The following is a 113,851-nucleotide window of genomic DNA, read 5'->3' on the forward strand; positions in this document are numbered from 1 at the left end:
ATGGGACATGGCTGCTGTATCGGCGGGGTGGGCGCCAAACTTGAGGGCGCTCTGCCGCCTGCGCGGTCCGCACCACGTTTGTAGAGTCGACTGTCAGTCGACCGCTCTTCGATCCGATCACGGAAAACCCCGTGCTTCGCGCGAAAGTCGACTGACAGTCGACTCTACCCATCCGGTCGCATCCCCATCCCGGATCCGATCAACGGGTCCCGGCGCTCTGGCACACCCCTTGCACGCACCAGGGCCAGATTCCATCGACAGGAGGCGCCATGCGCCGGGTCACACCTCTATTCGCCATCGTGCTCGCCGCAGCCGCGCCATGGGCAGCCGCTGCAGAGTGGCAGCCGGTTGCCAGCATCCGCGCGGCGGCGTTGTCGACGCTGCCTGCCGGGAGCGAGGGGGAGGCGCAGGTGGCCGATGCGCTGCGCCTGCCCAAGTGTGGCGGCGCGCTGCAGGTGCAGCCCACCGCCAACACCACGGTGGAAGTCAGCTGTCCCGACGCCGGTGGCTGGCGCCTGTTCGTGCCAGTGAAAGTGCGGCGCAACCAGACCGTGCTGGTGCTCAACCGCGGAATCGGTACTGGAGAAACCCTTACTGCTGCCGATATCACCACTGCCCAGCGTGATGCCGCCCGGATTGCCGGTGCGGTGCTGGCCGATCCCAACGCAGCGATCGGCCGCATCGCCCGCCGTCCGTTGCAGGCCGGGGCCCTGCTGTCGAGCAACGATCTGGTGGTGCAGCGTCTCATCAAGCGAGGAGACAATGTGGCGCTGGTCTCGCGTCGCGGCTCGGTCGAGGTCCGTATTGCAGGCCGTGCGATGGGTGACGCGGGTGAGAACGAGCGGGTCTCGGTCGAGAACCTGTCCTCGCGGCGGATCGTGCAGGGCACGGTCGACGCCGCCGGTGACGTAATCGTGGCGCGTTGAATTACCGCAGAATATCCCTAAAGATCACGGCCCTGCGGCCGTTATCCCATGTGAACGGCAACTCCAGGACACCCCATGAGCCAGAAAATCGACGGCAACCTGCAGGTCCCCCAGGCCCTGCGCAGCGTGACGACCCCGGCCAACAAGCCCGGTGTAAGCACCGATGCGGCGGCACGCCCGGTCGAGGCGGCCGACAGCCTGCGCCTGACCGGCGAGGCCACCAATCTGCAGGCCATCGAGCGTGAGCTGACCACCGCCCCGGCAATCGACGCCCAGCGCGTGGCCGCCGTGCGCGAGGCGCTGCAGAACGGCACCTACAAGATCAATCCGGACGCGATCGCATCGCGCATGCTCGAGCTGGACCAGCAGCTGCACGGATGACTGCGGCGATGAGCGAGCCGCTGCAGCGTCTTGCCCAGGCCCTGGACGTTGAACGCCAGGCCCTGGTCGAGCACGACGTGCACGCCCTGATCCGGGCCACCGGCGCCAAGCTGGAAGCGCTGCGTGCGCTGGAAGGCGCGCCGCCGGTCGGGGAAGGCGAGCAGCTGCAGGAACTGGCCGAACGCAACCGCGCCAACGGCGTGCTGCTGTCGCGCCGGCGCCGCGAGGTCAACTGGGCCCTGCGCCAGCTCGGGCGCACCGAAGATGCCTCGGCCTACGATGCCAAGGGGCAGGCGCACACCGTCACAGCGCGCCGCCCACTCGCCGTCGCCTGAGGCGGCGGTCGAACAACCCCATCACGCGGGCTGAAGCCCGCTGCACGAGCGCGTATATTGGGCGTCTGTTCGAATGCCCCCGAGTCGCCGTGTCCGCTGCCAACGCCCTGGTTACCGCCCCCCTTCCGCCACAGCCGGTACTGCAGGCCCTGCTTGAGCGCCTGCGCGAAGGGCTGCTGCTGTTCACCGAAGACGGGCAGGTTGCGCTGGCCAATCCAGCCGCGCAGAACCTGTTGGCAAGCGGTGAGGATGGTGCATTGCCGCCCCCGCAGCGGCTTCGCGAGTTGCTGCCCCCCGATGCGCTGGAACACGCGCGCCAGCATGGTCACTGGAACGGCAGCCTGCCGCTGGGCGAGGGCGTGGTCATCGCCCACCTGTATCACCACGGCCCGGTGGGGCAGGGGCACTTCCTGGCCTTGTTCCGTCATATCGAAGGACAGGAAGACTACGAGCGAGAACTGCAGCAGCGCCACGCCGAGCTGCGCCAGGCCTACCTGCGGCTCAACGGTACCCAGGAGAAACTGCTGCAATCTGAGAAGATGGCCTCGATCGGCCAGCTTGCTGCCGGCGTCGCGCACGAGATCAATAATCCGATCGGCTACGTGCACTCAAACCTGGGCAGCCTGCAGGAGTACCTGCGCAGCCTGTTCACCGTGATCGAAGCCTACGAACGCGCGTTGCGTGCGCCGGACCCGAAGGCGCTGATCCCGGAGATCGATGACATCCGTGACCGCCTGGACATCGATTTCATCAGCCGCGACCTGCCGCAGCTGATGGCCGAATCGCGCGAAGGCATCGAACGGGTGACGCGCATCGTGCGTGATCTGAAAGACTTCTCGTATTCCGGGCGTGACGAGTCGTGGAAGCTGGTCGACCTGCACGCGGGCCTGGAATCGACCATCAACATCATCTGGAACGAGCTCAAGTACAAGGTCACCCTGGTACGCGAGTTCGGCCAACTGCCGCTGGTGGAATGCCTGCCATCGGAGTTGAACCAGGTCTACATGAACCTGCTGCTCAACGCGGGCCATGCCATCGCCGAGCGCGGCACGATCACTGTGCGCACCGGCGTCGATGGCGACCAGGTGTGGGTCGAATTCGAGGACACCGGCGGTGGCATCTCGCCGGAACTGCGCCAACGCATCTTCGATCCGTTCTTCACCACCAAGCCGGTGGGCAGTGGCACGGGCCTGGGCCTGTCGATCTCCTACAGCATCATCAACAAGCACCATGGCCGGATCGACCTGGACAGCACCCCGGGCGTGGGCTCGCGCTTCCGCGTGGTGCTGCCGGTGAAGCAGCCGCGCTGACCGCTTCGGGTAATGCCGGCCGCTGGCCGGCAACCTCATTAACCCCGTCACGTAGCAGCCGGCCAGCGGCCGGCTCTACCAGGGCCTGTCCCGGCCTGCGTTCGCGCTGGCTCTACCAGGGCCTGTGCCGGCCTGGGTCGCGCCTCGGGTAGTGCCGGCCGCTGGCCGGCAACCTCACTAACCCCGTCACGTAGCAGCCGGCCAGCGGCCGGCTCTACCAGGCTGGATCGTTACCGCAGCGGGCGGTCCTCGCCGCCGTCTCCGCTCTCCACCGGCGCCGGTCCGGCGTTGCTGCGGCGCTGTTCCTCGTACGTGCGGAACGCCTGGTGGATATGCTTGCGCAGCTCGTCGTCGTTCCATGGCTTGGTCAGGAAGCGGTAGATCGCGCCGCGGTTGATCGCATCGGTCACCGTGTTCAGATCGGTATAGCCGGACAGCACCAACCGGATCGTGTCCGGGTACAGCATCTTCACCCGGCCGAGGAACTCGGTGCCGCTCATGTCGCTCATGCGCTGGTCGGACAGGATCACCTGCACGTCGTTGATCGCCAGCAGGTCGAACGCATCACGCACGTTGCCGGCCGCCAGGATGCGGTAGCCGTCGCGACGGAACAGCCGCACCAGCGATCGCAACACGTTCTCTTCGTCGTCCAGCAAGAGCAGCGTGCGGTCGGGACGGGTCTCGGCGAAAGCTTCCGGGCGCAGGTAGCGGCGGCGCAGGGTCATGCCTGCGGCATCGGCCGACATCGGTTCGCCGAACAGGTAGCCCTGGAACACATCACAGTCGTTGCGACGCAGGAAGCCAAGCTGCGCCTGCGATTCAACGCCGTTGGCGATCACCGTCATGCCCAGCTGATGGCCCATGGCGATGATCGCGCGGGCGATGGCCGCCTCGCGGTTGCCGGCCGGCGCGCTCTTGATGAAGCTGCGGTCGATCTTCAGCTTGTCCACCGGGTAGCGCACCAGCGCACTGAGACTGGAGTCACCGGTGCCGAAGTTGTCCAGGCTCAGGCTGATGCCCTCGTTGCGCAGGTTGGCCAGCGTCTCATGCACGAAGTTGACGTTGTTGGTCAGCGCGCTTTCGTTGATTTCCAGCGTCAGCATCTGTGCCGGTATGCCCGCGGCCTGGATCAGGCCCATCACTTCGGCGAAGAAGTTCGGCCGCAGCAGCTGCAGGGTGGAGACGTTCACCGCGATGGTGAAATCGTCGAAGCCTTGGTCGCGCCACAGGCGGGCCTGCTTGAGTGCACCTTCCAGCACCCAGGTGCCGATCTGCACGATGATGCCCAGCCGCTCGGCGGTGCGCATGAAGCGCTCCGGCACCAGCATGCCCAGCGTCGGTGACTGCCAGCGCAGCAGCGCTTCCATGCCGACCACGTGGCCATCGCGGGCGCTGACCAACGGCTGGTAGCGCAGTTTCAGTTCGCCGTTGGGAATGGCATCGACGATCTGCCGCGCGATGATGCTCTCGCTGTGCGCGCTCGGCGGCGTGTCCACGGCGTGGATGCGCACCGCGTTGCCGCCCTCGCGGGCGGCCTGGTACAGCGCATCTTCGGCGTGGTCCAGCAGGCGTGAAACGTTGCTGGCATGCTCCGGGCACAGGCTCACGCCCAGCTTGCCGGTCATGAACAGCGTGTACGGCAGGACCGACAGCGGCAGTTCCATCTGCTGCCGGATTTCCTCGGCGAAATCCTCCGGCAGTGGCACCTCGGCTGTGCGTGGCACCGCGATCAGGAACTCGTCGCTGCCGTGGCGCCACAGCTTGCCGCGCCCTCGCAGGTAGGACTGCAACCGCTGCGCAACCAGCACCAGGGCCTGGTCACCTACCTCGGCGCTCATGTTTTCGTTGACAGAGGCGAAGTGGTCGATGTCCACATGCATCAGCATGAGTGCGGTACCGCCCGAGGCCGCCTCGGCGACCATCACCTGCAACTCGGGGTTGCCGGCACCGAGGCGATCAGGCGCATCATCGATGCTGACCGGGGGCTGGTTGGGATTCCACATAGGCTCAGTAGTCCGGTGACTCGGCGGCGGCCATGCTGGCTGCCTGGTAGGGGAGATGAACGTCGATCAGGGTGCCTTCACCGTGCGCGGATTCGATCCGTACATGGCCACCGACGCTCTGCGCACGCTCGCGCATCACGATCAGGCCCAGTCCGCGCGGGCCGTCGGGGTCGAAACCCTCGCCGTCGTCGCGGATCTGCAGGTGCAGGCCGCGCTGGCCGACGTCGCGCAGCTGCAGCTGTACCTGGCTGGCACGGGCGTGGCGCAGCACGTTGGTCAGGCTTTCCTGGGCAATACGGAAGCAGGCCTGCTCGATGCTGTTGTCGGGACGGTGCGGCAGCGGCTCGATCTCGGCCAGCAGCTCCACCGGCGAGGAACGGAACAGTACCCGTGCCTGCCAGCTCAGCGCCGCTTCCAGGCCCAGTGCGTCCAGCTGCGGCGGCCGCAGCAGGGTAGAGATGTCGCGCAGCTTGGCCACCGTGGTATCGGCCAGGCTGACGATCTGTGCCAGGTCCTCACCGCGGCGTTGCGGATCGTCCTCGTCCTGCGCGGCATAGGCAGACAGCTTGATCGCCGTGATCGCCTGGCCGATATCGTCGTGCAGGTCGCGCGAGATCGCGCGGCGCTCATCCTCCTGCAGCGAGAACAGGCGGCCGGCCATGGCCTGCAGTTCGCGGTTGCTGGTTTCCAGTGCGCTGCGGATGCGTTCGGAATCACTGAGATCGCGCACGATCAGCAGCTTGCAGTCGCGGCCGCCATAGCGCACCTCGCCCACTGCTAGGCCGGCATGGAAGCTGCGGCCATCTGCGCGCTGCATCGCCACCACGCTGCTGTGGCCCGGCCCCAGGTGCAGCTGGCCCGCACGCAGCTGGCTGCGCACGCGGGCCAGATCGGCGCTGTCCACCAGTGCCGAAAGCGGTTCGCCCAGCAAGGTGTGGCTGCCATAGCCGAACAGGCTGGCGGCCCAGGCGTTGGCGTACAACACGTGTTCGTCGGCGAGGATCACCACACCATCGGGCAGCACCCGCACCAGCTCGCGGAACTGTTCCTCGCGCTCGCGCAGCAGGCGACGCGACTGCTCGCGCTCGGTCACGTCCTGCAGGGTGCCCAGCACGCGGCTGCGGCCAGCTTCATCGATACCGCTGGCGGCGCGCAGGTGCACCATCAACGCGCGCCCGTCCATCGACAGGACGGGCAGCAGCACGTCCACCTGCACCGGCTCGCCGGAGCATAGTTCGGCCAGCAGTTGTTCGGTCTGGGTGGCAGTGGCCGGATCGGCCGGCACCAGCAGTTCGTCGAAGCGGTGCCAGCGGCGGGCCTCGGGCGGGCGGCGGCCAAGCAGCCGGTAGACCTGGTTGGAGTAGCGACCCAGCCCGGTGGACGGGTCCAGCTCCCAGGCGCCGATACGGGCCAGCTCGTGGGCTTCCTCGACCCGGGCCAGCGCCTGGTCGCGGCGCAGCTGGGCCAGGTCTTCGGCGGTGCGGTCGATGGCAATCAGCAAGCGGGCGTTGTGGCCGTCATAGCTGATGGCGTTGGACCGCAGCTCCATCTGCCGTAGCGAGCCATCACGCAGTTGCAGCTGGGCACGCAGGATGCAGAGCTCCTGCGGCGCCTCGCGGATCGCCTCCAGCTTGGTCTGCAGTGCCTGGTCCTGGCCGGGCGGCCACAGCACGTCGATGGTCTTCTCCAGAAGGTCACCGCGCTCCCAGCCGAACGCGGTGCAGGCAGCCGGATTCGCGTCGAGGATCGCCAGCGTGTCCAGGTCGTAGACCAGGATCGGGCCGGGATTGCCCTCGAACATCTGCCGCAGGCGCAGCTCGGAGGCCTGTTGGCGCGCGTGGGTGTGCAGCACGTGCTCGGCCAGCGGGCGCAGCAGCAGATACAGCAGGCCTGCGCTGGCCAGGGCGAAGAACGAGCCCTTCAGGCCCTGCCACAGTGCCGCCTGCTGCGGATCGGGCACCAGCGCCTGCACCACGCTGTCGGTAGAGATCATCCAGGCCAGCGCCATCACCAGGTAGCTCAACACCACCCGGCGCCGGTCACGGCTCAGCGCCTGCGCCATCCGCGGGTCGGGAACAGGGGCGTTGCCGGTCGGTTCTGCAGGCATGGACGAGGCGGGTGACAGGGGCGCTGGTCATCTTACCCCGCAGCGCGCCGTGACCACTCAATTATCCGCCGCAGGCGCCGTTAACCACTGCGTGCCCCGCTGACGGGCGTGTCATCCGGAGCAAGATCGCGTGGACCAAGGGATCATCGCCAGCCTGCTGCAGCACCCGCTTGCGTCGGCGCTGGTCATCGTCGACCGTACCGGGCGTCCGCTGGCGGCCAATCCGGCCGCGCGCGAGCATGGCCTGCCAGCCACCGTGGCGGCCTATGCGCCGATGCTGGAAGATCTGCGCCTGATGGCCGCCGATGGCGGCATCGTGGCCTGCACGCTGCCGGGCGGCCCGCGCGGCCACTACGACGGCCACCTGCGTGCGGTGCACGACGGCGCCGGCAACCTGCTGGCCTTCACCCTCAGCATCCCCGAGCCGGTGCCGGTGGACGGGGGAGGGCGCTGGGAGCTGGCGCTGGACAGTGCCGGCCACAGCCTGTGGGACTGGGACATCCCCAGTGACCGCGTGATGCGGACGCCGGCGCTGGGCGACGAGACCGCCACCGAGCTGCTGGCTCGGGTGCACAGCGAGGACATCGCCCTGGTGCGCGCAGCGCTCGACGAGCACCTGCATGGGCACAGCGAGCAGTACAGCGCACAGTTCCGTTTCCGCCAGGCTGATGGCCAGTGGCGCTGGGTGCTGGATCGCGGCCGCGTGGTCGCGCGCACCGCCGATGGCCAGCCCCTGCGCATGGTCGGCACGCATACCGATATCGAGCAGCAGAAGCAGCTCGAATCGCTGCTGCAGGAACAGCAGCTGCACCTGATCGAGGCCCAGCGCATCGCCAGCATGGGCAGCTGGTCGTTCGATCCCAACAGCGGGCATTTCTGGTGGTCGCCGGAACTGCGTTCGCTGCTGGCCCTGGAGCAGGGCGCCGTTCCGGGCCAGCGGCGTTGGCTGAAGCAGCTGCATCCACGCTCCCGCGGCGCGCTGCGCGCGGCATGGCGGCGGTTATGGCGCGATGGCCGCGCTGCCAACCTCGAGCTGGAGCTGACCCGCGGCCATGAGCCTTCGCAGCACCTGCGCCTGTGGATGCAGCCGCTGCTCGACATGGACGGGCAACCCAAGCGCCTGCTCGGCCAGGTACAGAACATCACCGAACAGCACCAGACCGATGCGCTGATCCGCTGGCGCACCGAACTGCTGAACCGGGTCTCCGCGCTGGGCCGCATCGGCGGCTGCGAGATCGAGGTGCAGACCCGCAGCATGCAGTGGACCGAGGAGTGCTACCGCATCCATGGCCTGCGCAAGGAACCGATCACCCTCGACCAGGCGTTGGCGCTGTACACGGAGGACTCGCGCAACGCGTTCGAGGCGGCACTCGCCCGTATCGCCAACGGCGGCCTGCCCGAGCAGCTGGACCTGTGCTTCTACCGCCAGTCCGGCCTGCGCGTGTGGGTGCAGGTGCTGATTGAACTGGACCGCCGTGACGGCCTGCCGCCGCGGTTCGTTGTCCTGTTCCGTGACATCACCCGCGAGCGCGAAGCCAACGAACGCATCGAACTGCTGGCCCACTACGATCTGCTGACCGGCCTGCCCAATCGTGTGCTGCTCGGCGAGCAGACCGCCGAGGCCATCGAGGAAGCACGCGACCGCGGAACCTCGCTGGCGATGCTGTTCATCGACCTGGATGGCTTCAAGACCATCAACGACAGCTTCGGCCACGCCACCGGCGATGCGCTGCTGAAGGCGGCGGCCACCCGCCTGCACCAGAACCTGCGCAACAATGACCTGTTCGGCCGCTTCAGTGGCGACGAGTTCATTGTGGTGCTGCGCGACCTGGCCGAGCCGGAAGACGCCGGCCACGTGGCGCGCAAGCTGATCGCCTCGTTGGCCGAGCCGCTGCGCCGTGGCGAGACCACGTTGAAGGTCGGCGCCAGCGTCGGCATCGCGATGCTGGGCGATGCGCAGACCGACTTTGATTCCCTGCTGCGTGCTGCCGACGCCGCGATGTACGCGGCCAAGGAAGCCGGGCGCAATACCTACCAGTACTACAGCCAGGACGCATTGGCCCGCATCCAGCGCCGGCTGGACGTCGAGCATGCCCTGCATGGGGCCATCGAGCGCGACGAGTTCAGCCTGGCCTACCAGCCGTTGCTGCACGCTCACCACGGTGAGCCACCGGCGATCGAGGCGCTGTTGCGCTGGCACCGGCCCGGGATTGGCTACTGCAGCCCGGCCGAGTTCATTCCCATTGCCGAAAAGTGCGGCGAGATCGTGCGCATCGGCGACTGGGTGCTGAACGAGGCCTGCCGCCAGGCAACCGCCTGGGACCGCGCCGGACTGCAGTTTGATCGCATCGCGGTCAATGTGTCGGCGGTGCAGCTGCGTGATCGTGGCTTCGCCGAACGCGTGATCGAGATCTGCCATGCCCATGGCTGGCCGCCGCAACGGCTGGAACTGGAGCTGACCGAGTCGGCGCTGATCCGTGACACCGACATCCTGCGCCATTGCTTCGACGTGCTCGAACGGCACGGCGTACCGTTGGCGGTGGACGACTTCGGCACCGGCTTCTCCAACCTCAACTATCTCAACCGCTTCCCGGTGGGCCGCCTGAAGATCGACCGCAGTTTCGTGCAGGGCATGCTGCACGATTCGGGCACGGCCGAAGTAACCCAGGCCATCGTGCACCTGGGCCATGCGCTGGGCATGAAGGTGGTGGCGGAGGGCGTGGAAACGCACCAGGAAGAAGACATGCTGCGCCGGCAGGGCTGCGACGAGATCCAGGGCTACCTGTACTCGCGCCCGCTCAGCCCGCGCGACCTGGCACAGTGGCTGCGCCAGCCGCAGCCGGTTTCGCTGCGCACCGATGCCAGCGGGGAAGTGGTGCTGGTGCGCTGACAGCCATACTTTGGTAGGTGCCGACCGTTGGTCGGCACGAATGCATGTACCTCGCGATCACCCACGCTCGGCGTGCAACTACTTACCGCGGGTATCCAGTTTGGTTGGTCGCGCCTTGGCCACTGTCGCAGCAAGGGCTTCCAGCTCAGCGAGACGATCTGTCTTCACCAGATGCGCCGCATTCCAGCCACCTTCGGAAACCGCGGGCGAAAAGCTGTACATCTCATTCGGAGCCAATGGCCCAAGTCGGTCAAGTGCATGCGCATGCAGGGGCCGCTCATCGTCGTCGGTGACGTCAAGATAGGGCCCATCCAGGGCCTCCAGCAGGAACGCCAGTTTCCAGTTGCGTTCCGCCGCATCGGCGGGGTCTGGCACATCCGATTCTGTCGTGACGTGTCCACTGTGTGGATCGATGCTGATCTGCGTGGAGGTGTTCTCCCCACACAGCAGAATCTGGCCGAAAGCTGTTACCGCGTAGACATGGAGAGTATCGGCACCCTCCATGGGATTGCCTTGCAGGAACGCAGTAGCAACCTCCGCATACAGGTGCGGATCGACCAAGGCGAGCTTGTCGTCCCGATAGCGTGCGAACCCGTCGCGTTGCCACAGCGCCAGCAGCAATCCTGGCAGCTTGCCTTCCCACGCTGCAAAGGCCGCTTCGGAAGCAGGTTCACCTTCGCTGCTCATAGCGAAATTCTGCATGAAACCGTCGGAATCGATCTCTGCCGCCGTCACGTCAGGGTTCGGCCCGGCCAGGGAGTTCGAACCCAGGTTGATGGGCAGGTAGTCCAGGAAATTCAACATTGACTCCGCCTGTGCGGTTTCCTTGTTTGCCTCCTGGGTTGAAATGACGGTCGCTGTGCTTCCAGAGACAAGCAACAACGTTCCCGCCGGAAGGCTTTGCCATGGCTCGTTCAGTACAAGATAGCGCTCGGATGAGTCGTCAACATCAGCGTCCAGGATGATGACCTGTGGACCATCCTTCACACACCCGGCGGAGATCTCGACAGTTGCATCGGTCACACCTGCATCAGGATCGGTCACATCTACAGGTGCGGAGTAGGGCTGTTGAAATTCGCCGAAGGACTGGAGCGCTTGGTGAAGGGCGAGCAGGGAGTCGGGATCTACGGCAAGCGGTTCTGAAGCAACCGGGAGCTGCAAAGCGAGTGAAAGGCAGAGGGCGGCGCTGGTCATCGGGCTGATCTGAACCGGAATCGGCCCTTTACGATGAAGGGCCGAGCGCTCACGATCCATGCAAACAATCCGAAAATCGTGAGTCGCGGGGCATCATCCACGCATGGCGTGGATCTACCTCGAAAATTCCGCCTTCAACTGCATGCGCAGGGCCTCGACGACGGCCGCATAGCGCCGCTTCTGGACCAGATAGCTGGCCAGGAACAGCGGCAGTACCAGCAGCATCGGCGCCACCATCGGGCGCATCGCCACCAGCGGCAACAGCAGCAGCGACAGGATCGCCACGAACCAGCTGCACAGTCCGATCACTCTCACCTCGTGCCGTCGCGCGTTGAGTACGATGCGACCGCGCATCACCGGGAAGTAGCGCAGGCCGAAGCTCGGCGCAAAGCTCTCACGGAACGCCATGCTGCCGTCAGGCAGCGCATGGAAGGCCAGTTGCAGCCACTTGTCCTGCGGCAGGTCACGTTCCAGGCTTCCCAGCGATAGGCGGGCCTGCATGGCCGGTGACGCCGCAATGCGTTCGTTGAACAGGGTGATGCCCCAGCTGAAATAGCCGGCTACCCAGGCCATCAAGAGGACGGTCTCCAACAGCAGGAGTGCGATCAGGGCGATGGCCATCGGTCTTCCATGAAGGGTACCGGTGGATCATGCCATGCGCGACGGCCCATCCACGCATGGCGTGGATCTACTTAAGCGCATCCCCATCCAGCCCGAGATCCCAGGCCAGGCCCAGCAGCGCCTCGTCCGCCCGCGACGGGGCGGGGCGCGCGTCCGCCAGCTGCTGCAGTTCGCGGATCTCCTCGCGGGCGACCTCTTCCAGTTGCTGCAGCTGCTCACGCACGCTCGCGTTGCGCGGGCGCTCGGTGTCGGTGAGGGCGGGCAGGGCGCGGATCAGGGTCATGGTGCGCGTACAGGATGCATCCAATGGCGGGTTACAGGCAAAGGCCCCGGACGAACCGGGGCCTTGCGGGCTGCCGGCGAGGGCAGCGGACATCAGGATCAGAACAGCTCGACGGTGCCGGCGCCCATGCTCTGCTGGGCAACCGGCTTGTGCGGCGGGCGTTCCCATTCGCTGCGCAGTTCGCGCAGGCGGTTGCCGGTGCGCTGCAGGGCGGTGGCGATCTCTTCGTCGAACACGCCGCCATTGCGGTGCAGCAGTTCCTGCAGCGCCACCGCTTCACGGTTGATCGCGGTCAGGCGGTCCAGGTGGGTGTGCACGCCGCCCAGGGCCTGGGTGGCGATGTCTTCGAACTGCAGGGCGCGCACGGCCTCGGCCACGCTGCCATCGATCGCACGGGCGCACTCGGACACTTCACGCATGCCGTCGCCCAGCGAGGCATTGATCTGGGCCACGTTGTCGAGCATCGCGGCCGCTTCCTGGCGCGCTTCACGGGAGCGGTCCATGTCGCGCGAGGCCATGTGCGAGACCGTCTCGCGCACCTTGGCAATGGCGTCCTTGGAGCTGTGTGCCAGCTTGCGGATCTGCTCGTTGAAGGTGGTCGAGCGCTCGGACAGGTTGCGCACTTCGTCGGCGACCACCGCGAAGCCTCGGCCGGCTTCACCGGCACGCGCCGCTTCGATGGCCGCGTTCAGCGCCAGCAGGTTGGTCTGGTCGGCGATCGACTTGACGTCTTCCAGCAGCGCGAAGATGCCATCCAGGTGCTGCGCCATCTGGTCGATGTGCTGCACGGTGGTGCTGCTCTGGCCGCTGACCTGTTCCAGCGCTTCCACCAGCTGCTCCATGCGGTGGCTGGCGTGCTGGGCGAAACGGGCAACGTCGAGGCCGGCGTTGCCTTCATCACCGGCGCGGTCGACGATGCGCGACAGGGCCTGGCTCTGCTGGCGCGACTTGCGGTTCATCGCATCGAAGCTGCCACCGAGGCTGGAGACGGCCTGGCGGATCAGGTCACGGGCGCGTTCCACTTCGCCGCGCGAACCGTCGATCTCGTTGCCGACGAAATTGCGCAGTTCGGTCAGCAGCTGGTCCTGCTCACGCAGGACACGGGCATGTTCCGGGGAACGGTGCGCCTGGGCGCGGGTGGTCCACCACGCAAAGCCGAGCCAGCTCAGCGTCATCGTGGTCAGGATCGCCCAGCGCAGGGCGGCCGGCCATTCGAAACCGATGGCGAAGGGGAGCAGCAGGGTCAGAGCCAGGGGGGCGGCCAGACGGATGAAAATGCGTGAGTACATGGACGTTCTCGGGAGGTGCACGGAGGATGTATCGGCCGTACCCCCTTTCTCTTTAACGTCGATGTGCCCCGAAGTGCATTCTGAATGCGCCGGTTTTCCGGCGCTGGCGGTGATTCGGTGTCCGATTCCCTTTTCCATGGAAAAGCGCCCAGACCCCATGCGCTTACGCCAGCTGGCGGTCCACCGCCTCGATCATCGCCTTGCGGCCGAACAGGAAGTCCCAGTAGCTGCCGCCCAGCTGCCGCCACAGCACCGCCGAGCGCACCGCTGCCAGCAGCAGGGCGCGGATCTCGGCCACCACGCCAGCCTGGCCCAGGTAGTGCGGGTTGCCCTGCACCATCACCCGCGGCTTGAGGTGGCTGATGGTGTCCGCGTACAGGCTGCCCAGGCTGGCCAGCACATCCGGGTGGCCGCTGTCGCCCAGCTCGGCGGCCTGGCGCTGGGCGCGCTCGATGCCCGAGGCGACCTTGTTCACCGTGGCGCCATCCTGCACGAAGCGGCGCTCCAGCTGCAGCACCGACAGGGCCAGCTTGGGCAGGATCGGATCCTGGCCCTGGTTGCGGAAGTAGTTGTGCAGCAGGCGCAGCCCGGCCTTCAGTGCATGGCGGTCTCCGAACACCGCCTGCGGCGAGGACGCATCCACGCGGAACACGCTGTCCACGGCGGTGCGCACGGCGGCGGCGTCGGAATGGCCGGTATCGGCGATGCGGCGGACCTGCTGCAGGGCCTGGGCAATGCCGGCCAGGGCCAGGACGCGGTCGTCGACAGTGAAACTCATGCAGCGGATACCTCAAAAGGGGAAGGGGTGGTGCGCAGGCGCTGTTCCAGCGGCGCATCGGTGGCGGCGATCACCGCGCCACCCAGGCACACATCACCGTCATACAGCACCAGCGATTGACCGGGGGTAACGGCACGCTGCGGGCGCGCGAAGGTGACCAGCACGCTGCCATCGTCCAGCACCTGGACCGTACACGGCTCGTCAGGTTGGCGGTAGCGGGTCTGGGCGGTGCATTCGAAGCGCCGTGCCGGCGGCGAGCCGGCGATCCAGTGCGCGGTTTCCGAACGCAGCCGGTTGGAAAGCATCCACTTGCTGTCGCGGTCCTGGTCGACGTACAGCACGTTGCTGGCCACATCCTTGCCGACCACGTACCACGGTGCGGCCGGGCGGCCGCGTACGCCGCCGATGTTCAGGCCCTCGCGCTGACCCAGCGTGAAATAGAACACGCCCGGGTGTTCGGCGATCACGGTGCCATCGGCCGGGTCCACGATCTGCCCAGGCTTGGCCGGCAGGTAGCGGCCGAGGAAGTCGCGGAAGTCGCGCTCGCCGATGAAGCAGATGCCGGTGGAATCCTTCTTGGCGTGGGTCGGCAGGCCGACGTCGCGCGCAATCCGGCGCAGGTCGGTCTTTTCCAGGTCGCCGATCGGGAACAGGGTCGCTGCCAGCTGCGCCTGGCCCAGCTGGTGCAGGAAGTAGCTCTGGTCCTTGGAGCGGTCGGCGCCACGCAGCAGCAGCCATTGGCCACCGCGCTGGGCTACGCGCGCGTAATGGCCGGTGGCGATGCGCTCGGCGCCCAGCTCGCGGGCGGCATCCAGGAAATGCTTGAACTTCACCTCGCGGTTGCACAGCACGTCCGGGTTCGGCGTGCGGCCAGCGGCGTACTCGGCCAGGAAGTGCTCGAACACACCCTGCCAGTACTCGCTGGAGAAGTCCCGGAAGTGGAACGGGATACCGAGCAGGCCGCATACGGCGACCGCATCGCGGCGGTCATCCTCAGCGCGGCAGTCACCGCTGCCGTCGTCGGCCCAGTTCTGCATGAACAGGCCTGCCACGGCCTCGCCCTGCTGTACCAGGCGCCAGGCCGCGACGGAAGAGTCTACGCCACCGGAGACGCCCACCATCACGCGCGGCGTGCTCATGCGACCTCCCGGACCAGCGAAAGCGGATGGCGCTGGCCACCCAGGTAATCAGCCACCACCTGCCAGACCAGCGGGCTGCGCTGGCGCTCGCCGGCGGCCTGCAGTTCGGCCGGGGTCAGCCACAGCGCGCGGTCGATGCCGGTGTCCAGCGGCTGCGCCGGGTCGTGCGAGAGCGGGCGCGCGGCGTAGCAGAAGCGCAGGAACGCGGTGCCGTCGCCGGCAGTCCACTGGTAGCAGCCGATGAAATGGGTCAGCTGCACCGTCCAGCCGGTTTCCTCGCGGGTCTCGCGCAGGGCTGCCTCGGCCAGGCTTTCGCCCGGCTCGAGGTGGCCGGCAGGCTGGTTCAGCACCTGGCGGCCGTCGATGGTCTCTTCAACCAGCAGCACGCGGCCGCCGTCGACCACCACCGTGGCGACGGTGGCGTGCGGTGCCCAGCGCGGGTCCGGCGTGGCGTTCAACTCAGAACTCGTCCTTCTTGGTCAGCTCCAGCTCCATCGCGTCGGCGGTGCGGATGGCCGCATCGATGGCGTCGCTGAGCTGGTCCGGGGTGGCATCGGCATCGATCTTCACCACGAACATGGCGGTGGTGTCCTGCTTGACCCAGCCGCCCATCTTGGCGTCCTGCGAATCTTCCAGCAGGCGGTTGGCCACGGCCACCGGGAACTGCTTGGTCTTGGCGTTGTACGCCGGCGACCAGATCTCGCGGATGTTGTGGCTGCCGAAATCTTCCACCGCCGAGCGCACGTAGACCATCTGGGTGCGGTCACCCTCGACGTCGAAGACCATGCGGTAGTCGCCGTCCTCGTCGACTTCATAGGTATAGCCCAGCTTGTCCAGGTGGCGGCCCACGGACTTGTCGGCGGTGGTTGCGGCGGTGGCGGCGCCGGCAGGAGCCAGGGCGATCAACAGGGCGGCAAGAAGGGTCCTTTTCATGAAGATCCTGTGAAACAGTGTTGAGAGAGGATGCAATTGTGACGGCGGCCGTGCGTGCCGTCCAATCTGCGGCGGGCCGACGCAGGCTTCTCCGAGCCTCTATAATGGACGGATGCCCCATGAGTCCTCCCCCGATTCCCAGCACGAGCACGGCGTTGCCGTAGAACCTGCGCGCCCGGAAGTGGCGCCGCCGCCGTTCTACCAGGTGATGCTGCTCAATGACGACTACACCCCGATGGATTTCGTGGTGGACGTGCTCCAGCAGTTCTTCAACATGGACCTGGACAAGGCCACGCAGGTGATGCTGCACGTCCATACCCGCGGCCGTGGCGTGTGCGGGGTGTTCACCCGCGAAGTGGCCGAGACCAAGGTGGCCCAGGTCAACGAGTATTCGCGGATGAACCAGCATCCGCTGCTGTGCACGATGGAGAAGGCCTGACCGGCCTTTTGTAGAGCCGAGCCCATGCTCGGCTGCTGTTCGTGCAGGTATCCAGATCGCTGGCAGAGCAGCCGAGCGCAGGCTCGGCTCTACAGCCGGATCACGCTTCCGCCAGCGCCTGCAACGCCATCCTGGCGACCGATTCGTCCACAACCGCTGGGTCGCCATCATCGCGGAACCACACCGCCGACAGCCCTGCGCTGGCAGCGACCCAACGCAGCAGGCGGGTGCGCTCGAGGCCGGCCAGCGCGGTCACCTGTTCTACGCGCGCGGCAAACCGCTCGGGCCGGGTGGCCACATGGATGCCGGGGCCGCAGAGGTCCGGGTTGCTGAACAGCGTCGTGTAATCGAACGCGCGATCGCCCAGCAGCCGCTTCGGGTCGATCGCCAGCCAGCCGCGCGCGCCGAAATCGAGCACGTTGTCGTGGTGCAGGTCGCCGTGCAGCGGCCGGATCTCCTGTTCGTCACGCAGCACCCCCTCCGCCAGTGATCTGCACTGTTCCAGCAGTGGCGGCAGCGCAGCCCTTGGCTGCAGCAGGTCGGCGAACCATCTACGCAGGCAGACCAGTTCCGCTGGGCGTGCGCTCCGTGGCCGGTGCAGCCGCTGCAGGACCTGGCACAGGACCGTGGTGCAGGCGTCATCGTCGCCCGCGATCGAGCGTTGCCGCAGCGAATCGCCTTCGGCGCGCTCGATCAGGATTGCCGGCCCCTCGTGGGCCAGCAAGCGGGCAGCGCCATCACCGTCCCACCAGCGCAGCAGGCGGTGGCTGTTCTGCTCCTCCGCTTCGCTGCTGATCTTCAGCATCGCCGGCGCGCCGGCAGCGGTCAGCACCGGCCAGAGCCGGGCGTGGGGCGTGCAGATGGCCGGGCCATCACGCCGCAATCGCCAGCGGCTCAGGTAGGGTTCGCTCATGCCGGTTGAGGTCTTCTGGAGTGAATGAAGATCAAGCGTTCTGCAGTGCTAACGCCATCTGAACGCAGCAATCCGCTAGGGTGATGGAAATCGCGTAGTCAGGCCGCATATTGTTCCCATCTGCCGCCGGAGTAATCCATGTTCAGCAAAGACCTCGAACACACCATCGGCCAGTGCTACAAGCGCGCCCGTGAGGCCCGGCATGAGTTCATGACGGTCGAACACCTGCTGTTGGCACTGCTCGACAACCCGTCCGCCCAGGCCGTACTGAAGGCCTGCGGTGCCGACGCCGAACGCCTGCGCCAGGAGCTGGAGCAGGCCATCGAGGCCTCGGTGTCCCGCCTGGCCGAAGATGACGGCCGTGACACCCAGCCGACCCTGGGCTTCCAGCGGGTGCTGCAGCGGGCCGTGTACCACGTGCAGTCCTCGGGCAAGAAGGAGGTCACCGGCGCCAACGTGCTGGTCGCCATCTTCGGCGAAAAGGACTCCCACGCCGTCTACTACCTCAACCAGCAGGATGTCACCCGGCTGGATGTGGTCAATTACCTGTCCCACGGCATCGCCAAGCTGGGCGAGGAAGGCGAGCAGCCGTCCTCTTCCTCCGAGGGTGAGGGCCGCATGGAAGGCGGGGATGGCGAGCCGAAGGGCGATGCCCTGACCGAATTCGCCAGCAACCTCAACGAACAGGCCCGGTCCGGCCGCATCGATCCGCTGGTCGGTCGTGGCGATGAGATCGAGCGCACCATCCAGGTCCTGTGCCGGCGCCGCAAGAACAATCCGCTGTACGTGGGCGAGGCTGGCGTGGGCAAGACCGCCATCGCCGAGGGCCTGGCCCGCCGCATCGTCGAGGGCTCGGTGCCCGACGTGCTGGCCGACGCGGTGATCTACTCGCTCGACCTGGGCGCGCTGGTGGCCGGCACCAAGTACCGCGGCGACTTCGAGAAGCGGCTGAAGGGTGTGTTGACCGCGCTGAAGAAGGTGCCCAACGCCGTGCTGTTCATCGACGAGATCCACACCATCATCGGCGCCGGCTCGGCGTCGGGTGGCACCATGGATGCGTCCAACCTGATCAAGCCGGCGCTGGCCTCCGGCGAGCTGCGCTGCATCGGCTCGACCACCTTCCAGGAATATCGCGGCATCTTCGAGAAGGACCGGGCGCTGGCCCGCCGCTTCCAGAAGATTGATATCGTAGAGCCGACCGTGGGCGAGGCCTACGAGATCCTGCAGGGCCTGAAGTCCAAATACGAGCTGCACCACAGCGTGACCTATTCGGACGAAGCGCTGCAGGCGGCGGTGGACCTGTCGGTGAAGCACATCGGCGACCGCCTGCTGCCGGACAAGGCCATCGACGTGATCGACGAGGCCGGTGCCCGCCAGCGCCTGCTGCCGGAAGGCCAGCGCAAGGAGCTGATCGACGTCGAGGAAGTGGAAGCGATCGTGGCCAAGATGGCGCGTATCCCGACCAAGCAGGTCAGCGCCACCGACAAGGACGTGCTGCAGCATCTGGAGCGCAACCTGAAGATGGTGATCTTCGGGCAGGATCCGGCGATCGAGACGCTGTCCTCGGCGATCAAGCTGGCCCGCTCGGGCCTGGGCAACCCGGAGAAGCCGATCGGCAACTTCCTGTTCGCCGGCCCGACCGGCGTCGGCAAGACCGAGGTGACCAAGCAGCTGGCGCTGCAGCTGGGCATCGAGCTGGTCCGCTTCGACATGTCCGAGTACATGGAGCCGCATTCGATCAGCCGCCTGATCGGCGCCCCTCCGGGCTATGTCGGCTTCGACCAGGGCGGCCTGCTGACCGAGAAGATCGTCAAGACACCGCACTGCGTGCTGCTGCTGGACGAGATCGAGAAGGCGCACCCGGACATCTTCAACATCCTGCTGCAGGTGATGGACCGCGGCGTGCTGACCGATACCAACGGTCGTGAAGCCAACTTCAAGAACGTGGTGCTGGTGATGACCACCAATGCCGGCGCGGCACAGGCCTCGCGGCGCTCGATCGGCTTCACCAAGCAGGACCATGCCACCGATGCGATGGAGACCATCCGCCGCAGCTTCACCCCGGAGTTCCGCAACCGCCTCGATGCGGTGGTGCAGTTCCAGGCGCTGGGCTTCGAGCACATCCTGCGCGTGGTCGACAAGTTCCTGATCGAGCTGGAGATGTTGCTGCAGGACAAGCACGTGAGCCTGTCGGCCACCCCGACCGCCCGCGACTGGCTGGCCCACCACGGCTTCGACCCGCTGATGGGTGCGCGCCCGATGGCCCGCGTGATCCAGGACAAGATCAAGCGTCCGCTGGCCGACGAGCTGCTGTTCGGCAAGCTGGTCAACGGTGGCAAGGTCAGCATCGATGTCCGCGACGACGAGCTGGTGGTCGAGACCCAGGCCGAGCCGGAGCGGCTGCTGCCGGTTACGGTGGAGTGAGCTGAAGGCTTGGCGTGAAAGACTGGGAATGACAAGGGCGGCTTCGGCCGCCCTTGTTGTTTCCAGTGGGCCTGTCGTCTGCGGCCTTGCTTGAACGGAATGCAGGTGCCAATGCTGTCTTCTGGTCGCGATGGGGTGCTGCCCTGTTTGTATCGCGTAACGATACAGGATACAGTAATGATCATCGGTTTTCGTCACAAGGGCCTTGAGCGGTTCTACCGTTCCGGCAGCAGTAGTGGAATCCGCCACAGTCATGCCAGCAAGGTGTTGATGATCCTGACGATCCTGGATGTGGCTTCGGGTCCTGAGGATCTGGCCATGCCCGGGCTGCGCCTGCATAAGCTCCGGGGCGGCCTGAAAGGACATTGGTCTGTATGGGTCAACGGAAACTGGCGGATTACCTTCCGTTTCACCGGCAGCGACGTGGAGCTGCTGGATTACCTGGACTATCACTGAGGTCGCGCATGATTCATCACCATCCGCATCCGGGGCAGACGATCAAGGCAATGGTCTTTGATCCAATGGATCTGTCTGTGACCGAGGCGGCCGAGCGCCTGGCAATGTCACGGGTGGCCCTTTCGCGGGTCCTGAACGGCAAGGCGGGCATCAGTCCCGATCTGGCTATCCGCCTGGAGATGGCGGGAGTGAGTACCGCGGTTTTCTGGATGGGGCTGCAATCCAGCTACGATCTTTGGTTGGCGCGGCAGCGCGCGCAACCGAGAGTGTTGTCGCTGGTTGCCGCGACGCGTTGACGTATCTCGCGACAAGGGCGGCTTCGGCCGCCCTTGTCCTCTCCGGGGTCAGCGGCTGCGGCGGCGCGCTTCGCGCTTGAACCGCCCGGCATCGATCGGCTCGATGCGCGCAACCTCGCAGCTGCCGCGACCGGTGTCCAGAGCGCTTCGGCCCTCGCTGCACAGCTCGTCAGCCTCCTTGCCGTCGGTCTTGAAGCCGAGGCGGGTGGCCAGCACGGCAGAAGGGCAGCTGTTGCGGAAATGCACCACATAGTGGTCTTCACCGGCGCGAAGCAGGACGTTCCTGTCAGCGCCGGCGCGAACGATCTGCTGTTCGCCGGTCAGTGGTACGCATTGCGCCGGCGGGGTGCCAGCGGCATGGGCGGGCGGCGCCAGGGTGATGGCAGACAAAGCCAGGGGGACCAGCAGGGAAGACAGGTTCATGGCGGGGCAGGGGCGGCGATCCGGACTGGATCGGATTCCAGGTTGCCGCAGCCGCTGCAAATGCGAATCTGCCGCAAGCAAGGCTGACCGACGTCACGGTGAGATCGGTCACGATGACCTTTGGCGCGTCAGGCGGCGATTGAGCGGAATCCTTGCTGGCGCCCTTGGTCGCCGCCATCCTCGATGACGAATGCGACTGCCTCATGTGGAATATGCAGGCGCTGCTTGAGTGTGCTGCCCATGTGTGGGACCTCGCGCTGCACGGCCAGATACAGTGGGTGGGATGCGTCCATGCTGGTACAGACCAGGCAGGGCTGGCCGAACCAGGTGCCGTCCGGCCCCTTGCTGGCGTAGCAGCGGCTGGTGACGGACTGCGGGTCCAGGACGATCAGGTAGGTCATGCGCGCAGCGCCCTCTGTGAAGAACGCGTTGAGTCTAGAGTTCCGGCGCGATGCTGGATTTCAGACAAGGACGAAAATCGAACGGCCCCGGAGACTTTGACTTTATTCCTTGCACGACAAAGGGCCGGAAGCGAGGCCGGCCCTGTAGGAGTGGCGCAATGCGCCGACCGCTTACTTCATGCGGTAGGTGATACGGCCCTTGGTCAGGTCGTACGGGGTCATTTCAACCTTGACCCGGTCACCGGTGAGGATGCGGATGTAGTTCTTGCGCATGCGGCCGGAGATGTGGGCGATGATTTCGTGCCCATTTTCCAGACGAACGCGGAAAGTGGTGTTCGGCAGCGTCTCGCTGACGGTGCCCTCGAACTCGATGGAATCGTCTTTCGACATGTAGTCCTGTGCGGTTCAGAAAACGGCCACGCTGGGCCTAAGGCGCGGTATTTTACGCGTGATGGGCCCGGCTTGCAAAGTTTGTGTTAACCCCCGGCCAAACGCCGTGCTGGCAAGCGTCCGACCGCCTGGGTCCAGGGGCCTTCACGGCCGTCACGGTGTACGGCCTGACGGACGTGCTCCAGAAAGTCCGCGCGCGGCAGGTGCTCGGCGCCCATCCGCAGCAGGTGCGGGTTCTCCACCTGGGCATCGATCAGTTCCCAGCCCCAGTCACGCAGGGTGGATGCGAGGGCGGCCAGGGCGATCTTGGAGCCGCCGCTGGCGCCACTGAACATGCTTTCGCCGAAAAACATCGATCCGATCGCCACCCCATAGATGCCGCCGACCAGCGTCTGCCGGTCCCAGACCTCGAAGGAATGGGCAAAGCCGAGATCGTGCAGCTGGCCATAAGCCTCGACCATCGCCGGGCTGATCCACGTACCGTCCTGGCCCGGTCGCGGTGCTGCGGCGCAGGCACGCATCACACGACTGAAAGCGGTGTCGGCGGTGATCTCCCACGTGCTGCCGCGCAACTGGCGGCGGAAGCGGCTGGACAGGTGCACGCCCTCGGTGCGGAACACCATGCGCGGGTCTGGCGACCACCACAGGATTGGCTCGCCCTCGCTGAACCACGGGAAGATGCCGCCGGCATAGGCGTTGAGCAGTCGCACCGGATGCAGGTCGCCGCCCACCGCGAGCAGGCCATCGGGCTGGCGCAGTGCGGTCTCGGCCGGAGGGAAGGGCGCGTCCGGCGCATCGGCCAGGCGCCAGGGCAGCTGGCGGGTCATGCCGTCATTGTATTCGCCGTGGTGATGCGACTGGGATGCGCACGCGCTGCCGGTGCCAATCTTGGTTGGCACACCTTTCCGGGGGCCTCATCCGGCCCGATTCTACGGCTCTACGCGGAACGGACCATGCCCCTGCAATTCCTGCTGGTACCGCCGCACACTCTGCCGCTCCTGCCGGCACCAGTCCTGCAGTGCTTCTGCGAACTCCGGATCGGCCACCCAGTGTCGGCTGCGCACCAGTGTCGGCAGGAATCCCCGCGCCAGCTTGTGCTCGCCCTGAGCGCCGGGCTCGAAACGGCTCAGGCCTTCGCGCAGGCAGTACTCGATGCCCTGGTAGTAACAGGCCTCGAAATGCAGGCCGGGCAGGGTGGCGCCGCCCCAGTAGCGGCCGTACAGCGTATCGCCACCGCGCAGGCACAGCGCGCCGGCAATCGGCTCGCCGTCCTGTTCGGCCAGAAACAGCACCAGCCCGCGTCCCAATGAAATGGCCAGATGGCGCAGGAAGGCCTCGGTCAGCGCCGGGGCGTTGCCGTACTCGAGGAACGTCTGCAGGTAGAAGCGGTACATCGCCTGCAGGTCGGCGCGGCTGGCCTCGTCGCCATGTACCACGCGGAAGGTGATTCCCTGGCGGGTGACTTTGGCCCGTTCCTGGCGGATGTTCTTCCGATGCTTGTGGTTCATCGCACCGAGGAACTGCTCGAATGTCGCCCAGTCACCCGGGTTCTGCCACTGGAACTGCACGTCCTCGCGCAGCAGCCAGTCATCGCCGAACAGGGCCTCGTCCACTGCGGTGTGGAAGTTGATATGGGCCGAGGATACCTCCAGCGCGGGCAGGGCCTCGCGCAATGCCAAAAGCAGGGCGGCGCGCCCTGAATCGTGACGTGCCAACAACCGCGGGCCAGTGACCGGCGAGTAAGGTACTGCGCCCAGCCACTTCGGATAGTAGTCGCGGCCATGCCGCGCATACGCGTTGGCCCACGCATGGTCGAACACGAACTCGCCGTGAGAGTTGGTCTTCAGGTAGCCCGGAATGGCGCCGACCAGCGTGCCGCCCTCCCACAGCGTGAAGTGCTGGGCCTGCCAGCCCCAGTCCTCGCGCAGGCAACCGTGCTGTTCAAGCCCGGAAAGGAAGGCGTGGCTGACGAAGGGGTTGCGGCCGTCGTGCAGGGCATCCCAGTCGGTCGCGGCAATGGACTGCAGGGAGTCGAGGAAGCGGGGGGAAGACATGGGGGAAGGATAGGGCAGATGAAACAGAAAGGCCGACGCACTGGCGTCGGCCTATCATCCGGAGTCGGGCGTGGCTCGACCCTGCAGGAGCGGGTCAGCCTCTCAGCTGGCCTTGCCCTGGGCGTCCAGGTAGCGCTCGGCGTCCAAGGCGGCCATGCAGCCGAAGCCGGCCGAAGTGATCGCCTGGCGGTAGTGCTGGTCGGCCACGTCGCCGGCAGCAAATACGCCTTCCACCGAGGTCTGGGTGGCGTTGCCGCCCAGGCCCGAGCGGATCTCCAGGTAGCCGTTGTTCATCGCCAGCTGGCCGTCGAACAGCTGGGTATTCGGATGGTGGCCGATGGCCACGAAGAAGCCGTGGGCGTCGATGTCACGGGTACTGCCGTCCAGCGTCGACTTCACGCGCACGCCGGTCACGCCGGCGTCGTTGCCCAGCACTTCCTCCACCTGGTGGTGCCAGACGGTCTCGATCTTGCCGGCAGCAACCTTGGCAAACAGCTTGTCCTGCATGATCTTTTCCGCCTTCAGGGTGTCGCGGCGGTGGACCAGATAGACCTTGCGGGCGATGTTGGACAGGTAAAGGGCCTCTTCCACGGCGGTGTTGCCACCGCCGACCACGACCACGTCCTGGTCGCGGTAGAAGAAGCCGTCACAGGTGGCGCAGGCGGAGACGCCGCGGCCCTTGAAGGTCTCTTCGGTCGGGATGCCCAGGTACTTGGCGGTCGCGCCGGTGGCGATGATCAGCGCATCGCAGGTGTACTCGTGGCTGTCGCCGATCAGCTTGAACGGGCGCTGCGACAGGTCGGCGGTGTGGATGTGGTCGAAAATGACCTCGGTCTCGAAGCGCTCGGCGTGGGCCTGCATGCGCGCCATCAGGTCCGGGCCCATCAGGCCGTGGGCGTCACCCGGCCAGTTGTCCACCTCGGTGGTGGTCATCAGCTGGCCGCCCTGCTGCAGGCCGGTGATGACGACCGGCTTCAGGTTGGCGCGGGCGGCGTAGACGGCGGCGGTCCAACCGGCCGGTCCGGAACCGAGGATGACGAGGCGCTGGTGGCGGGAGGGCAGGCTGGTGCTCATGTAGACTCGCGAAAAGGTAGATGGGACAAGGCGCTGGCGATGTTTGCGCAGCATCCGTGGCTGGTCATAGAGTGGCGGCTGGGGCAGGGCGATTCAAGCCGATGAACGGAACGCCGTCATCCAGCAGTGGTTCCGGCCCTCGGATTGCCCTGTCGGACGTCGCATAACTGAAAACTGACGCCGTCTCATTTATTATCAATCACTAACAGCGCATTCCAAAGGTATGGTCTAAGGTGGCGAAGCAGGTCCCCGAACGCTCCAAGTCCGACGACAGCAAGGCGTCACGTCGCACGGCCGCGGCGGCGACGACCGACAATCCACGCCGCCAGCGCCTCTGGCGCGACCTGGGCCTGATCGCCATCGCGCCGGCCCTGCTGTATCTGGCGGCCAGTCTTTTCACCTATTCAGCGACTGATCCGGGCTGGTCGCACACCGGCAGCGTGGTTGCGCCGGTGCACAACCTGGGCGGCCGCGCCGGCGCCTGGATCGCCGACGTGCTGCTGCAGCTGTTCGGCTACATCGCCTTCCTGCTGCCGGTGGTGCTCGGCGCGCTGGCGTGGATCGCCATGTTCGGCCTCAAGCGCGAGAGCAAGGGCGAGAACGACCTGGATCCGGCATTGCGCCTGGTCGGTCTGGTCGGTTTCCTGATCGCCGGCACCGGCTTCCTGCATGTGCGCCTGTTCAGTGGCGATGTCGCCAGTGCCGGCGGCATCCTCGGCAAGCTGGTCGGCAATTCGCTCACGGTGGGCTTCGGCGCGTTGGGGGCGAACCTGTTCGTGCTGGTGCTGCTGCTGGCCTCGATCACCCTGGCCACCGGGCTGTCCTGGTTCACGGTGATGGAGAAGATCGGCCGCGGCGTGATGTCGCTGGCGCCGTTGCTGGAACGCAAGAAGGAAGAAGTCACCGAGTGGAAGCAGACCCGGGTGATGCGCGAGGAACGCCAGGAAGTACGCAAGGCCGACGCCGAGGTGCGCGCCAAGCGCGAGCCAGTGAAGATCGAGCCGCGTCCGGAGCCGGTGATCGAGAAGAGTGATCGGGCCAAGCGCGATACCCAGATTCCGATGTTCCGCGGCGTCAACGGCGATGGTTCCGACCTGCCGCCGCTGGCGCTGCTGGATGATCCCAAGCCGCAGCCGAAGGGCTACGACGAAGAAACACTGGAAACCCTGTCGCGGCAGATCGAGTTCAAGCTGAAGGACTTCCGCATCGATGCGCAGGTGGTCGGCGCCAATCCCGGCCCGGTCATCACCCGCTTCGAGATCGAGCCAGCACCGGGCATCAAGGTCAGCCAGATCAGTTCGCTGGACAAGGACATCGCGCGTGGCCTGTCGGTGAAGTCGGTGCGCGTGGTCGATGTCATTCCGGGCAAATCGGTGATCGGCCTGGAAATCCCCAATGTCACCCGCGAGATGATCTTCCTGTCCGAACTGCTGCGCTCGAAGGAATATGACAAGTCGGCCAGTGTGCTGACCCTGGCGCTGGGCAAGGATATCGCCGGTCGCCCGACCGTGGCCGACCTGGCACGCATGCCGCATCTGCTGGTGGCCGGTACCACCGGTTCGGGCAAGTCGGTGGCGGTCAATGCGATGGTGCTGAGCCTGTTGTTCAAGGCCTCGCCGAAAGACCTGCGGATGCTGATGATCGACCCGAAGATGCTCGAACTGAGCGTCTACCAGGGCATCCCGCACCTGCTGGCGCCGGTGGTCACCGACATGAAGGAGGCCGCCAACGGCCTGCGCTGGTGCGTGGCCGAGATGGAGCGCCGCTACAAGCTGATGAGCGCGGTGGGCGTGCGCAACCTGGCCGGCTTCAACAAGAAGGTGAAGGAAGCCCAGGACGCCGGCCAGCCGCTGATGGACCCGCTGTTCAAGCCGAACCCGGAGCTGGGCGAGGCACCGCGTCCGCTGGAGACGCTGCCGTTCATCGTCATCTTCATCGACGAATTCGCCGACATGATGATGATCGTCGGCAAGAAGGTGGAAGAGCTGATCGCGCGCCTGGCGCAGAAGGCGCGAGCGGCCGGCATCCACCTGATCCTGGCCACGCAGCGCCCGTCGGTGGACGTGATCACCGGCCTGATCAAGGCCAACATCCCGACCCGTATCGCCTTCCAGGTCAGCTCCAAGATCGACTCGCGCACCATCCTCGACCAGTCCGGCGCGGAAACCCTTCTCGGCCATGGCGACATGCTGTACCTGCCGCCGGGCACCGCGCTGCCCGAGCGTGTGCACGGTGCGTTCGTGTCCGACGATGAAGTGCACCGCGTGGTCGAGCACCTCAAGGCGATGGGCCCGGCCGACTATGTCGACGGGGTGCTGGACGAGGTGCAGACGATGGGCGACGGCGTGGTCGTCGGTGCCACCGGCCTGCCCGAGACCAGTGCAGCCGGCGACGAGTCCGACCCGCTGTATGACGAAGCGCTGCGGGTGGTCACCGAGACCCGCCGCGCCTCGATTTCCGGCGTGCAGCGCCGGCTGAAGATCGGCTACAACCGTGCAGCGCGACTGATCGAGGCCATGGAAGCGGCCGGCGTGGTCAGCCCGCCCGAGCACAACGGCGACCGCACGGTGCTGGCACCGCCGCCGCCGAAGTAAGACCCGACGTATCCCCCACGACGTCCAAGGAACCGACGCATGCTTCACCCCGTACCAAGCGCGCTGGCGCTGGCGCTGGTAGCCCTGATGGCTGCCGGCCCGGCACTGGCAGACACCGCCACCTCCGCGCCCGCCACGGCGCCGCCTTCCACCAGCGGCGATACCGAAGCCAGCAATAATTTCAGCATTGTCCGTTACCGCGCCGACTACCAGGTGCGGCCCGATGCGGGCAATGTGCAGACCGAAACCTACGAAGTCCTTCTCAAGACCAAGGCCTCCGTCGAGCAGTTCAGCCAGGTGCGGCTGAGCTACAGCGAAAAGATGGAGACGCTGGAAGTGCTCGGTGCCTACACCATCACCGCCGATGGCCAGCGCCGCGACGTGCCGGCCGACCGCATCTACACCCAGGAGAGCTACTCCAGCGCCTCGGCGGCGATGTATGCCGACCGCAAGGTGCGGGTGATCGTGTTCCCGAACCTGGCCCCGGGCACGCGCCTGTACTACCAGGTGCGCCGCACCCAGGCTACGCCGTACTTCCCGGGCTATTTCGGCCTGTGGGAGACCTTCAACGTCTTCACCGAGTACGAGGACGCCGAGGTCACCCTGAGTGCGCCGGCCAACCTGCCGATGTTCGTCGACAGCCGCGGCGTGCAGGGTAGTGACCGGCCGACGGTGAAGAACGGCCAGGCGCAATGGCGCTGGCGCTACCAGCGTCGTGAGGCGATGCCGGCGCAGAACTGGTCGGCGGCGGGCTGGGAGTTCGGCCCGAACATCATGGCCAGCACGTATCGTGACTGGTCGCAGATGGGGCGCGCCTACCAGCTCAAGGCGGGCCCGGCGGCCGAGGTGACCCCGGCGCTGCAGGCGCTGGCTGATGAGATCACCGCCGGCATCAGTGACCGCCGCGAGCAGGCTGATGCGCTGTATCGCTGGGTCGCGCAGAACATCCGCTATGTGGCGGTGTACCTGGGCAACGGCGGCCTGGAGCCGAACAGCGCGCAGAGCATCCTCGACAACCACTACGGCGACTGCAAGGACCATGTGACGATCCTGGAGGCGCTGCTGGCGGCCAAGGGCATCGCCAGCTCGCCGGTGCTGATCGGTGCGGGCGGTGGCCCGACGCTGCCGAAGATTCCGGTGCTGGGCCGCTTCAACCACGCCATCACCTACATCCCCGAATTCGATCTGTACCTCGATTCGACCACCGCGTGGGCGCGCTTCGGTCAGCTGCCAGAGGGTGACCTGGGTGCACCGGTGATGCGTACCCGTGACGCCACGCTGGCGCGCACCCCGGCCAACACGCCGGAGCGTAACGCCACCTCGATGGAAGTGCGGTTTACCTTCGACGCCAACGGCAACCTGCGCGGCGAGACCATTCCGAAACTGGGCGAGAACGCCGAGATCGGCATGCGTGCGCAGTTCTCCCAGCTCAACGCGCAGAACCGTGCGCGCGCTGAAGAGCAGATCATGGCCTCGTCTGGTTTCGATGGGCGAGGGCAGCTGCAGATCCAGGGCGTGCCGGTCGACCTGACCCGGCCGTTCGGCTACCGCATGGCGTTCCAGGCCGAGGACTACGCCGATTTCAGCGTGGCCGGCGGCATGGCCGTGCCGGATCCGCCGGGTGGCGAGTCGGTGCGTGGCCTGTACGCCACCGCCTCGGCGCCGGCCAACGAGACCCCGTTCTACTGCAATGCCAGCCTGCGCGAGGAAACCTACCGCCTGCAGTTCCCGGCCAATGCACCGATCATCGCCATCCCAGCGAGCCAGCGTTTCAGCAACGCCGCGGGTGAGTACCGGGTGGACTGGAGCCGCGAGGGGCAGGAGGTGATCGTGCACCACCGCTTGCAGCAGAATGCAGTGCGTGGGCCGGAGGCGTTGTGCCAGCCGCAGGACTATCCGGCGTTCCGCGCGCTGTATCGCGAAGTGCGGCGCGGCTTCCGTGGGCAGGTGCTGTACGGCAAGCTGCCCGGCTCGGGCGGCTGAATCGCCGATGCACATTCAGGGCGGCATAATGTCGCCCTGATCGCCCATTCATCTTTGTCCGGGCACACTGGCAACCACCTTTCCTGGCGCCCGCGCCCACAGGATTCCCGCATGAACTTCCGCTTCCGCCGTTTCCTTGCCACCACCACCCTGGCCGTGGCCTGCGCCGCCGCTGGCAGCGCCTGGGCTGGCGCCCGCGATGACCTGAAGATCTTCACCAGTGGCCTGAAGGGGCTGGATGGCCAGTTCAGCCAGCAGGTGTTCGACAGCCGTGGCAAGGTGAAGGAATCGACCAGTGGCCGTGTGGCGCTGTCGGCGCCGCGCCTGTTCCGCTGGGAATACGTGCGCCCGCACGAACAGCTGATCGTGGCTGATGGCAAGAAGGTCTGGATGTACGAGCCGGACCTGGAGCAGGCCACCGTGCGCGAGCAGGGCAAGGAAGAGCAGAACAGCCCGCTGACCGCACTGATCAACCCGGCGCTGCTGGAGCAGCAGTACGACGTCAGTGAAGAGGCCGCGCAGCGCGACGGCCTGCAGTGGCTGTCGCTGTCGCCGAAGCGCGAGACCGAAGCCAGCTTCCAGTACGCCGCGCTGGGCTTCAACGCCCAGGGCCTGGCCAAGATGGAAATCACCGATGCGGTTGGCCAGCGTACCGTGATCAGCTTCAGCGGCTGGAAGCGCAACCCGGGCTTCGCGGCTGGCACCTTCAGCTTTACGCCGCCGAAGGGCACAGACGTTATCGGTAATTGATGGCGGTCGCCGGGCATGGCCCGGCGCTACCTGCTCTGGTGGGTGCCAACCGGCACCACCTTGGTGGGTGTCAACCTTGGTTGACACGCTGTTGATCAGCCGGCCAGCGGCCGGCACTACCGGACATCGCGTCCCGCCCGCCGGGCACGGCCCGGCGCTACCGTTGGGCGGCGCGGTACAATGAGCGGGTGGCAAGACATCGTTCAACTTCCTTCCCCGGCCCCGATCTGCTGAGCGTTGATCGGGAACACATGCGCCCGCTGGCCGAGCGCATGCGCCCGCGCACCCTGGACGAAATGGTCGGGCAGAAGCGCCTGCTGGCGCCGGACAGCGCACTGCGCCGTGCAGTCGAATCCGGTCGCGTGCATTCGATGATCCTGTGGGGGCCGCCCGGCTGCGGCAAGACCACGCTGGCGCTGCTGCTGGCCGAGTACGCCGATGCGGAATTCCGCGCCATCTCTGCCGTGCTGTCCGGGCTGCCGGAGGTGCGCCAGGTGCTGGCCGAGGCCGCGCAACGCTTCGCCGAAGGCCGCCGCACCGTGCTGTTCGTGGATGAGGTACATCGCTTCAACAAGGCGCAGCAGGATGCGTTCCTGCCGCATATCGAGCGCGGCACCATCCTGTTCGTCGGTGCCACCACCGAGAATCCATCGTTCGAGCTGAATTCGGCGCTGCTGTCGCGTTGCCGCGTGCATGTGCTGGAAGCGGTATCACCAACCGATATCGTCGAAGCGCTGGAACGTGCGCTGGGGGATCGCGAGCGCGGCCTGGGCGAGGAGGGTATCGAGGTCGCTCCCGAGCTGCTGCTGGAAATCGCCACCGCTGCCGATGGTGACGTGCGCCGTGCGCTGACCCTGTTGGAAATTGCCGCAGAACTGGCGGGCGGGGAGGGTGGTCGCATCACCCCGCAGACCCTGACCCAGGTGCTGGCCGACCGTACCCGCCGCTTCGACAAGGGCGGCGAGCAGTTCTACGACCAGATTTCGGCGCTGCACAAGTCCGTGCGCAGCTCCAACCCCGATGCTGCGCTGTACTGGCTGACCCGCATGCTCGATGGCGGCTGCGATCCGTCGTATCTCGCGCGCCGGCTGACCCGCATGGCCATCGAGGACATCGGCCTGGCCGATCCGCGCGCGCAGAGCATGGCGCTGGAAGCCTGGGACATCTACGAGCGGCTGGGCAGCCCGGAAGGCGAGCTCGCGTTCGCCCAGTTGGTGCTGTACCTGGCCAGCACCGCCAAGTCGAACGCGGGCTACGCCGCGTTCAACCAGGCCAAGGCCGACGTGCGCCAGAGCGGTACCGAAGAGGTGCCGCTGCACCTGCGCAATGCGCCGACCAAGCTGATGAAGGAACTGGGCTACGGCGCCGAATACCAGTACGACCACGATGCCGAAGGAGGCATCGCGCTGGACCAGACCGGTTTTCCGGACGCGATGGGCGAACGGGTGTACTACAACCCGGTGCCGCGCGGCCTGGAGATCAAGCTGAAGGAAAAGCTGGATCGGCTGCGCACCGAGCGCGAGGCGGCGCGGGCCGCAAAGGGCCGTTGAGTCGGCTCATGTAGCGTCGAGCCACGCTCGACTCCACTCTGGACCGAGCCAGCAGCACCTGCGGAAACAGCAGCCGAGCATGGCTCGGCTCTACAGGGCTAATGGCGGTCGAGTGTGGTTCGTCATCACATTGTCCTGCGGGCGTTCCTTTGGCAGACTGCGCGGCTACTTTTTCAAGGATCGATGCCGTGCAGGAAATGATTCTGCCGTTGAAGCGTTATGCCCAGTTCGAGGGCCGTGCCAACCGTCGCGAGTACTGGATGTTCCAGCTGTTCCTGTTGATCGTCTCGGCCGTCCTGATGGTGCCGCTCATCGCCGGGCTGGTGATGCAGTCCGACATGCTGGGCATCGCGTCGATCATCCTGTTCGTCGTGTTCTGGCTGGCCACGTTCGTGCCGGTCATCGCCGTCACCGTGCGCCGCCTGCATGACTGCAACCAGTCGGGCTGGCTGTACCTGCTGGCCTTTGTTCCGTTCGGTGGCCTGGTGATCTTCGTGTTCGCGCTGCTGCCGGGTACACCGCAGGAGAACGTCTACGGCCCGGTGCCTGCGGGGCCGTGAGACTGCGTGAGTCGAGCATGGCTCGACTTCTACAGGACGGGAAAACGAAGCCGGCGTTTCGCCGGCTTCCTTCTTACTTGATGCTGCAATCGCCGAAGGACAGGTAATCCGTTCCCGAGCTGAACTGCAGCGTGCAGCTGGCGGTGAAGGTCGCGCCTTCTTCCAGCGCGCCCAGCTTGGCCGCCTGCTGCTCATCGTCGCTGGTCAGCCGGGCCAGGACATTGCCCTGGTCATCGCCGGCCTCGATCAGCGGTTCGCCCGCCAGGTTGCTGGAAACGCTCAGTGCCACGGCAGTGAATGTCACCGTCTGGTTGAGTTCGTCCATACCCAGTGACGAATTGCCGGCTTCTTCAAAGGCCTGGTAGAGCGTTGGCAGGTCCTGTGCGGCATGGGCGGCCAGCGGTGCAAGCAGGCCGAGGGAAAGGGCGATCAGGGCGGTGCGCTTCAAGATGTTCTCGCAGTCACGGGATCCATTCCCGTGGGTGGTGGTGAGCAGATCCACGCCATGCGTGGATGGGTTTGGCAAGGGACAGGGCGCGGCCGATGGCTCGATTGCCCATCGATCCGCAGCCCTGCGAGGGAAGGGCGCTCCTGCGCCCTGCTGCCCGGCAAAATAGTGGATTCGGTGTTTCTGGCGCAACCGGGAAAATGAACGCATCGCGCGCGTGATACACAGTGTGACATTTGATCGATGTGATAATCATTCGCGTTTAAGGTAGACTGCGGTCCCTTGTGAACCGGCGGCCATCGGCCGCTCGTGCCGCCGCTGATGAAGCATTTCGTCCCGCCTTTGCGCCGTGGTCCACTGGCCCGCGGCATGGCCGCCTTGATGATGGGTCTGCTCCTGGCCACCCCGTACGCCCATGCGCAGCAGCGCAATCCGCTGCAGAAGATCGGCCACACCGTGCTCGACGAGCCGGCGACCAGCTATCGCTTTCAACAGTTCGTGGTGAGCAGCCCGGACCAGCAGCGCCGTTGGCGTGTGAACCTGGCAATCCCGGCCAACGCCGGCAAGACGCCCTCGCCGGTGCTGTACGCGCTGGATGGCAACGCCGTCGCCATGGTCCTGGACCAGCCGCTGCTTGCCGAACTGGCCGCGCGCAAGGCGCCACCGGTGCTGGTGCTGATCGGCTACGACAACGACCTGCGCATCGATTCCAAGGCGCGCACCCGCGACTACACCGCGTGGATCGACCGCGCGGACGATGAGAGCGGTACGACCCAGGCGGTCGGCGGTGGTGCTGCGGCCTTCCTGGATGTGATCGAGCGCCGCATCAAGCCGGAAGTCGAGCGACGCGCACGCATCGATACGCAGCAGCAAGCACTGTGGGGGCACTCGTTGGGCGGGCTGTTCGTGCTCAATGCGCTGTACACCCGTCCCGCCGCCTTCCAGTCCTATCTGGCGGCCAGTCCCTCGCTGTGGTGGAGCCAGGGCGCGGCGCTGGGTGATCCGGAACAGCAGTTCGTGCAGAACGTGCATGGCCAACCGGCAAAGCTCTGGCTGATGCTGGGCGGTGCCGAGCGTGTTGGCGATCGTGGCAAGCGCGACCTGAGCAACCCACGGGTGGTCGCGCACCTGCGCCGCATTGGCGGTGCCACGCCGGATGCGGCGATGCAGTTGTCCGAGCGGCTGGCCAAGGTGGCGGGCCTGAGCGTGCAGTACCGCGAGTTCCCGGGGCTGGGACACGGCCCGATGCTGCCGGCCTCGTTCCATGCCGCGCTGCATGAACTGTACGGCGTGACCGACCGCAGCGCCGGCGATGGCGCGCCCAGTGGCGGGGACAACGCCGCCGAATGAATGCCTTCGCACGCGATGCCGTGCGACCCCACTACCCAGGCGAGGCTGCCGGCGTGCAGCGGCCCAGGCAACCGATGACTCCCGCGCCGCGTGGCGCGGCCTACGTGTGCAAGGAGCCTTCCATGTCGTTCCGTCCGTCTTTCCGTCTCACCTCTCTCGCCGCCGGCCTCTTGCTGGCGGTGACCGCCACCGCGCAGCCGGTGTTCGACCAGCCGGCCAACGCCACCTTCAAGGGTGAAGTCGTCTCACGCGGTGAGAACGTGGTTCCCGGCAGCACTGCCGACGTGGTCGGCCGTGGGTTCTTGCCGGGCCAGAAGGTCAGCCTGCTGCGCGGTGACAGCGTGCTCAACGCGCAGCCGCTGGTGGTCGATGCTGATGGCAACTTCAAGACCCAGTTGAGCATTCCGGCCGACGCGGTGCCGGGCACTCATCCGGTGGTGGTGCGCGCCAGCCAACCGGCTGCGGCCACCGTGCTGAAGCTGCGCGTCTCGCCGCAGCTGCCGCTGTCCGGCCAGGCGCAGTTCGCCACCCAGTCCAGCAAGCTGGTGCCGGGCCTGTACCAGTCCGCTTACAGCGCCGCCAGCAATGCGGTGTTCGTGACCTCGGCGGTGGGTCGCCCGCCGGTGACCCAGTCGCAGCTGCTGAAGCTGGACCCGAAGTCGCTGAAGGTGACCAAGGCGATCACCCCGGCGCAGGTGCCGGGCAGCACCAATGGTGCGGTGTATGCGGTCTACGGCGTGGGCGTGGATGACACCAACGGCAATGTGTGGGTGACCAATACCCGCCAGAACTCGATCGCGGTCTACCGCCAGAAGGACCTGTCGCTGGTCCACCAGTTCCCGGTCGACACCGTGCCGCACGCGCGCGACGTAGTCGTCGACGGTACGCACGGCAAAGTGTTCGCTTCTGCCACCGGCGGGGACCACCTGACGGTGTTCGATGCGAAGACCCTCAAGGAACTGCCGCAGGTGACGCTGGAATCCGGCGTGGACGACGGCAAGTTCACCCCGATGAGCCTGGTGCTGGACGAGAAGGGCGGCAAGCTGTTCACCGTCAGCATCGGCACCCCGGAGGCGGCAGTGATCGATGTGGCCAGCGGCAAGGTCGAGAAGGTCATCGATCTGGGCAATTCGATCAGTGCCTCGGGCGTGGCCTTCGACGCGGCGCGCAACCGCCTGTACGTGGCCTCGCAGGGCACCGACAACCTGCTGATCGTCGACGTGGCTGCCGGCAAGGTGCTGCATGACGTGCCGGTCGGCGCCGGTGCGCTGAACGTCGCCTTCGATGATGCCTCCGGCCTGGCCTATGTCAGCAACCGTGGCGCTGGCACGGTCACCGTGGTGAACGGTGACGGCAAGGTGGTCGCCAATCTTGATGGCGGCACGCTGCCGAACCATGTGCGCGCCGATGGCAAGGGCAACGTGTTCGCGGTGAACAAGTCGCGCGGCGCCGAAGACCCGAAGGGTGACCGCATCACCCGCATCACCCCGAAGCAGTAAGTCACACGGTGGGGCGGCGTGTGCGTCGCCCTGCCAGCAAGGAGATTGTGCATGAACATCGCGTCCCGTCTGCGCCTGTGTGCGCTTCCGTTGGCTGTTTCGCTGGCGCTGGCTGCCTGTGGTGGCTCGTCGGCTCCCTCTGATGCCAATACGCCTGCCGAGTCGCCCGCAGCAACGGCACCCGCTGCGGAAACCGCGCTGCCGGCAGGCTGGCAGCGCGTGGCAGGTGCCGAAATGCCGGCCGTGCACGGCCGGAAGGCGGTGCTCCCGGCCAAGGTGCATTCCGACGATGGCGCTGACATTGAAGTGGCCGATACCAGTCGCATCATCGCCGGTGGCGACGACGTCATCGCGGTGATCGAAGCACTGGGGCTGGGCAAGCAGGTCTTCGCCGCGCCGACCAACACCACCACCCAGGCCGGCCTGGCCGCGCCGCACCAGTTCCTGTTCAACCGGACCACTGGCGTGGAGGGCGTGCTGAGCCTGCAGGGCTCGCTGTTCCTCGGCAACAGCCTGCGCCGCCACACCGAGCTGGCGAAAAAGCTGCGCGAGGTGGGCGAGCCAGCGGTGGTCATCGATGACCTGCAGCCGGCGCCGGACAAGGTGCGCAAGGTCGCCGCCGCACTAGGGCTGGCCGAGGCAGGGCAAGCACTGGCCATGCAGGTGCAGCGCCAGCTCGACGAGGCTGCAGCGATTGGCAAGGGCCTGGGCCATGCACCACGAGTGATCCACGTCTCGGCCACCGGCGCCGGTGGCTCTCCGACCGTCGCCGGTGCCGACAGTGCGTCGGCGCAGCTGATCGCACTGGCGGGCGGCATCAACATCGGCACCGAGGCGGGGGTGAAGAACTACTCGCAGCTGAGCAATGAAGGCGTGGTCGCCGCAGCGCCCGAGGTGATCCTGGTGACCGAGCATGACCTGCAGCTGTTCGGCGGTGCCGAGGGCCTGTGGAAGGCATACCCGACGCTGAAGCAGACCCCGGCCGGGCAGGCCAATCGGGTCTGGGTGATGCCGGACGTGCAGCTGAAGTACACCAGTGTCGGTTCCGGTGCTGGCGCGCTGGCGCTGGCCAAGGCCCTGGCGGCGTTGCCGAAGGCATGAGTCCGGCGGATCGGCGCCGCCGTCGCGGGCGGACGATGTTGCTGGTGGCGTTGCTGGCACTGCTGGGGGCAGTGCTGGCGTCGTTCGCCGTGGGCCCGCTGCGGCTGCCGCCGCTGGAGGTGATGCAGGCGCTTGCGGTGAAGCTGGGCCTGCTGGATCCGCAGGCAGTCAGTAGCCGCGATCTGGCCGTGGTCTGGCAACTGCGCATTCCGCGTGCCCTGCTGGGTGCGATGGTGGGCGCGTCTCTGGCGATGGCCGGTGCCAGCCTGCAGGGCCTGTTCGGTAATCCGCTGGCCGACCCCGGCATCGTCGGTGTCAGCCAGGGTGCTGCGCTGGGTGCGGTGGCTGCCATTGTTCTCGGCGCTGCAGGTGCGGCCGGCTGGCTGGTGCCGGTGGCAGCCTTCGTCGGCGGCGCGCTGGCGATCGGCCTGACGTATGCGTTGGCACGGCCCGGCAAAGGCGCGGGTAACGCCACGCTGCTGCTGGTCGGTATCGCGATGGCCGCGTTCTGCTCGGCGCTGATCGGTTTCCTCACCTACATCGCCAGCGAAAGCGAGCTGCAGTCGCTGGTGTTCTGGCAGATGGGCTCGCTGGCGCGTGCCAACTGGGCCGATGTGGCGGCGGTGGTGCCCCTGTTTGCCATCGGCGTGTTCGCGTTGCAGCGGTTGGCCACGCCGCTGGACATGCTGGCGCTGGGCGAACGCCAGGCGCAGCATCTGGGGCTGGACGTGACCCGCACGCGGCGTCGCCTGGTGGCGTTCAGTGCGCTGCTGGTGGGCGCGGCGGTGGCCTTTGCCGGCTCGATCAGCTTCGTCGGCCTGGTGGTGCCGCACGTGGCGCGCCTGTTGGTCGGCCCCGGGCATCGCTGGCTGCTGCCGTTGTCCGGCCTGCTCGGTGCGCTGCTGATCGTGGTGGCCGACACCGCCGCACGCACGCTCGATCCGCCCGCGGAGATTCCGCTGGGCTTGTTCTCGGCCGCGCTGGGCGCACCGTTCTTCCTCTGGCTGGTGCTGCAGCAGCGCCGCAAGGCGGCCCCATGAGCGTGCTGCTGAAACTGCACGAGGTGGTGGTGCGCCGCCAGCAGCGCGAGATCCTGCATGGCATCTCGCTGGCGTTCGAGCCGGGTACGGTGACCGCCCTGGTTGGACCGAATGGCGCGGGCAAATCCACGCTGTTGGCGGTGGCTGCCGGTGACCTGCGGGCCGATGCGGGCGAGGTGAGCCTGTTGGGCAAACCGCTGGCCAGCTACAAGGCCGGACCACTGGCGCGCGAGCGCGCGGTGATGCCACAGGAGCACGGCGTGCGCTTTGCCTTCAGCGTGGAAGAAGTGGTGGCGATGGGGCGTTTGCCGCATCCGCCGGATCCAGTGGTGGATGACGCCCAGGTGGAAGCGGCAATCGATGCCGCGGAACTGCAGGCGCTGCGCCTGCGCGAGGTGCAGCAGCTGTCCGGTGGTGAATCGGCCCGCACCACGTTCGCGCGCGTGCTGGCGCAGGACACGCCGCTGTTGTTGCTTGATGAGCCGACGGCCGCGCTGGATCTGCGCCACCAGGAGCGCACGCTGCGCAGTGTGCGTGCCTGTGCCGAAGCCGGTGCGTGCGTGATCGTGGTGCTGCACGATCTGAACCTGGCGGCTGGCTATGCCGACCGCATCGTGCTGCTGGAGCAGGGCAGGGTGGCCGCTGATGGTACGCCGCCGCAGGTGCTGACCGAAGATAACCTGCAGCGGGTCTACCAGCAGGATGTGGTGGTGCTGGAGCATCCGCGGCGCGGGGTGCCGCTGGTTGTGGTGACCTGAACGAAGGCCGCCGGGTTGCTCCGGGTATCATGGTTGCTTCGTTTTCTTCAATGGACTGATGCCATGTTCCGTACCGTCACGCGCAGCGTGCTGCTTGCCACGATGATTGCTTCCGTTTGCGCAGCCCATGCAGCTTCGACCTCCCAGGTTTCGCTGACCGACGCGGCCGAGAACGCCTCGCTGATAGAGACCTGGCATTCCAGTGGCGAGGGCGCCGCTGTGACGTCGATGAAGACGCAGTACTTCGCCAACGAGGAAATGTCGGTGAGTTGGGACGACCAGCAGGTGCTGGTGCTGTGCAGGGAGACGGCGTATCTGAAGATTCCTGCGGCCAAGCTCAAGGCCGGAGCGTTGACCACCGAGCAGCGGCAGATGATCGTCTATCAGGCATTGATGTCCGGCCTGGCGGCTGTCGCGGGCGTTGTCGGGCCGGCAGGGGAGAGGGTGACCGTCGCTGATGATGGCAGCGAGACCCGCAGCGTTGGCGAAAATAACTGGGCATATGGTGTTGAGCGATACGAAGTGATCACCCAGCGGCTGCCGGACGGTGCACTTCGGGTCCGGACCCGCAAGACGGAAACCGTGAATGCCACGCCGCCGGCGGGCCCGGACGACATGTTCAGCACCGAGGACGACCAGGCGGCGCGCTTGTCCGAACTGGCGCCGGTGGGCAGCTGGACCGAAGTGGTGGTCCACGGTGGCGCACGGCAGCCGCATGTGGATCCGGCGATGTCGTTGAAGGGGTGGATTTCGATGGGGGATGACCAGGCAGCGACCGTGGCGGATGCCCGCACGCTGCATGGGTGCAAGTAAGGCGTCAGGCACTCATCACAGCCACCCGCGGGGTGGTTCTACTGTGGTGTGCATCGTTCCATTTATGCGTTCAATATTCACTTGCGCGCCAGATTGGCAGGTCTAGAATGCGCCCCATGAACCGGATGCCGCTCCTGAAGTTTTTCACCCTGACCCGCGCAAGCGCGGAACGGGCGTGTCTGCCTGGAGCCCCACGAGACCGTTGAAACGGCCATCGCTGGACCTTCGACAGAGCGCCCTCCGGGGCGCTCTTTTCGTTTTTGTTTTTTGTGAGTCGACTGACAGTCGACTCTACCCAGTACCGCAAAGGAGAACGTGCCATGCACCAGATCGCCGAGACCGAACGCTAGCCGCGCACCCTGTCGCCAACCGGGGTGCGCGGCCCCCAAAGTTGGCTTTGCAGGAACCTTTCCCATGAACACCCAAGTCCTTTCCCGTCGTCGCAACCTTGGCATCATTGCCCACATCGACGCCGGCAAAACCACGTTGACCGAACGCCTGCTGTGGAAAAGCGGCGAAATCCATCGCGTCGGCGAAGTGCACGATGGCAATGCGACCACCGATTTCTCGGCAATCGAGCGCGAACGGGGCATCACCATCGGCGCGGCCGCCGTGCAGGCGCAGTGGGCACCGCGTGACCTGCCGCCGCATCGGCTGACCCTGATCGATACCCCTGGCCACATCGACTTCGCCATCGAAGTCGAACGTTCGCTGCGCGTGCTCGACGGCGCCGTGGCCGTGTTCTCGGCCGTGGATGGCGTGCAGCCGCAGTCCGAGACGGTGTGGCGCCAGGCGCGCCGTCATCGCGTGCCGCTGATCGCCTTCGTCAACAAGATGGACCGCGTCGGCGCGTCGTTCGAGCGCGTACTGGAGCAGCTTCAGGACAAGCTTCAGGCGCGACCGTGGGCGCTGGGCGTGCCGTTGGGCAGCGAGAGCGACTTCAACGGCTGGGTCGACCTGGTCGATGAGCGCGTGCTGCAGTGGCGCGACGGCGCGACGACCATCAGCCCGTGGGACGACGCGGCACGTATCCAGTGGCGAGCCCAGCGCGATGCTCTGGTCGAAGCCGTGGCCGATCATGACGAAGAACTGGCCGATGCCTGGCTGGAAGGTCGGGTGATCGATGCCGGGGCGCTGCGCGCGGCGATCCGCCGGGCGACGCTGGCGGGTGCGGGCGTGCCCGTGCTGGCCGGTGCTGCGTTCAAGGACAAGGGCATCGAGACGCTGCTGGATGCCGTGGTCGATTACCTGCCGTCGCCGCTGGATCGCCCTGCCGTCAGCGCCGAAAGCGATGAGGGTGAGGTGGTCTTGCCGCCCGATCCTGATGGCCCGCTGGCGGGGCTGCTGTTCAAGATTACCCACCAGCAGCACGGTGCACTCAGCTTCGTGCGGCTGTACTCGGGCACCTTGAAGGTGGGCGACGCGGTGGCCAGTTCGCAGCATCCGCAGGGACGGCGGGTCAGCCGGCTGGTGCGGGTGCAGGCCGACCAGACCCACGACATTGAACAGGCCGTGGCCGGTGACATCGTCGCGGTGCTGGGCTGGAAGGATGCGGTCAGCGGTGAAACGCTGAGCGGCCGTGCGCTGCCGTTGCGCCTGGAGAACATACAGGCACAGGCGCCGGTGCTGGCCTGGCGGTTGGAACCGGCGCGTGCGGCCGACCTGATCCGGATGGCGCAGGGACTGGCGAGCCTGGCCCAGGAAGATCCGTCGTTCCGCGTTGAAACCGATCGCGATACGGCGGAGACCCTGGTCTGGGGTATGGGCGAGCTGCACCTGGAAGTGATGGTCGAGCGCCTGCGCAGCGAGTGGAACGTCGACGTGGGCGTAGGTGCGCCGCGCGTGGCCTACCAGGAGACGCCGATGCGCGCGATGACGGGTGTCGTTGGGCGGCTGGTCAAGCAGACCGGTGGCCAGGGCCAGTTCGCGCACGTGGTGCTGGACGTGGCGCCGCGTGAGGACGACCAGGTGGTGTTCAACGACCGCATCGTCGGTGGCGTGGTGCCGCGCAGCTTCATCGCGGCGGTGGAGAAGGGCGTGCGTGCCGCACTGTCGGAAGGGCCGCAGGGTCATCCGGTGGTCGGTATCGAGGTCAGTCTTGTCGATGGCCAGACCCATGCCAAGGACTCGTCGGAGATGGCGTTCCATCGCGCAGGCGCCGAGGCGATCAAGGCGGCGCTGGCCGAGGGTGGCACGCAGCTGCTGGAGCCGGTGATGGCGGTGACGGTGCATTCGCCGTCGACATCGGTGGGTGACGTGGTGGGCGACCTCAACCGGCGCCATGGCCGCATCGCCCGCATCGACGATCAGGACGGTCGGGCCGAGGTCAGTGGCTTTGCGCCGCTGGCGCAGCTGGTGGGGTACACCACCGCGCTGCGGTCGCTCAGCCAGGGACGGGCCAGCAGCGAAGCGCACCTGCACGGCTATGAACCGGTACGCGCTGCATGAGGAAGGCGAGGGGAGCCCGTTCGCGGGCTCCCACTTCTTTGTTCGGGTTTCCGCATCCACGCATGGCGTGGATCTAGCGGGTGACCGGGTCGCGAGCTCTGCAGTAGATCCACGCCATGCGTGGATGGATCCGCACCGACACGGCAACATTGGCGCTGCATCGCAACAAAAGTGCAGAAAAAGCTGGATTAAAGTGATGCCTCACGATAAATTGCGCCCCCCGTTGCTCGCCGCCGCCCGCACCCCTCTCATGCGTGATGACAAAGACCCCGGAACCCTGGAGCTGACCCTGCCGCGCAAGCGCGGCCGTCCGCCCAAGTTCGGGTACGCGATGAGCGATGCGCAGCGCGCCGCGCGTTATCGCGCGCGCCGGGCAGGGCAGGCCAACCATGCCGACGTGCGTTCCTGCAGCGATATGGTGCTGCTGGACAAGATCCGTGCCGCGGTGAGCGCGCGCGACACCGAGCTGGCCGGGTTCCTGGTGCACGTGCTCTGGCAGCGCTACCCCTTGCAGCTGAAATAGGCCGTCGGTGGGGTGGCCGTTGTCATCGAGCTTGTTGATAATGCGGGATTCAGGTTGTTCCCGCTGGCGCGCCCGGGATGGCAGGCGCGCATGATTGAACGGTTCCCAAGATGACCACCACCAGCGACACCACCACCGAAGCGGCGCCGAGCGGCGCTCCCCTGTTCTATACCCGTCCGGTGCCGCTGCAGGCCGATGTGCACGCCGATCTGCGCATCCTGCCGGGCAGGCTCGAGTTTGCGGCCGGCAACAACGCCATTCCGCTGGTGCTGGGCGAGTTCTCGCTGGCCCTGCACCACTTCCCGATTCTGTTCGCTGGCCCGACCGCCGTGCCGATGGCGGCCGTCGGTGTGTCCGACCAGAACCTGTTCATCAAGGACGGCCTGTGGGAAGACGAGGCCTACATTCCGGCCTACCTGCGTCGCCACCCCTTCATTTTCATCGACACCGGTGCGGACAACGACTTCCTGCTGGGCATCGACGAAGAGAGCTCGCGCGTGGTCAAGGGGGGTGACGAAGGCCAGCCGCTGTTCGTGGACGGCAAGGCCACCGACATGGTGCAGCAGGCGCTGGAGTTCTGCGGCCAGTACACCCGCGAGCACGAACAGACCCAGGCCTTCTCCAAGGCCCTGATCGACAACGGCCTGCTGGTCGAGCGCAACGCCACCGTGCGCACTCCGGATGGCCGCGAGTTCAACCTCAATGGCTTCCTGGTGGTGGACGTTGAGAAGTTCGTGGCGTTGCCGGAAGCGACCGTGGTCGAGTGGCACCGCAGCGGCTGGTTGGCGCTGATCCACCAGCACCTGATGTCGCTGGGGCGATTCAACGACCTGACCCGTCGCCAGGTCGAGCGCCTGGCGGCCTGATCAGCTTGAAGGCACGGCTTCCGCCTTGCGGGAGCCGTGCCACTGCTGCAATCCCTGCAGCAGTCGCCATGCCTCGACCCAGTCGGGCGTGGCCTGCTGCCCCAACTCCCACAGGGCGGCCGCGGTGCCGGCCTGATCGATTGCCCGGCACATCTGCAACGTGCCCTGCAGGCGGTGCGCATGATGGCGCAATGTCGCGGCATCGGCGTCCTGCAGGGACTGTTCGATCCCGGCCAGCTCATGGGCGATATCCGCAGCGAAATCCGGGTCGGCGCCCCGCGCGCTACAAGGCGCGGCAGCGTGCGCCGAAGGCGGAAGGCCCAGCGCCTGCAGCAAGTCTGCCACCTGCAGCGGCTTGACCAGGACGGCGTCGAATCCGGCCCGGCGACAGCGCGCCACGTGCCGGCGCCCCATGCGGGCGGACAGGGCAATCACTCGCAGGGGCGCGTTTGCCCGCGCGCGCAGCTGCTGTGCCAAGCCGTAGCCGTCCCGGCCGTGGAGCCCGATATCCAGCACCACCGTGCCGCGCGGTCGCAGCGCCTGTTCGGCCAACGCGGTTTCCGCATCGGCAACCGCGCACACATCGGCACCCAGCCGACGCAGTTGCTCTGCCACGACGCGCCGGCTGAGTGCGTGGTCCTCGACCAGGAGCAGCTCTGTGCCCGTCAACGGCGCCTGCTGCGGGCGCTCGATGGTGGGCGGATCGCGAGGGACAGCGCGGACCGGCAGTCGCAGGGTGAAGCGACTGCCGCGCCCATGTACGCTGTACGCGGCCAGGTTGCCGCCCATGGCAATGGCCAGCTCGCGCGCAATCGTCAGGCCCAGGCCAGTGCCGCCGCGCTTCTGGCCATCCTCTCCCTGCTGGAACGGGCGGAACAGTAGCGGCAGTTGCGCGGGGGCGATACCGATGCCGCTGTCGATTACATCCAGCAACAGCTCCCTGGCAGACGGGATGGGTGACAGCTGCAGGCGCACTTCGATGCCACCGGCATCAGTGAACTTCAACGCGTTGCCCAGCAGGTTGTCGACAATCTGGCGCAGCCCGTCAGCATCGAGTGCGACCGTCGGCGCGGGGTCGGGCGTGCAATCAAGCTTGAGGGACAATCCCCTGCGCAGTGCCTCCGGCCGGATCGCGTCCAGTGCATGGGCACAGAGCTGGCCGACGTCGCAAGGTACGACGTGGGGCCTGAAGCTGCCGCTGGCCAGACGCGAGAACGCGAGCGAGCGGTCGAGCAGCCTGCGCAGCGCGTGGCCGGCGGCACGCGCGGCCGCGAGCAGGTCGTGCTCTCTCCTGGACAGGCGCGACTGGCTCAGCAGGTCGATCGAAGCCAGTATCGTCTGCGCGGAATTGCGCACTTCGTGGCTGATCATTCCTGCCGCGCGCCCAAGGCGTTGTTCCGTGCGACCGATTCGCCAACGTAGTGCCTGCCAGAACATGGTCAGGCCGATGAGTATTGCGGCCACATACAGCAGCCAGGGCAGGTGCAGGGCGCGCACCCGGTCAAGCGCGTTCTCGACGGGGGCGGGCAGCATCTGCTGCGCCCACAATGCCAGCAGGCCCGCGTGCTCTTCGAGCGTGATGTCGTGCAGTGCCTGGTCGATGCGCCTCAGCAGCTGCTGGTCCTCGCGGCGCACGAGCAGGTGCAGATCGGTGGAGAAGTCGCTCTCGAACGGATGAAGCTGCAGTTTGCCCGCGAAGTGCCGCCGGATCATCGCGTGCAGTGTAGCTTCCAGGCCGATCGCAGCATCGGCGATGCCGTTGTCCACGGCGGCCAGGGCTGCATGCCGATCGGGCAAGTGCAGCAGGCGGACCTGCGGATGGTGGGTTGCCAGCCAGCTTGCATAAGGGCCGCCGCGAATCACGGCCAGCACCTGCGCCTTCACGCTGCCGACGTCACGTGGCGCGTGCTCGCCTTTGCGCACGGCCAGGACCGTCTTGCCGCCATCGAAGGCGCCGGATGCCATCAGGCCGGGGCAGGGCCGTGGGCGATGCGCTGGGCCGCCCATCACCAGCACCAGATCGGCCTCGTGCCGGCAGACGGCAGTGACCGCTGCCCTCGTGCTGGTGTAGGCGATGTCACGGAAGCGCAGTCCGGAATGGTCAGCCACGAGCTGCGCATAGCCGTGGGCGAGGGTCGGGAGCGGGATCGAGTCCGCCAGTGGTGCAGGCAGCGGGCGCAATGATGGCGCGGTGGCGACCCGTACTTCGCGACCCGCCGGCCACGCCTGCAGATGTGCATCCTCGGCCGAGGCTGCTGGCAGCAGGATCAGGACCATCAACGAGGTGACAAAGGTATGCAACCGGAGGCGAACACGGCGCCTCATCGGAGGTTCCGCTGCTCTCGCAGTGCATAGATCTCCACGTCATTGCGCAGCCCGAGCTTGCGCAGGGCGGCCACCTTCTGGGTGCTGACCGTCTTGACGCTGCGGTGGCGGCGCAATGCGATCTCCGACACGGTCAGGCCGGACAGGAGCAGGTCCAGCACTTCGCGTTCATTGCGACTGAGTTCGTCGCGGCAGGCCGGGACCAGGCAATCGGCCGGCAGGCGGCACAATCCCTGCGATACACGCACGATGGCCTCGGACAGCATCTCCAGCGGCTCGGATTTGCTGACAATGCCGCTGATGCCGGCCGCCAGAAGGTGGTCCACGCGGGTTGTTGGCGTCAGCGTGGCGAAGGCCAGCAGGGGCACATGAGGAAAGCGCTCCCGCAGCAAGGGAACCAGCTCATCACTGCTGCGGTCGCCAGGCGCCAGGGTGAGATCGATGATGGCGACATCCACTGCCAGCTTGCGCAGGCAGCCGATGAACGCGTCGCTGTGGGTGTGGCTGGCGACAATGTTGAAGCGGACGTCGCGGCACAGGTGCAAGGCGGTGCCGCGGCGGACGACTTCGTGATCGTCTAGCAGTGCGAGCCGCAGACGGCGCGGTGCAGGGTATCCATTCATGCGCTGGGAGGTGATCGGCGCCCGGGAGGGCGTGGCGACCATTCTGGCGCTGCTGCCGCGCCGGGCACCGAATTTGCTGGATTTTTGCGATTATTCCTAAGAGTCAATGTGCGCGAACCATCAATCCAGGGGTGTTAATTGATGTAATGGATCGCCACGCCCGAATCCAGGCCCTTCAGAAGTTGGCGGGCGATGCCGCCCAGCGCAAAGGGTCGTGGCGTGTCATCGGACCGACTGCGGCACGCGTCTGAGCTTGCGGGTGTCATAACCCATGGCCGCAATCCGTGCGACCGCCTGCTCATAGTCATGCTCGGACACCTGTGGTGTGCGGGCCATGTACCAGACGTAGTCGCGCTTGCTGCGCGCCACGATGGTCTGGTGGTAGCTCTCGTCGAGCCAGGCAATCACGTACTCGGCCTGGATTGGCCAGATGAACTGCATGCCCCAGATCGCGCCATTGCCTTCCTGCTCCACACGACCGATGGGATGCATCGACTTCTGCGGCGCATCGAAGCTGCCCTTGCGGTAGGTGAAGGTGGTCTGGATGCGCCCGTCGGGACGAAGTGCGTAACTCTCCACCGCGTCGAAGGCCTCGCGTTCGGGGCGCGACGGGATATGCGCGATCACGTACCAATCGCCCATGAAGCGCGGCACATCCACGGATGGCGGGCGCGGCAGCGGGCGGGTGTCGCTGGAACTGCAGCCGGAACCGAACAGGCCGACCGCGATCAGGGGAAGCAGCGAGAACATGCGCATGTTGCACCTCAGCGGGGTCGGAACAGATAGTGGGCCACCAGCCACTGCTGGCCGTCGTCATAGCCAAACAACTCGGCACAGGCCATCCAGAACATCCGCCAGCGCTGCCACCAGACCTTCGCTGCAGCCTGGCCATAGGTTGCGATCAACACCGGCATCACCTGCTGGCGGGCCGCATCCTGGTTGGCCAGCCAGTGGTCGGCGGTGCGCTGGTAGTGGGTGCCGTCCAGCAGCCAGCGCTGGTCGAGCCGCAGGTCGCGCTGGAAATGCAGCAGGGTGTCAGCTGCCGGCATCAGCCCGCCGGTGAAGAAGTGCCGCCCCATCCAGTTGTCGCCGCCGTCTGTCTCGAACGGATACATCAATGTGCGATGGGCGAAGATGTGCACGAACAGCGCGCCGTCCGGCTTCAACCACCGAGCGATGCCCGCCAGCAGGCGCTCGTAGTTGCGCACGTGTTCGAACATCTCCACCGACACGCAGCGGTCGAAGCGTGCCGCAGGCAGCTCAAGCTGGTTGACATCGCGGGTGATCACCTCGACGTTGTGCAGCCCCCTGGCTTCACACTGCGCCATGATGTGCTGGCGTTGGCTGTGCGAATTGGAAACGGCGGTGATGCTGGCCTGCGGGTAGCGTTCGGCCATCCACAGGGTCAGTGAGCCCCAGCCGCATCCCAGTTCGAGAATCTGCTGGCCATCGGCCAGGCCTGCGCGCTGGCCGTATAGTTCCAGCATCGCGTCCTCGGCCTGGTCCAGCGTTTCGCGCCCGGTGGGGTAGTAGCAGCTGCTGTACTTCAGTCGCTTGCCCAGGCAGGCCTGGAAAAAGGCAGCTGGCACTTCATAGTGCTGTCGGTTGGCTGCGTCGGTGTGCAATGCGAGTGGGCTGTCGGCCAGCTCGGCGATGCGCCGGCTGAAGCGCGCCGACTGGCCTTCGATGCCACCCTCGCTTTCCTCATGCAGGCGTTGCGCGCACAAGCGGCGGATGCCCGCACGCAGCGCCGCATCGGGGACCAGCCCGCGTTCGGCCCAGGCGATCAGCCCGGTTTCCGCATCTTCGGCTGGGTTCAGTGACGGGATCGCGCTCATGCGGAATGCTCCTTGGAAGAACGGGGAAACCAGGGAAAGAACATCGGTGTACTGCGCTGGTAGGCGCGATAGTCGTCGCCGCGGCTGCGCAGCGCCTGTTTCTCGGTGAATGGGATGCCGCTGAGGTAGCGCAGGAACACGTACATCAGCAATGGGCCGGCCCACGCCAGCCACCACAGTGGCGAACCGACGGCGAGCAGCACATAAGTGAACCAGTGCAGCCACTCGAAGAAGTAGTTGGGGTGGCGGGAATAGCGCCAGAGCCCTTCGCGGCAGGTGCGGCCCTTGTTTGCCGGGTCGGCGCGGAACCGGGCCAGCTGCCGGTCGGCCAGTGCTTCGCCGCCGACGCTCAGCAGCCACACCAGCGCGGCGGCCACGGCCCACCACGTCATGCGGCTGCTCGGGTTGGCAGCCACTGCGACAAAGGGCAGGGCAAACAGCAGCACCAGCAATGCCTGCGCCATGAAGAAGCCAAAGATCTTGCCCTGGTGGCCCTGCCAGTGTTCGCGCAGATAGCGGTAGCGCCCGTCTTCCGGTTCGCTACGGACCCGATGCCAGAGGTGCAGGGCCAAACGGCTGCCCCAGAGGCCGCCGAGCACGCCCAGCGCGATCCGCGGCACCGTCGCGCCGTCGCCGAGCAGCGCCAGCAACAGGGCCGATGCACCGACGCCCTTGGCCCAGAGCACATCGACCACGCCGATGTTCTGGTGGCGGCGCTGCCAGGCCCAGCCCCAACTCATCATCAGCAAGGTGTACAGCAGGACCCACAGGAGATGATTCATGAAGGAACTCCAGCCAGGGGCGGCGAGCTGGCTCGTGAGCCGCGACGGGCGCAGTGGCACAGCAGTGAAAGCGCGATGCACCAGCCCGCACCCAGTACCAGCAGGCCCTGCCATGCCGGCACAGCGAACCGCACTGCATCAAAGCCACGTGCCGCGGACAGATAGGCCAGCGGTGCCAGCAGCAGGCCGAACAGCGCCGGCAGGGCACGGTGGCGCAGCAGGAAGCGCATCGAGGTCGTCAGCGTCATCGCGAACGCGGCCCACAGCGCCATGATCCACGGCGGAGGCGCCCAGGCGAGCGGGGCGGCGGCGTAACGAACGGTGCCGGTCGCAGCGGCGCTGGCATCGACCAGCCAGGCGCAGGCCAGCGCCAGCACCATCAACCGAAGGTCCAGCCGTGGTTGCGGCGACGTCAGAAGCTGGCTGCCGATGTAGAGAGAGGCTGCCAGCAACGCCGGCCACTGCCAGCCGCGCCCGGCGCCGGCCACGGCGCACAGCCAGACCAGCTGGTTGCCAAGCAGATTGGCCCAGAACCGGCGCATCTCAACTGCCTTGGCCCGATGAGGCGCCCGGGCGATGCCCCGGGCGCGCCATCAGCAGATGGGAGACCCCGATCGAGCGCTCCAGGAAGCCGCCCTCGCAATAGGCCAGGTAGAACTCCCACAGGCGGCAGAAGCGCGTATCGAAGCCCTGCGCCTGCACGTCGGGCAACCGGACGAGGAAGCGCTGGCGCCAGGCGCGCAGGGTCAGCGCGTAGGAGTGGCCGAAGTCCTGCTGGGCGATCAGCTGCAGGTCGCTGGACCGCGTTTTGGCGGCCATGATCGCGTTGATCGACGGAATGAAGCTGCCGGGGAACACGTAGCGCTTGATGTAGTCGACGCTGCGCCGGGCCTGCTCGTAGCGATGGTCCTCGATGGTGATGGCCTGCAGCAGGGCAACGCCATCAGGCTTCAACAGGCGCTGCAACGTCGCCATGTAGGTGTCCAGGTATTCGGCGCCGATGGCCTCGATCATCTCGATCGACACCAGCTTGTCGAACTGGCCCTGCAGGTCGCGGTAGTCCTGCATCAGCAGCGTGACCTGGCCTTGCAGGCCTGCGGCGCGCACGCGCTCTGCCGCCAGCGCATGCTGTTCTGCGGAGATGGTGGTGGTGGTGACGTGGCAGCCGTAGTGCTGCGCGGCGTGCAACGCAAAACCACCCCAGCCGGTGCCGATCTCCACCACGCGGTCGCCCGGTTTGAGCTTCAGCTGCTGGCAGATGCGGTCCAGCTTGCGCCGGGAGGCGGATTCCAGCGACTCGTCTTCTTTGTCGAACAGGGCTGAGGAATACATCAGGTCCGGCGACAGGAACAGGGCAAAGAAGTTGTTGCCCAGGTCATAGTGCGCGGCTATGTTGCGGCGGCTGCCCTCGCGGCTGTTGCGGCGCAGGCGGTTCCAGCCCCGCAACAGCCAGCCGCCCAGGCGGGCCGGGCCACGCTCCATGCCGTCGAGCAGGTCGCGATTGCGTACCAGCAGCCGAATCAGCGCCACCAGGTCATCGCAGTGCCATTCGCCCTGTATGTAGCTTTCACCTGCACCCACACTGCCTTGCGCTGCAACCTTGCGGTAGAACGCCGGGTCATCGATGGTGACGGTGACATGCAGTTCGCCATGCGCATCGCCCAGCCAGACTTCGCCGAGTGCATCACGCACGCACAGGCGGCCGTCGCGCATGGGGGCAAGCTGGGCCAGCAGGCGGCGGCGCAGGAATGCATCCAGGGCGCGGGGACGTGGCAAGGCGACCAGGGGAGTCATCGAATTCATCGTGGTTTCTCGGCAAGAGCAGGGTGGTCGTGCACGGGGTTGCGCTTCAGCCACAGCCGCAGCGCGTGCCAGTGGATGGCGGCCACCACCTGCGTGGTCATCAGGGGGTAGCAGGCCAGTACCCGGGCCAGCCCAGGGCCGTCCAGCACCCTTCGCTGCATGGACTGGGTGGCGTCGAACTGCCGAACGCCGTCGCGCCAGACCTGCATGTGCACGCGAAGATCATCACCAGGTGCGTTGAACCGCCAGTCGTAGCGGCAGTCCATCGGCATGAAGGGTGAGACGTGAAAGGATTTGTCGAATGTCCAGCGCAGTGATGCCCCGTCGCCGGTGGCCGCAGCTACCGGCAGCACATAGGCGTGCCGCTCCTTCCACGGGGTATTGGTGATCTCGGCGACGATGCAGTCCAAGGTGTTGCCATCGGCCCGGTAGCAGTAGTAGAAGCTGACCGGATTGAATACGTGCCCGGCGAAGCGAAGATGGGTGAGCAGGCGCACCGGGCCGGTGGGCCGATAGCCCAGGGTAGCCGCGGCATGGTCGCGCACCGCATCGGCCAGTGGTTGCGCAGGGTTGCCGAAGTAGTCACTGCGGCGGAACTCGGCCAGGTTGCGGCGATTGACCGACCACAGCCAGCGCCCGGCGAACACGGTCTCCAGCTCGTCCAGATCGAGCAGCAGCTGCGCGATCGGATAGCGGAACGCGTGGGGCTGCGGATGATGCCGTCGGTGCATCACCTGCCCGAAGTAGAGTGCGCTGGCACTCACGCTGCCACCTCGCCGGGCGCAACGCTGTCAAGGTGCGCGGTGCACTCGCGCATCGCGTCCACCACGCGGCGGGCGCTGCGGATGCCGTCTTCGTGGAAGCCCCAGCCCCAGTATGCGCCGGCGAACCAGGTGTGGCGGCGGCCCTGCAGCTCTGCCCAGCGCTGCTGGGCGCGGATAGCGACATGATCGTGCACCGGGTGGGCATAGTGCAGCCTGCGCAGCACCTTGGCCGGATCGATCGCCTCGCTGCGGTTGAGGGTCACGACCAGCGGGGTGTCACCGGGCAGGCCCTGCAGGAGGTTCATGCAATAGCTGACCGTACAGGGCGCGCCTGGATCCCTGGGCACGTGTGCATTCCATGCAGCCCATGCTTTGCGGTTGCGCGGCAGCAACGATGCATCGGTATGCAGTACTGCTTCGTTGGGCTGGTAGCGGATGGCGCCGAGTACTTCGCGTTCGACCTGATCGGCGTCATGCAGCAGGGCAAGCGCCTGGTCGCTGTGGCACGCCAGGATGACCTCGTCGAACCCCTCCACGCCGGCCGCGCTGTGCACGCGCGCGCCCCACGGCATGCGTTCGACCGAGTGAACCGGGCATTCCAGCCGCTCACGCACCCGCCAGCGGGCGCGAAGGGCATCGACATAGCGTGCCGAGCCACCGCTGACCACCCGCCAGGGTGCGCGCCCGGTCATCTGCAGCATCTGGTGGTTGGCCATGAACTGGGCCAGGTAGCGGGCCGGGAACTGCATGACCGTGGCGGTCGGTGACGACCATAGTGCCGAAGCCATCGGCAGCAGGTGCTCGTCGATGAAAGCGGTGCCGTAGCGCTGGCCGCGCAGGTACTGGCCCAGTGTCGGGCCTTCGTCTTCCGCCAGCAGCAGCGGCGCATCCCGGTAGAACCGGCGCAGGTCGGCCAGCATTCCCCAGAAACGTGGCGAAACCAGGTTGCGACGTTGGCAGAACAGGCCATCCAGCGACGTGGCGTTGTACTCGACGCCACTGCGCTCGCTGTGCATGGAGAAGCTCATGGTGGTCGGCTGCGAGGCCACACCCAGTTCTTCGAACAGTGCCGTCAGCAGTGGGTAGTGCAGGGGATTGAACACGATGAAACCGGTATCCACCGCCATGCGCGTGCCGTCCACCTGCACGTCATGGGTGTGGGTATGTCCGCCCAGGTAATCGTTGGCCTCGAACAGCGTCACTTCGTGTTCGCCGTCCAGCCACCAGGCACTGGCCAGGCCAGCGATGCCGGAGCCGATGATCGCGATGCGCATGTCAGTACCTCGCCTTGGCCAGTACCCACTCGGGGATTGGCTTGAGCCCCCTCACCAGGCCGAAGGCCGCCATTGCGCGCAGCCCGTACCAGGTCAGGTCGATCTCCCACCAGCGGAACCCCTGGCGGACCGTGCCAGGAAAGAAATGGTGGTTGTTGTGCCAGCCTTCGCCGAAGGTAAGCAGCGCCAGCCAGAGGTTGTTGCGGCTGTCGTCACGGGTCTCGAAGCGCCGCCGGCCAAAACGATGGGCCAGTGAGTTGATGGTGACGGTGGCGTGGAACAACACCACGGTGGAAATGAAGAAGCCCCACACCAGCAACTGCGGGCCAGTGGTGTGCAGCCCGGGCACCCAGCGCTCCAGGCCGGCGCCGAGTGCGTACAGCGCAGCGGCCAGCAGTACCGGTACCGCCGTATCAAAGCGGTCCAGCCAGCGCAGCTCGGGGAAGCGCGCCAGGTCAGGCACGCGCGATAGATCCGTGGCGAATGCCTCACGGGTCAGGAACCAGCCCATGTGGCTGCGCCAGAAGCCGCCTTCGCGCGGCGAGTGCGGATCCAGCGGTTGGTCGGCATGCCGATGGTGATGGCGATGGTGGGCGGCCCACCACAGCGGCCCACGTTGCACGCTGGACGCGCCGATCACCGCGAACACGAACTGCACCGTTCGCGATGCCTGGAACGTCCGGTGCGAGAAGTAGCGGTGGTAAAAGGCGGTGATCGCAAACATGCGCACTGCGTAGAGGGCTGCGGCGACGATCACTGCCGTCCACGAGATACCTACCCAGATCACCGCGATGCAGGCCAGGTGCATCAACGCGAACGGTACGGCGCGCAGCCAGTCGATGCGTCCGGGCTCGCCAGCGGCGTGGTCCGCAGCGCTGCCGGTGTCGACCCAGCGCTTCAGGGTGCGCAGCAGGCGCCAGCGTCGGCGGGGAAGGGGCGCTACAGAGGCCATGGCGGATCTCGGCGGGTGTCGTGTCTTCCTCTACGCAGCAGTGCGCGCAATGGATGCGGCCGACTGTGGAAAATTCCGGCTTCACTTGGGCATCACGCTGCAGCGTTCGACCAGCGGTTGCGCCCAGGCCTGTTGCCATTCGCTGGCGGGCCGCTCGGCCACCGGCGAGCTGAAGCGCACCGTGACCTGTGGGTAGGTGCCGCGGGTATCGCGCAGGTTGCTGGTTCCGCGGAATTCCAGCAGGCGGCGGTCGGCGCTGGCATAGACCAGCGAGAGGCGCGGCGCGATGCCGCCGTACCACGTGTCCAGACTGACCTCGATGGCCTGGGCGTCGATGCCCTGCCAGCGAACAGGGCCGGTACGCCGCACCTGCACCGGGAAGAAGCGCTGCCGCCCCGGCACCAGGAAGGGCAGGCTGATGCGTTCACCTCGCAGCAGCGCTGGCCAATGCTGGCGCACCGCGGCGTCGAAGCCCGTGTCGATCACCGCATCCGGTGCCAGCTCAAGCCGACGCTGACGCAGTTCGCTGGCGGCATCTTCTTTCCAGGCGATCGACACCGACTCGCCACTCGCGTCGACTTCAGCGGTTTGCCCACTACGGCTGTCCTGCAGCGAATAACCCCGGGCCTGCGGGCGGGCGCTGGCCGGCAGATGCTTGCGGGCGAAGGGGCGGCCATCCGGGCACTGATAGAGCACCCAGTGCTCGGCACCCTCCGATGGGCCGCGCCGCCAGTGCACTTCACGATAGAGCAGGTCGCCCTGCGCCGAGGTGGCCACGCCCTCGTTGCGCAGCCAGGGCGCCGCCAGCGCGGCATGGGGCAGGCACAGCAGCAGCCAGGCAGTGCGCATGGTGTTCATCCGGTAGGGAGGCTCAGGTCATACGGTGGCCGTGGCTGCTTGGATGCGCAGTGCCTGCTGCATCCAATGGCCACCCCTGCGCGTAGAGAGGACAGACCTTCACCTGCCCGCCGCTCACGCAGATGTACCCTGACGCCGCCAGCACCCTCCTCAACTTCGATACCGCACGCACCGTGTCCAGTTCCCAGCAGCCGAGCAGCGAGCCGACGAACTGGGCCGATGACATGGACAGTGTGGCGCGGCTGCGCGACCGCGACTGCTTCATGCGGATCTATGACTACTTCATGCCGCGGCTGTGCGTGTATCTGCGTGGCCTGGGGGCACCCGACGCCGTGGCCGAGGAAATGGCGCAGGAGTGCCTGCTGCGCCTGTGGTTGCGGGCGGCCGAGTATGATGCGGCCCAGGGCGCGCTGAGTACCTGGCTGTACCGGATCGCGCGAAACCTGCAGATCGACCGCATCCGTCGCGAGCGCAGCTGGATGCAGGTGCAGGCAGCGGTGGAAGACGCCGCGGCCGTGGACGTGATCGAGCGCAGCAGTGCCGAGCAGTTCGCCGACCAGGCGCGCCTTCGCCAGCGCATCAACGAGCTGCCCGCCGTGCAGGCGAGGCTGGTGCGGATGTCCTATTTCGAGGCGAAGAGCCACAGTGAGATTGCCCAGGCGCTGGGCATGCCGCTGGGGACGGTAAAGTCACACCTGCGACGTGCGTTCCTGCAACTGCAGGCCAAAGTGGGAGGTGCGCCGTGAATCCGCACCACCACCTGCACGAATCCACGCTGATGAGCTATGCCGCCGGCGCGCTGCCGGCGCCGTTGAGCATCGTGGCCGGTGCCCACCTCGAGCAGTGCCCCCACTGCCGCCAGCGCCTGCGCGATGCCGAGGCAATCGGCTCGGTGTTGCTGGAGCAGACCCAACCGCCCGCTGCCGACGGGCGTCGCGAGCAGTTGCGCGAGGCCATGCTGATGCAGCTGGCCTCGGAGGCGCCGAGCGCCATCGCCGGAACCAGGCGCCCTGTGCCGAGGGAGCGGCCCGAGGCCGACCCCGACAACCTTCCTGCATCACTGCACCCGTACTTCGGCGCATCGCTCAGCGAGCTGCGTTGGCGCTGGATGGCGCCCGGCGTGCATTGCATCCGTGCCGAGCAGATGCCCTCGCTGATCATGCTGAAGATTGCCCCGGGCAAGTGCCTGCCCATGCACAGCCATGGCCGCAGCGAACTGACCCAGATCCTGCGGGGTTCGTACAATGATGCGCTGGGGTTGTTCGCATCGGGTGACGTGGCAGATCTGGACGAAGACGTGGAGCATCAACCGGTGACCGCGCCCGGTGTCCCCTGCATCTGCGTGTCAGCGCTGGATGCGCCGCTGGTGTTCAGTGGCTGGCTGGCGCGGAAGATCCAGCGTTTCGTGAAACTCTAGCGGGGATGACGATGGCCGGGACGGGCGCATTACGGATTCTGTTGACCGGTGCCGCAGGCCTGGTCGGGCAAGGTGTGGCGCTGGCCTGCCACCGCTCACCACAGGTGTCCGGCCTGACAGCGCTGGTCCGCCATCCGGGAAGTCTGAGCGGCGCCGGCAGCGAACTGATCGTTCCGGACTTCCTGCGTATCCAGGACCGGTCGGATGAACTGGCCGGGTTCGATGCCTGCTTCTACTGTGCCGGGGCGCCACCGGTTGGCACGGCAGAGGCCGAGTACCGACGCGTGACCCTGGACACCACTCTGGCGGTGGCCCTTGCCTGGGCGGCTGCGAATCCCGAAGGGTGCTTTCTGTATGTATCCGGTGCCGGCGCGGACCCTCGGAGCCGGCTGATGCCGTTGAGGATCAAGGGCGAGACCGAAGTCGCATTGCAGAGCCTGCCGGTGCGCACCGTGATGCTGCGCCCGGGCGGTGTCAGGCCGGTCCCGGGCACCGGCACCCGTCATGCCCTGTTGAAGCCCCTTTACTGGGGCGGTGCGCCATTGATGAAACTGGCCGGTGCGGTTGCACCTTCGTTGGTGACGAGCAACCTGGCACTGGGCCTGGCGATGATTGCCTTGGCCGCCAGGGAGCATCCACCGGCGACGGTGGAGTGCGCGGACATCAACCGGATCGCGGCCGGCGGGCGCGATCCGGCGTCCTGACCTCAGTGTGGCGCTGCCTCCAGCGCGGTGCGCACGGCCGTCGCCAGATCACTTCGGGTGAACGGCTTTGGCAGCAGCGCAACGGCCCGCCCTTGGCTGCCCACCTGGTCGTGGTCACGGGGATAGCCCGACGTGAAGAGCACGGCGACCTCCGGCCAGCGTTCACGGACTTCCCGCACCAGCTCCCAGCCCGACATGCCGGGCATCACCACGTCCGAGAACAGCAGGTCCACCCTGGTATCCGGGCGTTCCAGCAGCCGCAGTGCGGAAGGGCCGTCGTGGGCTTCCAATACCCGGTAGCCCAGCAGCCGCAGTGCATCCACCGTGTGGGCGCGGACATCGTCGTTGTCCTCGGTCACCAGGATGGTTTCCTCGCGCGGCGAATAGCCTGCCAGGCCGGTCTGCGGAGTGCGCGCCTCGCTGGGCAACGGCAGCAGTGAACGCGGGAACATCATGGTGATGCTGGTGCCGCCGCCTTCCACCGAATCGATCAGCACGTGGCCGCCTGACTGCTTGACGAACCCGTGCACCATCGACAGGCCCAGGCCGGTGCCACGGCCAACCTGCTTGGTGGTGAAGAAGGGTTCGAAGACCCGGGCGAGCGTCGCCGCATCCATGCCGTGGCCGTTGTCGCGCACCCGCAGCATCACGTACTCGCCCGGCGTTGCATCCGGGAACAGCGCGGCATAGTCGTGGTCCAGATGGCTGTTGTCGACTTCAATCACCAGCCGCCCGCCATGCGGCATCGCATCGCGGGCGTTGACCGCCAGGTTCAGTACGGAGGCCTCCAGTTGGCTGATGTCGATCTCCACGCACCAGATGTCCTCCGCGCTGCGGATCTCCAGCTGCACCAGTTCACCCAGTGCACGCTGCAGCATGTCGTGCATGTCCAGCAGGCGGACATTGAGGTCAGCGGCCTGGCTGCGCAGCGGCTGGCGGCGGGCAAACGCCAGCAGGCGCTGGGTCAGGCTGGCGGCACGGCCCACCCCCTTCAGCGCATTGTCCAGCGCACGGCCCACCAGCGCACCGGCCTCGCCAGCCCTTTCACTGAGCAGCATGGCGTGCTCGACATTGCCGGAAATGACGGTCAGGATGTTGTTGAAATCATGCGCGATGCCGCCGGTGAGCTGACCGACCGCCTCGATCTTCTGTGACTGGCGCAGCGCGTGCTCGGCCTGCAGGCGTGCGGTGGTTTCGACGGCCTCGGAGACAACGGCGGTGACCGCCCCTTCGGCGTCGAGCAGCGGACGGAACGAGAAGTCGAAGCTGCGGCGGCCGGTCGGGAGCTCCAGCTCCAGCGCATGCAGTGAACTGCTGCCCTGCGCTGCGTCTCCGACGGCGCGGTCGATCGCTGCGCCCATGCCCTCGGTGGTGGCGAACCAGACCGATTCGGCGAAGTGCTGGCCAACAATGTCCTTCTTGTCTGCAAGTACAGCGGCCAAGGAAGCGTCATTGGCATCGACCACGCATCCGCGCAGATCCAGCAGCACCTGATGCTGGAAGCTGGACTCGAAGATCGCCTGCAGGCGGCGCTTGCTGGCGCGCAGCTCGGCCGTGCGCGCCTGCACCTGCTGCTCGAGCAGCTGGTTGTCCTCACGCAGGGCCAGCTCGGCCTGCTTCAGCAGCGAGATGTCGCTGCCCAGGCAGATGTAGCCGGCCACGCTGCCATCGGCGGCATGCTCCGGCACGCATTCCATCTGTACGAAACGCGACTCGCCACTGCGATGGACGAGCTCGACCTGGAAGCTCGTGCGTTCGCCCTGCAGTACCCGTTCAAGGCTGGGCAAGGCGTGTTCGAAAGCGGAGATGCCGCTGACATCGCGCGCGGTCCGGCCCAGCAGCTCGGCCAGGCTGACTCCATGCCAGTCCAGGAACGCCCTGTTGGCGAACCGGTAGCGATGCGCGTTGTCGAGCTGGGCGATCAGCGCGGGTACGGCATCGGTGACCTGCTGCAGCTGCGCCTGGCTCTCGTTCAGCGCCGCCTGGGCATGCATCAGCTGGGCGCGTTCATGGGCTTCCTGGCGAGCGCGGCGGATCGCATCCGGCAGGCGTTGCAGGCGCTGCTTGACGACGTAATCGCGCGCGCCACGGGTCAGCGCCTGTACGGCCAGCTCTTCCGTCAGTGTGCCGGAGACGAAGATGAAAGGGGTCTGTGGAATCCGCTCGCGCGCCAGCGCGAGGGCCGCATCGCCATCGAATCCGGGCAGCACATGGTCGGCCAGGATCACGTCGAACGCACGGTTGTCGATGGCCTCGATGAACGCATTGCGCGTCCACAGGCGCTCGACCTCGAACTCCAGGCCGGCACGCCGCAGCTGTGCGGTGATCAGCTCCGCATCAAGCGCGCTGTCCTCCAGCATGAGGATGCGCAGGCGCTCGCTGCGGCGCGATCCATCACGCATTGTGCTGCCCCGAGCCGCTGGGCCGGTGCGGTGGTGGCTGGTTGGTGATGCCCCAGAACATGCCCAGTCCTTGGATGGCGTCAAAGAACTCCTTGAAGTCGACCGGCTTGACCACGAATGCGTTGACGCCCAGTTCGTAACTGCGCACCAGATCCTGCTCCTCGCGCGAAGAGGTCAGCATCACAACCGGGGTGCTGCTCAGGTACGGGTCGCCACGGACCTGCTCCAGTACCTCCAAGCCATTGACTTTGGGCAGCTTCAGGTCCAGCAGCACGACCACCGGGCCGCCGTGCATGGCACCGGCGAACTTGCCTTCGCAGCGCAGGTAATCCAGCGCTTCGGCGCCGTCGCGTACATGGATGACATCGTTCAACAGCTGGCAGCGCTCAAGCGCGGCCATCGTCAGCTCTGCATCCTTGGGGCTGTCCTCTACCAGGAGGATCGGCCGCAGGTCCCTCATGGGTGTTCTCCTGTGGAGCGGGGTAGGGTGAAGTGAATGGTCGCGCCCTTGCCGGGCTCGCCCTCGGCCCAGGTGCGGCCGCCATGGCGGCCGATGATGCGGCGGACATTGGCCAGGCCGATGCCGGTGCCTTCGAACTCTTCGACGTGGTGCAGGCGCTGGAACACGCCGAACAGCTTGTCCACGTAGCGCATGTCGAAGCCGCAGCCGTTGTCGCGCACGAAGAAGTGGTCTTCCTCGTCGTTTCGCTCGTGACCAACCTCGATCACTGCATGTTCGCGCTCGCGGGTGAACTTGATCGCGTTGGCCAGCAGGTTCTGCCAGACCAGGCGCAGCATCGTCGGATCGGCTTCAACCTCCGGCAGCGGTGCCAGCGTCCACTGCACGTCGCGGCCGGTGTAGTCCAGGGCCAGGCTCCGGCGCACATCCTCGGCCAGCGCGGTCATGTCCAGCCGCACACGCCCCAGCGTGGAGCGTCCCATCTGCGAGAAGCTGAGCAGGTCATCCACCAGCGTGCCGGCGGACTTGGCCGATTCCACGATCGTGTCCAGGAAGCGGCGCTCGGTATCGTTCAGGCGTTCGCCCGCCGAGCTGCCCAGCAGCTCGGAATAGCCGACAATGTGGCGGAAGGGAGCGCGCAGGTCGTGGCTGACCGAATACGAGAAGGCTTCCAGTTCCTTGTTACTGCGGAGCAGCTGCTCGTTCAGTTCGGCCATTTCCTCGGCCTTGCGCAACACGATATCGACGATGGCCGTGCGCATTTCGTGTGCCGCTTCGCAGTCAGCGTCGCTCCACGGCAGGCTGCGCTGCTGCACGGTCTCCTTCCAGGCCTCGAACGAGTTGCGCGGGGACAGCGCAACGCCCGGTGCGGCTTCCTTGCGGGGATCGCCACCCCAGCGCACGGTACGCACCACTTCCGGCCGGAACCACATCAAATAACTGTCATGCAACTGCGAAATGGACACCGCCAGCAGGCCGCTGGCCACATCGGCCAGGTGCGCGGCAGGCGACCAGTCGGCTGCCAGGTGATCGGTGCAGTAGGTTTCCTGACCGGCCTGCTGCGCGGCCAACCAGTTCGCCAGGGCCAGCACGTCGCTGGCGGAAGGGCACTGGCCAACACGCAGGCAATCGCCTTTGTGAACGATCGCCGCGCCGGCCGCGCCGGTCAGCGACAGAAGGCTGGCCTCGTCCTGGCGCAGGGCCGCCATGAAGTCCTCGTCGCCGGCCATGCGACCCAGCAGCTTGACCAGTATCGAGCGCCGCGCGACGCGCTCTTCGATCGCACGCGCCCGCTCCTTCAACGCGATCTGCAGCGACAGGATCTGGCCCATGAGCTCGCAGGCGGTACGCACGTGGTAGGGCAGGCGCCGTGGCTGCACGGTGTGGCAAGACACCAGCCCCCACAAGCGGCCTTCATGCACCAGCGATACCGACATCGATGCGCCGGTCCCCATGTTGCGCATGTACTGCAGGTGGACCGGCGAGACGCTGCGCAGCACGGCCAGGCTCAGGTCGGTGGCTGGTGCGTCGCGATGGTCGTCGGCCCGCATCAACGGCGCGGGGGTGTAGTTGTTGTCCGCGATCAGGCGCACCCGGTTGCGGCGGTAGAGTTCGCGGGCCTGCGCAGGAATGTCCGATTCGGGGAAGCGCAGGTCAAGGTAGGACGGCAACAGGCCGTTGCCATCCTCGGCCACCACGATGCCATTCCAGCCGGCATCGAACTGATAGACCAGGGTGCGGTCAAAGCCGGTCAGCCGGCGCATGTGCGCGGCAGCCAGCTGGCAGAGGTCTTCCACGGTGCCGGCCGACTCGATCCCGGCCATCAGCTCGCGGATGGCCGGATACAGTTCTTCCAGCGAGCCGGGCTGGCCGGGAACCGGCGCTTCCAGCTCGACCAGCAGATCGGTGGCGGAGCGGTGCACCAGCAGTTGATGGCGGCCATGGCCATCCAGATGCACGGCACCGACATGCGCGCTGCTGCCGACCGTCGCCTGCTGGAACAACGCCTGGAACGGCGCCAGCGCACCGCCAAGCACCTTGCTGACATGCTGCGCCAACGGCTCGCCGAACTGCTGCAGCAGCCCCGGATGGCTGATGGCGCGCTCGAGCACCTGCAGGGACTGCGGCTCAACGACCAGAAGCACACCGTACGGCTGGATCGCGCCGGGGGTATGGATCGGTTCGCGCGCGCAGCTGGACGAGGCGGTGTCGTGCGCGGATTCAGCAGAAGGCATCAAGGGCAGGGCTCATGGTTCGTGGATGGCTGGATAGCCCAGTGATACATCCGTATCCATCAATGGTGAAGCAAAATCGTGCATCCGCCTACCAGTGTGTGCGTGTGAAGCGTGTTTCTGTCCAAGCTGAATTCTTCATGTAAAGACCAGGTCGAACACTTGCAGTTTTCGCGAAGAGTACATCTGCGCTGCACATCAGCTCGACAGGTCATTGCCTAGGGTGGGTCCACTTCCCTGAGCGACCGCCCCGTGAATCTGCAGACCGTGCCCTTGCCCCCGTATCGCATGCTGCCTGACAGCTGCCAGTTCGAACTGCTGGATGTGGATGCGCTGCAGGACCCTGCCAGTGGCCGGTTGCTGCATCTGTACTCGCTGGTGGCCCGTTGCCTGTCCTGCGAGACGATCTTCAAGGCAGAGGAAGGGCAGGGCCTGGTCAGCCATACTGCGGCGCGGGTGGTGCGATGCCCCACCGGCTGCGGACAGCAGGCCTTCAAGCCGGCCCTGCTGCGGAGCTGGCACCGGCAGGCCGCGGCCCAGGCGTGACCGGCAGAGGTCACAGCAGCCCGGGATTGGCTCGCCATACCGCGAAGTTGAGCGCTGAAGCGAACGAGATCCAGGCCAGATAGGGAAGCAGCAGTGCCGCCGCAATCGGACGGACGCGCGCAAACGCGACGGTTGTTGCGCATACCAGCGCAATCAGTACAAGAATGTCGGCGAAGGCCAAGGCGCCCAGCTTCCAGCCGAAGAACAGCCAGCTCCACAGCGCATTGACGGCAAGCTGCACCAGGTAGAGCATCAGCGCCGGTCGTGCTCCACGCCAGCCGCGTTCGCGCCAGACCAGCCAGGCGGCAATGGACATCATGGCGTAGAGCAAGGTCCACACCGGACCGAAGACACTGGCCGGTGGTGCCCACGGGGGAAGGGCCAGGGTGGTGTAGAAGCTTGCCGCGGATGCCGACGCCCACGCCCCCAGAGTGGCCGCGATGAAGGTGATCGCCATCCATCCCAGAAGCCCGAAAACCTGTGAACTCCGCTTCATAGCAGCTCCATGATGCGCTTGATTCCGTCTACGCACTGAGGCCGCAAATGGATGCAGGCCGCCAGCCTTCAGTCCGATGAACCTGCGGCGCCCGTTCCCTGGCTCGCTGGCAGCAGGGAAGGCCGCTGATCAAACCACTCGCGTGCCTTGGCCAGGTGCCACTGGCGCTGGTCACCGTCCAGCTCGATGCCCGCACCCAGCAGCCCCCAGCGCAGATACAGGTCCCCGCGCTTGCGCTGGTCGAGCAGATCCAGCCGCGCGCGTACCGACAGGCGATCGTTCTCGGCCTGCAGTCCATCGATGACCAGATGGCCTGGGCGCCAGCGCAGCGTTGCCTGTGCCTGTACCTGTCCGGAATCCAGCAGCGACAAGGTCCAGCGCGGGTAGTCGGTGCGCTCTGCGAACAGTGCAAGCAACGGACGGGCGTCGCTGAGATCCAGATCCGTGGTGGCATCGACCTGGAAGGGCGACTGCGCATCGATGCGGCCACGCTTGAAGGCCACGCGGCCCTTCCATGCACTTGGGCGCTCTGTACCGGCCACCTGCACATTGCGCAGCTCCACGGTGGTGCCGGACAGATCGAAATGACGTTCATTGAAGTCACCGCGGCGCAGGGTCGCGTTCACGCCGATATCGCCGCCCATTTCCAGTCCCGCCACCTTGGCACTGGCGTTGCGCGCAAACAGCCGGGCCGTGCCATGACCGACGCGTCCATCGGTGTCGAGCGTGGCATCGCCGCTCAGGCTGCCGGTGCCTTGAAGCAGCCGCACCTGCGGCGAGCCGAGGTAGCGGTTGTAGGCCGTCAGATCAGGGATGGTGGCTTCACTGAAGCGCAGCTGCGCGCGTACCCCTTTGCGCAACTCCTGCAGGCGGCCATCGCCGGCCAGGTCCAGGGCCAGGTCACGGCCGTCGAACAGGCGCACGCCCTTGGCATCGGTTGGCTGCGCAGTGAATCGTGGCAGTCGGACAGCCAGCTGTGCCTGGCTGGGGCTGCCGGCCTTCAATACGCCATGGGCACTGGCCGTGCCCGCCAAGCGGACGCCGGCGACCTCGGCCACGGCCGCGGCCGCCGGGATGTCCACGGTGCTGCCTTCGATCAGTTCGCCGTTGCGCAGGCGCAGATCGGCTTTCAGCGTGCCGCCTCCGTCCAGCTGCAGCCACGGCTTGCGGACGAACAGGGCAGGGATCCAGTTGAGCGAAGTGAACGTCCATTCGCCGCGCACTGTGCCCGAACTGCGGTCCAGCAGCTGTGCGGGCTGCTGGAAGGGGATGTCGCGGCCACTGACGTGCAGATCGGCATCCACTTCGCTGCCTGAGCCGGGTTTGGGCGGCAGGCGGGCCTGCAGGCGCAGGTCGTTGGCCACATTGAGCTGCAGGGCCAGCACGCCGCGGTCGGGGGCGCCGTCACCCAGGTAGAGCGGCACCTGCCAGATTGCGCGGTCCCCGGGCTGCAGCTGGCCGTCGATCAGGTGCAGCGCCAGTTGCAGGCGTCCGGGTATGGGCGCGCTGGAGATCTTCGGCGTTGTGGCATCCGTGTCCATGCGCAGGCCCTGGCTGCGGGCGTCGACCTCGAGCTGGGCATGCAGCAGCTTCAGCTTGGCCAGACCAGGCGCCTGGTCCCGATAGTGGCGCGGATAGCTGAAGCGTGCGCTGAGATCCATGTCGCCCAACAGCTGCACGCCGTCAAAACTGGTGTCCGCATCGCTGAACGCCACCTCGGATTCGAAGAGCTCCGACGGCCCGCCGCGCAGCTGCTTGAGGAAGCCCACCGTACCCCGGCCCTTGCCAATGATCAGCAACTTGCCAAAGCGTGCGCTGCGGATGCTGTCGCTGTGGATGGCGTCGAAACGGAGCGTCCAGCCGCGGTCGCTGCGCGGTGGTGGCGGGATGGCTTCTTCGACGCGGCTGATCTCGGCGGAAACCCCCGTCGCCTGCAAGCGCGGAACCCGTACCTCGCGCTGGAACAGGGGCAGTATCGCCAACCGGGCGCTGGCGCGCTCGGCATGCAGCACGTAGACCGTGTGGTTCACGTGGCCGCGCATGTGCACGTTCCAGGCGATGACATGGCCGGGCAGCAGCGTGATGGCCGGGCCGGTGGTCATCACGAACTTGTGCGGCTTGCGGTTGGTGACCTGATCGAACAGTGGCGTATTGAGGAAGATGTTGCCGGCCAGCAGGTACAGCAGGTAGATGCCCAGCAGGACGTAGGCGGGAACGCGCCACCGTCGAAGCCGGTGCGGGATGTGCACGGAAACAGGAGGCATCTACTGCTCTGAGGGCCGGAATTTCCACAACTATTGCGTAGCCGACGGCGGTGGCGCGTGAAGCGGCTACGGGGCGGAAGCTTGATTCTGGTAGTGTCCGGCCTGGTCACCACCACAGATCTGCAGGAGACGCATGGAGATCCGGCCCGCCCGTGCAGGCGATTTCGGCGCGATGTGGGGCATGTTCAAGACGGCCATTGCGGCGCAGGATGCGCTGCCTTTTGCCTCCTCTTTTGAGGTCGAAACCTTTCGCGCGCATTGGTTCCTGTCGCAGACACCTTATGTGGCCGTTCTGCAGGGCCGAGTGGTGGGCATGTACAAGATGGGCCCGAACTTCCCTGATCTGGGGGCGCATGTGGCCAGCGCCACGTATGTGGTGGATGCGCCGGCACAAGGGCAAGGTGTGGGCCGGGCCCTGGTGGAACACAGCCTGGAGCGGGCGAGGGCGGAAGGGTTCCTGGCCATGCAGTTCAATTACGTGGTCAGTACCAATGGCCCGGCCGTGGCGTTGTATCGGAAGCTGGGGTTTGCGGTAGTGGGGACGCTGCCACAGGCGTTTCGGCACCGGGAATTGGGGCTGGTGGACGTCTTTGTGATGCACCGGTTCCTGTGATGCGATGCGTTGGTCGCACGTGGCCGGCGATATCCAGCCGAGGCTGGCTGCACAGTTCCTGAGGATGTCCCTCATCCTCAGCGCATCGACGCGGGCCCGCGCCTAGATGGCATGGAGCTCGCCGGCATGGAACGAGCCGAATAGCGTGACGCGTCACGGCCAGTGAGCGGCTACGGCTGGGGTGCCAGAACGCGCTCCTGAGGCCTCGGTCGTTGGTGCCGAATCGGCGAAAGCGCTCTTGCCAGGCTGGCGTGCAGCCACGGCAAGATCAGCGGCAAAACTACGCCCGCAAAGCCGTCTTTACCGGCCACTGTCAGATCCGCAAGATCCTTTGCCATTCCTGCAGAGGTTGAGGGAAGCCCAAAGGGCGGTTGGCAGTGATCGTGTTGCACGCTCGGAGTTTGAAGAATTTCATCTTGTTGATTTGTAAGGACGGGGTCCTCGGAATGCACCAAGATGGCGCACGGATCACTGTGGGCAAGTTGGACATTGAACAATCCTAGGTTGTGACTTTGGTGCATTGCCAATGCAGTGCTCTCAAGTTGGGGCAATGCCAATGGAGGGTCAGGTAACTCCTCAGTCGGAATGGCTCTAGCCTTGTTGCGCGCTATGCAAGTGACATAGCCAGTTCTGGGTTGTCTCCCCAGTTCAAGATCGCAATTGGTGTGGGCGACCGGTAGCGCTCGGGGATCCTGTGCCATTCACGTTCAAGCAGTGCCATGTGAGGGCCCCTCCAGAGCAGCTGCTGATGGTGCGGTAGAAGGTTCGTCGGCTTGTCATCGATGATGGCTGGCGCTGCGGCCAGGGAGGCTCGGGCTAGCGGCCATTGTTTCGGCCAGAACCGACATGAGCCGAGGGGCGGTGCGCGGAACGGAACTCGCGCATGACCTGCTTGCGGTGCCATACTCCAGTCAGCTCAGTCATGGAAAGGCGTGGTGCTTATGAAGGCAAGGACTCTCCCCGTGATGCTCTTCGTGCTAACAGCGGCAGCCGCCTGCGGAAAGGCAGGCCCATCACAGGAACTGGCGGCGATCAGCCCCGTTTCGCTGCAGTCCCTGACGATTGATAGCGGGGATGCGCATGGCTCAGTGCGCACACGACCCTTCACCGTGCAGGACAATCTGACCGTCGATGTCGTGCTGAATACGGTGCCGCCAGAGAACGCCGGCCAACTCCAGGCGCGTTTCATCAACCTGGCCACAGGCCAGGTTGCGTCCTCTGCATCCGAGACTGCCACCACCAAGCAAGCTAGATTGACACTTGCGCCAACGAACGCGCGGGAGTGGGAGCCGGGTCGGTATCTGCTCGAAGTCAGTGTCGGCGACACTTTGCTGACCACGCGTGATATTGATATCAACGAGCCGGCGCCTGCCCACTAATTCTCGGTGGACAGGGCGCGCAGGAAGGCGGTCAGTTGCGCCTGCTCAGTAACCGTCAGGTTCACGGCGCGGCCTCGCCCCAAGCTGCGGTAGTAGATTTCACGCTCTACCGCCTTGTCGAGGGTCGCCACGCTCCCGTCATGCATGTACGGCGCTGTGCGTGCGACGTTACGCAGACTGGGAGTGCGGAACGCACCCAGATCAGGCGGTCTCCGAGTCACTGCAAAGCGACCAAGCTCCGCAATCTCCCGCTCGGAGAGCACAAGTTCACCCAAGGGCTGCCCCGTGCGCGTGGACTGTTCAAGCCGCCCCAGCAATGCAGTTACGTCCCCGGCGATCTGCTCAAACCCAACGCCGGCGTGATGGAACCTCTGGTCAGTCAACGCGGCCGGATCTCCAGCAAGCAGGTGGCATTCCGTACAGGCTGCCTTGCCAGCAAACAGTGCAAGACCAGCGCGCTCATCCATGCTTAGAAGTGAAGGTTCACCGATGCTGCGGTCGTAGCGTGTCGGTTGCCGTGGCAAAGATCGTAAGTACTGCGTAAGGCCCTCAGCGATGTCTGATTGATTCAGAGGGCGACCCTGCGCAAAACGCGCGTAGCGCTCCTGGGTGTTGATCTGTTTAAGCAGCGCAGCTTCGTCAGGCAATCCCATCTCCCTGGGATTAGTGAATGCTTGCAGCGCCACCACCTTGAGTTCGCTTTCCCGGCCGTCCCAGAACAACGTGGAGTAGGCAGTTGCATCAGAGAGGTCTGGGGCGTTTCGTGTGCCAGGCACGCCACGGACGCCGATTGAGACACCCTGGCCATCTGTGAATGACTTCGAGGGAACGTGGCAGTTCGCACAGCTGATGGTTCCATCGGCACTCAGACTTTGATCGAAGAACAGCTCCCGCCCCAAGGCGATTGAGGTCGCGTCCCCGTTGGTGTCGGAGCTCGGCGGGGAGAGGCCGCATCCCGTAAGTCCGCTCATGGCGAAAAACATGACGGATGTCACAAGAATGGTCTGAAGTATTCCACTCAACGCCATGCGCTCCATCGCCCTGGATGTCGTTACTTGACACGCCCTTGGAAATTATGCAACTACTATTGAAGCTGTGGAACTGCCAATGGAAGGCATGCCGGGCCACGCAAGCGGGCTCACGTGCTGTCGTTGAACAACATGTGCACTAGCAGACGGGACCAAGGGATATGGACGTTCCGCAATACCGCGTTTCACGACGTGCTAGCTGGCTCTATGCGCTTCTCGGTGCGCGCAGCTTTGGGCCCAGTGCTGTGCGCCGTATCGGGCTGCGCATTGCTGGCTTCGTTGCCCTGCTGCTGGGAAGCGAATCGACTTTGGCTGCCGACTACGTGTACGACGCCAACGGTCGCCTTATCGCGGTGACCAATAGCGCCGGCGACACGGCGCGTTATCACTACGACACGCTGGGTAACATCAAGCGGGTTGAACGCCTGGCGTCTGGCGCGCTCGCCATATTTGATTTCGCACCACGTCACGGCGGCGCAGGAGACCGGGTCACGCTGAAAGGGCGGGGATTCAGCGCTGCGCCGGCGCAGAACACCGTTCACTTCAATGGAGTGCCTGCCAGCGTCATCGCCGCCAGTGGAGGCAGTCTGACAGTCACCGTTCCCTCGGCGGCCACCACTGGTGTGCTGACCGTTACCGTGGGTGCGCAGACGGCAAGCAGCGACGTGCCATTCGTCGTTGATGCACAACCTCGCGCCCCGCTCATCACCGCAGTCAGCCCTCACATCACCACAACCGGGGGCGCGCTGACCATCAGCGGGCAGTCATTGCTCCCGCTCGCCGGGCAGACCAGTGCGCGCCTCGGCATGGCCCCACTGTCCCTGGAACAGGCTAGCAACACCGCACTTCAGGCCCCGGTTCCAAGTGGCGCGAGCAGCGGCAGAGTCCGGGTCACCACACCGTATGGAAGCGCAGTGAGTACGGACGACGTACTCGTTGTACCGCCGGGAATCGACGAGTCGACGATTGGAGCTGTGAAACGACTGGCTGTTGATGGCCAACTCAACGATCTTTCGACGACTGCCGCCGGTCAAGGCGTTGCCATCCTGTTCGATGCGCAGGGCGGGGACTACATCAGCGCCCAATTTTCCGCACTGGCCAGCGAGCTCAACTTTGCTCTCTATGGAGTCGGCAACAAACGCCTGGCCTCCGGCACAGTCTCGGCCAACTCGCCAAGTTTCCACATGCCTGCATTGAAGTCTGCGGGCACTCACCTGCTGGTGCTGACTCCCAAGGCGGGGCCGCTGGCATGGAAGCTGCAGTTGGAGCGGTCCGCCGTCCTGGATGTTGATGGCACGCTGCAGGAGGTAAGTACGAGCGTTGCAGCACAGAGTCGTCGACTGGTGTTCGACGCTCGCAAGGGAGTGCCGTTGGGGCTGGGTTTGGCGGAGAAGACCGGTCCTCCAGCGTGGGGTTCGGCAACAGTGACTGTGCAGGGGCCTGATGGAGGGCAGGCTGGATTCCAGCAGTGCACGCAGGCCAACAACGGATGCAGCCTCAATCTCTCGGCCCTGAGTACGGGCAGGCACGCAATTCTGATAGCACCTGCAGCGTCAGGCACTCGCCTGTTGGCCTTCCAGGCAGCGTTGTCCACTGACTCGCAGCACACTTTGGCGCGCGCCACGCCGTTGCCCATTTCCCTTTTGCGCCCTGGGCAGAATGCAAGGCTGAGCTTCACCGGAACGGCAGGTGAGGTGCTTGGACTCTTGGTTGCTGGTCAGACGACCCTGCCCGCAGGTCGCAATGTCTACTATCGGGTTCACCATCCAGATGGAACCCTCTGGAAGTCCCTAGCCGTAGCAAGTGGAATGGTAATGAACCTGGCCCTTCCAGCCACCGGCACCTATGACGTCGTGATCGACGCTGGATACGGGGAAACAGTTGCAACGGAAGTACTGTTGAGTGCCGGTGAGGGAAGTCCCTTCATTGATGGCGCCACTTCAACTCACGCACTTTCGCGGGCAGGGGAGGCTGCATATTTCCAGATCAACGCATCCCAAGAGGATTCTCTGGGCCTTGGTATCAGCAACCTGATCATCGCGGACGGCAGCGGCGTGGTTGTGAATGTGTATCGTCCCAATGGCGTCCTGTTGGCTAACACAACCTGTCACCTGGCGAATTCCGGTTGCGATCTGAACCTGTCGTCGCTGGAAGCGGGCGTTCATGGCGTGGAAGTCGTGCCCCTGGATTCAACCCAGACCATGACGTTCAACGCAACCGTGTCCCGCGATCTTGTGGTGAACATGACACGTGGCACACCAACTGCTCTGGTCTTGCCTCGCCACGGCCAGAATGCACGCCTGGTCTTTCCAGCATCTGCCAGCGAAGTGATTGCTCTCAAGATCACAGCGCAAACCACAGAGCCAATGGGAGCGGGCGTGTACTTCCGGGCGCTTCGTCCGGATGGCACGACCATCGCTTCCGGCTACGCTGCGGGCGAGAAAACCCTGTTGATAGACACCAATGTCGCCGGCACGTACCAGGTCTTTGTTGACCCGGAACACGGTGCAACTACGACGTCAATGCTGACCCTGGAAGCGGGCGTTCTGGGTGAAATGGAGCAGGACGGCAGCATAGGGGAATATCAAAGCGCTGCAGGCAAGGACGTGTCCTTCACCATCAATGCGGTGGCAGGAAAGCACCTTGGCTTTGGCGTCAGTCATCTGAGCGTCAACAATGGCACGCACGTCCGGATATATGCCTACGCGCCAAGCGGTGCCAGTGTGGGCAACGAAACATATTGCTATGTGAACAATGGCGGTTGCGACGTACAACTTTACAACCCTGTGAGTGGAACCTACAGCATCGTCATGCGCCCGGTGGGTACGACTCAGACGATGAAGTTCCGGGCTACGCTTTCGTCAGCGCTGCGCTCCACTCTTTCGCGGGATGTACCATTCAATCTGAGCCTGGATCGGCGTGGCCAGGATGCCTTGCTGGCGTTCAGCGGCATGGCTGGTGAGACCGTGGCCTTCCAGATCTCGGGTCAATCCACCGTACCTGCAGCCAGGACGGTTGCTTATCGGGTCTATAAGCCCAGCGACCGTAGGGCGGGCTATCACATCGCCAGCATCCTTCCGGAAACGGGCGGGGCAGTGAATATTCGCCTGCCTGAGAGTGGCGAGTACTGGGTATACGCTGATCCTGAATTTGGAGCAGCCGCGAGTGCCAGGGTCACACTGTCCACCGGCACCACCAGTGGCATGGTACTGGATGGTGCGGCGGCGGCCTTTGTCGCAGATCAGCCCGCGCAATCCGCACATTACAGCTTCACTGCGGCGGCGGGCCAGCATCTTGGCTTTGCCGTCAGTGACCTGGCGGTTTCTGATGGCACGCATGTCCGGATATACGCCTATACCCCCAACGGGGACAGCTTCCAGGATGATTCGTATTGCTATGTCGAGCGGGGCGGTTGTGACATCGACATCTTCAATCCGGTTCCGGGTACCTATAGCGTGGTGCTGGTGCCATCCGTGCCAGGGCAGCGCATGCAATTTACCGCGACGCTGTCCAGTAGTGCACCGGCTGAACTGATTCGTGACAGCCCAAGCCAGATGACGCTTTCGCGTCGCGGCCAGGACGGGGTGCTCACCTTCAATGGCACTCAGGGTGAGACCGTGGCACTGCAGGTGGCAGGCCAAGCGACCGCACCCGCTGGCAACAGCGTGCGTTACCGCATTTACAAGCCGAGTGATCGAAGGTCCGGATACTTCTTCGGCTCGATCACGCCACTTGCCGGCGGTTCGTTGAACATGTCGCTGCCAGAGACTGGCACGTACTGGGTATGGGCCGATCCTGACAATGGCGCAACCGCCAGCGCACAGGTCACGCTTTCCTCGGGGACCACTAGTGGCCTGTCCCAGAGCGGCGGATCAGTACCTGTGGAAACCATCCTTCCTGGACAGACGGTCTACTTCAGATTCAATGCCGTTGCTGGCCAGCATCTTGGCTTCGGCCTGAGCGATCTGGTTGTAAGCAGTGGGACGCAAGTTCGGATCTACGCCTACGCACCCAATGGCAGCAGCATCCAGGATGACTCGTACTGCTATGTTGCCGATGGAGGGTGCGACATCGACATCTACAACCCGACCGCGGGTACTTACAGTGTCATGATCGTTCCGGAGCACGGCGACCAAGCAATGCAGTTCAATGCAACGCTTTCGTCCAGCAGGGGTATTTCACTGGAGCGCGATGTTCCTGCGGTACTCGATCTGACGCGCCGCGGTCAGGATGGGCTGATCACGTTCAGCGGCACGCAGGGGGAAAGCTTGGCCTTCCAGGTGGCTGGGCAGACAACGGTGCCCGGAGATCGTCAGGTGATCTATCGGGTCTACAAGCCGAGCGATCGGCGGAGCGGCTACTACATCCATTCGGTCAGTCCGCAGACCGGCGGTTCGATCAACATGGTACTGCCGGAGACGGGTACGTATTGGATATGGGCTGATCCAGTCAAGGGGGCAGCATCCCGTTCGCACGTGACACTTTCCACCGGAACGGCCAGTGGTATGGAGCGCGATGGAGCAGTGGCTCAGTTCATTTCGGCTCATCCCGGACAGTCAGCCCATTTCCGCTTCAATGTGGCAGCTGGTCAGCACCTGGGCTTCGGGATCAGCGACTTAGCGGTCAGTAGCAACAACCATGTGCGCATCTACGCATACGCCCCCAATGGCGACAGCGTGGGCGATGTCTCTTACTGCTACGTCGCTGATGGCGGCTGCGACATTGATATCTATAACCCTACCTCCGGAACATATAGCGTCATCGTCTCGGCGACGGAGCCAGGACAGACCATGCAGTTCAAGGCAGGGTTGAGCAGCAGCATCAGCCCTGCACTCGCTCGGGATGTTTCACTGAATCTGCAATTGGATCGTCGTGGCAAGGATGCAGTAATGACCTTCACCGGGACTGCAGGGGAGTCGGTAGCCCTGCTTGTTGCCGGGCAATCCACCACGCCATCGGCGAAGACGGTTCGATATCGGATATACAAGCCCAGTGATCGGCGTCGCACCTACGAGGTCGGCGTCATCACGCCGACATCGGGAGGGTCGATCAATCTGGTTCTGCCAGAGTCTGGAACGTACTGGGTCTGGGCAGATCCAGACAACGGTGCCACTACCAATGGGCAGGTTACCTTGTCCACCGGCGGATTGAACCCGCTGGTTGTGGATGGCCCGGATACCCAGTTTGCCTCTAGCCAACAGGGTCAGTCGGCGCATTTCCGATTCCAGGCAACGGCGGGGGGGAACCTCGGGTTCGCCATCAGTGGCCTGACCCTCAGCGAAGGGAATCACGTCCGTGTGTACGCGTACTCTCCCAGTGGCGCCAGCATTGCTGACACGTCGTACTGCTATGTCAGCGACGGGGGCTGCGATATCGATTTCTACAACACCGTGGCCGGGGACTACAGCATCCTGGTCCAGGCAGTGGCGCCAGGACAGACGATGCAGTTCAGTGCAACGTTGTCGTCCAACATTGGGATCGCCCTGCAACGCGGGGTTGGTGCTCCTCTCGCGTTGTCGCGTCGCGGTCAGGATGGCCTGCTGACCTTTGCGGGTGCGCAGGGCGAAAAGGTCACGCTGCAGGTGGCAGGGCAGGCCACGCAGCCCGCCGGAGGTCGCGTCGTCTATCAGATTTTCAAGCCCAGTGATCGGCGCCGCGGATATGCGATAGGAACGACCGGGCCGACGACCGCCTCAAGCCTGAACCTTACGTTGCCGGAGACGGGAACGTACTGGATCCTGGCGGATCCGGATCTCGGAAGGTCCGCCAACGCGACCGTTTCCGTCTCGAACTCGCCCTGAGCGCAGCAGCGAAGAGATCAACGACTATGAAGAATGGAATCTCCAAGGTCCGGGCAGTCAGGACAGGTCGGCCCAAGGTGTTCATCACTGGGTTGCTACTGGGTGCACTGTCAATGGCCAGTTCGCTCTGGCATCTTGATGCAGGCCTGCTGCCCCCCGCACAAGCACGTGCAGCGGATGCAAGTGCCAGTGACGTATGGCAGCCGTTGCCGGGACGGGAGCAGCGAACACAGCTCAATGATGGGCGTTGGTTGACGTTGAATGCTGCTGGAACCCGGCTTCTGAAAGGGGAAGGCAGTCCAAGGGGAGCGGCCAAGGCCACTGTCCTGCCCGCAGTGCGGCTCAATCCGAGCTTGACACTGCTTCCCAGTGGTCGGGTTCTTGTCTGGGGAGGGACCGACAACAACGGAACCCTGCACCGTGACGGGCTCTGGTATGACCCTGTAAAAGATGAGCTCGCGCCAGCTGATGAGCTGACGCTGTCGCCACGCGCGGGTCACACGGCAACGGTGCTTACAGACGGCAGCGTGCTGTTCGCCGGCGGAGATACCGGTGTTGAGGGGATGCCTGCCGAGCTGTGGAACGAGCGCAGCAACCGTACGCTCGCTCTCGGTGATGAAACCAGCATCGCGCGCCGCGGGCACGCCGCACTGCTGCTAAGTGATGGTCGGGTGCGCCTTGCTGGGGGCGTTGATCGACGTGGCACTCAGCAGAATGCTGAACTGATCTACAGCCAGCAGGATGGGCGATTCTCCAACGCGCTTGCACATCAGGATCGTCAGCAGGCGGGGCTGGGGGGATCGATTCCCGCCCAAGGCAGCAGGGACGTATTGCCCTCACAGCGTTTGTCAGTGCGCTTCACCCAGCCCATCAACATGGCCGACTTCTCCGCGACGTCGGTCACTCTGATTGGTCCTGGCGGATCTACCCCCATCGAGGTGATGCCGGTCGAAGGCGGCCGGCTCCTGTTTGTGTCACCGAAGCGGTCGCTGTTCCCTGCTTCACACTACACCTTGATGATCGATGGTGTGCGTACCACGGAGGGCAAGGCGCAGCCGTTGGTGGCGCTCGATTTTGGAACCGCTGCCCTCGATGCCTCAGGAGGTACGGTTGATCAGGGCGGTACCGATGTGGAGCCAGCAGGTGAGCGGGTCACTACTGGTCAGGCGGGGAACCAAGCCAACTGCGAGCAGGCGGCCAACGGCTACCAACCTTGCCGCGCGCGTGGCGTGGTCGAGAGCGGTGTCTGGTATCCGGGGCGCGACAACACCGATAACCGCTGGCGGATCTATGGCGGGGACAAGCGTGTCGAGCCTGCCGCGTACTCAGCCGCGATGGCAGCACGCTACAAGGTGACTGCCCTGCGCGGCCGGGTAGTTCGAGTGGACCAGATGCCGGTTGCAAACGTGGAAGTCAGCGTTGGTAGTATCTCGACCCGAACCAATGCTGACGGCTGGTTCGCGTTGTTTGACTTGCCCACGGGCCATCAGGAATTGTACGTCGACGGAAGCACAGCCAATGTCGGCGATGATCAGTATGGACAGTTCGTAGTTGGTGTAGAGGTCAAGGCTGGGCAGCTGAACGAGCTGCCGTACCTGATGCATCTGCCCAAGATCAGTGCACGCGACAAGGTGCGAATTGCCTCGCCGCTGAGGCAAGACCTGATTGTCAGCCATCCAGACATCCCTGGGCTGGAGTTGCACATCCCCAAAGGCACGGTCATCCATGATCGCAAGGGGCGACTGGTCAACGAAATCGCCATCGTTCCGACGCCGGTCAACAGGGCGCCGTTCCCGGTGATGGAAAACCACCCTATGGCGTTCACGGTGGAGCCTGGCGCCGCCCAGGTGCGAGGCCTGGATCCCAATGTCCGCAATGGTATCCGCGTCTACTACCCAAACTACGACAGCTACAAGAAGGGCACTGAAGCCGACTTCTGGATCTACGATCCGACGGATGGCTGGCGGGTGTATGGGCGCGGCACGGTATCCAATGATGGGCGCCACTTTGTGCCCGAACAGGGCGTGGCTCTGCACGAGACGATGGGGGGCATGTACAGCGTCCCGGGTGGCAATGGAGCCAGTGAGCTTGGGTTGGCCCCTGACAACTCCGGTCAATGTGGGTGTAGCGGTGACGCGGCCGTGGCTGGCGATCCCATTGATCTGAAGACCGGTGAGTTCACACACGCGGAAACCGATGTAGCCATCGATGATGTGGTGCCCATCACGGTGGGGCGCAATTACCGGCCGAACGACCTCAAGCGCGGTGTGTTCGGCATCGGCATGTCGTGGAACTGGGGCTACACCCTCAATCGTCCCAATACCGCCAATTACGACGTGCTGGAGTTGGTGCAGCCCAATGGCTCGGCAGTTCGGTTCGATAGAATCTCCGGCACTGGCAATCAGGGGGAGTGGCGCCAAGCCGGCTCCAATACACGCTTCGCCGGCGCACTGATAAAGACGGTTTATGATTCGGACCCAACCCAGCCTTGGGGACGCGCGTTCCTGCTTACGCTTCGTGATGGCTCACGCATGCAGTTCTCAAGCTGGAACGACATCCGCGTGCGCTGGATTGAGGACCGTCACGGTAATCGGACGTCCCTTCTCTACAACGCAGGCCTGGTGTCGGAAATCACCTCGCCCAGCGGGCGTTCCGTCACCATTGCCTACGACGGCAGCAATCGCATCAAATCGCTGCGGGACCACACCGGTAGGGAATGGTCTTATACCTACGACAGCAATGGGCTGCTCTCAAGGGCAACCTATCCAGATGCTACCTCCCGTCAATACACCTTCCAGACCCGCATACAGAACGGGAGTGTCGTACAGCACCGAATTGAATCGATCACCAACCAGCGTGGGCATCGCCTGCTACTGAATCAGTTCGAGGTGGTCAACGGTGTTTCGACTGGCCGGGTGATCAAGCAGATCCAGGCCGATGGCGGCGAGATCAACGTGAACTACGCTCATGTCGACAATGGTGTGACCGGCACCCTGGTTACCGAGGTTGACGGCAGCAAGCGCAGGATCGTATTCGCCCAGGGGACGCCGTACCCGGCATCGGAAACGTTTGCCTATGGGACCGCCGATGCGCAGACCTTCACCTACGAGCGCAACAGCAATGGCCAGTTGATTCGTAGCACAGATCCGTTGGGGCGGAAGACGGAGTACACCTACAACAACGATGGCCAAACCACGCAGATCACCGCGCTGGCCGGCACCAGTAAGGCGCGCACGGTCAGCATGGCGTACAACGCTGATGGTGATTTGACGACCATCACTGATCCATTGAACCGCGTGACTAAGCTGGGCTACCACAACCGTTGCCTCAGTTCGGTAACCGATCCGCTCAACCGTACTGCGACTTATCGCTGCAACGCAGCAGGCCAGATGGTAAGCGCGACCGATCCGCTGCAAAGGACCCTGCAGCTCCATTACGACGGATACGATCTTGTCGGCGTCACTGATCCTCTAGGCCGGCGTACCAGCTATCGTTTTGATTCTCTGGGGCGTTTGATCGCGACCGAAGACCCACTGGGTAATGTCGTGCGCCGCGAGTACGACATCATGGGGCGTGTCAGGAAGCTGCTGGATGCGCACGGAGCAGGGGTTGAGTACGGCTACGACGCCAACGGGAACGTTGATGCCGTGCTGCTGCCCAACGGCAACGGCATCACCTACACCTATGACAGTCGCGATCGTCCGCTGACGCGAACCGATGCCTCAGGCAAGGTGGAGCAGTGGACCTACGACCTGTCCGATCGTGTCACCAGCTACACCGATCGCATGCAGCGCAGCGTCACCAACACGTATGACGTGCTGGGACGACCGAAGACAACCACCTTCCCTGACGGATCCACAGCTACTTATTCCTACGATGCCGGCAATCGAATCCGCACGCTCACCGATACCGGTGCGGTTGGTGCGCTGAGCTGGGACTACGATGAATCTGACGCGCTGATCGCCGAGTCCAGCCCTCAGGGGACAGTGGGATATGCCCATGACCTCGTAGGCCGACGCACAGAAATGCGCGCGGCGGCACAGGCCAAAGTCAGCTACACCTATGACGCAGCTGACCGTCTTCGTCAGCTTGATCAGGGCGTGGAATCGGTCCAGTTTACCTACGACGGCGCTGACCGTCTGAGCAATCTGACCCTGCCCAACGGCATCGAAGTAGCCCAGAGCTATGACGCCGGCAACCAGCTCACAGGCCTGGCGTGGCAGAAGCCTGGTCAACAGGCGATCGGCACCTTGGGCTTCGGATATGACAGCAACGGCCAGATCATCAACCAGAGCGGCAGCTTTGCAAGTCAGACCCTGCCTGCCGCGACTACAGGCGCGAGCAGCTTCGATGATGCGAACCGCCAGCTGACGCACAATGGCCGCACGCTGAGCTACGACGACAACGGCAATCTCACAAGCGATGGCGTCCGCAGCTACGTGTGGAACGTGCGCAACCAGCTGGTGGAGATACGGGAAGGGGCCAGCATTGTGGCCACATTCGGCTATGACCCGCTGGGCAGACGTGTCGTTCGTACCGAAGCGGGTATCACCACCCAGTACCTGTATGACGGCCAGAATGCCGTGCAGGAGACAGTCGGAAGCACGGTCAACCCGATACTGACTGGCCTCGGCGTTGATCAGCGCTTCGCCCGCAATGACGCGGGCGGGAGGGCCTACTATCTGACCGACCACCTGGGCAGTACGCGGGGCCTGACCAATGGGGCCGGCGAGCTGCTGCAGCGCTACGACTACACGCCCTATGGGCAGTTGCAGGCTTCTGCAGGGAACTCCAACAACCCCTACCGCTACACAGGGCGGGAGCAGGACGAAAGCGGGCTCTACTACTATCGCGCGCGCTACTACAGCCCGGACATGGGCCGGTTCATCAGCGAAGATTCCTATGGCTTCGCGTCAGGGGATGTGAACTTCTACGCCTACGCTCTGGGTAACCCGATCAGTTACAGCGATCCTTCGGGGCATATCGCTTGGTTTGTCGTGCTGCCGCTGATATGGGCTGGGATAGAAATTGCCCTATCGATCTATGATGCGGTTGAGACAGGAAAGACACTTCTAGATCCTTGTGAAACCACAGAAACAAAAGTAATTTCAGCTATATCATTTGGTATCGGACTTGCGGCGCCAGGTGGTGGCTATGGAACTGCAGCAAAAGGCGTAGTCAAAAGGCTTGGGCCCAAGGGGGTTGTGCGCGGACATCACAACGCAAACGTGATGGTAAGAGGAGCGGACGGGCAAATAATCAGCCATGAAAGACTGGTAAGCGGCAACATGACGCCCGCGGAGAAGGCGCTAGGCTTCCCCCGCAATACGCTGGCATCACATACTGAAGCTCGCGCTGTAACTCATACGCCGCTCAGAAGAGGCGACACAATGACCATCACTGGTGAGCGGCCCCCTTGCCCTTCTTGCAAGGGGTACATGAATCGCGCTGCTCAAGAGACGGGTGCCACGGTAAGATACCAGTGGCGGGAGGGTGGCCAAACTAGGCGCTGGACGACTGGCGGACAATAATGAGGATCAGGCGATGTATGAGTTCACTGCAGAAGTGGTTTCCGTAGAGGAAGATGACTACTGCATCGTGGTCGGATTGGCAGATAGCCCAACCGATCCGTCCCGCTACGTCATAATTCAGAATGCTAAGAAGTATGACGATCAAGATAAGAAGTTAGGCATGGATCATGCCCATCTTGAGGTTGGCGGCGGTCTGGAGCCATGCTATGGCGGGTTGGAGGAAGTGTCCCTGCTGGGTACTAAGCTCCAGCTGCTGCTCTCCGAAGTGGCGCAGAGGAAGCTTGGTATCAAAGGTGGGATAGCGGTGACGCTGAAAACGTTGGATAAGCCTGGTTCGCTGGAGATGGCGTTAGGCCAGATCTGCGCTTCAGAGAAGATTCCGTTCGCGCTGAGTTCAGCTGGGAAGATTTGATTGCGTCGCTTTGTGGCGATGCCTGCATGACCAGCGCTGAGCACAGCGAAGCGTATGGGGAAGAAGTGGTAAGTGTGGGTATTCTGCGCCGCTGCAGTTCAATCGGTGCTTTCAATGTTTTTTTGGGGGCAGGGGCTGCCTTCCCAGCTCCCGATGATCGTCCTACAGGCCGGCCCCGCCTCTTGATGGAGGCGAGGCTCGAAGCAAGGATTGGCTGCGGCACCGCTCGAGACCAAGCCAGCATTGCGCAGGGCTGCTGCACGTCAGGAACTTAGAGAAGGGGGCGGGCGATGCGTCAGTTGGAGAGTGTGCTATCCGAACGCCATACGCAATTCGTGTGGATGGCCCGTATCCAAAAGTGCAATGGGGCTGGGCGATCTATAGCGCTCCACAAGCTCGCTCAAGTTGCCCTCATGCCTCGAGAGAAAGATGCCTTCCGCGTAGCCCTGGGCGAGCACCGCCAGCCTCACTCGTGGATCAAGCTTCCCGTTGTCGATCTGTTGCTCGCTGAAGTGGCTGAATTTGTTCAAGATTTCATCTACAAAGCTCAAATAGTTGGGGTGAATCATTCGATAGCGCCCACCTGGCCTCGTCGCGGCGTAGCTGCTCCATCCATCCGGAGCTGGTTGATCTCGAGCTCCGGTGACTCGCTCACTTTGATGGCTAAAGGCCTGATCTGATCGATCTCGTCGGGAACCTTTGGCGGCATTCTGGTCAATGTGACGGAGGATTGGGCCTGAGTCGTCCTCAAGGTCTGCATGGCTTGCACGTCGTGCTGTGTCTGCGCCTGCTGGTGGTGATTGCTGGTCTAGGTGTGTCGTGAGTCTGTATCTTTTAGGGTTGCAGACCCTCCTGGCCTGGCGTAGCGCCAGACCAGGAGGGAGGTCCACAAGGCTGGAAATCCTGCTGGGATCAATGTGCGCCCCTGGAGTTACGATCAGCCGACTTGTACGTCTTTGCTCCCCGCACCAGTTGAGGTAGGCCTGTAAGTACGCCGCAGCAGTGGGGTGGGGCTGCCTCTGCAAGGCGGAAGCTGACTCATTCATAAGGTCAAAGCCGCACGCGCAGGTGAGCAACTTCGTGGGCGTGCCGGCGACCGTCACCGGAAATCCATTGCATCGTGGGCAATTCTGGCGCAGGCGAACGCCATGCCAAGGACACGTGGAAATCCAGGGCAGCTGATGCAGTGTGGTGTGATACCCGAGTCTGATGCATGGAAGGCAGTACCTCAACCTGAGATGGGAGGGCAGTCTCGGGTCGTCAGTCATGAACGGATACCACGCCGCTAAGTCCCACTCGGGCGGAGTCTCGATCCCAAGGGTTGTAGAGAGCGCCTCTTGTTGTACTTGCGAGGTCGTCAGGCTCAAGAGCAGGTTGATGTGTCTGTTTGGCTTGATTCCGAGGAGCTGTGAGTACTCCGTGGCCCGCCGCGTATGCCATAGATGTCATGCGGCTCGCCGAGGCTGCCGAGATACGGCTTTCTGCAGCGGGTTGGTTAGGGCGATACGGGCGCGGCTTCCATGGCCTTGAAAACTTGATCTGCGTCACAAGAAATGGCTGGTGCACTTTTGCCATCGGCCGGCGCCCATGACCGGGCTTCGTTCATATTTCCGTTAAGGTTGGCCGAAGTTTCCCGCGAAAACCACTGCATATTGCGGTCAGTCTCATCATATGAGACTAGATATAGTGGTTGGCAGTCCCCCTTCGTGCTTGCTAACTGCGTGAACGGTGGTAAAATCGCAAACGAGACATCCACAAAAGCGAACGCCTCGCTTGCAGGCGAGGCGTTCGGATACAGCAACTCACAACCAAGGAGGAAAAAACAACCCGGACTACTGAACAAGCTGTCCAGTACGGATTGATAGAGACCTACGAAGCTGTGCGTCTTGGCAGACGTCGAATTATAGCTTTCAGAGAGCTACTTCGTAAAGCATCTACGTAGGTCTTCTACCTCTCCGGATACAGGACCACCTAAGACGCCTTCTTTGGGGGGCGAGGGTGTTCCCTTGGGCAGTCGCAGCGACTTCACCCAACTATCACGAGGTCTACAGCAATGGCTGACAAGAAGATCACTCAGTATCACAGCGCTGTCTCCGGCGAGTTCGTAACAAAGCAATTTGCCGAGAAGCACAAGGCGACGACGGTCAAGGAGCGCAACAGCGCTCCGAAGCCGTCTCCGACCAAGTCGCGCGCCAAATGAGTAGCCAGAGGGGCGGCCCTTACGCCGCCCCTCTTTCGTTCGCAGACTGCGGAAAGGAAGTAAAAACGCTATGAACACCGTTCTTAAGCTCTCACCTGCTGTACCAAGACCACGTCTTTCTGATCGCAACCTCGCTCGGATGGTCCGCATGTCGGCGAGTCGGCAGATGCGATTCCTGCATGATCAAAAATACCCACGTGGTACGCCGCAGGTGTTTATGCAGCCGTACTACGCCAAGGCGCTTGCAGGAATCCGCGACGTGATGAAGCGCGGCCTTCCTGCAATCATAGACGCGCGCGCAAAGTTGCAGGGCATCTCCCAAGAGACACGGCGCAACAATTCGATGCGCGTGCTGGACTCCTTCATTGCATCACCGCATGCAAGCCGCCGCTTGAAAGTGGTTCCTGGGCATCGCTACCAGGCACATGCGCGCAGTCTTGAAGTGCGCTTCTCACCGCACGTTGTGGCGATGGATGCTGACGAGGTGCGCTACATCTACTTCCACGAGAAGGGTGTTCAGTGCGACCCTGAGGAGGCCCGGCTCACACTTGAGTTCGGCTATTGGGTGCTAGGGCAGAACAACGTTGAGGTGAGGCCGGATCAGCTTGAACTGATTGATCTGTTCTCCGGAAGGTACTTCCGAGGCCAGCCCATGAGGCCGGAGACGTTGAGGATGTTGGACGATATGGCACGTCACATTGAAAGCCAGTGGCCCACAATCGAGCCGTAGATCAACAGTTCGCCATCCCGTCTCAGTCCCTGCGACTGAGGCGGGATGGTGTCTAAAGTGTCGGAGCACTCCATTTCTTCGGTACCTTGGCAGCTCTTCATCCGGTGAGTCCCGCTGGATCCATACCAGACGTCTAGAAGCGTCCCTGCGATCTGGGTAGGGGGATTCCCTACAGACGAAGGATGGCTTCACAGACTAGGCTCGATGCCAGAGGCCTTCTTCCGAGCGGGAGCGCTACAAGATGCAAGAGATGTCCTATGCCGACGCAATCGATGCTGGCCTTGATCCAATCTCCTACAGAAATAATCTATTGGAGTCACTTGGTGAGGGACAGTTCGCGGGCCAACTCGATGCCCTTGTCTGGTCGAAGCGCAGTCCCTGCCTAATGGCCCTGTTGAGCCTGGACATGGGCAGTCGCGTTCAAGTTGTGGGATTTCAGCGCCATACCCGGAAGGGTCTTCCCGAGTATCTTGGACTCAGATCACTTTCGCCCGGCCAGCGGGTGCTGCTCCAAGTTGATCGTGGATTGCGGGGCGGATTAAGACCCCTAGTCGTTGCTGAGGATAGAATTGCTGAACAGCAAGGCGAGTCTCAGCATGGATAGGTTCAATGCATATGACGCATTGTCAGAAATCGCTCCTGCGGAGTTGACCCAGGTAGCTAGTCAGTTGAATCAAACCGGGTTCGTAATCGACGAAGACGGGCTCTGTTTAGGCTCAGTGCTTATCGAGCACTGGTCCAATAGATGCTCTGACCTGATAAGAGGATATGGATATGGAGGAGGGGAGCTGGCGGTACGTGGAGCCTTCTTCAGCGAGGTGGGAGCTATCTACATCCTCTACGATCAGAAGCGCCATTCCGGCGAGGATGCCGCAGATGAGCTCCGCCGCGTGGCCAAGTTGCAGGTCACATGAGAGTTGCTTTCAGGTGGTCTAGAAATCAGCACCCGCCGCATCTCCATCCAGCTTCCTGCCGCGCTCTGTAGTTGGCCTTGCTGCGCTTTCCAACATTCGCGCCGCCGGATTCGTTTCGGCTGCGCCTGCTTGATAGTAGCCGATGACACTGACCACTGATCGGTGATCGGTCATTGCCATAATGGCGGGCAGGGCAATTCCCTGTCTGGCGCCTTCCGTTACGAAACCCGATCGTAGGCTGTGGCCGCCAAAGTTTCCTACCAACCCGGCAGCGCGTGCGCGATTCTGGATGATGGCGGCCACCGACTTAGGTGACAAGCCGCCCCCAACTTTCCCACGCGTCAGCTGGCGGAAGAGGGCGCCCTCCTGCAGTCCGGCCGCGTCGATCCAGGCGCGAAGCGCTTCGGCCGGTGGGCCCAACAAGGGCTTGTCCGGCGAGCCACCGGCCTTGATCCCGTCCTGCAGCGTTTTGCCGACGTCCAAGTGGTAGAGGTAGCCGCCGTCGATCGGCGCAAGCTTGCTCAAGGTGGCATGGGCCGTTTCGCTCCGACGGCGCCCACCACTGGCGAAGGCGAAGTAGAGCAGGGCACGATCCCGTTTCCCAACAAGATCGTCCTCACAGGTCGCAATCATTGCCATCAATTCGGTCGCAGTGATCGCCGTTTTCTTGTTGGGCCGTTCCCCACGTTTATGCGCGGCGCGACGGCCCTTGGCCAACAGCTGCCGCACCTCGCTGCTTTCGCAGGGATTGGCCAGCTTGAGCAGTTGATGGGCGCTGGAGAGCACCGCAACGCGATGGACGATGGTCGACAGCTTGAGTGGTCCTGGGCGCTGTTTGAATTTGCCTTCCACCAGAAGTGCATCCAATCTCGGCGGCAGCTCCCAGGCCAGGGCATCGCCAGAGCGCCGGGCCAGATGATCGATGATGAACTGGATCACACAAGACGCATCCACCGGCATGGCGATGACCACTCCGTAGCGGCCTAGGTACCAAGCCGCCCAGTAGCGCAAGGCGGTGGCGTAACTGCGCGTGGTGTTGGCCGAGGCCGCTTCGGCGAAGACTTCGCGCACCGCGTCCGCCGAGGACTGCGACAGCTGCGCCACGGTAGGATCAGCAGGCAGGGAGGCCGTCAGGGCTGGCAGAAGGTCGCTCATAAGTGACTGAAAATAAAACTAAAGAATAGTTTGAGTTCCGATAAATATATCTTATCGGAAGGCGAATTTCATAGGGCAGGGCGGTGACTCTTAAGCGTCCCGGCACCAGTGGCCGTCACCCATTCCGCGACATTCGTCACACTTGCCAAGATCGCGTGGACACAGTCGGTGTCAAACTCGAAGGATCGAAATGGCTGTCTATGTAGTCACTTGGAACCTGAACCGGGAAGCGAATTACGATGCAAAGCGGACAGCGTTCCTGAATCACCTGAATCGACACGAGAACGTCGCTGATCCAGCGCTCGAAACCGTGCGCTGGATCTCAACGGGCCTATCAGCAGACGCACTGTCGGCTGACCTTAGGCAGCGTCTTGATGGAAACGACCGTATCTTTGTCAGCCATGTCTATACGGGAGGCCACCAAGGCTACCTATCCAAGGCGACCTGGGCTTGGATCAATCAACGGCTGTAAGTGTGCGGACTGTTTCCGGTGGTGCCTTCCGAGGCACCACCGACGAATCAACCGCCCCCTAGCCAATGTCGGCCCAAGCTCGTGTCCATTTCAAGCATGCATGCGGCCGGATAGCGCTGAAGAGCACTTTTACCGGGACTCATCAAATTTGGAGGGTCCAAACCGCTGAGCTGGCTCAGAAATGAAGCTGACGGTCTTAGCCACCTCCCGAAGTAGATGCTCTCGAAAGCGCGTGGCTGCTGCACCTTGGCAACATTGGGGATGCCCCAGATTCGCGACGCACCATTGGCGATGCATCAAGATCAAAGCGAGTCATTGGGACTGCACGTAGCTCAGCGCATCAATTGCTACAAGTTGCCGCACAAGCTGCCCCAAATTCGCAGCGCTCAACAGCGCCAGATGGCTGCCGATTACCAACTCAATACCATCACCGTTTCGCGCGCATACCAGGAGCTGGCCCATGAAGGCCTGGTCGAGAAACGCCGCGGCCTGGGCATGTTCATGACCGAGCAGGCCGGCACGCAGCTGCGCAACAGCGAGCGCGACCGCTTCCTTGATGAAGAATGGACGGCCGTGTTGGAGCGCACCCAGCGCCTGGGCCTGGGCCTCGACGACTTGCTCCCCAGAGGAAAGTCTGATGAATACGACGAGGGCCCATCATCCGACGTCATTCCTGTGCCTCCGCAGCGGTGAGCGACAGCCAGTCAAGATCCTGCGGTTCCAGCTCGTGGCCTTCGGGTAACCAGTCGGCCACCCTTGAGGGAAAAACCGGACCAAGGGCCGGTTAGTTTCCGATCACGCACGATCGGGCTCCATGCCAGAGTAGTGCCGAGGGCGAGGCAAGGTCCGTCCAAGCTTGGCTTAGGTGTTATGAACATAATATACATTATGCGAAATGCTGTATCGGGCGGCCGCAGCCTTCGTTGGCTCTGCATCGCATCGACCTAACCGGCCCTTGGGCCGGTTTCGGATTCCAGGCTGGGGACATGTTCACCCCCGAAGGTCATCAGCTAGAGCCATGCGACATGACCTGGTGGTCCCTGACCTGCAACATTGCGCGGGAATGGCGACTGATGATGGCTGAGGCGGCTCCCCGGAGACCAGCTGCACGAAAAGCTTCGGCCACGGCGAAATCCAGCGTCATCTACCTAGCCGAAGCGCTCAGAATTCGCCGAGAACGACGGTCCGGCGTGCGTGATCCCGGCCCCGGCGCCGAGACGTCCAATGTGGTCTACATGAGTCGTGGGCCGAAGCCGCGTCAGCGCGTGTAAAGCGCTTCCGTAGGGGCGCTGCCCCTACACCCCCAGTACAATGCAATCTGGACGTGATTGGGGGGCGTATGGAGCGCAAACGGCCTGAGTACCTTCCGCCGATTGAGCGGAAGCGTTGGAATTTCCCGTGGCTGATTACCGGATTTTTGACTCTGGTGAGTCTTGCAACCATTGGCGTGCTTACGCTGGGTCGCACAAACAGTGCCTGGAGTGAGCGTTTTGAGGGTGTGCGGCGATCCATTGAGGTCGCTGAGCAGTCGTCGACGGCTAGGACTGATCTGCCGACGGCCAATAGCCCGCTGCCGTCGGCGCTTCCAGAACGTCAGCACGCACAGCCATTCCAGAATGCGCAGAATCTGCGCTGTATCAATGGAATGTTCTTCCGTCGAATTGAGGGGGGCTGGGAGAACCTTCCGGGCTCTCGGTGTGGCGATATCCCGGAAAGTACTGTCCAGTGCTTTGCAGGAAAGCCGTACAGGCAAATGTCTGCTGATGGAGGCTGGGTTCTCTCATCGCGAGATCGCTGCCCGTGACGCGTCACGATAATCAGAGGGTCGCCGGGTAAGGTGGCGTCTCCGGGAACGTCCCCATTGAGCGTTTCCCGACCTCAACCAGCGCATGTGGTGACGGCTCGGGTGTCCCGGATGGCGATGACTGAGCGATGCCGCGATCTGGGTGATCCTGACTCGACTCCGATTCCTGGCGTGGTGCGCGATACGGGTTGTAGGCCGGGCCATCGCGTGCGATCGCCACGCATACCGGTAGAGAAATCTTTGCCTTGGTGCCCTGCTCTGTGACACACGTGCAGGTGGTGTCCTGCTCGGTGGTGCCGGAGGCCATGCAATACAGCTCAGGTTGCGATTGCACGGTGCGATCATCGAAGGCGGGGGCAGACCACGGCTGAAACTCCACACGTGGTTTGTGTTTTTGCACGTATTCTTCGCGGGTGAGGGGCCGTGCCGCCGGCATGCCCGCGCCCAAGGGCGCCAGGGCACCTGCCGCCGGCAAAGCTCCGGCCCCCTGCTCTTCCTTCTTCGCAGCCTGTGCGTTGGAGGGTTTGATCAGGAACAGCCAGCCCAACCACAGTATGCCTATCAAGGCGACGGCCACTGACAGGCCCTGCCAGACTCGCTTAAGCACCTTGAACTTGTGACTGACCGTGTGCAGCGTTGCGCTGCGATACCTGTCATAGAGGTTCTTCGGGTAGACCCAGATTTCTTCTTCGGCCTTGTCGCGTATGCGCTCGTGTAGGGATCAGCCTGCGCGCGGGTCCACGTCAGAACACCCGAACGCTGCATGCCAAACGCACGATTCATGTGGGTGTGCGAGCCAATCAGGCTGCGCACCTGGTGGTGGATCTTGCTGGGCCACTGGGTGACGAACGCTAGATCGAAACCGCGATGCCGGTGCGTGGACATCGAGCGAATGCGTGGATCTTCCGATTCACCCGGCTTGCCGGTGGACGGGAACAGCCTGCCATAGCGTTCCAGTCCCTGAGTGTTGCCATCCGAATGAGCTTCGTCATACAGCACGAAGGAGCCATCGGGAAGCTGGGTCCAGTCGTTGTGGTCAGGCAGCTTTTCGAACCATGGGAAGGCGTCCGGATTCTCCTCCATGGTTGCACCGGCGACGTTGGTGAAGCTGAGGAGTCAGCCCAGACCCTGGCGGCTGGCCACCCTCACCCATCGCGTCTCGGTGCTGAGCAAGGTCCATCAGCTGCAGCAGCTGGCCAACCCCATCGACAGCGCAGAGGTGCGGCAGCTGCTGGCCAGCGCCCGCCGCGGCGCGCACAAACGCGGCGAGCGCCCGCACAAAAAGGCCGCAATTACCCGGATCGAGCTGCAGGCGCTGCTGGCCACGTGCGGCGACGATTTGGCCGGGGTGCGTGATCGGGCCCTGCTCTACTTCGGCTTTGCCAGCGGCGGCCGCCGTCGCAGTGAGGTGGCGGCGGCAAGTCTGACTCATCTGCGTCAGCTGCCCGACGGCGGATTCGTCTACCACCTGGACCAAGGCAAGACTCTCCAGAGCGGCCCCAAAGTCGGTGACAGTCCGGACAAGCCGCTACTGGGCGCGGCTGCGACCGCGCTTCAGGCCTGGCTGGACGCCGCCCAGCTCACCGAAGGGGCGCTGTTCCGCCGGGTCTGGGGAAAGCGGATCGGTTCGGCGCTGAGTGATCGAGCCATCGCGCTGATCATCCAGCGCCGCGCCGCGCGGCGCTGGATGGCCTTGAAGGCGATTTCGGCGGGCACAGCCTGCGCTCGGGGTTTGTCACCGAGGGCGCCAGGCAGGGCGTGGCACTGCCCGCGCTAATGGCCGTGACCGATCACCGCTCGGTGGCCAGTGTGATTGGCTACTACCAGCATGGCCGTGTGGCCGAAAACCCGGTCGCGCACCTGCTGGAGGAGCGCTGATCGCCTATGGCGGGCGCACCCGTTGCCGCCGCAGGCGCCCGTCTGCAGGGTGCCGGGGTCTGCCGGCTCGATTGTAGGCGTGCCGCAGTACAATCGGACGCAGCACCATGTGCGCGGAGTTCGCACTGAAGGAGGGGGGGGTGGATCCATCTGGTTTCCCGCACCAAGACTACGTTGGACGTGGCTTCGAGCGTTTGGTGACGAAGCGCCACGTCGCTGTCGGAGAGGTCATCGTCCGGCACAGTCCCACCGACCTTGACCGGCACGCTGCCAAGCGGCCGGTTGACGTCCACATCGTTCAACGACCTGCCCTCGCCATCTTCACTGCGAACTGCCCTGCGCCTTGGGCAGCCTTGATGCGGCGCTGGCGGGACGGATGCTGAACATAGGAACTGATCTGAAAAGCGTGCCCTGAAGGCCCGTCTTGGCGCACCTGCCTGGCATTCAGCGGCGCGATACGTTGGCACCGACACACAACTACGAGAACAGGGGAGTTCAGTAATGGAGCGTACGTCGCAAGGGGCGCTGTGGAGAGTATGGGACTTCCACTGCCATACGCCGGCATCGTATCAATGGAGTGGCTCACCCAAATTGCGTGGAGCGGTTGGCGAGGCTAGGCAGGCGATCGTCGAACAGACGGTCCTTTCACTGAAGAATGCCGAACCAGATGTCTTTGTGATCATGGACTACTGGACATTCGACGGTTACCTGGCGGTAGCTGATCACGTGCGCCAGCACCCAGAAGAGCTGCCGAACAAGCAGGTCTTCCCCGGTATCGAACTGCGTGTCGAGAGCTCGCTGGACAAGCGGCTCAATGTGCATTTGGTCATCGATCCCACGGTGGAGCGGCAGGTCCTCCAGGACGTTTTGAATGATCTAAAAGTGAGCCTTCGTGCCGGCGAACGAGGGCTGAGCGAGGCATGTCTGATGCAGTACGCTCGGGAGTTGGGTGCAGACAAACTCACCCCTCACGGCTTCGATCCTGCACGTGTAGCCCAAGATGCTGAGTACGCTCTGACGGTCGGGTGGCAAACCGCAATGGTGACGCCTCAGTCTCTGTCCAAGGCGCTGGAGACGCTGGGCTCGCGTGGACTACTCTTGATGCCCTGGGACACCTATGGCGGCCTTAAAGACATCAAGTCGGGGCCGCACTATGCGGAGGTCAGGCGTCACATGACAGCCGCGAGCATCTTCGAGTGCAAGGACCAGGGCAATCGCGACGCCTTTCATGGCGTCAGGTCGGCTGCCAATGAGAAGTACTTTAATGCGTTCTGGGAAGCGCTGGGGTCGAGCCCGCGCTTGTGTGTGCGCGGCACCGATGCCCACAAGCATGCGGACTACGGCGTGTTTCCGGACGGCATGAAGACGTGGATCAAGGCTGAGCCAACCTTCCAGGGAATGTGCCACGCGATCAAGGAGCCGTCGTTCCGCTCCTACATCGGGGACATTCCGCCCAAACTGGCGCAGGTGAGAGACAACGGCCGCCTCTTCATGAAAGGGCTGACCGTCACGCGCAAACCATCGGCCACGCTCGCCGAGGCTTGGTTTGACGGCACGGATATTGAGCTGAATCCGGATCTGGTTGCGATCATCGGCAACAAGGGCTCAGGCAAGAGCGGCTTGGCGGAAGTGTTGGCCTTGGCCGGAAATTCCAAAGCCCATGAATACTTCACCTTCCTGATCGATGACCGTTTCAAGAGCGGGGCAACTCAACGAGCCGCAGCATTTGATGCAGCGTTGACATGGTGTAACGACGACGTCGGGCAAGTGTCGTTGGACCACAGGTTCAAAGAGGATCAACCTGAACGCGTGAAGTACATCTCGCAGGACTACTTCGAGATGCTCTGCAACGATCACATCAACGGACAGTCCGATCAGTTCAGTGCAGAGATTCGGCAAGTGCTTTTCTCGCACTTGGATAGCGCTGACAAGGGCTCGCACGCTGGCTTGGATGAGTACCTCGCGGACAAGGAGCGCCCCACACTGGAGCGCATAAGCGCGCACCGAGTTGCACTCGGCGAGATCAATCGCGCACTCGCTGATCTAGAGCGGCAAGCAAGTGCAGGCCATCTCAATGAACTTAGGGAGCGCCTGGCATCCAAGGAGCTCGAACTCGGCGATCACAACGCCAAGATGCCCGCCGAGGTGCCGAAACCTGAAGCTGGCGGGGATGAAGCATCGCCGGAAGGTGAGCGGCTGAAGGCTATTGCCGAAGAGCTCGCGGCTACAGAGTCGACGCGCCAAAACTCCGAAGCAACCAGGCGCATGCTTGCGTCACGCCGCACCAAGGTGGTCAGCGTTGCGCAGCGCCTGGACGACCATGTCGCATTGGCCGCACAGCTAGGGGCGAGCCTAGAAAAGGAGCTGGCAGAAGTGGCTGTCGACATCCGGCCGCTGATCACCGTTGAAGTGAAATCAGGGCTTCTGCGGGAAGTGGCGGCAGAGGATGCGCTTCACATTGAGCAGCTTGTTAATCGCGAGCTTGAGCATCAAGCCGTTCGCCAGAGACTGGAAGCCGAGCAGAAGCAGCTTCAGGAGAAGCTGGACGGCCCCTCCAAAGCGTACCAGGAGTACCTCACCGCTCGCGCGACGTGGGATCGCGTTCGCGCCCAGATCGTTGGCACGGATGGCCAGACAGACACCGTGGCGTTCTACAAGGCCAGAATTGCAGACCTATCCACCCTGCCCGACCGGTGCAAAGGACTGCAGGAAAAACAGGACGAGATTGTGCGCCAAATTCATAAAGAGCTCCTCTCGATTGCGGATTCGCGCCGACCGCTCTTCAATGGGGTTGAGGAGATTGTAAGGTCAGTGCCTGGTGTAGCTGAAGAGCTCAAAGTAGCGTTCCAGAGCGCCCTGTTCTTTGATCGGGCTGCGTTCTTCGACAGCTTCTTTGGGCAGGTAAAGCAGAACACAGGCGGCTTCCGGGGCGAGGTGGAAGGCGCATCGAAACTCAATGGACTCCTCCGCTCGATTGACTTCAATGACACAGAAAGTGTTGTTGCTGGCCTCCGATCCGTTCGCAACGAGATCACGCAGAATGGCGACAACGAACTGCCGTTGCAGCCGATCCTTCGCGCAAAGACTGAGGTGGAGGATTTCTATGACTCCCTGTTCGACCTTCGGAATTTGGAGGCAAAATTCTCTCTGAGCTTGGCAGGCACAAGCATCCAGCAAATGTCCCCCGGACAACGGGGTGCATTGCTGCTGATCTTCTACCTGCTGGTCGACACTGACCCCACCCCTCTGATCCTGGATCAGCCAGAGGAGAACCTCGACAACCAAACGGTCTATTCGATGTTGGTTCCGATCATCCAGCGGGCTAAGCAGACTCGGCAAATCGTGATGGTCACCCACAATGCCAACTTGGCCGTGTGCTGTGATGCTGAGCAGATCATCCATGCGGAGTTTGATCGCGCTGCCGGCTTCGCTTTGCGTTATCAAAGCGGGGCGATTGAGAGCATGGAACTGAATCGGTCGGTACTCAACGTGCTTGAGGGGACCACTCCAGCATTTGAGAATCGGCAGGCAAAGTACCTGCATTGATGGAGGCACCGGCGCTCGCTGCCTTGCGAGCGTCGGCCGGCCCACGCCCAATTCCCGGTGCATTTCAAGGTAGAAAATCCGGCGTTCTACGGCACCCTGGAGTTCGCAAGGGACCCGTGTTTCATGGCGAATTCTTCCGGGGTTTTCCATCCCAGTGCACTGTGGGGACGTTCCTCGTTATAGAAGCGCCGCCACCCTTCGATCTTGCTTCGTGCGTCGGCCACCCTACTCTTGATAGCGCACGCTTATCGCGAGTCGCGCGGCAGGATTTAATTCAATTAACGTGACGCGTCACGCCAAATCGCCCCGCCCATTGGCGGCCCACCCCTCCCCCACTATAGTTCCACCCCTCACAAGGACGAGGCGGCGCACATGCCCTATATTGGAATCGGACTCCACGTTCTGGCGGCCATCTACTTCGCGGTGCACGCCATCCGCTCGGGGCAGAGCCTCTACTGGCTCATCCTGCTCTTCTCGTTCCCGCTGCTCGGCAGCGTCGTCTACTTCCTGGCGATCTACTTCCCTGAAGTCCGCCACTCGCGCGGCGCCCGGCAGGTCGTCCGCTCCGCCAAGCAGCTCATGGACCCGGGCCAGGACTTGCGCAACGCCCGTGCCGAACTGGCGCGTACGCCCACCGTGCAGAATCGGGTTCGCCTGGGCATGACGCTGCTGGATGCCGGCCAGGCCGAGGAAGCCAGAACCCTGCTTGAGCAGGCAGCCAGCTCGCCGCTGGGCGACGATCCCTACATCCTGACCGGCCTTGCCCGTGCCCGCCTTGAGTCCGGGCACGCCGCGCTGGCGGTTGAGACGCTGGACGGCCTGTTCGCACGCCACCCGGACGTGCGCCGCAAGCCGGAACAGACCCTGCTGTACGCGCAGGCACTGGCAACCGCGCAAGCCCCCGGAGCCCGCGCCGCATTCGAGCGCGCCCTGGAATGCGGAAACGATGCGGCTGCCCGCTGCCTCTACGCCGAATGGCTGATGGCGCAGCCGCAACCCGACGACCGCGAGCAGGCCCGCAGCCTGTTCGCCAGCATCATCGACGATGCCCAGCACTGGTCGCGCCACGCGCGGAGCCACAATGCCGCATGGCTGGAGCGGACCAAAGCCGCGTTGAAGGGTTACTGACGCCTGTTCGCTCCTGGCGAAACTGTCGCATCCGCCTCCCTTATGACCCCGGCGGGCGGATGCCGACAGTCCGCGGGCATCCAGAGCCGACATCGCCGTTAGCCTTGCAGCGCAAAGATCCGGCCTCGCTGCGCCATATGCAACGATTCTGAAAATGTTGAATGTGGTGACGGCATCGGCCTTACTGCATTGGCATCGCGCACAACCGGGCGTATTTCTTTGCGTGCCACCGAAAACGGGTGGTCGAGGCCTCGAAATCCTCGGTTCTGCAATCGTAAAAAGCGCTTGCCAGTCGGCACCACCGCCGCGTGGTGCCGACTGGCAATCCGTCAGCCGGCTATGGCGGACGGTGCGTGGAGGCCTTGTGCCTGCCGGTCTGATTGCACACCGGATTTCGAGCCACGCATCGTCCGCCACCTTTATCGGTGGCGGCTTCTGCCTGCACGCAAGGAGCCCCGCCATGACCCAGCCCCACTCCCCTGCCCCGCACCCCATCCACGATGCGCCCGCCAACGGCCCCGCGTTGGACCCGAACACCCTCATCGCCCTGCTGCACAGCATCGGCTCGGGCGTCGCCTCCGATGGCCAGCCGTGGCCTGAACGCCATCAGATGCCCGGCCGACGCATCGCCCTGGCGGATACCGACTGCTCGCTGGCGGGTCTTCGGGTGGTGCTGGAGATCCTGCTCGCCGCACAGCGTGCCCGCGAAAATGGCGAGCTGGAGCAGTACGTCGGCCCGCGCGTGATGGAGGGGCTGATCATGGCCGGAATCGGCCTTACCGCACACGCCAGTACCCGACTGCATCCGGAGGGCTGAGTGGCCTGGTGGCGCTGGGCGGCCACCGCGCTCTGTCTTGTGGTGGTGGTTGCGGCACAGACGCAGTGGCTGGCACCGCCGGTGCACTCGCCTGTCGCGTTCCAAAGCATCAACGATGATCGATTCTCACAACTGCGCCGCCAAGCCGTGCAGTTCGTGGAGGCTCGGCCACGACAGGGCTTCCAGTTCGTCGAGCGGCATCGAGATGTCGAGTTCCAGGTTCATTGCCGAGGCATACCCGTGCTGTGGCTGGAGAGGCGCTCGCACCATCTGCTGTTGCAGGCCTCACTGGACGCGAAGCAGCGGGCGCCCGCCGTTGTGCGGTTGCGGGCGCTCCTCCAATGGCAGTTGGAGCCGTTGGATTACATGGAGCAGGTATTGGCTGGTGTGCCGGAGCCTGTTCTGCTGGATCGGGTGCTGCAGATTCTTGCTGGTGATGTGCCTTATGGGGCGCGATGTGGCGTGCCGTAGTCGAGCATGGCTTCACTCTACAGGGCTGCGGGCAGCGAGGGTTCGAGCTCCAGCCCTGCCGCTCGTCACCTGCGCGACAGGCATTGGTCCAGTGATCATGCGAGTCACCTCCCGGCATCGATCCAGCCCGCATCGCGCGCACGTGCAAGATCTTCTGGCGTATCGATATCCAGGCCCAGTTCCGGTGCTTGAAGGGCATGCACGGCATCGATGGGAAGCTGCCGCAGGCGCGCTCCGAAGCCGCGGTCACCGGTTGCACCCGCGGAGTTGAACCATGCACGCGGCACTACTGCGGGAACGCCAAGCGCGTTTCCATGACGGGTACCCGCACACCCTGACGCCGAGGCGCGCCCCCCCGAAAGCAGCGCCTGCAGATGGGAGCGCTCGATTGCGGGCTGGTCGCATGCCACGATCATCACCTCAGTCACGGTGGGCAGCAGGTGTGCGCCGGCAACCTGCAGGCTGCTCGCCAGGCCGCGTTCCCAGTGCTGGTTGGTTACCGGCGTAGCCTCCAGCCCGGCAATGCTGGATGTCACGGCCTGTGCGTTCGCGCCGACCACGACCAGCACCTGCGCTGGCGCGAGCTCGCGCGCCAACCGCACCACGCGATGTACCAGGGTCTCGCCCTGCCGGGTCAGAAGCTGCTTGGGCTGGCCAAGTCGGGTGCTCCCGCCGGCAGCAAGCACGACGACCGCATGCGCGTCAGTCACCTGCCGTGCGCGCTTCGCCATTGCTGCAGCTGCGCGGCGATGCTGAGCGAAATCGCCTCTGGCCCTCGGCCGCCGATGTCCAGACCGACCGGTGATCGAAGTCCCGGGGAAAGGCGGTGGCGCTGATCCGGTGTCAGCAGCTTGAACAGGTCCTCGCGCCTTCGCCGCGGACCCAGCAGTCCAATGAACGCAACTTTGGTATCAGCCAGGGCCACCAGCGCCTCCCGGTCCAGTTCGAAATCGTGATGCATCACCAGTACCGCGTCGCACGGGTCGCCATGAAGGGCCTCGGCCGGGCTGGTCTGAGAATGCGCATCTGCGCACTGCCCGGCTGTGGCCCAGCGCGCTCGCCGTTCGGCCACGCTCACCCGCCACCCCAGGCCCCTCAGCAACGGAACCAGCAAGGGCGTTTCGGGACCGCCCCCCAACACCAGGGCCCGCGGAAGCCGGGGCAACGGCAAATGCCATGCGCCCTCGCCAAAGGATTGCGCCCCGTCCATCGGATGCAGCTGCCATGCCTGCTCGCGATGGCCGGCGCGGAAAACGACCTGCCCCGACGTGCGAAGGTCGCGCTGGAGTGACACACCCTCGCGCAACCAGGCCTCGATGACGTCGTCGATGCCGGACATGGCACGCAACGGCAGAAGCGCAATTCGCAGCCGGCCGCGGCAGCCGAGCGCGGACCCGCTCAACAGGTCGTCGTCACTGCGGGTGTCGATCTCGATCCAGTCGATCCGCCCTGCCGCGCTCACCTGCTCCGCGCGTCGCGCGAGCTCGGGCTCCAGGCATCCGCCGCTCAGCCAGCCGACCTGGCCGCCGTTGCAGAACAGCACCATGTCGCCGGCACCGGCGTAAGTGGAGCCATCGGTTTCCAGCACCAGCGCGAGCACGGCGTGCTCCCCCGCGCGCACGCGCGTCAAGGCCGTCTCGAGCACGCCGCGCGGGCTGCCTTCGGCGAGGAAGCCCGGCGCTGCGGACAGGTCCTCGGCAAGATCGCCGGGCTCCCCTCCGCCTGCGGCGGAGGCCTCCAGAGTGGGCGAGGCTGCGGGTCGGTCCATGCGCAAGGGTCAGCCCACGTCGGGCAAGCCGGGCAGCAGCTTGTCCAGGGTAATGGGATAGTTGCGCACGCGCACGCCGGTTGCGTTGTAGACCGCATTGGCGATCGCGGCGCCGACCCCACAGATGCCCAGCTCGCCCACACCCTTGGCCTTCATCGGCGAGATCACCGGATCCAGCGTGTCGAGGAAGACCACTTCCTGGTACGGAATGTCGGCGTGCACGGGAACCTCGTAGCCGGCCAGGTCATGGTTGATGAACAAGCCCAGCCGTTTGTCGACCACCAGCTCCTCCATCAGGGTCGCGCCCGCACCCATCACCATCCCGCCGATGACCTGGCTGCGTGCGGACAGCGGATTGAGAATCCGGCCGCCATCGCATACGGCAAGCATGCGGCGGATGCGCGTCTCTCCCGTGTAGGCATGCACGGCGACCTCGCAGAAATGCCCTGCATAGGTGCCAACGTCGTAGCCTTGTTTGAAGTCGCCGAAGGCAATGCCGTCCTCCGCCGACAGTGTCCCCGCCTCCGCCAGCTTGATCGTCCGCCCACCCGCCTGGATGCGGCCATTGGCGAAGTCTGCGGTGTCGCCGTCGAAGCCCAGTTTCTCGCCCACCTTGCGGCGCAGGCTGACGCACGCCGCGTATACGCCTGCGGTGGAGCTTGCCGCGCCCCACTGGCCGCCGGAACCAGCGGAGGCGGGATGACGGGAGTCGCCGAGGGTCACCTGGACCCGCTCCAGCGGCACGCCCATGGTCTCGGCTGCCGTCTGCGCGATGATCGTGTAGGAGCCGGTGCCGATGTCGGTCATGTCGGTCTCCACAATCACCCCGCCCTGGCCGTCAAGCCGGACCCGCGCCGCCGACTTCATCGTCGGTGCGCCGCGATAGCCCGCAGACACGCCCATGCCGATCAGCCAGTCCCCTTCCCTGACCTGTGCCGGCTTCGGGTTGCGCTTGTTCCAGTTGAAGCGCTCCGCGCCTTCGCGCAGGCAGCGCACCAGGTTGCGGTCGGAGAACTTCTTGGACGGATCGCCGGGCACGACCTCGGGCTCGTTGAGGATGCGGAACGCGATCGGGTCGAGACCCAGCTTCTCGGCCATTTCGTCCATCGCAACTTCCAGCGCCATGTGGCCCGGTGCTTCGCCCGGTGCGCGCATCGCATTGCCTTCGGGCATGTCGAGTGTGGCGATGTAGTTGGCCACCAGGCGGTTGGCGCCTGCATAGAGCTTGGGCGTCTGCAGGGTGCCGTTCTCGCCATCCTCGCCGTTGATGTTGCCCGACCAGTTCTCATGAGCGATGGCGGAGATCCGGCCGTCCTTTCCGCAGCCGATCCGCACGCGCTGGAGGGTGGCGTGCCGGTGCGTGGTGTTGTTGGGCATCAACGGGCGCTGCAGCGCGATCTTCACCGGCCGCCCGACCTGCTTGGCCGCCAGCGCGGCCAGCACCGCGTCGGCACGGATGAACAGCTTGCCGCCAAAGCCGCCGCCGATATAGGGCGAGTCCACACGCACCTTGGCAGGATCGATGCCGAGGATCGCCGCCATGCCCTGCCTGGCCCAGTCGATCATCTGGTTCGCCGTCCACAGCGTGAGCGTGTCACCCTCCCAGGCGGCGATGGTGGCGTGCGGCTCCATCATCGAATGACTTTCGTCGGAGGTGTGGTAGGTCTCGTCGAGCTTGACCGCCGCGCTCGCGTAAGCGGTGTCGAAATCGCCGAGCGTCTGCCGGTCGGGCTTGCCACCGCGCCCCTTTGCCAGCGGCGCGGACGGCGCCAAGGCTGGGAAATCGAAGCGGCCCTTGCCGCGCTCGTAGCGGGTGCGGATCAGCGCCGCGGCGGCGCGGGCCTGCTCGAAGGTCTCTGCCACCACGCAGGCGATGGCCTGGTGGTAGTGGGCAACTTCGGGTCCGCCGAACAGCGGCGCATTGTTCCAGTTCGATTTGCCGACCGGCTTGGTTTCCGGTGCGGTGATGACCGCTAGTACGCCGGGGGCGGCGCGTGCGCGGGAGGCATCCATCGAAATGATGCGCCCCTTGCCGATGCCCGCACCGACGATGTAGCCGTAGGCCTGGTTCGGCGCCACGTCATAGCGCTCGTAGGCATAGGGGGCGGTGCCGGTGGTCTTGCGTGGACCGTCGATGCGCGGCGTCGACTTGCCGACGACCTTGGCCTTGTCGAACAGGTTGTCGCCGGCGGGGGCGTTGAATTCAAGGGGCATCAGCGCTCTCCTTCCACCAGCACCGCTGCGAGAGTGCGCTCGGCGAGCGCGATCTTGAACGCGTTCTCCGGCGTCGGACGGGCACCGGCGAACACCTGCCGGGTCGCGGCCTTTACGCCATCGCGCAGCAGCGGTTCGGCTGCCTCGACGCGCCACGGCTTCGGCGCGACCCCACCGAAGGCGAACCGCGCCGAGCCGTCACGCTGCACGACCGCGGCGACCGACACCAGTGCGAACGCATAGGACGCGCGGTCACGTACCTTGTGGTACACGTGCCGACCGCCCAGGGGTTCTGGCAGCGTGACGTGGGTGATCAGCTCACCGCGCTGCAGCACGTTGTCCTGCTGCGGCTTGTCGCCGGGGGAACGATGGAAATCGGCAATCGGGATGCTGCGCGTACTGCCGTCACCCCTGACGGTCTGGATCGAGGCATCCAGCACCCGCAGGGCCACCGCCATGTCGCCCGGATAGGTCGCGATGCAGCTGTCCGAGGTGCCGATCACGCCCATCTGCCGGGAGAACCCCTCGAGTGCGCCGCAGCCGGATCCGGGCAGGCGCTTGTTGCAGGGCAGATTGGGGTCGTAGAAATACGGGCAGCGCGTGCGCTGCAGCAGGTTGCCGCCGGTGGTGGCTTTGTTGCGCAGCTGCCCGGAGGCGCCTGCCACGATCGCGCGGGTCAGCACCGCGTAGTCGCGGCGCACGCGCTCATGCGACGCCAGCGCGGTATTGGTGACCAGCGTGCCGATGCGCAGGCCGCCCTCGTCGGTGGTTTCGATCCTGTCCAGGCCGATGTCCTGCACATCGACCAGGTGCGCTGGCGTCTCGACCTCAAGCTTCATCAGGTCGAGCAAGTTGGTCCCTCCGGCCAGGAACTTCGCGCCCTCGGTACCGGCGACGGCCTTGGCGGCCTCGGCCGGGGATTTGGCGCGTTCGTAACTGAAGGCCCTCATGAGCGCCTCCCTGCAGAGGTCACGCCAGCGACCTCTGCCATTGCCTCGGCAATATTGGAATAGGCGCCGCAGCGGCAGAGGTTGCCGCTCATCCGTTCGCGCATTTCCATGTTGGTGGCCCGGGGCCGTGCGCTGACATCCGCCTGCACATGGCTGGGGACACCCCGCTTGATCTCGTCCAGTACCGCCACCGCCGAGCAGATCTGCCCCGGCGTGCAATACCCGCACTGGTAGCCATCATGCTTGATGAAGGCGGCCTGCATCGGATGCAGGTCATCGGGGGTTCCGAGGCCTTCGATGGTGGTGATGGCATCGCCCTGGTGCTGTACCGCCAGGCTGAGGCAGGCATTGATGCGCTCACCGTTGACCAGCACGGTACAGGCGCCGCATTGACCGTGGTCGCAGCCCTTTTTCGTTCCAGTCAGCTTCAGATGTTCGCGCAGGGCATCGAGCAGCGTGGTCCGGGTGTCGAGCTCAAGCTCCCGCCGCTCGCCGTTGACGGTCAAGGCCACCGTGCTGATGACCGGCGGCCTGGGCGGCGGGGGCGCCGCCAGTTCGGCGGCGAGCGATGATGCCCCCGGTGCGGCGGACATCGCCACGGTCGTGACGCCGCCGGCGATCACCTGGCGACGCGTCAACTTCATTCCTTCATCACAACTTGGCACAGTGACCTCCTGGCGTTCGGGGAAACCCCGTGGCTGGATGGACGCGCTCACACTACCGAAGGGCCACTATGCCCATCTGCGGGGTACAGATCTGTGAAGTCGGCGAAATGTACGACCCTACCAACTTGGGCCATGCGTATGCCTCACTGGATGGCTCACAATCCTGTTTGTCCCTCAACATGAAGAACACGATGGGCCGACGCTACAAGGGCGTTGGCTGGAGGGTTCGGGCTCGTGGATGGAGCCCTCCAACAAGGCAACGTAGGTATCGAGCCTGGTGCGAAGGCCGATCAGCATCCAGCCCAGCACGTACAGCAGCACCATGGCGAAGATGAGCAGTGCGCCTAGCAATCCAACATCGAAAGCGCCCGCCCAGTCGCCCCATTTCCAGCCACGGAACTGTAGGTATAGGGCAATCAACAGCGGGAATGGCCCCAGCCGCTGCAGCCCACCATACATCATGCCCATGCGCTCCATCATGTTTGTGCGCAAGGTGCTGACGAACTTGAGTCGCCGCTCGAGCTGGACGCGCGGGAATCCGCGAAGCTCGGTCACCACCGCTTGCCAGTGAGCGAAGTCTTCATCCATCTCCCGGGCGTGCGAGAGCCGCGGCTGGCTGAACTGGCGAATGCCCCTGCGGGCGGCCAGGACGCCACCGACAATGAACCCTCCGATTCGATTGCCAGGCAGGCAACAACCACCTGGAGCACTACACCAAGAGGCAGCCATCGATCCGGAAGCTGCCCCATGAGAATGCCGATGATCGCCGCACCCACGCCGATGCGAAACGCCCACGTCTCCACCCTGCCCGCCTTGGGGTAGATGCTGTGCTCAACCAGTCCCTGCACCCGCTGGTAGAGCCAGTGGAATGTCAGTTCCTGCGAATCGGTCTTTGCCGGCGGATCGAATCCGCCCCCTGCCTGCATGTCCATTGCGCCCCCTTCCCCCGGCCGGCGCAGACGCCGGCCACCCCATCGTACCTGAGCGTGCTTCGGATGGCGCCTCAGCGGGAATCACATACCCAGCTCCGACAACCCCGGGTGATCATCCGGGCGACGCCCCAGCGGCCAATGGAACTTGCGGTCGCTCTCCTTGATCGGCATGTCGTTGATACACGAGAAGCGGCGCTGCATCAGGCCATCCTCTCCAAATTCCCAGTTTTCGTTGCCATAGGAACGGAACCAGTTGCCGGAGTCGTCGTGCCATTCGTACGCGTAGCGGACCGCAATGCGGTTTTCGGTAAAGGCCCAGAGCTCCTTGATCAGGCGGTACTCGAGCTCCTTGTTCCATTTGCGTGCCAGGAACTGCCGGGCTTCCTCCCGACCGTTGGTGAATTCGGCACGGTTACGCCACTGGGTGTCGAGCGAATAGGCAAGCGAGACCTTGTCGGCATCGCGGGAGTTCCAGCCATCCTCGGCAAGACGCACTTTCTGCGTGGCCGATTCAAGGGTGAACGGAGGAAGCGGTGGACGGGGTTGTTCAGCGGACACGGGGAAACCTCCAATCGAAATGGATATACGGGTTGCTTCAACGGATCTGGGGTACCCAGGCGCTAACGCTTGGCCTGTTCCAATAACAGCTTCGCGACATCCTTCGCGGTGTCTGCGGCGTCGAAATCACCCATCACGCGCGACAGGGTGATGGCGCCTTCCATCAGGACCAGCAGCTGACGGGCCAGGTCCGCCGGCTGCTCCACCTCCAGTTGCTCGGTAAGTTCCAGCGTGTAATCGAGCAGCTTCTGCTTGTGATCACGCGCGATCTGCCGGATCGGATCAGCCGGGTCGCCGACCTCCCCCGCGGTATTGATGAACGCACACCCGCGATAGCCCTCGGACTGGAACCAGCTCTTGAGCGCGGTGAACATTCCGAGGATGCGCGCTTCCGGGGTGTCCGCTTTATCGCATTCGTTCCGGAACCAGGCCAACCAGCGCACGTCGCGCGCCTTCAACGCGGCGGCGGCCACGTCGTCCTTGTTCTCGAAGTGGCGGTAGATGCTCTTCCGCGCCACGCCCGAAGTCTTCACCAGCAGGTCCATGCCGGTGGCGTGGATCCCGTTCTGGTAGATCAGCGCCTCGGCCGTGGCCAGGATCTTCTGCGGGGTGTCGGTGCTGCTCTTGCTCATGGCTGCAAGGTAGAACGGGCGTTCTCCCTTGTCAACGGGCGATCGCGAGCGATTCGCTTGCCCACATCCGCGCAAGACGATCTATCAAGAAATTCGGACTTGTCATATCCCTGGCGCCTGATCGCGGGCGCAAAGTACGTCTCACCACCCACCCATGAGAGTTCCCGCATGAACACCTTCGCCCGTACCCTGGCCGTTGCCACCCTCGCCCTCTCGGTCCAGGCCGGCCTGTCCGCGCAGGCCGCCGAACCGGCCACGCCGGCGGCAGTCACCAGCATCGCGCGCACCGCCAGCTACATCACCAACGCCGATGGCGTGCAGCTGTACTACAAGGACTGGGGCCCGAAGAACGGTCCGGTCGTGACCTTCAGCCACGGCTGGCCGTTGAACTCGGACAGCTGGGAATCGCAGATGATCTTCCTGGCCAACCACGGCTACCGCGTCATTGCCCATGACCGTCGCGGCCACGGCCGTTCCAGCCAGCCGTGGGATGGCAACGACATGGATCACTACGCCGATGACCTGGCCACGGTGATCAATACGCTGGACCTGCACGATGTGACCCTGGTGGGCTTCTCCACCGGTGGCGGCGAAGTGGCGCGCTACATCGGCCGACATGGCACCGGGCGGGTGAAGAAGGCCGTGCTGATCAGCTCGGTACCGCCGTTCATGCTGAAGACCGCCGACAACCCGAACGGCCTGCCGATCGAAGTGTTCGATGGCATCCGCAAGGCACAGATGGATAACCGCGCGCAGCTGTACAAGGACATTCCGTCGGGCCCGTTCTATGGCTTCAACCGCCCGGGCGCGAAGGTGTCGCAGGGGCTGATCGATGCGTGGTGGGCACAGGGCATGCAGGGCGGCCACAAGAACACCTACGACTCGATCGCTGCGTTCTCGGCCACCGATTTCCGCGCAGACCTGAAGAAATTCGATGTGCCCACCCTGGTCATCCACGGTGACGACGACCAGATCGTGCCGATCGATATCTCAGGCCGCCAATCGGCGAAGCTCATCAAGGGCGCAAAGCTGATTGTCTACCCGGGTGCGCCGCACGGCCTGACCGACACCCACAAGGACAAGGTCAACCAGGACCTGCTGACGTTCCTGCAGGAAAAGTAAGCCGCCAGGGGTTCCGGCGATGCGCCGGAGCCCGCTTTCTGTTGAAAGGCGCGGCCTGCATGCTGGACTTCCGGCGCTGGAGATCGATAGCCGAGCATGGCTCGGCTCTACAGTGGAGCCAGCTCGCGCGCAAGGAACGGTGCCGTCCTGCTGCCCTTGGCGTGGGCCACCTGATGCGGCGTCCCAGCCGCCACGATGGTGCCGCCCGCGCCGCCTGCGCCCGGGCCGACGTCGATCACCCAGTCGGCCTGTGCGACAGAACGCATGTCGTGCTCGATCATCACTACCGTGTTGCCTGCGTCCACCAGCCGGTGAAGCTGCACCAGCAGCCTGTCCGCGTCTGCTGCATGCAGCCCGGTGGTGGGTTCGTCCAGCACGTACAGCGTGCGCCCGCGCTGGCTGCGCTGCAGCTCTGTGGCCAGCTTGATGCGTTGCGCCTCGCCGCCTGAAAGTTCGGTGGCTGGCTGGCCCAGCCGCAGGTAGCCCAGGCCGATCTCCTGCAGCAGCTGCAGCGGGCGGGCGATGGCCTCTTCTCCGGCGAAGAACGCATGGGCCTGGTCCACCGTCATCTGCAGGACCTCGGCAATGTTGCGGCCGTTCCACTGCACCCTCAGCGTGGCTTCGTTGTAGCGGGCGCCGTGGCAGGTGGGGCATGGTGCATAGACGCTGGGCATGAACAGCAGTTCGACGCTGACGAAGCCCTCGCCTTCGCAGGTTTCGCATCGGCCCTTGGCCACGTTGAACGAAAAGCGGCCCGCGTTGAATCGGCGGCGGCGCGCGTCGGGTGTCGCGGCGAACAGCTTCCGCACGTGGTCGAACAGGCCCGTGTAGGTAGCCAGGTTGGAGCGTGGCGTGCGGCCGATGGGCTTCTGGTCTACCTGCACCACGCGCTGGATGGCATCCACATCGCCGGCAAGCTGGCCCCGAGTGGCTTCGATCACGGTGGGTCCATCCGTGGGCGCGCTGTCGGCGCTGTCGTCTACCGTCTCGTGCCCCAGGTGCAGCAGCATCAGCTCAGGCAGCGCCTGCGCCATCAGGCTGGACTTGCCCGATCCGGAAATGCCGGTCACTGCGGTCAGCAGCCCCAGCGGTACCTGCGCGTCCACACCGTGCAGGTTGTGGCGATGGATGCCTTTCAGCGCCAGCCAGCTGTTGGCACTGCGCTGCCGGCTGGCTGGCGCAGGCACCTGGTCGAACAGGTACTGCGCCGTGCGCGAATCCTGAACGTTGCGCAGGCCATCCGGCTGGCCACTGTAGAGAACGCGTCCGCCATGCTCTCCTGCCTGCGGGCCCACATCCACCAGCCACTGCGCGCGGCGCATCAGCTCCAGATCATGTTCAACGACAAACACCGAGTTACCGCCGTCGCGCAGCCGTTCCAGCGCGTCGTACAGCGCCTGGCTGTCGGCCGGATGCAGGCCGGCCGAGGGTTCGTCGAGTACGTACAGCACGCCGAACAGCAACGAGCTGAGCTGGGTGGCCAAGCGAAGGCGCTGCAGCTCGCCGGCCGACAGCGTGGGCGTGGCGCGATCCAGCGAGAGATAGCCCAGGCCGAGCGCGCGCAGTTGCCCCACCCGCGCCATGACCCCACCCGCCAGACGTTGTGCCGCCAGGCGCTTTTCCTCAGACAAGGCTGAGGTCAGGCGCACGTCGGGGGCGCCTTCGTGGGTCGCGCGGCCACTTGCTGCCCGCTTGGCGCGATCGCGGGGCGTTGCACGCCTGCTGGAACGCGCGCCGTGGCTGTGTGCACTGAAGTCGCCCCGCGCGATGGGCTCGAGCAACACCGCCAGCTGGTCCAGCGGCAGCCGCAGGAACTCGCCGATGTCCACGCCGGCGAAGGTGACCGAGAGCGCTTCCGGTTTCAGGCGCTTTCCGTTGCAGGCGGGGCACAGCCTGCCTTCCATGTAGCGCGACACACGCTTGCGCATCAGCGCGCTCTGGGTGTTGGCAAAGGTGTGCAGCACGTAGCGGCGTGCGCCGGTGTACGTGCCCATGTAGCTGGGCTCCAGCTTGCGCTTGAGCGCGGCGCGGGTCTCGGCGGGCGTGAAGCCGGCATAGACCGGCACGGTCGGGGTTTCCTCAGTGAACAGGATCCAGTCGCGGTCCTTCTTCGGCAGCTTCTTCCACGGCACATCGATGTCGTAGCCCAGCGTGACCAGAATGTCGCGCAGGTTCTGGCCATGCCATGCCGGTGGCCAGGAGGCGATGGCGCGCTCGCGGATGCTCAGCGATGGGTCCGGCACCATCAGCGCTTCGGTCACCTCGTAGACGTGCCCCAGGCCGTGGCAGGTGCTGCAGGCACCCTGTGGGGTGTTGGGCGAGAAGTCTTCGGCGTACAGCATGGGCTGGTGGGCCGGGTAGGCCCCTGCCCGCGAATACATCATGCGCACCAGGCTGGACAACGTCGTCACGCTGCCCACCGATGAGCGCGCATTGCTGGCACCGCGTTGCTGCTGCAGGGCGACCGCCGGTGGCAGCCCGTCAATGGCATCCACGTCGGGCACGCCGGCCTGATCGATCAGGCGTCGCGCGTAGGGCGCGACGGATTCGAAGTAGCGCCGCTGCGCCTCGGCGAAGACCGTGCCGAAGGCCAGCGAGGACTTGCCGGACCCCGACACGCCGGAGAACACCACCAGTGCATTGCGTGGAATGGAGACATCGACATTCTTCAGGTTGTGCTCGCGCGCACCGCGGACCTCGATGCAGCCGCTGGCTGCGGCAGCACATGACGATTCGCCAAAGGGGGTGTTGGACATCTCAGCATTCCTGCATTCGGTGAGCGGATCGCGCATGGTGCGCCCGAGCGGCCATTGTCGCCGCTGTGGAGTGAATGGCGCGAGGGCGCCGGAGGCGGGATGTTGTCTTCACCTCCCCTTCGTACGGCGTTGCCCAGCCAGGGGCTAGCGTGGGGTGCCCACACATCGGAGGCCCTCATGCATCCCGACGTACTTGGCTGGGCCGCCACGGCGGTGCTGATGGCAACCCTGATCCGGCAGATGGTGAAGCAGTGGCAGTCGTCCCACCCGGAAGCCGTATCCAGGTGGCTGTTCGCGGGCCAGATGACCGCTTCTGCGCTGTTCACGGTGTACAGCGCGATGCTGGGGAGCGTGGTCTTCGTGGTGACCAATGCGATGCTGCTGTTGACGGCGGTGGTGGGCCAGGTGATGGCGTGGCGCCGCCGCGGCCGACGCCGGGCTCCTCCACCCTGCTGATTGTTAACGCGTGTTGCCTGAAGGTTTGACATCACGTTGCCCCACTCTTGATGGGGCCGCTCACAGCGCACTCCTATGCTGGGCCCGCCACCTGAGGGGTGGTGATCAGCCTGGAGATGCACCATGCAACGCGACCAGAAAGACCTTCCCCATCCGGACCAGGAGGCACAGCGCCCCGATCCTGTCAGTCCGCTGCAGGCGAGGCTGCACAACCGCCGCAATCATGACGAGGCGCTGCAGGAAACCTTCCCCGCCAGTGACCCGATCTCCCCCTTCGTCGCTGCGCCAACGCCGGAAGAGCAGGACAAGCGCCTCGAGGAGCGGGTCAAACTGCCAGACCGACACATGGATGAGGAGGCCGCGGGAGGTGACCAGTGATCCGGCGCGGTTTCGCCCGTGTCGCGGCCGCGACGGCGCGATTGTCCGGCAGCCTGGGGGCATTCGTCGCAGCGCTGGGGGTGATCATCGCCTGGGCTGCCAGCGGGCCGGCCTTCCACTTCAATGACACGTGGCAGCTGGTGGTGAATACGGGAACGACCATCGTGACCTTCCTGATGGTGTTCCTGATCCAGCATACGCAGAACGCCGATACCGCTGCGCTGCACATCAAGCTGGACGAACTGATCCGCGTGAGCAAGGACGCCAACCAGGAGTTGTTGAACCTGGAGTCGATGGAGCCGGCCCATCTTGAAGAGATACGCCAGCGTTACGAGGCACTGGCCAGGACCGCTGCAGACATCAAGTCCAAGAAGGAGCGCTGCATGCCCAGCGATGCGGACGCGGCCGCCGAAGCCTGAGGTCGCGGCTCCGGCGGCTACCTGCGCCCATCACGGCTCTGGTGTGAGGCCCTGCCTGGCAGGGCCTTCCAGCAGCGCTCCGGTGGCCGAAAAGCGGCTGCCGTGGCAAGGGCAGTCCCATGTGCGCTCATGGCCGTTCCATTGAACAACGCACTTCAGGTGCGGGCAGAGCGCCGACATGGTGTGCAGGCGCCCGCCCAAGTCGCGGTAGACCGCAGTGCGCTTTCCATCCACGTCCAGCAGTGCGCCGCAACCACGGGCCAGCTCACTGGGCGAGCGCGAGGGCGCCGTGGCAAGCCGATCTCCCACCATGTGCCGCGCCACCGTGGCGTTGGTGCGGGCCCAACCAGAGGCCGAGCGCACCGGGGTGAAACGCATGGGGCTGAGCAGCTGCTCGATCTCGCTGGTCGTGCCGAGGATTCCCTCGGTAATCGCACGCGCGGCCACGCCCGCCCAGGTCAAGCCGTCCGGCCCATAGCCGGTAGCCACCCAAACATTGTCGTGCGCGCTGCTGCCGATGTAGGGCAGCTGGTCGGCTGCACGGAACTGCTGCGCGGACCAGCACAGCGGCTCTCCCTGCACGGTGAAATTGCGATGCGCGTCGGCGACCAGATGCTGGGCTGGATCCATCGGCGGCGTTTCGCCGGTGCGGTGGGTCTCGCCGACCAGCACCAGCCAGTCACGGCCATCAGTACCGCGCACCCTGCGCAGCGATCGGTGCCGATCGGCAATCCAATGAATGCCTGCCGCGGGCGGCGTGGCAACCGGTACCGCCACGCCGTATTCGCGGTAGACCTCCATCTCGGCCTGCACCAGGTTGAAACCTGCTGGCGAATGGGTGGCCAGCACGAAGTGCCTGGCGTGGATGCGGGCGCCGTCGGCCGTCGCAACGCCGGCGGATGCCTCGATGCTGTTGATCCGGGTCCAGTCGTGGATGCGCACCCGGCCCGCCAGATGTCGCGCCAGCTCAATGCAGAACGCCGCCGGATCCAATTGCGCCTGATCTGCAACGCGGAAGGCGTGGCCCAAGGTGAACGGCAACCCGGACTGGTGGTGTTCGCACTGAAGGCCGACGCGCTGATAGGCCTGCAGCTCACGCTCGAATCGCGCAGTGACCTCGCGGGTGCGTTCCTGCATGCCGTACTGCATGGCCACGCGTTCGAAGCCACAGCGCAGATCGTAGCGGTGAACCAGTGTTTCGATGGACCGCAGCGCCTGCTCCCGCCACTGCACGACACGGCTGGCCGTGTCCCCGCCCCAACGGGAGATCAGATCGGCCAGCCGGGAGACGGGCGCGTAAAGATTGCCGGTGGACATCACCGTATTGCGCCCGCCGATGGGCCCCGCATCAACCACCAGCACATCCAGGCCGCTATCGGCCAGGCGGGCCGCTGTCAGCAGGCCGGTCATGCCGGCGCCCACCACCAGCACGTCCGCCTGCGTGGTTCCGGCAAGTGGACGGAAGCTGTTCGAATCGCTATCACGGGACCATAGGCTGGCGCGCAGTGTCGGTCATGAAATGCACCCTTGCAGAGTCAGCTGGAAGCCTTCCCTGATACGCCGCCGGGGGTGAAACAGCCGTGGTGCGACCGTGCAGAAAATCCTCACACACGTAGCCGTAGCGATGCCGAGCAGGGGGTGGCTGAACATCGCGTAGACGGCACGCCTGCGTCCGCTGTGCGGCCCACAACACCCTCCTTGCGGTGCGGTTGCCAGCTTGCCCGGAAGGAGGAACCCGCAGTGAGCACGCACCTGGGGCTCGACCTGATCATCGCGCAACTGGAGGAAATGCTGCCGGAATGGGCGGCGTTCTACCCCGAGCAGCAGTTCATGCGCATGCTCGCCGAAGCGCTGGACTACATTGCTGCCAGTGCGGACCCGGAGGCCCGGCTGTACTGCGTGATGCGCACCGGGCACCTCCATCTGTGCAGCGGAGAGATTCCGTGGCCGGTGGGCCATGGAGGCCCTGGCCGTTTGCTACGGGTCTGACTGCGCCCATCGCGCGAGATTCTGTTTCACTTGCCCGATGCCGGCCCACGGGTCCTTGCGGCGTCGTTTGAGCTTTGCCGGCACATCCTTGATCGTGAACCCGTCGGCGCGCTTGAGTTTTGACAGATCACTCCATGCAATCGGCAGCGCCACCGGCGCCCCCGGCCTGGCCCGCAACGAGTAGGACGCGACGGCCGTTGCTCCGCGCCCGTTTCGCAGATAGTCAACGAAGATCCGCTTGTTGCGCAGGCTTTTGGTGGCTGTTGCCACGAACCGCTGGGGCTCGGATTGCGCCAGCGCTTCGGCGAAGCCTCTGGCGAAGCGCTTGGTCAGGTCCCAATCACATCCCGGATCGAGCGGCACGACCACGTGCAGGCCCTTGCCGCCGGATACCCGCAGGAACGACTCCAGTTCCAGCTGCGCCAGCAGTTTGCGGATGTCGGTGGCCGCTTTCCTGACCTCGGCAAAGGGAACGCCGGGTCCTGGATCCAGATCGAACACCACCCGGTCGGCCTTGTCGGGCGTTTCGGCGTGGCTGCCCCACGGGTGGAATTCCAATGCGTTGAACTGCACCAGTTCCAGCAGGCTGGCCGGGTCACGCACCACCAGGTAATGCGCGTTCACCCCGCTTTCTTCCTTGAGCTTTACTGCGTCGACCAGCTCCAGCCCGGCCGTATGGTGTTTCTGGAAGAAGCAGGGCTTTGTGGCGCCACTGGGGCATCGGATGATCGAGAGCGGGCGGTCAATCACCTCGGGAAGCAGGTGCTCCATCACTGCCGTGTAGTAATCCCACACGTCCTGCTTGGTGTAACCGTCGCCGGGGAACAGGATCTTGCCCGGCGAGGACAGCGATGGCGGCGCGCGATCCGCCACCGGTGCCAGCCTGGTCTTGCGCGCAGGCCGCGGGGGTGCCGGTGTGCGCGCCGCCGCCAGGGCCGTTCCAGCGCGATCGGAATCGGCGAGGTCGGCGATATCCTTGTCCGCGCGCACCGCCTTCAGCGACGCCTGGCGCAACAGCTTCTGCCCGCCGATCCCGCGGTAGAAGACCTCCACCACGAATCGCGGCTCGAACCAGGTCGCAGCGCGCAGGTCGGTGTCCTGGGTGGGCACGTACGCGGTTGGCTTGCGGCCGCCACCGCCCTTGATGCGCTTGCTGATGTCGCCGATCAGCTCGTCCGAGAACCCGGACCCCACCCGGCCGGCGTAAAGCCAGCCGTGCTCCGCATCTGGACGGGCCAGCAGCAGCGCGCCGAAGCCGGCACGGCTGCCTTTGGGTGCGGTGTAGCCCACCACCGCAAACTCGTCGCTGGCCAGCTGTTTGGTCTTGCGCCAGTCATCACTGCGGCCGCTGTGGTAGCTGCCGTCGGCGCGCTTGGAAATGATGCCTTCGAAATGCTGCTCACCGGCCAGGCGATAGGCCTCGTCGCCATCGCCCTGCACATGGGAACTGAACGCCAACGGGCTGCCCTGCCCTTCCAGCAAGGACTGCAGCAAGGCCTTGCGTTCCAATAGCGGCGCATCGGCGACGTCCACGCCATCAAGATGCAGCAGATCAAACAGGGCATACGTCAGCACGCCCTGGCGCTCGCCGGAGAGCGTGGCCTGCAGCAGGTTGAAGTCCTCCTTGGTGCCGGCGCCGGCGATGAGCTCACCGTCCAGTGCGGCTGAAGTCAGGCCCAGCGCCGCCACCGCGTCACGTATCTCGGGGATCTTGCCGGTCCATTCCAGTGCATTGCGGGACCACAGCTGCACCTCGCCCTTGGCGACCGTGGCAAGGATGCGGTACCCGTCCCACTTGATTTCGTGGACCCACTGCTCGCCCTTGGGCGGCGCGTCTCCCAGCTTGGCCAACTGCGGTTCGAATGGACCGGACGGCGCTGCGGCCTTTCTTGCCTTGCTGAGCGCCAGCGCCTTCTTCGCCCAGTTCGTTCGTCGGGTGCGCTTGACGGGTACCGCGGTGAGCCGCTTCTTCGCGCTCTTGCCGGCCCCGGCCCGCTTCAGATCCTCCGCTGGCGCTTCAGCGACATCCGCCAGCAGATCGTCTGCCTCGATGTCGCCGGCGAATTCGTCGTCATCCTTGAACAGCAGCCACTGCGGTTGGCGCGCCGGCTTCCCGGAGCGGACCAGATGCCATCCGCCCTTCAGTTTGGCGCCGAACAGTTCGAAGCGCAGATGGCCCTTGGCGAGCTGGGCTTCCGGGTCGCCCTGCGTCGCCCACACGCCATGGTCGAACTGGGCCACATGGCCACCGCCGTACTGGCCTTTGGGGATTTCGCCTTCGAAGGCCGCATAGTCGACAGGATGATCTTCCACCTCCACCGCCATGCGCTTGACCTTCGGGTCGTAACTGGGCCCCTTGGGCACGGCCCAACTCTTCAGCGCGTCCCCTACCTGAAGGCGGAAGTCATAGTGCCTCCGGCTGGCATGGTGCAGCTGCACCACGAAAATGGCGCGTTGCCCTTTCGGTAGCGCCTTGCCCGGCTCGGGCTCCTTGGTCTTGTCAAAACTGCGCTTGCGGCGGTACTCGACCAGGGACATGGGCAACTCCGCGCTATTTTCCCAGATGCTTGCGGACAGCAACGACGGTGGGTCCGACCGCCGCCACAGCAGCACGAAGTTCCTTGGCGGACACGCCCAGCGTGGTGGTCCAGTACTGCAGCTCGTAATCTTCGTTGACGTTGATGCGATCCCGGTCCGGGCGGCCGGTTTTCTGCTTGTCATCGCTCATGGGAGTCTCCGCGCGTGGTCGGGCGTGAAGTGACCGTACCGGCCGGTGCATGGGCACGAGGCGATGCCATTGTGAAGCCATGGCGAAGGCCTGGCGGCACCGGCGCCAACCCGCAGTGGCGGATCCCGCATCGTGAAGGGCACGCGCACGGTTCGCGTGGACCTTCACATGCCGCCTTCACCTGGCACCTGCCTGATCGCAACCGGGAAGACCCTACGCTGATCGCTCCACTCACTGCGGAGCACAGTATGGCTATCAAGACGGCGGAAGACCTGTTCATCCACGAACTCTCGGATATCTACAGCGCCGAGAAGCAGCTGACCAAGGCCCTCCCACGCCTGGCCCGTGCGGCCGAGAATCCGGACCTGGCCACGGCGTTTGAGACGCACCTGGAAGAGACCCAGGGCCAGATCGAACGCATCGACCAGGTTGTCGAGATCCTGGGCATTCGCCTGAAGCGCATCAAGTGCGCGGCGATGGAGGGCCTGGTGGAGGAAGGCAAGGAAGTGATCGACAGCATCGACAAGGGCCCGGTGCGGGATGCTGCGCTGATCGGCGGCGCGCAGAAGGTCGAGCATTACGAGATTGCGTCCTACGGGACCATTGCCGCGCTGGCCAAGCAGCTGGGCTACAAGGACGCCCTGCCGCTGCTGCTGGAGACGCTTGAGGAAGAGAAGGCCACCGACGAAAAGCTGACCCTGCTGGCCAAGGGCGGCGGCAACGCCAAGGCCGCGCAGGCCGCCTGATCGGCGCGCCTTGGAACCCGGCTGCCACGGACGGCGGCCTCAGTGCCCGTAGAGCACCTGATCATTGGGGCAGAAGAACGTGCGCCGCCGCGTGGTCCCCATGTAGAGCTTGCTGATTGGGCCACCGCACAGGGGACAGACCTTCTTCGTGTGCACCTGCCAATGCTTCTTCAGCTCGAAGCGCCGCTTCCATTCCAGGAAGTCGAAGCTGTAGGCGCGCGCCTGTTCGATCAGCGCGGTAAGCCTGCGTGGCGGCAGGTCGCCCAAGCGGGTGGCGGGGTGCACGCCTGTACGGAACAGCACCTCGTTCTTGATGATGTTGCCCACGCCGGCAAAGACCGTCTGGTCCAGAAGCGCATCGCAGACCATGACGTCCGGCATTGCCTTCAGCTTGCGCCGGGCCAGCTTCGGGTCCCAGGCATCGTTCATCACGTCCGCGCGCCAGTCGTAGACGTCGTCCAACGGCTCGTCGATCAGCCGCACGGAACACGCATAGAAGTTCAGCTCGCCATTGTCGAACTGCAGGGATACACGCGCCGGGGTTGGCTTCCGTTCGTCGATGCGCCAGCTGCCGAACA

General features: G+C 64.8%; 102 protein-coding genes and 2 pseudogenes (2 of these 104 running past the window's edge). 49 read left to right on the forward strand and 55 right to left on the reverse strand.

The window, feature by feature from the left end:
- On the reverse strand, positions 1–9 hold the beginning of the coding sequence (locus tag AC5P65_RS09515) for a chemotaxis protein (protein WP_019659622.1). Its footprint begins 936 nt before the window's first position; only the first 9 of its 945 coding nucleotides appear in the window; the start codon lies at positions 7–9; its stop codon lies beyond the left edge, outside the window.
- Positions 10–269: 260 nt separating this feature from the next.
- On the opposite strand from AC5P65_RS09515, the gene flgA reads away from it, so the two are divergent.
- The 4 genes from flgA (at position 270) to AC5P65_RS09535 (ending at position 2,952) form a co-directional block, all read left to right on the forward strand.
- The gene (gene flgA / locus AC5P65_RS09520; RefSeq protein WP_019659623.1) at positions 270–926 is read left to right on the forward strand and encodes a flagellar basal body P-ring formation chaperone FlgA; all 657 of its coding nucleotides are present in this window, start codon (positions 270–272) and stop codon (positions 924–926) included.
- Between the two features lie 75 nt (positions 927–1,001).
- Positions 1,002–1,307 (forward strand): flagellar biosynthesis anti-sigma factor FlgM, encoded by a 306-nt coding sequence (gene flgM / locus AC5P65_RS09525; protein WP_019659624.1) that lies wholly within the window; start codon positions 1,002–1,004, stop codon positions 1,305–1,307.
- Positions 1,304–1,642 carry a flagella protein gene (locus tag AC5P65_RS09530; protein WP_010485882.1) on the forward strand — a complete coding sequence of 113 codons (339 nt, stop codon included), beginning with the start codon at positions 1,304–1,306 and terminating at the stop codon, positions 1,640–1,642. The genes flgM and AC5P65_RS09530 overlap by 4 nt, the downstream gene beginning before the upstream one ends.
- Before the next feature lie 89 nt (positions 1,643–1,731).
- Positions 1,732–2,952, forward strand: coding sequence for an ATP-binding protein (locus AC5P65_RS09535; protein WP_019659625.1), 1,221 nt, complete (start codon positions 1,732–1,734; stop codon positions 2,950–2,952).
- Positions 2,953–3,182: 230 nt separating this feature from the next.
- Here AC5P65_RS09535 and AC5P65_RS09540 read toward each other — a convergent pair whose 3' ends face one another.
- A complete protein-coding gene (locus AC5P65_RS09540; protein WP_019659626.1) occupies positions 3,183–4,955 on the reverse strand; it encodes an EAL domain-containing protein in 1,773 nt (590 codons plus the stop codon).
- A gap of 4 nt (positions 4,956–4,959) precedes the next feature.
- Positions 4,960–7,062 (reverse strand): sensor histidine kinase, encoded by a 2,103-nt coding sequence (locus AC5P65_RS09545; RefSeq protein ID WP_021201762.1) that lies wholly within the window; start codon positions 7,060–7,062, stop codon positions 4,960–4,962.
- Positions 7,063–7,192: 130 nt separating this feature from the next.
- Here AC5P65_RS09545 and AC5P65_RS09550 point away from each other — a divergent pair, with 130 nt between their 5' ends.
- A complete protein-coding gene (locus AC5P65_RS09550) occupies positions 7,193–9,952 on the forward strand; it encodes a bifunctional diguanylate cyclase/phosphodiesterase (RefSeq protein ID WP_495215544.1) in 2,760 nt (919 codons plus the stop codon).
- Between the two features lie 78 nt (positions 9,953–10,030).
- Here the strand turns inward: AC5P65_RS09550 and AC5P65_RS09555 are convergent, their stop codons facing one another.
- From AC5P65_RS09555 to AC5P65_RS09590, 8 genes are all read right to left on the reverse strand, one after another.
- Positions 10,031–11,206, reverse strand: a complete 1,176-nt coding sequence (locus AC5P65_RS09555; RefSeq protein ID WP_111098327.1) for a GAD-like domain-containing protein — start codon at positions 11,204–11,206, stop codon at positions 10,031–10,033.
- Positions 11,207–11,260: 54 nt separating this feature from the next.
- Complete coding sequence (locus AC5P65_RS09560; protein ID WP_111098326.1) at positions 11,261–11,767, reverse strand: hypothetical protein; 507 nt, start codon at positions 11,765–11,767, stop codon at positions 11,261–11,263.
- 67 nt (positions 11,768–11,834) lie between these two features.
- Positions 11,835–12,050 carry a hypothetical protein gene (locus tag AC5P65_RS09565; RefSeq protein WP_111098325.1) on the reverse strand — a complete coding sequence of 72 codons (216 nt, stop codon included), beginning with the start codon at positions 12,048–12,050 and terminating at the stop codon, positions 11,835–11,837.
- A gap of 98 nt (positions 12,051–12,148) precedes the next feature.
- Positions 12,149–13,339, reverse strand: coding sequence for a methyl-accepting chemotaxis protein (locus tag AC5P65_RS09570; protein ID WP_005416472.1), 1,191 nt, complete (start codon positions 13,337–13,339; stop codon positions 12,149–12,151).
- A 163-nt stretch (positions 13,340–13,502) separates the two neighbouring features.
- Positions 13,503–14,117 carry a high frequency lysogenization protein HflD gene (gene hflD / locus AC5P65_RS09575; RefSeq protein ID WP_021201771.1) on the reverse strand — a complete coding sequence of 205 codons (615 nt, stop codon included), beginning with the start codon at positions 14,115–14,117 and terminating at the stop codon, positions 13,503–13,505.
- Positions 14,114–15,256 (reverse strand): tRNA 2-thiouridine(34) synthase MnmA, encoded by a 1,143-nt coding sequence (gene mnmA / locus AC5P65_RS09580; RefSeq protein ID WP_021201772.1) that lies wholly within the window; start codon positions 15,254–15,256, stop codon positions 14,114–14,116. The genes hflD and mnmA overlap by 4 nt, the downstream gene beginning before the upstream one ends.
- Entirely contained in the window at positions 15,253–15,714 is a 462-nt protein-coding gene (locus tag AC5P65_RS09585; RefSeq protein WP_019659635.1) for an NUDIX hydrolase, read from the reverse strand. The genes mnmA and AC5P65_RS09585 overlap by 4 nt, the downstream gene beginning before the upstream one ends.
- Before the next feature lies 1 nt (position 15,715).
- A complete protein-coding gene (locus tag AC5P65_RS09590) occupies positions 15,716–16,189 on the reverse strand; it encodes a hypothetical protein (RefSeq protein WP_111098324.1) in 474 nt (157 codons plus the stop codon).
- 112 nt (positions 16,190–16,301) lie between these two features.
- Here AC5P65_RS09590 and clpS point away from each other — a divergent pair, with 112 nt between their 5' ends.
- Positions 16,302–16,628: an ATP-dependent Clp protease adapter ClpS gene (gene clpS / locus AC5P65_RS09595; RefSeq protein WP_019659637.1), complete on the forward strand. Its 327-nt coding sequence runs from the start codon at positions 16,302–16,304 to the stop codon at positions 16,626–16,628.
- A 100-nt stretch (positions 16,629–16,728) separates the two neighbouring features.
- Here clpS and AC5P65_RS09600 read toward each other — a convergent pair whose 3' ends face one another.
- Positions 16,729–17,541, reverse strand: a complete 813-nt coding sequence (locus tag AC5P65_RS09600; protein WP_111098323.1) for an APH(6) family putative aminoglycoside O-phosphotransferase — start codon at positions 17,539–17,541, stop codon at positions 16,729–16,731.
- Positions 17,542–17,679: 138 nt separating this feature from the next.
- On the opposite strand from AC5P65_RS09600, the gene clpA reads away from it, so the two are divergent.
- The 3 genes from clpA to AC5P65_RS09615 all read left to right on the forward strand — a co-directional run bounded on the left by clpA (position 17,680) and on the right by AC5P65_RS09615 (position 20,717).
- Positions 17,680–19,965 carry an ATP-dependent Clp protease ATP-binding subunit ClpA gene (gene clpA / locus AC5P65_RS09605; protein WP_021201776.1) on the forward strand — a complete coding sequence of 762 codons (2,286 nt, stop codon included), beginning with the start codon at positions 17,680–17,682 and terminating at the stop codon, positions 19,963–19,965.
- A gap of 177 nt (positions 19,966–20,142) precedes the next feature.
- Positions 20,143–20,421 (forward strand): type II toxin-antitoxin system RelE/ParE family toxin, encoded by a 279-nt coding sequence (locus tag AC5P65_RS09610; protein ID WP_019659639.1) that lies wholly within the window; start codon positions 20,143–20,145, stop codon positions 20,419–20,421.
- Between the two features lie 8 nt (positions 20,422–20,429).
- A complete protein-coding gene (locus AC5P65_RS09615; RefSeq protein ID WP_019659640.1) occupies positions 20,430–20,717 on the forward strand; it encodes a HigA family addiction module antitoxin in 288 nt (95 codons plus the stop codon).
- A gap of 48 nt (positions 20,718–20,765) precedes the next feature.
- On the opposite strand, the gene AC5P65_RS09620 is transcribed toward AC5P65_RS09615, so the two are convergent.
- The 6 genes from AC5P65_RS09620 to trxB form a co-directional block, all read right to left on the reverse strand.
- The gene (locus AC5P65_RS09620) at positions 20,766–21,140 is read right to left on the reverse strand and encodes a hypothetical protein (RefSeq protein ID WP_111098322.1); all 375 of its coding nucleotides are present in this window, start codon (positions 21,138–21,140) and stop codon (positions 20,766–20,768) included.
- 128 nt (positions 21,141–21,268) lie between these two features.
- The gene (locus AC5P65_RS09625; RefSeq protein WP_019659642.1) at positions 21,269–21,541 is read right to left on the reverse strand and encodes a hypothetical protein; all 273 of its coding nucleotides are present in this window, start codon (positions 21,539–21,541) and stop codon (positions 21,269–21,271) included.
- Between the two features lie 171 nt (positions 21,542–21,712).
- The gene (gene infA / locus AC5P65_RS09630) at positions 21,713–21,931 is read right to left on the reverse strand and encodes a translation initiation factor IF-1 (protein ID WP_005409596.1); all 219 of its coding nucleotides are present in this window, start codon (positions 21,929–21,931) and stop codon (positions 21,713–21,715) included.
- Between the two features lie 86 nt (positions 21,932–22,017).
- Entirely contained in the window at positions 22,018–22,758 is a 741-nt protein-coding gene (aat, locus tag AC5P65_RS09635) for a leucyl/phenylalanyl-tRNA--protein transferase (RefSeq protein ID WP_031269063.1), read from the reverse strand.
- A 102-nt stretch (positions 22,759–22,860) separates the two neighbouring features.
- Positions 22,861–23,985, reverse strand: coding sequence for a GNAT family N-acetyltransferase (locus tag AC5P65_RS09640; RefSeq protein ID WP_111098321.1), 1,125 nt, complete (start codon positions 23,983–23,985; stop codon positions 22,861–22,863).
- 102 nt (positions 23,986–24,087) lie between these two features.
- Positions 24,088–25,059, reverse strand: a complete 972-nt coding sequence (trxB, locus tag AC5P65_RS09645) for a thioredoxin-disulfide reductase (RefSeq protein ID WP_019659647.1) — start codon at positions 25,057–25,059, stop codon at positions 24,088–24,090.
- 233 nt (positions 25,060–25,292) lie between these two features.
- Here trxB and AC5P65_RS09650 point away from each other — a divergent pair, with 233 nt between their 5' ends.
- The 5 genes from AC5P65_RS09650 to AC5P65_RS09670 all read left to right on the forward strand — a co-directional run bounded on the left by AC5P65_RS09650 (position 25,293) and on the right by AC5P65_RS09670 (position 32,496).
- Positions 25,293–27,653: a DNA translocase FtsK gene (locus AC5P65_RS09650; protein WP_019659648.1), complete on the forward strand. Its 2,361-nt coding sequence runs from the start codon at positions 25,293–25,295 to the stop codon at positions 27,651–27,653.
- Positions 27,654–27,692: 39 nt separating this feature from the next.
- Complete coding sequence (locus tag AC5P65_RS09655; protein ID WP_111098320.1) at positions 27,693–29,636, forward strand: DUF3857 domain-containing protein; 1,944 nt, start codon at positions 27,693–27,695, stop codon at positions 29,634–29,636.
- A gap of 111 nt (positions 29,637–29,747) precedes the next feature.
- The gene (lolA, locus tag AC5P65_RS09660) at positions 29,748–30,386 is read left to right on the forward strand and encodes an outer membrane lipoprotein periplasmic chaperone LolA (protein ID WP_111098319.1); all 639 of its coding nucleotides are present in this window, start codon (positions 29,748–29,750) and stop codon (positions 30,384–30,386) included.
- A 251-nt stretch (positions 30,387–30,637) separates the two neighbouring features.
- Positions 30,638–31,936 (forward strand): replication-associated recombination protein A, encoded by a 1,299-nt coding sequence (locus AC5P65_RS09665; RefSeq protein ID WP_242015463.1) that lies wholly within the window; start codon positions 30,638–30,640, stop codon positions 31,934–31,936.
- A 188-nt stretch (positions 31,937–32,124) separates the two neighbouring features.
- Positions 32,125–32,496 carry a DUF805 domain-containing protein gene (locus AC5P65_RS09670; RefSeq protein ID WP_111098317.1) on the forward strand — a complete coding sequence of 124 codons (372 nt, stop codon included), beginning with the start codon at positions 32,125–32,127 and terminating at the stop codon, positions 32,494–32,496.
- Positions 32,497–32,569: 73 nt separating this feature from the next.
- On the opposite strand, the gene AC5P65_RS09675 is transcribed toward AC5P65_RS09670, so the two are convergent.
- On the reverse strand, positions 32,570–32,944 hold the full coding sequence (locus AC5P65_RS09675) for a hypothetical protein (RefSeq protein ID WP_021201787.1): 375 nt from the start codon (positions 32,942–32,944) through the stop codon (positions 32,570–32,572).
- A gap of 321 nt (positions 32,945–33,265) precedes the next feature.
- Between AC5P65_RS09675 and AC5P65_RS09680 the strand changes: the two genes are divergently transcribed.
- The 9 genes from AC5P65_RS09680 to AC5P65_RS09720 all read left to right on the forward strand — a co-directional run bounded on the left by AC5P65_RS09680 (position 33,266) and on the right by AC5P65_RS09720 (position 43,342).
- Entirely contained in the window at positions 33,266–34,294 is a 1,029-nt protein-coding gene (locus tag AC5P65_RS09680; protein ID WP_111098343.1) for an alpha/beta hydrolase, read from the forward strand.
- A 122-nt stretch (positions 34,295–34,416) separates the two neighbouring features.
- Positions 34,417–35,793 (forward strand): YncE family protein, encoded by a 1,377-nt coding sequence (locus AC5P65_RS09685; RefSeq protein ID WP_111098316.1) that lies wholly within the window; start codon positions 34,417–34,419, stop codon positions 35,791–35,793.
- A gap of 51 nt (positions 35,794–35,844) precedes the next feature.
- Complete coding sequence (locus AC5P65_RS09690) at positions 35,845–36,894, forward strand: heme/hemin ABC transporter substrate-binding protein (RefSeq protein WP_021201790.1); 1,050 nt, start codon at positions 35,845–35,847, stop codon at positions 36,892–36,894.
- Positions 36,891–37,934, forward strand: a complete 1,044-nt coding sequence (locus AC5P65_RS09695) for a FecCD family ABC transporter permease (RefSeq protein ID WP_111098315.1) — start codon at positions 36,891–36,893, stop codon at positions 37,932–37,934. Before AC5P65_RS09690 ends, AC5P65_RS09695 begins: the two co-directional genes overlap by 4 nt.
- Positions 37,931–38,692 (forward strand): heme ABC transporter ATP-binding protein, encoded by a 762-nt coding sequence (locus AC5P65_RS09700; RefSeq protein WP_111098314.1) that lies wholly within the window; start codon positions 37,931–37,933, stop codon positions 38,690–38,692. Before AC5P65_RS09695 ends, AC5P65_RS09700 begins: the two co-directional genes overlap by 4 nt.
- A gap of 63 nt (positions 38,693–38,755) precedes the next feature.
- A complete protein-coding gene (locus tag AC5P65_RS09705) occupies positions 38,756–39,505 on the forward strand; it encodes a hypothetical protein (RefSeq protein WP_021201793.1) in 750 nt (249 codons plus the stop codon).
- A 414-nt stretch (positions 39,506–39,919) separates the two neighbouring features.
- Entirely contained in the window at positions 39,920–41,953 is a 2,034-nt protein-coding gene (fusA, locus tag AC5P65_RS09710; RefSeq protein WP_111098313.1) for an elongation factor G, read from the forward strand.
- 250 nt (positions 41,954–42,203) lie between these two features.
- Positions 42,204–42,476: a hypothetical protein gene (locus AC5P65_RS09715; RefSeq protein ID WP_005409616.1), complete on the forward strand. Its 273-nt coding sequence runs from the start codon at positions 42,204–42,206 to the stop codon at positions 42,474–42,476.
- Between the two features lie 110 nt (positions 42,477–42,586).
- Positions 42,587–43,342: a SapC family protein gene (locus tag AC5P65_RS09720; RefSeq protein ID WP_019659662.1), complete on the forward strand. Its 756-nt coding sequence runs from the start codon at positions 42,587–42,589 to the stop codon at positions 43,340–43,342.
- On the opposite strand, the gene AC5P65_RS09725 is transcribed toward AC5P65_RS09720, so the two are convergent.
- The 11 genes from AC5P65_RS09725 to AC5P65_RS09775 form a co-directional block, all read right to left on the reverse strand.
- Positions 43,343–45,667, reverse strand: coding sequence for an ATP-binding protein (locus tag AC5P65_RS09725; protein ID WP_111098312.1), 2,325 nt, complete (start codon positions 45,665–45,667; stop codon positions 43,343–43,345).
- Positions 45,664–46,332 (reverse strand): LuxR C-terminal-related transcriptional regulator, encoded by a 669-nt coding sequence (locus AC5P65_RS09730; protein ID WP_227844946.1) that lies wholly within the window; start codon positions 46,330–46,332, stop codon positions 45,664–45,666. The genes AC5P65_RS09725 and AC5P65_RS09730 overlap by 4 nt, the downstream gene beginning before the upstream one ends.
- A gap of 180 nt (positions 46,333–46,512) precedes the next feature.
- Positions 46,513–47,046, reverse strand: coding sequence for a lipocalin family protein (locus tag AC5P65_RS09735; protein WP_111098311.1), 534 nt, complete (start codon positions 47,044–47,046; stop codon positions 46,513–46,515).
- Between the two features lie 8 nt (positions 47,047–47,054).
- Positions 47,055–48,128 (reverse strand): SAM-dependent methyltransferase, encoded by a 1,074-nt coding sequence (locus AC5P65_RS09740; RefSeq protein WP_021201796.1) that lies wholly within the window; start codon positions 48,126–48,128, stop codon positions 47,055–47,057.
- The gene (locus AC5P65_RS09745; RefSeq protein ID WP_021201797.1) at positions 48,125–48,910 is read right to left on the reverse strand and encodes a DUF1295 domain-containing protein; all 786 of its coding nucleotides are present in this window, start codon (positions 48,908–48,910) and stop codon (positions 48,125–48,127) included. The genes AC5P65_RS09740 and AC5P65_RS09745 overlap by 4 nt, the downstream gene beginning before the upstream one ends.
- Complete coding sequence (locus AC5P65_RS09750) at positions 48,907–49,452, reverse strand: DUF2878 domain-containing protein (protein WP_019659667.1); 546 nt, start codon at positions 49,450–49,452, stop codon at positions 48,907–48,909. Before AC5P65_RS09750 ends, AC5P65_RS09745 begins: the two co-directional genes overlap by 4 nt.
- A gap of 1 nt (position 49,453) precedes the next feature.
- The gene (locus AC5P65_RS09755) at positions 49,454–50,713 is read right to left on the reverse strand and encodes an SAM-dependent methyltransferase (RefSeq protein WP_111098310.1); all 1,260 of its coding nucleotides are present in this window, start codon (positions 50,711–50,713) and stop codon (positions 49,454–49,456) included.
- Positions 50,710–51,477, reverse strand: coding sequence for a DUF1365 domain-containing protein (locus AC5P65_RS09760; RefSeq protein ID WP_010485792.1), 768 nt, complete (start codon positions 51,475–51,477; stop codon positions 50,710–50,712). Before AC5P65_RS09760 ends, AC5P65_RS09755 begins: the two co-directional genes overlap by 4 nt.
- Positions 51,474–52,751, reverse strand: a complete 1,278-nt coding sequence (locus AC5P65_RS09765; protein WP_494541101.1) for an NAD(P)/FAD-dependent oxidoreductase — start codon at positions 52,749–52,751, stop codon at positions 51,474–51,476. Before AC5P65_RS09765 ends, AC5P65_RS09760 begins: the two co-directional genes overlap by 4 nt.
- Before the next feature lies 1 nt (position 52,752).
- On the reverse strand, positions 52,753–53,703 hold the full coding sequence (locus AC5P65_RS09770) for an acyl-CoA desaturase (protein ID WP_206621446.1): 951 nt from the start codon (positions 53,701–53,703) through the stop codon (positions 52,753–52,755).
- An 81-nt stretch (positions 53,704–53,784) separates the two neighbouring features.
- Positions 53,785–54,552, reverse strand: coding sequence for a hypothetical protein (locus AC5P65_RS09775; protein WP_329866386.1), 768 nt, complete (start codon positions 54,550–54,552; stop codon positions 53,785–53,787).
- Between the two features lie 131 nt (positions 54,553–54,683).
- On the opposite strand from AC5P65_RS09775, the gene AC5P65_RS09780 reads away from it, so the two are divergent.
- The 3 genes from AC5P65_RS09780 to AC5P65_RS09790 are packed head-to-tail and all read left to right on the forward strand — an operon-like array spanning position 54,684 to position 56,682.
- Positions 54,684–55,307 carry a sigma-70 family RNA polymerase sigma factor gene (locus AC5P65_RS09780; protein WP_021201802.1) on the forward strand — a complete coding sequence of 208 codons (624 nt, stop codon included), beginning with the start codon at positions 54,684–54,686 and terminating at the stop codon, positions 55,305–55,307.
- Positions 55,304–55,978 carry a ChrR family anti-sigma-E factor gene (locus tag AC5P65_RS09785; RefSeq protein ID WP_021201803.1) on the forward strand — a complete coding sequence of 225 codons (675 nt, stop codon included), beginning with the start codon at positions 55,304–55,306 and terminating at the stop codon, positions 55,976–55,978. Before AC5P65_RS09780 ends, AC5P65_RS09785 begins: the two co-directional genes overlap by 4 nt.
- 11 nt (positions 55,979–55,989) lie before the next feature.
- Positions 55,990–56,682, forward strand: a complete 693-nt coding sequence (locus AC5P65_RS09790) for a Rossmann-fold NAD(P)-binding domain-containing protein (protein WP_495215574.1) — start codon at positions 55,990–55,992, stop codon at positions 56,680–56,682.
- A gap of 2 nt (positions 56,683–56,684) precedes the next feature.
- Here AC5P65_RS09790 and AC5P65_RS09795 read toward each other — a convergent pair whose 3' ends face one another.
- From AC5P65_RS09795 to AC5P65_RS09805, 3 genes are read right to left on the reverse strand one after another with little or no spacing between them, the layout of a single operon-like run.
- Positions 56,685–59,084, reverse strand: a complete 2,400-nt coding sequence (locus AC5P65_RS09795) for a response regulator (protein WP_495215549.1) — start codon at positions 59,082–59,084, stop codon at positions 56,685–56,687.
- Positions 59,077–59,544 carry a response regulator gene (locus AC5P65_RS09800; RefSeq protein WP_019659676.1) on the reverse strand — a complete coding sequence of 156 codons (468 nt, stop codon included), beginning with the start codon at positions 59,542–59,544 and terminating at the stop codon, positions 59,077–59,079. The genes AC5P65_RS09795 and AC5P65_RS09800 overlap by 8 nt, the downstream gene beginning before the upstream one ends.
- Positions 59,541–61,778: an ATP-binding protein gene (locus AC5P65_RS09805; RefSeq protein WP_019659677.1), complete on the reverse strand. Its 2,238-nt coding sequence runs from the start codon at positions 61,776–61,778 to the stop codon at positions 59,541–59,543. The genes AC5P65_RS09800 and AC5P65_RS09805 overlap by 4 nt, the downstream gene beginning before the upstream one ends.
- Before the next feature lie 249 nt (positions 61,779–62,027).
- On the opposite strand from AC5P65_RS09805, the gene AC5P65_RS09810 reads away from it, so the two are divergent.
- Positions 62,028–62,321, forward strand: a complete 294-nt coding sequence (locus AC5P65_RS09810) for a hypothetical protein (protein ID WP_031269080.1) — start codon at positions 62,028–62,030, stop codon at positions 62,319–62,321.
- 10 nt (positions 62,322–62,331) lie between these two features.
- On the opposite strand, the gene AC5P65_RS09815 is transcribed toward AC5P65_RS09810, so the two are convergent.
- Both AC5P65_RS09815 and AC5P65_RS09820 read right to left on the reverse strand, forming a co-directional pair.
- Entirely contained in the window at positions 62,332–62,817 is a 486-nt protein-coding gene (locus AC5P65_RS09815) for a TspO/MBR family protein (RefSeq protein ID WP_031269081.1), read from the reverse strand.
- Positions 62,818–62,885: 68 nt separating this feature from the next.
- A complete protein-coding gene (locus tag AC5P65_RS09820; RefSeq protein WP_206621448.1) occupies positions 62,886–65,081 on the reverse strand; it encodes a hypothetical protein in 2,196 nt (731 codons plus the stop codon).
- Between the two features lie 133 nt (positions 65,082–65,214).
- Here AC5P65_RS09820 and AC5P65_RS09825 point away from each other — a divergent pair, with 133 nt between their 5' ends.
- On the forward strand, positions 65,215–65,694 hold the full coding sequence (locus AC5P65_RS09825) for a GNAT family N-acetyltransferase (RefSeq protein ID WP_180832630.1): 480 nt from the start codon (positions 65,215–65,217) through the stop codon (positions 65,692–65,694).
- Between the two features lie 962 nt (positions 65,695–66,656).
- Positions 66,657–67,073, forward strand: a complete 417-nt coding sequence (locus AC5P65_RS09830) for a hypothetical protein (RefSeq protein WP_146146946.1) — start codon at positions 66,657–66,659, stop codon at positions 67,071–67,073.
- Here AC5P65_RS09830 and AC5P65_RS09835 read toward each other — a convergent pair.
- Entirely contained in the window at positions 67,070–68,101 is a 1,032-nt protein-coding gene (locus AC5P65_RS09835) for a cytochrome-c peroxidase (protein WP_180832631.1), read from the reverse strand. The two genes, AC5P65_RS09830 and AC5P65_RS09835, sit on opposite strands and share 4 nt — an antisense overlap.
- 161 nt (positions 68,102–68,262) lie before the next feature.
- Between AC5P65_RS09835 and AC5P65_RS09840 the strand changes: the two genes are divergently transcribed.
- The 3 genes from AC5P65_RS09840 to AC5P65_RS09850 all read left to right on the forward strand — a co-directional run bounded on the left by AC5P65_RS09840 (position 68,263) and on the right by AC5P65_RS09850 (position 79,845).
- Positions 68,263–73,902: an IPT/TIG domain-containing protein gene (locus AC5P65_RS09840; protein ID WP_180832632.1), complete on the forward strand. Its 5,640-nt coding sequence runs from the start codon at positions 68,263–68,265 to the stop codon at positions 73,900–73,902.
- A gap of 113 nt (positions 73,903–74,015) precedes the next feature.
- Positions 74,016–79,433: an RHS repeat-associated core domain-containing protein gene (locus AC5P65_RS09845; RefSeq protein WP_180832633.1), complete on the forward strand. Its 5,418-nt coding sequence runs from the start codon at positions 74,016–74,018 to the stop codon at positions 79,431–79,433.
- Positions 79,434–79,446: 13 nt separating this feature from the next.
- The gene (locus tag AC5P65_RS09850) at positions 79,447–79,845 is read left to right on the forward strand and encodes an Imm10 family immunity protein (RefSeq protein ID WP_180832634.1); all 399 of its coding nucleotides are present in this window, start codon (positions 79,447–79,449) and stop codon (positions 79,843–79,845) included.
- Positions 79,846–80,156: 311 nt separating this feature from the next.
- On the opposite strand, the gene AC5P65_RS09855 is transcribed toward AC5P65_RS09850, so the two are convergent.
- Positions 80,157–80,414 carry a hypothetical protein gene (locus AC5P65_RS09855; RefSeq protein WP_180832635.1) on the reverse strand — a complete coding sequence of 86 codons (258 nt, stop codon included), beginning with the start codon at positions 80,412–80,414 and terminating at the stop codon, positions 80,157–80,159.
- Positions 80,415–81,898: 1,484 nt separating this feature from the next.
- Here AC5P65_RS09855 and AC5P65_RS09860 point away from each other — a divergent pair.
- The 3 genes from AC5P65_RS09860 (at position 81,899) to AC5P65_RS09870 (ending at position 83,689) form a co-directional block, all read left to right on the forward strand.
- A complete protein-coding gene (locus AC5P65_RS09860; protein ID WP_111097736.1) occupies positions 81,899–82,045 on the forward strand; it encodes a multidrug transporter in 147 nt (48 codons plus the stop codon).
- 70 nt (positions 82,046–82,115) lie between these two features.
- The gene (locus tag AC5P65_RS09865; RefSeq protein WP_180832636.1) at positions 82,116–82,775 is read left to right on the forward strand and encodes a hypothetical protein; all 660 of its coding nucleotides are present in this window, start codon (positions 82,116–82,118) and stop codon (positions 82,773–82,775) included.
- A 596-nt stretch (positions 82,776–83,371) separates the two neighbouring features.
- Positions 83,372–83,689: a hypothetical protein gene (locus AC5P65_RS09870; RefSeq protein WP_180832637.1), complete on the forward strand. Its 318-nt coding sequence runs from the start codon at positions 83,372–83,374 to the stop codon at positions 83,687–83,689.
- A gap of 18 nt (positions 83,690–83,707) precedes the next feature.
- Here the strand turns inward: AC5P65_RS09870 and AC5P65_RS09875 are convergent, their stop codons facing one another.
- On the reverse strand, positions 83,708–84,844 hold the full coding sequence (locus AC5P65_RS09875; protein ID WP_188249923.1) for a site-specific integrase: 1,137 nt from the start codon (positions 84,842–84,844) through the stop codon (positions 83,708–83,710).
- 190 nt (positions 84,845–85,034) lie between these two features.
- Here AC5P65_RS09875 and AC5P65_RS09880 point away from each other — a divergent pair, with 190 nt between their 5' ends.
- The 3 genes from AC5P65_RS09880 to AC5P65_RS09890 all read left to right on the forward strand — a co-directional run bounded on the left by AC5P65_RS09880 (position 85,035) and on the right by AC5P65_RS09890 (position 86,587).
- Positions 85,035–85,316, forward strand: coding sequence for a hypothetical protein (locus AC5P65_RS09880; RefSeq protein ID WP_099596049.1), 282 nt, complete (start codon positions 85,035–85,037; stop codon positions 85,314–85,316).
- Positions 85,317–85,715: 399 nt separating this feature from the next.
- Complete coding sequence (locus tag AC5P65_RS09885; RefSeq protein ID WP_180832667.1) at positions 85,716–86,009, forward strand: GntR family transcriptional regulator; 294 nt, start codon at positions 85,716–85,718, stop codon at positions 86,007–86,009.
- 293 nt (positions 86,010–86,302) lie between these two features.
- Positions 86,303–86,587 (forward strand): hypothetical protein, encoded by a 285-nt coding sequence (locus AC5P65_RS09890; RefSeq protein WP_258014271.1) that lies wholly within the window; start codon positions 86,303–86,305, stop codon positions 86,585–86,587.
- 546 nt (positions 86,588–87,133) lie between these two features.
- On the opposite strand, the gene AC5P65_RS09895 is transcribed toward AC5P65_RS09890, so the two are convergent.
- Both AC5P65_RS09895 and AC5P65_RS09900 read right to left on the reverse strand, forming a co-directional pair.
- On the reverse strand, positions 87,134–87,697 hold the full coding sequence (locus AC5P65_RS09895) for a hypothetical protein (RefSeq protein ID WP_258014272.1): 564 nt from the start codon (positions 87,695–87,697) through the stop codon (positions 87,134–87,136).
- Complete coding sequence (locus tag AC5P65_RS09900) at positions 87,682–88,203, reverse strand: zonular occludens toxin domain-containing protein (protein ID WP_258014273.1); 522 nt, start codon at positions 88,201–88,203, stop codon at positions 87,682–87,684. Before AC5P65_RS09900 ends, AC5P65_RS09895 begins: the two co-directional genes overlap by 16 nt.
- 25 nt (positions 88,204–88,228) lie before the next feature.
- Between AC5P65_RS09900 and AC5P65_RS09905 the strand changes: the two are divergent.
- Together AC5P65_RS09905 and AC5P65_RS09910 are read left to right on the forward strand one after the other, a co-directional pair.
- Positions 88,229–88,998 (forward strand): annotated as a pseudogene (locus tag AC5P65_RS09905) (site-specific integrase); the annotation flags it as partial.
- A gap of 501 nt (positions 88,999–89,499) precedes the next feature.
- Positions 89,500–92,544 carry a TrlF family AAA-like ATPase gene (locus tag AC5P65_RS09910; protein ID WP_180832657.1) on the forward strand — a complete coding sequence of 1,015 codons (3,045 nt, stop codon included), beginning with the start codon at positions 89,500–89,502 and terminating at the stop codon, positions 92,542–92,544.
- Between the two features lie 86 nt (positions 92,545–92,630).
- Here AC5P65_RS09910 and AC5P65_RS09915 read toward each other — a convergent pair.
- A pseudogene (locus AC5P65_RS09915) lies at positions 92,631–92,768 on the reverse strand (integrase core domain-containing protein); the annotation flags it as partial.
- Between the two features lie 148 nt (positions 92,769–92,916).
- Between AC5P65_RS09915 and AC5P65_RS09920 the strand changes: the two are divergent.
- The 3 genes from AC5P65_RS09920 to AC5P65_RS09930 all read left to right on the forward strand — a co-directional run bounded on the left by AC5P65_RS09920 (position 92,917) and on the right by AC5P65_RS09930 (position 94,960).
- Positions 92,917–93,672 (forward strand): tetratricopeptide repeat protein, encoded by a 756-nt coding sequence (locus tag AC5P65_RS09920; RefSeq protein WP_180832658.1) that lies wholly within the window; start codon positions 92,917–92,919, stop codon positions 93,670–93,672.
- A gap of 460 nt (positions 93,673–94,132) precedes the next feature.
- Complete coding sequence (locus AC5P65_RS09925) at positions 94,133–94,489, forward strand: hypothetical protein (protein ID WP_072167034.1); 357 nt, start codon at positions 94,133–94,135, stop codon at positions 94,487–94,489.
- The gene (locus AC5P65_RS09930; RefSeq protein ID WP_180832659.1) at positions 94,490–94,960 is read left to right on the forward strand and encodes a hypothetical protein; all 471 of its coding nucleotides are present in this window, start codon (positions 94,490–94,492) and stop codon (positions 94,958–94,960) included.
- A 104-nt stretch (positions 94,961–95,064) separates the two neighbouring features.
- Here AC5P65_RS09930 and AC5P65_RS09935 read toward each other — a convergent pair whose 3' ends face one another.
- The 9 genes from AC5P65_RS09935 to AC5P65_RS09975 form a co-directional block, all read right to left on the reverse strand.
- Complete coding sequence (locus AC5P65_RS09935; RefSeq protein WP_180832660.1) at positions 95,065–95,691, reverse strand: nucleotidyltransferase family protein; 627 nt, start codon at positions 95,689–95,691, stop codon at positions 95,065–95,067.
- On the reverse strand, positions 95,667–96,728 hold the full coding sequence (locus tag AC5P65_RS09940; RefSeq protein WP_495215552.1) for an XdhC family protein: 1,062 nt from the start codon (positions 96,726–96,728) through the stop codon (positions 95,667–95,669). The genes AC5P65_RS09935 and AC5P65_RS09940 overlap by 25 nt, the downstream gene beginning before the upstream one ends.
- 9 nt (positions 96,729–96,737) lie before the next feature.
- The gene (gene paoC, locus AC5P65_RS09945; protein ID WP_180832670.1) at positions 96,738–98,942 is read right to left on the reverse strand and encodes an aldehyde oxidoreductase molybdenum-binding subunit PaoC; all 2,205 of its coding nucleotides are present in this window, start codon (positions 98,940–98,942) and stop codon (positions 96,738–96,740) included.
- Complete coding sequence (locus AC5P65_RS09950; protein ID WP_180832662.1) at positions 98,942–99,892, reverse strand: FAD binding domain-containing protein; 951 nt, start codon at positions 99,890–99,892, stop codon at positions 98,942–98,944. Before AC5P65_RS09950 ends, paoC begins: the two co-directional genes overlap by 1 nt.
- Positions 99,889–100,536, reverse strand: a complete 648-nt coding sequence (gene paoA / locus AC5P65_RS09955) for an aldehyde dehydrogenase iron-sulfur subunit PaoA (protein WP_005416549.1) — start codon at positions 100,534–100,536, stop codon at positions 99,889–99,891. The genes AC5P65_RS09950 and paoA overlap by 4 nt, the downstream gene beginning before the upstream one ends.
- A 195-nt stretch (positions 100,537–100,731) precedes the next feature.
- Positions 100,732–101,145 (reverse strand): hypothetical protein, encoded by a 414-nt coding sequence (locus tag AC5P65_RS09960; RefSeq protein ID WP_258014274.1) that lies wholly within the window; start codon positions 101,143–101,145, stop codon positions 100,732–100,734.
- Positions 101,109–101,489 carry a hypothetical protein gene (locus AC5P65_RS09965; RefSeq protein WP_258014275.1) on the reverse strand — a complete coding sequence of 127 codons (381 nt, stop codon included), beginning with the start codon at positions 101,487–101,489 and terminating at the stop codon, positions 101,109–101,111. Before AC5P65_RS09965 ends, AC5P65_RS09960 begins: the two co-directional genes overlap by 37 nt.
- A gap of 81 nt (positions 101,490–101,570) precedes the next feature.
- Entirely contained in the window at positions 101,571–102,047 is a 477-nt protein-coding gene (locus AC5P65_RS09970; protein WP_021202431.1) for a nuclear transport factor 2 family protein, read from the reverse strand.
- A gap of 62 nt (positions 102,048–102,109) precedes the next feature.
- Entirely contained in the window at positions 102,110–102,679 is a 570-nt protein-coding gene (locus tag AC5P65_RS09975; RefSeq protein WP_180832663.1) for a TetR/AcrR family transcriptional regulator, read from the reverse strand.
- A gap of 168 nt (positions 102,680–102,847) precedes the next feature.
- Here AC5P65_RS09975 and AC5P65_RS09980 point away from each other — a divergent pair, with 168 nt between their 5' ends.
- Complete coding sequence (locus AC5P65_RS09980) at positions 102,848–103,801, forward strand: alpha/beta fold hydrolase (RefSeq protein ID WP_180832664.1); 954 nt, start codon at positions 102,848–102,850, stop codon at positions 103,799–103,801.
- Between the two features lie 107 nt (positions 103,802–103,908).
- Here AC5P65_RS09980 and AC5P65_RS09985 read toward each other — a convergent pair whose 3' ends face one another.
- A complete protein-coding gene (locus AC5P65_RS09985; protein ID WP_180832665.1) occupies positions 103,909–106,557 on the reverse strand; it encodes an excinuclease ABC subunit UvrA in 2,649 nt (882 codons plus the stop codon).
- 177 nt (positions 106,558–106,734) lie between these two features.
- Between AC5P65_RS09985 and AC5P65_RS09990 the strand changes: the two genes are divergently transcribed.
- The 3 genes from AC5P65_RS09990 (at position 106,735) to AC5P65_RS10000 (ending at position 107,810) form a co-directional block, all read left to right on the forward strand.
- Positions 106,735–107,013 (forward strand): hypothetical protein, encoded by a 279-nt coding sequence (locus tag AC5P65_RS09990; protein ID WP_021202427.1) that lies wholly within the window; start codon positions 106,735–106,737, stop codon positions 107,011–107,013.
- A 123-nt stretch (positions 107,014–107,136) separates the two neighbouring features.
- Complete coding sequence (locus AC5P65_RS09995) at positions 107,137–107,391, forward strand: hypothetical protein (protein ID WP_111101965.1); 255 nt, start codon at positions 107,137–107,139, stop codon at positions 107,389–107,391.
- Positions 107,388–107,810 (forward strand): low affinity iron permease family protein, encoded by a 423-nt coding sequence (locus AC5P65_RS10000; RefSeq protein WP_021202425.1) that lies wholly within the window; start codon positions 107,388–107,390, stop codon positions 107,808–107,810. Before AC5P65_RS09995 ends, AC5P65_RS10000 begins: the two co-directional genes overlap by 4 nt.
- Before the next feature lie 30 nt (positions 107,811–107,840).
- On the opposite strand, the gene AC5P65_RS10005 is transcribed toward AC5P65_RS10000, so the two are convergent.
- Entirely contained in the window at positions 107,841–109,316 is a 1,476-nt protein-coding gene (locus AC5P65_RS10005) for an FAD-dependent oxidoreductase (RefSeq protein ID WP_495230932.1), read from the reverse strand.
- A gap of 234 nt (positions 109,317–109,550) precedes the next feature.
- Between AC5P65_RS10005 and AC5P65_RS10010 the strand changes: the two genes are divergently transcribed.
- Entirely contained in the window at positions 109,551–109,799 is a 249-nt protein-coding gene (locus AC5P65_RS10010; RefSeq protein WP_111098441.1) for a hypothetical protein, read from the forward strand.
- Here AC5P65_RS10010 and ligD read toward each other — a convergent pair.
- Positions 109,788–112,337, reverse strand: a complete 2,550-nt coding sequence (gene ligD / locus AC5P65_RS10015) for a DNA ligase D (RefSeq protein WP_111098442.1) — start codon at positions 112,335–112,337, stop codon at positions 109,788–109,790. The genes AC5P65_RS10010 and ligD overlap by 12 nt on opposite strands.
- Before the next feature lie 13 nt (positions 112,338–112,350).
- A complete protein-coding gene (locus AC5P65_RS10020; RefSeq protein ID WP_019659710.1) occupies positions 112,351–112,527 on the reverse strand; it encodes a DUF3606 domain-containing protein in 177 nt (58 codons plus the stop codon).
- 248 nt (positions 112,528–112,775) lie between these two features.
- Here AC5P65_RS10020 and AC5P65_RS10025 point away from each other — a divergent pair, with 248 nt between their 5' ends.
- Positions 112,776–113,273 carry a YciE/YciF ferroxidase family protein gene (locus AC5P65_RS10025; RefSeq protein WP_019659711.1) on the forward strand — a complete coding sequence of 166 codons (498 nt, stop codon included), beginning with the start codon at positions 112,776–112,778 and terminating at the stop codon, positions 113,271–113,273.
- A 39-nt stretch (positions 113,274–113,312) separates the two neighbouring features.
- Here the strand turns inward: AC5P65_RS10025 and AC5P65_RS10030 are convergent, their stop codons facing one another.
- A protein-coding gene (locus tag AC5P65_RS10030) for a DNA-formamidopyrimidine glycosylase family protein (protein ID WP_111098443.1) crosses the window boundary here: on the reverse strand, positions 113,313–113,851 show its 3' portion. The gene runs 196 nt beyond the window's last position; 539 of the gene's 735 nt are visible here — the last part of the coding sequence; its start codon lies beyond the right edge, outside the window — the gene reads right to left on this strand; the stop codon is at positions 113,313–113,315.

It is taken from the genome of Stenotrophomonas sp. YJH_SMC_48-3, assembly GCF_059369375.1.

Coding starts and splice junctions, on each gene's coding strand:
- flgA (WP_019659623.1), top strand. CDS start 270: ATGCGCCGGGTCACACCTCTATTCGCCATCGTGCTCGCCGCAGCCGCG.
- flgM (WP_019659624.1), top strand. CDS start 1,002: ATGAGCCAGAAAATCGACGGCAACCTGCAGGTCCCCCAGGCCCTGCGC.
- AC5P65_RS09530 (WP_010485882.1), top strand. CDS start 1,304: ATGACTGCGGCGATGAGCGAGCCGCTGCAGCGTCTTGCCCAGGCCCTG.
- AC5P65_RS09540 (WP_019659626.1), bottom strand. CDS start 4,955: ATGTGGAATCCCAACCAGCCCCCGGTCAGCATCGATGATGCGCCTGAT.
- AC5P65_RS09545 (WP_021201762.1), bottom strand. CDS start 7,062: ATGCCTGCAGAACCGACCGGCAACGCCCCTGTTCCCGACCCGCGGATG.
- AC5P65_RS09555 (WP_111098327.1), bottom strand. CDS start 11,206: ATGGATCGTGAGCGCTCGGCCCTTCATCGTAAAGGGCCGATTCCGGTT.
- AC5P65_RS09560 (WP_111098326.1), bottom strand. CDS start 11,767: ATGGCCATCGCCCTGATCGCACTCCTGCTGTTGGAGACCGTCCTCTTG.
- AC5P65_RS09565 (WP_111098325.1), bottom strand. CDS start 12,050: ATGACCCTGATCCGCGCCCTGCCCGCCCTCACCGACACCGAGCGCCCG.
- AC5P65_RS09570 (WP_005416472.1), bottom strand. CDS start 13,339: ATGTACTCACGCATTTTCATCCGTCTGGCCGCCCCCCTGGCTCTGACC.
- hflD (WP_021201771.1), bottom strand. CDS start 14,117: ATGAGTTTCACTGTCGACGACCGCGTCCTGGCCCTGGCCGGCATTGCC.
- mnmA (WP_021201772.1), bottom strand. CDS start 15,256: ATGAGCACGCCGCGCGTGATGGTGGGCGTCTCCGGTGGCGTAGACTCT.
- AC5P65_RS09590 (WP_111098324.1), bottom strand. CDS start 16,189: ATGAAAAGGACCCTTCTTGCCGCCCTGTTGATCGCCCTGGCTCCTGCC.
- clpS (WP_019659637.1), top strand. CDS start 16,302: ATGCCCCATGAGTCCTCCCCCGATTCCCAGCACGAGCACGGCGTTGCC.
- AC5P65_RS09600 (WP_111098323.1), bottom strand. CDS start 17,541: ATGAGCGAACCCTACCTGAGCCGCTGGCGATTGCGGCGTGATGGCCCG.
- clpA (WP_021201776.1), top strand. CDS start 17,680: ATGTTCAGCAAAGACCTCGAACACACCATCGGCCAGTGCTACAAGCGC.
- AC5P65_RS09610 (WP_019659639.1), top strand. CDS start 20,143: ATGATCATCGGTTTTCGTCACAAGGGCCTTGAGCGGTTCTACCGTTCC.
- AC5P65_RS09615 (WP_019659640.1), top strand. CDS start 20,430: ATGATTCATCACCATCCGCATCCGGGGCAGACGATCAAGGCAATGGTC.
- AC5P65_RS09620 (WP_111098322.1), bottom strand. CDS start 21,140: ATGAACCTGTCTTCCCTGCTGGTCCCCCTGGCTTTGTCTGCCATCACC.
- AC5P65_RS09625 (WP_019659642.1), bottom strand. CDS start 21,541: ATGACCTACCTGATCGTCCTGGACCCGCAGTCCGTCACCAGCCGCTGC.
- infA (WP_005409596.1), bottom strand. CDS start 21,931: ATGTCGAAAGACGATTCCATCGAGTTCGAGGGCACCGTCAGCGAGACG.
- aat (WP_031269063.1), bottom strand. CDS start 22,758: ATGACCCGCCAGCTGCCCTGGCGCCTGGCCGATGCGCCGGACGCGCCC.
- AC5P65_RS09640 (WP_111098321.1), bottom strand. CDS start 23,985: ATGTCTTCCCCCCGCTTCCTCGACTCCCTGCAGTCCATTGCCGCGACC.
- trxB (WP_019659647.1), bottom strand. CDS start 25,059: ATGAGCACCAGCCTGCCCTCCCGCCACCAGCGCCTCGTCATCCTCGGT.
- AC5P65_RS09655 (WP_111098320.1), top strand. CDS start 27,693: ATGCTTCACCCCGTACCAAGCGCGCTGGCGCTGGCGCTGGTAGCCCTG.
- lolA (WP_111098319.1), top strand. CDS start 29,748: ATGAACTTCCGCTTCCGCCGTTTCCTTGCCACCACCACCCTGGCCGTG.
- AC5P65_RS09665 (WP_242015463.1), top strand. CDS start 30,638: ATGCGCCCGCTGGCCGAGCGCATGCGCCCGCGCACCCTGGACGAAATG.
- AC5P65_RS09680 (WP_111098343.1), top strand. CDS start 33,266: ATGAAGCATTTCGTCCCGCCTTTGCGCCGTGGTCCACTGGCCCGCGGC.
- AC5P65_RS09685 (WP_111098316.1), top strand. CDS start 34,417: ATGTCGTTCCGTCCGTCTTTCCGTCTCACCTCTCTCGCCGCCGGCCTC.
- AC5P65_RS09690 (WP_021201790.1), top strand. CDS start 35,845: ATGAACATCGCGTCCCGTCTGCGCCTGTGTGCGCTTCCGTTGGCTGTT.
- AC5P65_RS09695 (WP_111098315.1), top strand. CDS start 36,891: ATGAGTCCGGCGGATCGGCGCCGCCGTCGCGGGCGGACGATGTTGCTG.
- AC5P65_RS09700 (WP_111098314.1), top strand. CDS start 37,931: ATGAGCGTGCTGCTGAAACTGCACGAGGTGGTGGTGCGCCGCCAGCAG.
- AC5P65_RS09705 (WP_021201793.1), top strand. CDS start 38,756: ATGTTCCGTACCGTCACGCGCAGCGTGCTGCTTGCCACGATGATTGCT.
- fusA (WP_111098313.1), top strand. CDS start 39,920: ATGAACACCCAAGTCCTTTCCCGTCGTCGCAACCTTGGCATCATTGCC.
- AC5P65_RS09715 (WP_005409616.1), top strand. CDS start 42,204: ATGCGTGATGACAAAGACCCCGGAACCCTGGAGCTGACCCTGCCGCGC.
- AC5P65_RS09720 (WP_019659662.1), top strand. CDS start 42,587: ATGACCACCACCAGCGACACCACCACCGAAGCGGCGCCGAGCGGCGCT.
- AC5P65_RS09725 (WP_111098312.1), bottom strand. CDS start 45,667: ATGAGGCGCCGTGTTCGCCTCCGGTTGCATACCTTTGTCACCTCGTTG.
- AC5P65_RS09730 (WP_227844946.1), bottom strand. CDS start 46,332: ATGGTCGCCACGCCCTCCCGGGCGCCGATCACCTCCCAGCGCATGAAT.
- AC5P65_RS09735 (WP_111098311.1), bottom strand. CDS start 47,046: ATGCGCATGTTCTCGCTGCTTCCCCTGATCGCGGTCGGCCTGTTCGGT.
- AC5P65_RS09740 (WP_021201796.1), bottom strand. CDS start 48,128: ATGAGCGCGATCCCGTCACTGAACCCAGCCGAAGATGCGGAAACCGGG.
- AC5P65_RS09745 (WP_021201797.1), bottom strand. CDS start 48,910: ATGAATCATCTCCTGTGGGTCCTGCTGTACACCTTGCTGATGATGAGT.
- AC5P65_RS09750 (WP_019659667.1), bottom strand. CDS start 49,452: ATGCGCCGGTTCTGGGCCAATCTGCTTGGCAACCAGCTGGTCTGGCTG.
- AC5P65_RS09755 (WP_111098310.1), bottom strand. CDS start 50,713: ATGAATTCGATGACTCCCCTGGTCGCCTTGCCACGTCCCCGCGCCCTG.
- AC5P65_RS09765 (WP_494541101.1), bottom strand. CDS start 52,751: ATGCGCATCGCGATCATCGGCTCCGGCATCGCTGGCCTGGCCAGTGCC.
- AC5P65_RS09770 (WP_206621446.1), bottom strand. CDS start 53,703: ATGGCCTCTGTAGCGCCCCTTCCCCGCCGACGCTGGCGCCTGCTGCGC.
- AC5P65_RS09775 (WP_329866386.1), bottom strand. CDS start 54,552: ATGCGCACTGCCTGGCTGCTGCTGTGCCTGCCCCATGCCGCGCTGGCG.
- AC5P65_RS09780 (WP_021201802.1), top strand. CDS start 54,684: ATGTACCCTGACGCCGCCAGCACCCTCCTCAACTTCGATACCGCACGC.
- AC5P65_RS09790 (WP_495215574.1), top strand. CDS start 55,990: ATGGCCGGGACGGGCGCATTACGGATTCTGTTGACCGGTGCCGCAGGC.
- AC5P65_RS09795 (WP_495215549.1), bottom strand. CDS start 59,084: ATGCGTGATGGATCGCGCCGCAGCGAGCGCCTGCGCATCCTCATGCTG.
- AC5P65_RS09800 (WP_019659676.1), bottom strand. CDS start 59,544: ATGAGGGACCTGCGGCCGATCCTCCTGGTAGAGGACAGCCCCAAGGAT.
- AC5P65_RS09805 (WP_019659677.1), bottom strand. CDS start 61,778: ATGCCTTCTGCTGAATCCGCGCACGACACCGCCTCGTCCAGCTGCGCG.
- AC5P65_RS09815 (WP_031269081.1), bottom strand. CDS start 62,817: ATGAAGCGGAGTTCACAGGTTTTCGGGCTTCTGGGATGGATGGCGATC.
- AC5P65_RS09820 (WP_206621448.1), bottom strand. CDS start 65,081: ATGCCTCCTGTTTCCGTGCACATCCCGCACCGGCTTCGACGGTGGCGC.
- AC5P65_RS09825 (WP_180832630.1), top strand. CDS start 65,215: ATGGAGATCCGGCCCGCCCGTGCAGGCGATTTCGGCGCGATGTGGGGC.
- AC5P65_RS09835 (WP_180832631.1), bottom strand. CDS start 68,101: ATGGCGTTGAGTGGAATACTTCAGACCATTCTTGTGACATCCGTCATG.
- AC5P65_RS09840 (WP_180832632.1), top strand. CDS start 68,263: ATGGACGTTCCGCAATACCGCGTTTCACGACGTGCTAGCTGGCTCTAT.
- AC5P65_RS09845 (WP_180832633.1), top strand. CDS start 74,016: ATGGCCAGTTCGCTCTGGCATCTTGATGCAGGCCTGCTGCCCCCCGCA.
- AC5P65_RS09850 (WP_180832634.1), top strand. CDS start 79,447: ATGTATGAGTTCACTGCAGAAGTGGTTTCCGTAGAGGAAGATGACTAC.
- AC5P65_RS09855 (WP_180832635.1), bottom strand. CDS start 80,414: ATGATTCACCCCAACTATTTGAGCTTTGTAGATGAAATCTTGAACAAA.
- AC5P65_RS09860 (WP_111097736.1), top strand. CDS start 81,899: ATGGCTGACAAGAAGATCACTCAGTATCACAGCGCTGTCTCCGGCGAG.
- AC5P65_RS09865 (WP_180832636.1), top strand. CDS start 82,116: ATGAACACCGTTCTTAAGCTCTCACCTGCTGTACCAAGACCACGTCTT.
- AC5P65_RS09870 (WP_180832637.1), top strand. CDS start 83,372: ATGGATAGGTTCAATGCATATGACGCATTGTCAGAAATCGCTCCTGCG.
- AC5P65_RS09875 (WP_188249923.1), bottom strand. CDS start 84,844: ATGAGCGACCTTCTGCCAGCCCTGACGGCCTCCCTGCCTGCTGATCCT.
- AC5P65_RS09880 (WP_099596049.1), top strand. CDS start 85,035: ATGGCTGTCTATGTAGTCACTTGGAACCTGAACCGGGAAGCGAATTAC.
- AC5P65_RS09885 (WP_180832667.1), top strand. CDS start 85,716: ATGGCTGCCGATTACCAACTCAATACCATCACCGTTTCGCGCGCATAC.
- AC5P65_RS09890 (WP_258014271.1), top strand. CDS start 86,303: ATGTTCACCCCCGAAGGTCATCAGCTAGAGCCATGCGACATGACCTGG.
- AC5P65_RS09900 (WP_258014273.1), bottom strand. CDS start 88,203: ATGGAGGAGAATCCGGACGCCTTCCCATGGTTCGAAAAGCTGCCTGAC.
- AC5P65_RS09910 (WP_180832657.1), top strand. CDS start 89,500: ATGGAGCGTACGTCGCAAGGGGCGCTGTGGAGAGTATGGGACTTCCAC.
- AC5P65_RS09920 (WP_180832658.1), top strand. CDS start 92,917: ATGCCCTATATTGGAATCGGACTCCACGTTCTGGCGGCCATCTACTTC.
- AC5P65_RS09925 (WP_072167034.1), top strand. CDS start 94,133: ATGACCCAGCCCCACTCCCCTGCCCCGCACCCCATCCACGATGCGCCC.
- AC5P65_RS09935 (WP_180832660.1), bottom strand. CDS start 95,691: ATGGCGAAGCGCGCACGGCAGGTGACTGACGCGCATGCGGTCGTCGTG.
- AC5P65_RS09940 (WP_495215552.1), bottom strand. CDS start 96,728: ATGGACCGACCCGCAGCCTCGCCCACTCTGGAGGCCTCCGCCGCAGGC.
- paoC (WP_180832670.1), bottom strand. CDS start 98,942: ATGCCCCTTGAATTCAACGCCCCCGCCGGCGACAACCTGTTCGACAAG.
- AC5P65_RS09950 (WP_180832662.1), bottom strand. CDS start 99,892: ATGAGGGCCTTCAGTTACGAACGCGCCAAATCCCCGGCCGAGGCCGCC.
- paoA (WP_005416549.1), bottom strand. CDS start 100,536: ATGAAGTTGACGCGTCGCCAGGTGATCGCCGGCGGCGTCACGACCGTG.
- AC5P65_RS09960 (WP_258014274.1), bottom strand. CDS start 101,145: ATGGATGAAGACTTCGCTCACTGGCAAGCGGTGGTGACCGAGCTTCGC.
- AC5P65_RS09965 (WP_258014275.1), bottom strand. CDS start 101,489: ATGGACATGCAGGCAGGGGGCGGATTCGATCCGCCGGCAAAGACCGAT.
- AC5P65_RS09975 (WP_180832663.1), bottom strand. CDS start 102,679: ATGAGCAAGAGCAGCACCGACACCCCGCAGAAGATCCTGGCCACGGCC.
- AC5P65_RS09980 (WP_180832664.1), top strand. CDS start 102,848: ATGAACACCTTCGCCCGTACCCTGGCCGTTGCCACCCTCGCCCTCTCG.
- AC5P65_RS09985 (WP_180832665.1), bottom strand. CDS start 106,557: ATGTCCAACACCCCCTTTGGCGAATCGTCATGTGCTGCCGCAGCCAGC.
- AC5P65_RS09990 (WP_021202427.1), top strand. CDS start 106,735: ATGCATCCCGACGTACTTGGCTGGGCCGCCACGGCGGTGCTGATGGCA.
- AC5P65_RS09995 (WP_111101965.1), top strand. CDS start 107,137: ATGCAACGCGACCAGAAAGACCTTCCCCATCCGGACCAGGAGGCACAG.
- ligD (WP_111098442.1), bottom strand. CDS start 112,337: ATGTCCCTGGTCGAGTACCGCCGCAAGCGCAGTTTTGACAAGACCAAG.
- AC5P65_RS10020 (WP_019659710.1), bottom strand. CDS start 112,527: ATGAGCGATGACAAGCAGAAAACCGGCCGCCCGGACCGGGATCGCATC.
- AC5P65_RS10025 (WP_019659711.1), top strand. CDS start 112,776: ATGGCTATCAAGACGGCGGAAGACCTGTTCATCCACGAACTCTCGGAT.